At 36.9% G+C, this 115,343-nt stretch carries 93 protein-coding genes (1 of these 93 running past the window's edge); 56 read left to right on the top strand and 37 right to left on the bottom strand.

All coding sequences use genetic code 11. The features are described from left to right. Nucleotides 1–672, top strand: the 3' end of a protein-coding gene (locus AAA923_RS04900) for a DHA2 family efflux MFS transporter permease subunit (protein WP_338215078.1). 798 nt of this gene lie to the left of the window's left edge; 672 of the gene's 1,470 nt are visible here — the last part of the coding sequence; the start codon falls outside the window, past its left edge; it ends in the stop codon at nucleotides 670–672. A gap of 734 nt (nucleotides 673–1,406) precedes the next feature. Then, nucleotides 1,407–1,541, top strand: coding sequence for a hypothetical protein (locus AAA923_RS04895; RefSeq protein WP_010018183.1), 135 nt, complete (start codon nucleotides 1,407–1,409; stop codon nucleotides 1,539–1,541). 51 nt (nucleotides 1,542–1,592) lie between these two features. On the opposite strand, the gene AAA923_RS04890 is transcribed toward AAA923_RS04895, so the two are convergent. The 6 genes from AAA923_RS04890 to AAA923_RS04865 form a co-directional block, all read right to left on the bottom strand. Next, nucleotides 1,593–2,723, bottom strand: a complete 1,131-nt coding sequence (locus AAA923_RS04890) for a diguanylate cyclase (RefSeq protein ID WP_338215074.1) — start codon at nucleotides 2,721–2,723, stop codon at nucleotides 1,593–1,595. A 95-nt stretch (nucleotides 2,724–2,818) separates the two neighbouring features. After that, nucleotides 2,819–4,192 (bottom strand): MDR family MFS transporter, encoded by a 1,374-nt coding sequence (locus AAA923_RS04885; RefSeq protein WP_338215072.1) that lies wholly within the window; start codon nucleotides 4,190–4,192, stop codon nucleotides 2,819–2,821. A 390-nt stretch (nucleotides 4,193–4,582) separates the two neighbouring features. Continuing rightward, the gene (locus AAA923_RS04880; protein ID WP_338215070.1) at nucleotides 4,583–4,963 is read right to left on the bottom strand and encodes a DUF1093 domain-containing protein; all 381 of its coding nucleotides are present in this window, start codon (nucleotides 4,961–4,963) and stop codon (nucleotides 4,583–4,585) included. Nucleotides 4,964–5,008: 45 nt separating this feature from the next. Beyond that, nucleotides 5,009–5,392, bottom strand: coding sequence for a YxeA family protein (locus tag AAA923_RS04875; RefSeq protein WP_041499203.1), 384 nt, complete (start codon nucleotides 5,390–5,392; stop codon nucleotides 5,009–5,011). Between the two features lie 567 nt (nucleotides 5,393–5,959). Beyond that, nucleotides 5,960–7,300: an MFS transporter gene (locus tag AAA923_RS04870; RefSeq protein WP_338215068.1), complete on the bottom strand. Its 1,341-nt coding sequence runs from the start codon at nucleotides 7,298–7,300 to the stop codon at nucleotides 5,960–5,962. 527 nt (nucleotides 7,301–7,827) lie between these two features. Continuing rightward, a complete protein-coding gene (locus tag AAA923_RS04865) occupies nucleotides 7,828–8,688 on the bottom strand; it encodes a LysR family transcriptional regulator (protein ID WP_338215066.1) in 861 nt (286 codons plus the stop codon). Nucleotides 8,689–8,808: 120 nt separating this feature from the next. Between AAA923_RS04865 and AAA923_RS04860 the strand changes: the two genes are divergently transcribed. After that, a complete protein-coding gene (locus AAA923_RS04860) occupies nucleotides 8,809–9,666 on the top strand; it encodes an aldo/keto reductase (RefSeq protein WP_338215063.1) in 858 nt (285 codons plus the stop codon). A gap of 14 nt (nucleotides 9,667–9,680) precedes the next feature. Then, entirely contained in the window at nucleotides 9,681–10,328 is a 648-nt protein-coding gene (locus AAA923_RS04855; protein WP_338215062.1) for an NAD(P)H-binding protein, read from the top strand. Nucleotides 10,329–10,435: 107 nt separating this feature from the next. Here the strand turns inward: AAA923_RS04855 and AAA923_RS04850 are convergent, their stop codons facing one another. The 7 genes from AAA923_RS04850 to AAA923_RS04820 all read right to left on the bottom strand — a co-directional run bounded on the left by AAA923_RS04850 (nucleotide 10,436) and on the right by AAA923_RS04820 (nucleotide 19,354). After that, nucleotides 10,436–11,566, bottom strand: a complete 1,131-nt coding sequence (locus AAA923_RS04850) for a 5-methyltetrahydropteroyltriglutamate--homocysteine S-methyltransferase (protein ID WP_338215061.1) — start codon at nucleotides 11,564–11,566, stop codon at nucleotides 10,436–10,438. Nucleotides 11,567–12,167: 601 nt separating this feature from the next. After that, nucleotides 12,168–13,172 carry a D-2-hydroxyacid dehydrogenase gene (locus AAA923_RS04845; RefSeq protein ID WP_338215059.1) on the bottom strand — a complete coding sequence of 335 codons (1,005 nt, stop codon included), beginning with the start codon at nucleotides 13,170–13,172 and terminating at the stop codon, nucleotides 12,168–12,170. Between the two features lie 122 nt (nucleotides 13,173–13,294). Further along, a complete protein-coding gene (locus tag AAA923_RS04840) occupies nucleotides 13,295–14,302 on the bottom strand; it encodes a D-2-hydroxyacid dehydrogenase (RefSeq protein ID WP_338215057.1) in 1,008 nt (335 codons plus the stop codon). 243 nt (nucleotides 14,303–14,545) lie between these two features. Next, nucleotides 14,546–15,538, bottom strand: a complete 993-nt coding sequence (locus tag AAA923_RS04835) for a ketopantoate reductase family protein (protein WP_338215055.1) — start codon at nucleotides 15,536–15,538, stop codon at nucleotides 14,546–14,548. 702 nt (nucleotides 15,539–16,240) lie between these two features. After that, the gene (locus AAA923_RS04830) at nucleotides 16,241–17,158 is read right to left on the bottom strand and encodes a DMT family transporter (protein ID WP_338215054.1); all 918 of its coding nucleotides are present in this window, start codon (nucleotides 17,156–17,158) and stop codon (nucleotides 16,241–16,243) included. 183 nt (nucleotides 17,159–17,341) lie between these two features. Beyond that, nucleotides 17,342–17,809 carry a transcription elongation factor GreA gene (gene greA, locus AAA923_RS04825; RefSeq protein WP_338215053.1) on the bottom strand — a complete coding sequence of 156 codons (468 nt, stop codon included), beginning with the start codon at nucleotides 17,807–17,809 and terminating at the stop codon, nucleotides 17,342–17,344. A 108-nt stretch (nucleotides 17,810–17,917) separates the two neighbouring features. Then, on the bottom strand, nucleotides 17,918–19,354 hold the full coding sequence (locus tag AAA923_RS04820) for a C69 family dipeptidase (RefSeq protein WP_338215052.1): 1,437 nt from the start codon (nucleotides 19,352–19,354) through the stop codon (nucleotides 17,918–17,920). A gap of 840 nt (nucleotides 19,355–20,194) precedes the next feature. Here AAA923_RS04820 and AAA923_RS04815 point away from each other — a divergent pair. The 3 genes from AAA923_RS04815 to AAA923_RS04805 all read left to right on the top strand — a co-directional run bounded on the left by AAA923_RS04815 (nucleotide 20,195) and on the right by AAA923_RS04805 (nucleotide 23,290). Further along, the gene (locus AAA923_RS04815; RefSeq protein WP_338215050.1) at nucleotides 20,195–21,487 is read left to right on the top strand and encodes a nucleobase:cation symporter-2 family protein; all 1,293 of its coding nucleotides are present in this window, start codon (nucleotides 20,195–20,197) and stop codon (nucleotides 21,485–21,487) included. Nucleotides 21,488–21,610: 123 nt separating this feature from the next. Next, complete coding sequence (locus AAA923_RS04810) at nucleotides 21,611–22,390, top strand: FAD:protein FMN transferase (RefSeq protein ID WP_338215048.1); 780 nt, start codon at nucleotides 21,611–21,613, stop codon at nucleotides 22,388–22,390. A gap of 138 nt (nucleotides 22,391–22,528) precedes the next feature. Further along, nucleotides 22,529–23,290, top strand: a complete 762-nt coding sequence (locus AAA923_RS04805) for a hypothetical protein (protein WP_338215046.1) — start codon at nucleotides 22,529–22,531, stop codon at nucleotides 23,288–23,290. Between the two features lie 36 nt (nucleotides 23,291–23,326). Here the strand turns inward: AAA923_RS04805 and AAA923_RS04800 are convergent, their stop codons facing one another. Together AAA923_RS04800 and AAA923_RS04795 are read right to left on the bottom strand one after the other, a co-directional pair. Then, nucleotides 23,327–25,693: an SLAP domain-containing protein gene (locus tag AAA923_RS04800; protein WP_338215044.1), complete on the bottom strand. Its 2,367-nt coding sequence runs from the start codon at nucleotides 25,691–25,693 to the stop codon at nucleotides 23,327–23,329. A gap of 195 nt (nucleotides 25,694–25,888) precedes the next feature. Next, a complete protein-coding gene (locus AAA923_RS04795) occupies nucleotides 25,889–26,791 on the bottom strand; it encodes an aldo/keto reductase (protein ID WP_338215042.1) in 903 nt (300 codons plus the stop codon). A gap of 141 nt (nucleotides 26,792–26,932) precedes the next feature. Here AAA923_RS04795 and AAA923_RS04790 point away from each other — a divergent pair, with 141 nt between their 5' ends. Further along, nucleotides 26,933–28,810 (top strand): fructose-bisphosphatase class III, encoded by a 1,878-nt coding sequence (locus AAA923_RS04790; RefSeq protein WP_338215040.1) that lies wholly within the window; start codon nucleotides 26,933–26,935, stop codon nucleotides 28,808–28,810. A 425-nt stretch (nucleotides 28,811–29,235) separates the two neighbouring features. On the opposite strand, the gene AAA923_RS04785 is transcribed toward AAA923_RS04790, so the two are convergent. Continuing rightward, nucleotides 29,236–30,567, bottom strand: coding sequence for a uracil-xanthine permease family protein (locus AAA923_RS04785; RefSeq protein WP_041501025.1), 1,332 nt, complete (start codon nucleotides 30,565–30,567; stop codon nucleotides 29,236–29,238). A 218-nt stretch (nucleotides 30,568–30,785) separates the two neighbouring features. Between AAA923_RS04785 and AAA923_RS04780 the strand changes: the two genes are divergently transcribed. The 3 genes from AAA923_RS04780 (at nucleotide 30,786) to AAA923_RS04770 (ending at nucleotide 33,543) form a co-directional block, all read left to right on the top strand. Continuing rightward, nucleotides 30,786–31,394 carry a histidine phosphatase family protein gene (locus AAA923_RS04780; RefSeq protein ID WP_338215037.1) on the top strand — a complete coding sequence of 203 codons (609 nt, stop codon included), beginning with the start codon at nucleotides 30,786–30,788 and terminating at the stop codon, nucleotides 31,392–31,394. Nucleotides 31,395–31,403: 9 nt separating this feature from the next. Further along, a complete protein-coding gene (gene ubiE / locus AAA923_RS04775; RefSeq protein ID WP_338215035.1) occupies nucleotides 31,404–32,108 on the top strand; it encodes a bifunctional demethylmenaquinone methyltransferase/2-methoxy-6-polyprenyl-1,4-benzoquinol methylase UbiE in 705 nt (234 codons plus the stop codon). A gap of 484 nt (nucleotides 32,109–32,592) precedes the next feature. Next, on the top strand, nucleotides 32,593–33,543 hold the full coding sequence (locus tag AAA923_RS04770; protein ID WP_338215033.1) for a LacI family DNA-binding transcriptional regulator: 951 nt from the start codon (nucleotides 32,593–32,595) through the stop codon (nucleotides 33,541–33,543). A gap of 1,293 nt (nucleotides 33,544–34,836) precedes the next feature. Here the strand turns inward: AAA923_RS04770 and AAA923_RS04765 are convergent. Then, complete coding sequence (locus AAA923_RS04765; protein ID WP_041501021.1) at nucleotides 34,837–35,274, bottom strand: Hsp20/alpha crystallin family protein; 438 nt, start codon at nucleotides 35,272–35,274, stop codon at nucleotides 34,837–34,839. Nucleotides 35,275–35,443: 169 nt separating this feature from the next. On the opposite strand from AAA923_RS04765, the gene AAA923_RS04760 reads away from it, so the two are divergent. From AAA923_RS04760 to AAA923_RS04750, 3 genes are all read left to right on the top strand, one after another. After that, complete coding sequence (locus tag AAA923_RS04760) at nucleotides 35,444–35,803, top strand: DUF488 domain-containing protein (RefSeq protein WP_338215031.1); 360 nt, start codon at nucleotides 35,444–35,446, stop codon at nucleotides 35,801–35,803. A gap of 27 nt (nucleotides 35,804–35,830) precedes the next feature. Further along, nucleotides 35,831–36,673, top strand: coding sequence for an AraC family transcriptional regulator (locus AAA923_RS04755; protein ID WP_338215029.1), 843 nt, complete (start codon nucleotides 35,831–35,833; stop codon nucleotides 36,671–36,673). 574 nt (nucleotides 36,674–37,247) lie between these two features. Further along, complete coding sequence (locus tag AAA923_RS04750) at nucleotides 37,248–38,648, top strand: APC family permease (protein WP_338215027.1); 1,401 nt, start codon at nucleotides 37,248–37,250, stop codon at nucleotides 38,646–38,648. A gap of 268 nt (nucleotides 38,649–38,916) precedes the next feature. Here AAA923_RS04750 and AAA923_RS04745 read toward each other — a convergent pair whose 3' ends face one another. Together AAA923_RS04745 and AAA923_RS04740 are read right to left on the bottom strand one after the other, a co-directional pair. Next, nucleotides 38,917–39,687, bottom strand: coding sequence for a TerC family protein (locus AAA923_RS04745; protein WP_338215025.1), 771 nt, complete (start codon nucleotides 39,685–39,687; stop codon nucleotides 38,917–38,919). A gap of 613 nt (nucleotides 39,688–40,300) precedes the next feature. After that, nucleotides 40,301–41,665, bottom strand: a complete 1,365-nt coding sequence (locus AAA923_RS04740; protein WP_338215023.1) for an Nramp family divalent metal transporter — start codon at nucleotides 41,663–41,665, stop codon at nucleotides 40,301–40,303. Between the two features lie 400 nt (nucleotides 41,666–42,065). Here AAA923_RS04740 and AAA923_RS04735 point away from each other — a divergent pair, with 400 nt between their 5' ends. Further along, nucleotides 42,066–42,533, top strand: coding sequence for a hypothetical protein (locus AAA923_RS04735; RefSeq protein ID WP_041501015.1), 468 nt, complete (start codon nucleotides 42,066–42,068; stop codon nucleotides 42,531–42,533). A gap of 39 nt (nucleotides 42,534–42,572) precedes the next feature. Here the strand turns inward: AAA923_RS04735 and AAA923_RS04730 are convergent, their stop codons facing one another. Together AAA923_RS04730 and AAA923_RS04725 are read right to left on the bottom strand one after the other, a co-directional pair. Beyond that, complete coding sequence (locus AAA923_RS04730; RefSeq protein ID WP_338215022.1) at nucleotides 42,573–42,773, bottom strand: hypothetical protein; 201 nt, start codon at nucleotides 42,771–42,773, stop codon at nucleotides 42,573–42,575. A 268-nt stretch (nucleotides 42,774–43,041) separates the two neighbouring features. Continuing rightward, nucleotides 43,042–43,362 (bottom strand): bacteriocin immunity protein, encoded by a 321-nt coding sequence (locus tag AAA923_RS04725; protein ID WP_338215020.1) that lies wholly within the window; start codon nucleotides 43,360–43,362, stop codon nucleotides 43,042–43,044. 248 nt (nucleotides 43,363–43,610) lie between these two features. Here AAA923_RS04725 and AAA923_RS04720 point away from each other — a divergent pair, with 248 nt between their 5' ends. From AAA923_RS04720 to AAA923_RS04695, 6 genes are all read left to right on the top strand, one after another. Next, on the top strand, nucleotides 43,611–44,201 hold the full coding sequence (locus AAA923_RS04720; protein ID WP_338215018.1) for a CPBP family intramembrane glutamic endopeptidase: 591 nt from the start codon (nucleotides 43,611–43,613) through the stop codon (nucleotides 44,199–44,201). 777 nt (nucleotides 44,202–44,978) lie between these two features. Then, nucleotides 44,979–46,169, top strand: coding sequence for a sensor histidine kinase (locus AAA923_RS04715; protein WP_338215016.1), 1,191 nt, complete (start codon nucleotides 44,979–44,981; stop codon nucleotides 46,167–46,169). A gap of 3 nt (nucleotides 46,170–46,172) precedes the next feature. After that, nucleotides 46,173–46,391, top strand: coding sequence for a response regulator (locus tag AAA923_RS04710; protein WP_338215013.1), 219 nt, complete (start codon nucleotides 46,173–46,175; stop codon nucleotides 46,389–46,391). A 16-nt stretch (nucleotides 46,392–46,407) separates the two neighbouring features. Further along, nucleotides 46,408–46,917, top strand: coding sequence for a LytTR family transcriptional regulator DNA-binding domain-containing protein (locus tag AAA923_RS04705; protein ID WP_338215012.1), 510 nt, complete (start codon nucleotides 46,408–46,410; stop codon nucleotides 46,915–46,917). 75 nt (nucleotides 46,918–46,992) lie between these two features. Continuing rightward, nucleotides 46,993–47,295: a hypothetical protein gene (locus AAA923_RS04700; RefSeq protein WP_338215010.1), complete on the top strand. Its 303-nt coding sequence runs from the start codon at nucleotides 46,993–46,995 to the stop codon at nucleotides 47,293–47,295. A gap of 392 nt (nucleotides 47,296–47,687) precedes the next feature. Further along, a complete protein-coding gene (locus AAA923_RS04695; protein WP_338215009.1) occupies nucleotides 47,688–47,972 on the top strand; it encodes a RelB in 285 nt (94 codons plus the stop codon). 89 nt (nucleotides 47,973–48,061) lie between these two features. Here the strand turns inward: AAA923_RS04695 and AAA923_RS04690 are convergent, their stop codons facing one another. Next, entirely contained in the window at nucleotides 48,062–49,510 is a 1,449-nt protein-coding gene (locus AAA923_RS04690) for an APC family permease (RefSeq protein WP_435890161.1), read from the bottom strand. Between the two features lie 246 nt (nucleotides 49,511–49,756). Here AAA923_RS04690 and AAA923_RS04685 point away from each other — a divergent pair, with 246 nt between their 5' ends. Then, nucleotides 49,757–51,844 (top strand): putative ornithine decarboxylase, encoded by a 2,088-nt coding sequence (locus AAA923_RS04685; protein ID WP_338215008.1) that lies wholly within the window; start codon nucleotides 49,757–49,759, stop codon nucleotides 51,842–51,844. Between the two features lie 535 nt (nucleotides 51,845–52,379). Beyond that, entirely contained in the window at nucleotides 52,380–53,642 is a 1,263-nt protein-coding gene (locus AAA923_RS04680) for a methionine gamma-lyase family protein (RefSeq protein WP_338215006.1), read from the top strand. An 85-nt stretch (nucleotides 53,643–53,727) separates the two neighbouring features. Here the strand turns inward: AAA923_RS04680 and AAA923_RS04675 are convergent, their stop codons facing one another. After that, on the bottom strand, nucleotides 53,728–54,354 hold the full coding sequence (locus tag AAA923_RS04675; protein WP_338215004.1) for an endonuclease III domain-containing protein: 627 nt from the start codon (nucleotides 54,352–54,354) through the stop codon (nucleotides 53,728–53,730). A gap of 153 nt (nucleotides 54,355–54,507) precedes the next feature. Here AAA923_RS04675 and AAA923_RS04670 point away from each other — a divergent pair, with 153 nt between their 5' ends. Beyond that, nucleotides 54,508–54,774, top strand: a complete 267-nt coding sequence (locus AAA923_RS04670) for a hypothetical protein (protein WP_338215002.1) — start codon at nucleotides 54,508–54,510, stop codon at nucleotides 54,772–54,774. Nucleotides 54,775–55,070: 296 nt separating this feature from the next. Here the strand turns inward: AAA923_RS04670 and vat(E) are convergent, their stop codons facing one another. From vat(E) to AAA923_RS04650, 4 genes are all read right to left on the bottom strand, one after another. Then, nucleotides 55,071–55,715, bottom strand: a complete 645-nt coding sequence (gene vat(E), locus AAA923_RS04665) for a streptogramin A O-acetyltransferase Vat(E) (RefSeq protein WP_338215000.1) — start codon at nucleotides 55,713–55,715, stop codon at nucleotides 55,071–55,073. 366 nt (nucleotides 55,716–56,081) lie between these two features. Next, entirely contained in the window at nucleotides 56,082–56,729 is a 648-nt protein-coding gene (gene pcp, locus AAA923_RS04660) for a pyroglutamyl-peptidase I (RefSeq protein ID WP_338214998.1), read from the bottom strand. Between the two features lie 13 nt (nucleotides 56,730–56,742). Beyond that, nucleotides 56,743–57,660, bottom strand: a complete 918-nt coding sequence (locus tag AAA923_RS04655; RefSeq protein WP_338214996.1) for a DUF979 domain-containing protein — start codon at nucleotides 57,658–57,660, stop codon at nucleotides 56,743–56,745. A 12-nt stretch (nucleotides 57,661–57,672) separates the two neighbouring features. Further along, nucleotides 57,673–58,329, bottom strand: a complete 657-nt coding sequence (locus tag AAA923_RS04650; protein WP_338214994.1) for a DUF969 domain-containing protein — start codon at nucleotides 58,327–58,329, stop codon at nucleotides 57,673–57,675. A 463-nt stretch (nucleotides 58,330–58,792) separates the two neighbouring features. On the opposite strand from AAA923_RS04650, the gene AAA923_RS04645 reads away from it, so the two are divergent. Next, a complete protein-coding gene (locus AAA923_RS04645; RefSeq protein WP_338214992.1) occupies nucleotides 58,793–61,867 on the top strand; it encodes an L-type lectin family protein in 3,075 nt (1,024 codons plus the stop codon). A gap of 97 nt (nucleotides 61,868–61,964) precedes the next feature. On the opposite strand, the gene cls is transcribed toward AAA923_RS04645, so the two are convergent. From cls to AAA923_RS04620, 5 genes are all read right to left on the bottom strand, one after another. Next, a complete protein-coding gene (gene cls / locus AAA923_RS04640; RefSeq protein ID WP_338214990.1) occupies nucleotides 61,965–63,431 on the bottom strand; it encodes a cardiolipin synthase in 1,467 nt (488 codons plus the stop codon). 676 nt (nucleotides 63,432–64,107) lie between these two features. Then, nucleotides 64,108–64,806 (bottom strand): zinc metallopeptidase, encoded by a 699-nt coding sequence (locus AAA923_RS04635; protein ID WP_338214988.1) that lies wholly within the window; start codon nucleotides 64,804–64,806, stop codon nucleotides 64,108–64,110. A 5-nt stretch (nucleotides 64,807–64,811) separates the two neighbouring features. Beyond that, nucleotides 64,812–65,261, bottom strand: coding sequence for a hypothetical protein (locus AAA923_RS04630; protein WP_338214986.1), 450 nt, complete (start codon nucleotides 65,259–65,261; stop codon nucleotides 64,812–64,814). A gap of 30 nt (nucleotides 65,262–65,291) precedes the next feature. Further along, nucleotides 65,292–68,051: a YhgE/Pip family protein gene (locus AAA923_RS04625; protein WP_338214984.1), complete on the bottom strand. Its 2,760-nt coding sequence runs from the start codon at nucleotides 68,049–68,051 to the stop codon at nucleotides 65,292–65,294. A 41-nt stretch (nucleotides 68,052–68,092) separates the two neighbouring features. Further along, nucleotides 68,093–68,848 carry an alpha/beta hydrolase gene (locus AAA923_RS04620; RefSeq protein WP_041500995.1) on the bottom strand — a complete coding sequence of 252 codons (756 nt, stop codon included), beginning with the start codon at nucleotides 68,846–68,848 and terminating at the stop codon, nucleotides 68,093–68,095. A 69-nt stretch (nucleotides 68,849–68,917) separates the two neighbouring features. Between AAA923_RS04620 and AAA923_RS04615 the strand changes: the two genes are divergently transcribed. The 7 genes from AAA923_RS04615 to AAA923_RS04585 all read left to right on the top strand — a co-directional run bounded on the left by AAA923_RS04615 (nucleotide 68,918) and on the right by AAA923_RS04585 (nucleotide 77,005). Then, the gene (locus AAA923_RS04615; RefSeq protein ID WP_338214980.1) at nucleotides 68,918–69,628 is read left to right on the top strand and encodes a ribonuclease H family protein; all 711 of its coding nucleotides are present in this window, start codon (nucleotides 68,918–68,920) and stop codon (nucleotides 69,626–69,628) included. A 393-nt stretch (nucleotides 69,629–70,021) separates the two neighbouring features. Further along, the gene (locus tag AAA923_RS04610) at nucleotides 70,022–72,586 is read left to right on the top strand and encodes a sigma 54-interacting transcriptional regulator (protein WP_338214978.1); all 2,565 of its coding nucleotides are present in this window, start codon (nucleotides 70,022–70,024) and stop codon (nucleotides 72,584–72,586) included. A 121-nt stretch (nucleotides 72,587–72,707) separates the two neighbouring features. Next, a complete protein-coding gene (locus AAA923_RS04605; protein WP_338214975.1) occupies nucleotides 72,708–73,133 on the top strand; it encodes a PTS sugar transporter subunit IIA in 426 nt (141 codons plus the stop codon). Between the two features lie 12 nt (nucleotides 73,134–73,145). Beyond that, nucleotides 73,146–73,637 (top strand): PTS sugar transporter subunit IIB, encoded by a 492-nt coding sequence (locus AAA923_RS04600; RefSeq protein ID WP_338214973.1) that lies wholly within the window; start codon nucleotides 73,146–73,148, stop codon nucleotides 73,635–73,637. A 27-nt stretch (nucleotides 73,638–73,664) separates the two neighbouring features. Beyond that, nucleotides 73,665–74,489, top strand: a complete 825-nt coding sequence (locus tag AAA923_RS04595) for a PTS mannose/fructose/sorbose/N-acetylgalactosamine transporter subunit IIC (RefSeq protein WP_338214970.1) — start codon at nucleotides 73,665–73,667, stop codon at nucleotides 74,487–74,489. Nucleotides 74,490–74,507: 18 nt separating this feature from the next. Continuing rightward, entirely contained in the window at nucleotides 74,508–75,335 is an 828-nt protein-coding gene (locus AAA923_RS04590) for a PTS system mannose/fructose/sorbose family transporter subunit IID (protein WP_338214968.1), read from the top strand. Beyond that, nucleotides 75,335–77,005, top strand: a complete 1,671-nt coding sequence (locus tag AAA923_RS04585) for a glycoside hydrolase family 13 protein (RefSeq protein ID WP_338214967.1) — start codon at nucleotides 75,335–75,337, stop codon at nucleotides 77,003–77,005. Before AAA923_RS04590 ends, AAA923_RS04585 begins: the two co-directional genes overlap by 1 nt. A 112-nt stretch (nucleotides 77,006–77,117) precedes the next feature. On the opposite strand, the gene AAA923_RS04580 is transcribed toward AAA923_RS04585, so the two are convergent. Beyond that, nucleotides 77,118–79,769, bottom strand: a complete 2,652-nt coding sequence (locus AAA923_RS04580) for an HAD-IC family P-type ATPase (protein ID WP_338215403.1) — start codon at nucleotides 79,767–79,769, stop codon at nucleotides 77,118–77,120. 1,315 nt (nucleotides 79,770–81,084) lie between these two features. Next, the gene (locus tag AAA923_RS04575) at nucleotides 81,085–82,011 is read right to left on the bottom strand and encodes a DUF1002 domain-containing protein (RefSeq protein WP_338215402.1); all 927 of its coding nucleotides are present in this window, start codon (nucleotides 82,009–82,011) and stop codon (nucleotides 81,085–81,087) included. A gap of 192 nt (nucleotides 82,012–82,203) precedes the next feature. Between AAA923_RS04575 and AAA923_RS04570 the strand changes: the two genes are divergently transcribed. The 22 genes from AAA923_RS04570 to AAA923_RS04465 all read left to right on the top strand — a co-directional run bounded on the left by AAA923_RS04570 (nucleotide 82,204) and on the right by AAA923_RS04465 (nucleotide 106,951). Further along, entirely contained in the window at nucleotides 82,204–83,259 is a 1,056-nt protein-coding gene (locus AAA923_RS04570; RefSeq protein WP_338214966.1) for a D-alanine--D-alanine ligase, read from the top strand. 631 nt (nucleotides 83,260–83,890) lie between these two features. Continuing rightward, complete coding sequence (locus AAA923_RS04565; protein ID WP_338214965.1) at nucleotides 83,891–84,802, top strand: L-lactate dehydrogenase; 912 nt, start codon at nucleotides 83,891–83,893, stop codon at nucleotides 84,800–84,802. Nucleotides 84,803–84,971: 169 nt separating this feature from the next. Further along, complete coding sequence (locus AAA923_RS04560) at nucleotides 84,972–86,588, top strand: DUF262 domain-containing protein (RefSeq protein WP_338214963.1); 1,617 nt, start codon at nucleotides 84,972–84,974, stop codon at nucleotides 86,586–86,588. Nucleotides 86,589–86,719: 131 nt separating this feature from the next. After that, on the top strand, nucleotides 86,720–87,643 hold the full coding sequence (locus AAA923_RS04555) for an L-lactate dehydrogenase (RefSeq protein WP_338214961.1): 924 nt from the start codon (nucleotides 86,720–86,722) through the stop codon (nucleotides 87,641–87,643). Between the two features lie 141 nt (nucleotides 87,644–87,784). Then, nucleotides 87,785–89,707 carry a BglG family transcription antiterminator gene (locus AAA923_RS04550; RefSeq protein WP_338214959.1) on the top strand — a complete coding sequence of 641 codons (1,923 nt, stop codon included), beginning with the start codon at nucleotides 87,785–87,787 and terminating at the stop codon, nucleotides 89,705–89,707. A gap of 4 nt (nucleotides 89,708–89,711) precedes the next feature. Next, on the top strand, nucleotides 89,712–90,026 hold the full coding sequence (locus AAA923_RS04545) for a PTS lactose/cellobiose transporter subunit IIA (RefSeq protein ID WP_338214957.1): 315 nt from the start codon (nucleotides 89,712–89,714) through the stop codon (nucleotides 90,024–90,026). A gap of 22 nt (nucleotides 90,027–90,048) precedes the next feature. Continuing rightward, entirely contained in the window at nucleotides 90,049–91,095 is a 1,047-nt protein-coding gene (ypdE, locus tag AAA923_RS04540; RefSeq protein ID WP_338214955.1) for an aminopeptidase, read from the top strand. 24 nt (nucleotides 91,096–91,119) lie between these two features. Beyond that, nucleotides 91,120–91,455, top strand: a complete 336-nt coding sequence (locus tag AAA923_RS04535; protein WP_338214953.1) for a PTS sugar transporter subunit IIB — start codon at nucleotides 91,120–91,122, stop codon at nucleotides 91,453–91,455. Nucleotides 91,456–91,470: 15 nt separating this feature from the next. Beyond that, nucleotides 91,471–92,790 (top strand): PTS sugar transporter subunit IIC, encoded by a 1,320-nt coding sequence (locus AAA923_RS04530; RefSeq protein ID WP_338215400.1) that lies wholly within the window; start codon nucleotides 91,471–91,473, stop codon nucleotides 92,788–92,790. 8 nt (nucleotides 92,791–92,798) lie between these two features. Beyond that, entirely contained in the window at nucleotides 92,799–93,860 is a 1,062-nt protein-coding gene (locus AAA923_RS04525) for a M24 family metallopeptidase (RefSeq protein ID WP_338214951.1), read from the top strand. Nucleotides 93,861–93,941: 81 nt separating this feature from the next. After that, nucleotides 93,942–95,153 (top strand): MalY/PatB family protein, encoded by a 1,212-nt coding sequence (locus tag AAA923_RS04520; RefSeq protein ID WP_338214949.1) that lies wholly within the window; start codon nucleotides 93,942–93,944, stop codon nucleotides 95,151–95,153. A gap of 1 nt (nucleotide 95,154) precedes the next feature. Beyond that, nucleotides 95,155–95,532, top strand: coding sequence for a RidA family protein (locus AAA923_RS04515; protein WP_338214947.1), 378 nt, complete (start codon nucleotides 95,155–95,157; stop codon nucleotides 95,530–95,532). Between the two features lie 343 nt (nucleotides 95,533–95,875). Beyond that, nucleotides 95,876–96,592 (top strand): GntR family transcriptional regulator, encoded by a 717-nt coding sequence (locus AAA923_RS04510; RefSeq protein ID WP_041500986.1) that lies wholly within the window; start codon nucleotides 95,876–95,878, stop codon nucleotides 96,590–96,592. A gap of 30 nt (nucleotides 96,593–96,622) precedes the next feature. After that, the gene (locus tag AAA923_RS04505; RefSeq protein ID WP_338214944.1) at nucleotides 96,623–97,111 is read left to right on the top strand and encodes a PTS sugar transporter subunit IIB; all 489 of its coding nucleotides are present in this window, start codon (nucleotides 96,623–96,625) and stop codon (nucleotides 97,109–97,111) included. A 24-nt stretch (nucleotides 97,112–97,135) separates the two neighbouring features. Next, nucleotides 97,136–98,074: a PTS mannose/fructose/sorbose/N-acetylgalactosamine transporter subunit IIC gene (locus AAA923_RS04500; protein WP_338214942.1), complete on the top strand. Its 939-nt coding sequence runs from the start codon at nucleotides 97,136–97,138 to the stop codon at nucleotides 98,072–98,074. Continuing rightward, entirely contained in the window at nucleotides 98,061–98,876 is an 816-nt protein-coding gene (locus tag AAA923_RS04495) for a PTS system mannose/fructose/sorbose family transporter subunit IID (protein WP_338214940.1), read from the top strand. The genes AAA923_RS04500 and AAA923_RS04495 overlap by 14 nt, the downstream gene beginning before the upstream one ends. A 14-nt stretch (nucleotides 98,877–98,890) precedes the next feature. Then, nucleotides 98,891–99,316 (top strand): PTS sugar transporter subunit IIA, encoded by a 426-nt coding sequence (locus tag AAA923_RS04490; protein WP_137611284.1) that lies wholly within the window; start codon nucleotides 98,891–98,893, stop codon nucleotides 99,314–99,316. After that, entirely contained in the window at nucleotides 99,309–101,324 is a 2,016-nt protein-coding gene (locus AAA923_RS04485) for a hypothetical protein (protein ID WP_338214937.1), read from the top strand. The genes AAA923_RS04490 and AAA923_RS04485 overlap by 8 nt, the downstream gene beginning before the upstream one ends. A 28-nt stretch (nucleotides 101,325–101,352) precedes the next feature. After that, entirely contained in the window at nucleotides 101,353–102,525 is a 1,173-nt protein-coding gene (locus AAA923_RS04480) for an SIS domain-containing protein (protein WP_338214935.1), read from the top strand. 557 nt (nucleotides 102,526–103,082) lie between these two features. Continuing rightward, a complete protein-coding gene (gene nagA / locus AAA923_RS04475) occupies nucleotides 103,083–104,243 on the top strand; it encodes an N-acetylglucosamine-6-phosphate deacetylase (RefSeq protein ID WP_041500978.1) in 1,161 nt (386 codons plus the stop codon). A 537-nt stretch (nucleotides 104,244–104,780) separates the two neighbouring features. After that, nucleotides 104,781–105,941 carry an N-acetylglucosamine-6-phosphate deacetylase gene (nagA, locus tag AAA923_RS04470; protein ID WP_041500976.1) on the top strand — a complete coding sequence of 387 codons (1,161 nt, stop codon included), beginning with the start codon at nucleotides 104,781–104,783 and terminating at the stop codon, nucleotides 105,939–105,941. Nucleotides 105,942–106,207: 266 nt separating this feature from the next. Next, nucleotides 106,208–106,951, top strand: coding sequence for a glycerophosphodiester phosphodiesterase family protein (locus AAA923_RS04465; protein WP_338214931.1), 744 nt, complete (start codon nucleotides 106,208–106,210; stop codon nucleotides 106,949–106,951). Between the two features lie 442 nt (nucleotides 106,952–107,393). Here the strand turns inward: AAA923_RS04465 and AAA923_RS04460 are convergent, their stop codons facing one another. From AAA923_RS04460 to AAA923_RS04450, 3 genes are all read right to left on the bottom strand, one after another. Next, nucleotides 107,394–109,364 carry a hypothetical protein gene (locus tag AAA923_RS04460; RefSeq protein WP_338214929.1) on the bottom strand — a complete coding sequence of 657 codons (1,971 nt, stop codon included), beginning with the start codon at nucleotides 109,362–109,364 and terminating at the stop codon, nucleotides 107,394–107,396. 292 nt (nucleotides 109,365–109,656) lie between these two features. Further along, nucleotides 109,657–111,021, bottom strand: a complete 1,365-nt coding sequence (locus AAA923_RS04455) for a zinc ribbon domain-containing protein (RefSeq protein WP_338214928.1) — start codon at nucleotides 111,019–111,021, stop codon at nucleotides 109,657–109,659. A 952-nt stretch (nucleotides 111,022–111,973) separates the two neighbouring features. Next, nucleotides 111,974–112,738, bottom strand: a complete 765-nt coding sequence (locus AAA923_RS04450) for a tyrosine-protein phosphatase (protein WP_338214926.1) — start codon at nucleotides 112,736–112,738, stop codon at nucleotides 111,974–111,976. 66 nt (nucleotides 112,739–112,804) lie between these two features. Here AAA923_RS04450 and AAA923_RS04445 point away from each other — a divergent pair, with 66 nt between their 5' ends. Both AAA923_RS04445 and AAA923_RS04440 read left to right on the top strand, forming a co-directional pair. Then, nucleotides 112,805–113,566: a glycosyltransferase family 2 protein gene (locus AAA923_RS04445; protein WP_338214924.1), complete on the top strand. Its 762-nt coding sequence runs from the start codon at nucleotides 112,805–112,807 to the stop codon at nucleotides 113,564–113,566. A gap of 413 nt (nucleotides 113,567–113,979) precedes the next feature. Further along, nucleotides 113,980–114,930 (top strand): zinc-binding dehydrogenase, encoded by a 951-nt coding sequence (locus tag AAA923_RS04440; protein ID WP_338214922.1) that lies wholly within the window; start codon nucleotides 113,980–113,982, stop codon nucleotides 114,928–114,930. The last annotated feature ends 413 nt before the right edge of the window (nucleotides 114,931–115,343 follow it).

The following is a 115,343-nucleotide window of genomic DNA, read 5'->3' as shown; positions in this document are numbered from 1 at the left end:
TTTGTAACTGGCTCTGTGCTAGTTATGATCAACTTTGGTATCACATTGTCAGCAATGTACTTGTTGCCAATGTACTTACAAAATGGTTTAGGCGTAGCTGTTGCCCTAACAGGTATGGTTATGTTGCCGGGTGGTATTATCAATGCGGCCGTTTCATTCGGTGCCGGTCGTGCTTATGATAAAATCGGTGCTAAAGTACTATCACGTCTAGGTTTCTTAGTCTCAATCATTGGTGCAGCTATGTTCCTATTCAGTAACCAAAACAGTTCACTAGGTTACATTATCGCTGCCCATATCGTCTTGATGATTGGTGTTCCTTTAGCTATGTCACCAGCACAAACATATGGATTGAACTCACTAGATGCTTATCAATCAGCTGATGGTTCAGCTATTATCAATACTTTCCAACAAGTTATCGGTGCTGTCGCAACTGGTATTGCAACAATCTTGTTGAGTACTGGTCAAGCAAACTACTTCGCTGATGGTGGAAAATCAGCTAAATTAGCATTTACTAATGGCGCTCACTACGGATTTATGTTTACATTAGTATTAGCTGTCTTTGGATTTATCTTGGCATTCCGTGTCCACAATAAAAGCAAAGAGACAGTTAGTTCTAAAGAATCAAAGCCTGTAACAGATAAGGCTGAAAGCACTGCTACTGATTTAAACTAGTCGCTGAGTTGATCAGTTAGAACAATTGATACGAAAAGAGCCAATCAAGACGGTAATTGATTGGTTTTTTTGTTGGGCCGCCTCCGGTTGGCAGTGATTTTTTGCCAGCTATGAGGACCGGGCCGAGCCAAGGTCTCGTCCCTCGCTTTGAAGCCTTGCCACAGTTCGGCAAGTCTCCAAAGTCGCCCTGTGGTGTAACGGCTAAAGCCGTAACGCCACCTCCACAGCAGGCAAAAATCACTGCCAACCTCCGGCTTATTTGGGGCTGTTTTACAGAGGGTTTTTGGCAGTGGATTTGTAATTTGCTATTCGGGATACTTTCTGAAAATGGTTGTTGGTTTTGTCTCAGTTTTTAAAGGATTAAATTAGGTTCTAGTGGGAATAAATAAGGGATTCGTCAATCAGATTTAACCTTGATTTCAAGGGATAACTTAGTCGGAAGAGCTGAGAAGTATTCACCAGCTATGAAAGTGGCGTTACGGCTTTAGCTGTTACACCACCGGGCAAGTTGGAGACTTTTCGGGCTTTGAAAAGGCTTCAACCGAGGTTCGAAACCGCACTTTGGCTCGGGCCGTTCCGCATGGCAGGTGAAATACTTCTCAGCTCTGGAGACGGAAAATTTAAGTTATCTAACATGAATATCAATTTACGGTTGAAATGTAAGATGAATTCTCTTATAATAATAGGGTTAATAAAATAAGTTAAATGTAATAACGGGAAGGAGGGTTTTTTAGATGTCACAAAATACACATAAAGGTATGACTGGCCACCGCCGTCCTGTAAACCAAAAAAATGGTGCAGAAAAACGCGCTAACACACAAGCTGTCCTTGACTTCTTAAAGAGTCGCGACACTAAAGAATCTAAATAATTCTAAATAAAAAAGCTAACAGATTATGTCTGTTAGCTTTTTTTGTACGCTTTATTCAACGGTGATCTCTTGGCGTCCATTACGTTTGGAATGGTACAAGGCTTCGTCAACTCTGGAATAGAAATCATTGATTGAAATATCGGTCTTAGTCATTTCGGAAACACCCATTGAGACAGTTAAATTGATAGTTTTTCCGTCGAAGTTAGTTTCGGAATGATTCAAGGCTGAAAAGATTTCTTCAATGATATTTTTAGTGTCGTTTAATTCGTAATTTGGAAAGATGACGTTAAATTCTTCGCCACCGGTCCGATATAACTTTATCTTGGAATCATTTTGACTGATAACAGTTTGGACGGTACTGACAACGTTTTTCAAGACCGCATCACCAGCAAGATGTCCGTAAGTGTCATTGATACTCTTGAAGTGGTCGATATCAAACATCAACATTGTAAATTTAGTATCGGAATTTTTAACTTTGCGGAACAGTTCCCGTAATTCGATATCAAAGGCATCGTAATTGTAGGCAGAAGTTAATTTGTCGTGAGTCGCATCTCTAAATAGGGCGGTTCTGGACTCTACGTCCGCAAACAAGGTCGCAATATAGCCGAAAGTAAACATTTCTAGGATAGCTAGATAGAATATTTCTTTCCAAAAAGTTGGATAACTGATAGCAAACTTGATCTTGGCGAAGAACCAATACGCAGCACCGAAGAAAATGCTGGAACCTAAGTAATAGAAGTATGGAAATTTTTTATCGGTATGAGTTTTGATGTAGTTGAGTGTGTAGAAAAATGCAATCAGAATAAATCCTAAGCACCACGATTCCCAGCTAGTTATGGCCGCATTGAATACCATGAAGGCTAAGACAATTGGCGCAAATAAGTGAAATTTGAACGGAACATTGAGAATAACTGTGTAGAAAATCACCGCAACTAATTGGAAATTAATGAATGTCCAGGAATGTGAATGCCCACGAACGGAAATTTGCAGGGTGAACAAAATGGCTAGGATATAAATAATTCCTAAGATAGCCCGAAGTGTATATTCGTCAAAACTAATATCTTTGAATTTCAAAATCTTTTTAATTCCGGCGAAAGCCACTTGAAAGACGATGAAGATTCCCATGATGAAAAATAGGCTGGTCAGTAGTGATGCCTTGCCGATTACATAACTTGTTAACAAAGTTGCTCCCCCCAATCCGTGATACTTAAGTCTAACATGCGACTTCAATTCAAAAAAAGTGTTCTCCGGAGATTATTTCTCTAGAGAGCACTTTTTTAATCGACAACATCAGTCCTATGTAATCTAAAGGTCAATGATAATGCTACGAGCAAGAATGCTAAACATGCTAGAAATCCTGCTTGAATTCCAACTGATTGATTGACTGTGCTGCCGGTGATAAATTTGTCAGCCATCGTAATTACAGCAATGATAATGGCTGTACCAAAAGATGCGGCTATTTGTCTGAGGGTATTGAATGTTGCCACGCCATCGGATAAATACTTCTTTGGCAATGCACTTAAGGCGTGTGTCTGAATGGGAATTAAGATTAAAACTAATCCTAATTGGCGAACCATTTGACCAACTGTCAGCATCAAAACAGACGCGTTAACGTCGATAACCGCTTGCATAAATGTACCGAAACAGTCGATTAACACTCCGGTGACAACAATTCGTTTGATAGGATATTTATCGAATAAGCGACCACTGACGGGTGACATGAATCCGGTCAAAATTGCCCCAGGTAACAAAGCTAATCCTGAAATTAACGGACTTTTATGTAGAATCATCTGGATCATTAGTGGCAAAAGGATTGTATTGCCGTACATTGTTAATACAATCAACATATTTATGGCTGTCGCGAAGGTGAATTGGGAATGTTTAAAAATTTCGAAATTAATAATCGGCTTGGATGATTTGTTTTCCATAATTGCGAAAATAACGATCAGAATCAAACCAACAACTGTGAATCCTAAGACTTTAAATGATAGAAAGTTATTTTGACCGATATTTGAAAATCCACTTAATAGGAAGAGTAATCCCAAACTGACAGTGATTAAGCTGGGAACGTCAAACTTGGGATTATCATGCGTTTCAATTTGTGGCAATTGGAAAATCGACAACAGTACGACGGCAATAATGAATGGCAAGATTAGGATGAATAGGTATTGCCATGAAAAGTACTGCAAAATGACTCCAGACAGCGTTGGGCCAATGATAGGGGAGAAATTAAAGGCCAAGCCAATAATTCCCATTACAGCTCCTTGCTTGGCTCTAGTCGTGTATTGCATAGCGAGGACGTTGACCAGTGGCATCATCATACCTGTACCGATAGCTTGAATCATGCGACCGATGATAACCATGGTAAAAGTATTGGCGATGGCTCCAAGAAGTGTCCCAACTAGGAAAATTGAGCTAAAGATAATGAAGAGATGTCTAAAGGAGAATTTCTTAATAAAGTAGGCACTAGTAGGAATCATGATTGCGTTGACCAAGGTATATCCGTTTGTTAACCATTGGACGGTAGAAGAATTGACATGGAAAACCTGCATAAAAACTGGCAGGGCGGTGTTCATTAAAGTAGAGCACAAAACACCAAAGAAGGTACCAAAGACCATAATGTAAAGTGATTTTTTGATTTGTTTCGACATGTGTCTGTGCGCTCCCAAAATATAAAGTAGTAACCTATTTATTTTAGTTATTAAAATTGGGAAGGTCAACACGTATAGTGCCACCGGAGGTTGGCAGTGATTTTTTGCCTGCTATGAGGACCGGTTCGAGCCATAGTTCGGTCTCGAACCTCGCTTTTGAGCCGAAAACCGCGTCTCAAAAGTCGTCCGTGGTGTAAGTGCTAAAGCACTAACGCCACCTTCATTGCTGACAAAAATCACTGCCAACCTCCGGCTAGTTTATTGTTGAATTTAAAGTTGTCTTTGGGTTGATGTGCAAGATTTTGAATGGGTCCAAATATTATTCGTTGAAAGTATAATTTACCGTTCAACGCATAAGCTATCTTTATTTAAGTAATCATGAGTCATGATTTAATTGTTAAACATCCGATAAAGTTTGTAAGGTAGGTCATCTGGGCTGATTACTTGATAGTCTTTGACATAGCTGCATTTGGTGTCCAATTTTACCAATTGACCATCATCTAAGTCGTCATCAGAATGCAGATCAATTTCGTGATATTTGCCTTGGCGGTCGTATGCATCAGCGTAAAAGGCATAGCTACCATCGCTTTCTTTGTCGGCATCTTCATAGTCGACTTGCATAAATTTAGGACTGCGTTTGGCTAGTAAGTTGTAGTGGTTAAAATTTTGTGCAAACTCAGTATTTTTGTCTTTGAGATAGGAACCAGCCATGTAATAGCCTAGTCCTAGTACGATTATCCCCATAAATAGGGCGTTAATAAATTTTTTCATAATTTTCTCCAAACTGTATAAAAAAAGAGCCATTTCAGGCCCCAACTATAGATTTAATTTGGTATAAACATCGCTAGGCATATCTTTTTTGAAAACTTCCTTATATGAATAAACGTAACTGCCTTTAGTGTCGAGCTTTAGGAAGTGACCTTGTTTCAGCTTACCCATACCCATGAACTTTATAGGATGCTCATTACCAGCGTCATCATAACTTTTAAGATCATATGTGTAATTACCATAACCATCTTCGTCTTTGGCCTCTTTATTATCAATTTTTACATATTTAGGTTCACGCTTAACCAATACGTTATAGGCGTTGAAAGCCTGTGCTGATTGGCTAGTGCTGTCCTTGACTGAGAAACAAACCCCGAAATAACCGATTATCATAACTACAATACCCAACAAAAAAACTCTTAAAAAACTTCTCATTTGAATTACCTCCTGACAAGTATATTAAGAGTTTTGCTTTTTTTTATACATTTGATTCACTTACATTATTCTTACAGATTTGTAAGCCAGCTTTTTACCACCAATCGAAGTTAAGTGTGTAGTCTACAATTCTGTTGAATAAGTCTGCTACAAGTTTCATCATAGCTAACACCTCCAACTATATATATAAACTCTTTTTCTTAACTACATTATAGTTCTTATTGAAAGCGCTATCAATTGTTAATGATATTTATTTGCCTTGCCGTCTCCAGAGCTGAGAAGTATTTCGCCTGCTATGCGGTACGGTTCGAGCCACAGTACGGTCTCGAACCTCGGTTGAAGCCTTTTCAAAGTTCGAAAAGTCTCCAACTCGCCCGGTGGGGTGACGGCTAAAGCCGTAACGCCACTTTTCATAGCTGGTAAATACTTCTCAGCTCTTCCGACTAATTCCATCAAGGTAAGAATGAGTATATCGGTTACTTGGATCAGTGACTTTTACACCTCCAACCTTATAGTGCTTTATAGCGTAAATGAATTGAACTCGGATAATATTTAAATGTTAGATTATTATTGATTCTTGGTAATATTTAGTAAAAATAGAGCTGCAATCAAACTAAGCCCTGAAATAATTGTAATTATAAGTAACTGATCAATATAACTTGTTGAAAAACCATGAACACCACTAGTGAGTGCAACAACGGCTGCAATACCCACGGATTGACCAATCTGGTGAACTGTATTGACGACACCAGAGGCAGCACCAGCAATCTCGGGGTCAGTATTAGCCACACCCTCAGCTGTCAGTGGGCTGAGCACTAAACCTTGTCCAATTCCAAAGATTACCATTGGCAGCGCGATAGCTATCCAGTAGCCTTTATCTAGACCTAAAACGATGGGCATTGATACACCGATAGTGACAAGCAAAACTGCAATGACAATTAAACGTGCATTACCAATTTTTTCAGATAATCTTGAAACCTGCAGTGCACCAAAGAATTGGGGAATTGTTGCAGGTAAAAATGCTAGGCCGGTCAACAATGGTGTAAATCCATAAATGTGTTGTAACGCTTGGGTTGTTACAAAGAAGTAAGCAAATGCTGCCCCGATAAAGAAGAAACGGGCGATATAGGCGCTGTTACGTTGTCGATCAGAAAATAAACGTAACGGCATAATTGGACTTTTAACCAATCCTTCAGCATATACAAATAAAGTCAATGCAATAATAGCTACGATTATGGCGAGTAACTGATGAGAAGTTCCGTCAATACTGTAAACTAACGCTGACAGCCCCAAGACTGATAATAATGTCCCTATGATATCAAGACCGTTGGCACGTCTAATTTCATCATCTTTAATAAACCGAATGGTCATGAAAAACATCAGTAAACCAACTGGCACGTTTAAGAAAAAGCCATATCTCCAAGAAAACATGCTAGTAATTATTCCACCAAGCACCATTCCAAAACTGGCACCTATACCAGCTGTAGTACCATAAGCGGCGATTGCTCTAGAACGCATTGTTCCATGATAATTGTCTAACAAGAGAGCTAATGTAGTGGGAGCTAAGATGGCAGATCCAATACCTTGAAAAGCTCGCATTGAAATAATCATCGGTGCATTTGTAGACAGGCCAACCATTAATGATCCAAAAGAAAATAACAGTAGTCCAATTAAAAAGACTCGTTTACGACCATATACATCACCAATACGGCCGCCAAACAATTGGAATCCTCCGAAGGTCAACGTATATGCGCTGCTGACCCAGGCAAGTGTTTGAGAATTTAGGTGAAGATCAGTTGCGATTTTAACAGTACTCGTGAAAATAATAGAGTTATCCAAAAGTATCATGAAATAACTTAATAAAATAATAGGTAATACAATACCAAATTTTTCTTTGTTTTGATTCATTACAAACCCCTATCGTAATTCAAATTAGCTTTGCATAGAAATACTTGGTCGGTTTCTATACAAGAATGCACTAATAGTAATATGGATTGGGAGGTTTGAAAATTACTAGATTAGCATACAAGTATGCTTCAAACGTATACTAAAAGGCTGATTTTGTATTAAAGGTTGAAAGTTTGTTAGAGTATGCCGTTTCCAGAGCTGAGAGTATTCATCTGCTGCGCGGCACGGCTCGAGCCAAAGAGCGGTCTCGAACCTCGGTTGAAGTCTTTCCAAAGACCGGAAAGTCTCCAACACGTCCGGTGGTGTAATAGCTAAAGCCATAACGCCACTTTCGCTGCTGATGAATACTCTCAGCTCTTCCAACTAATTTATTTTTTATTGGGATAAACAACTAAATAAATTACAACTATGACTTGTACAACAATGGTCACATAGTATTTTTAACTTTCAACCTTCAGTTTTGTATTAAAAAAAGACGCCAGAACCCGTATATAAGGATTCCAGCGTCTTTTGATTTTCAACTTGTTTTATTTCCAAGACTTTGACATCAATTCAATCAAAGGATTAACTTGATGCTTTTGACCCTTTAAATAGGAAACATAAAAATCCATTTTACTAGCATCATCGCTGATTGGGATTTTTACACGGTCGCCATCATTAACGGGTAGGTGATCACCATTTCTGGAAATATTGGTGCTGAAATGGGGAAAATTAGAATATTGAGTTATTTCTTTAAAGGCATCATATTGTTCTTGATATAAAAACTTGGCATCGGGAATGTTATCTTGAATAATTTGTTTCCAAATACCGATATCGTTGACGACAATAAAGCTCATCCCTTTTAATTCTTCAAATTTTACGGAATTCTTGTTAGCGAGATAAGTGAATTTGTCTAAGTTGACTGACAACTGTTCGCTTCCAATAAAGCGAGATTCAATCGAATCAGTCATGATTTCATGATTGGTAACAATTACAGAAAAACTGTGATTCTCTAAGTCGTTGATAACTGCAGCTTGTTCTAACAAATCATCATTAACTACAACGTTGTCAGGGATGTTGTCCATTGAATGCAACATGATTATTGGTCCGGGAGCAATCGAACCGATTCTTATTGTCGTGTGACTGGCTTCATATGCTCGGACAGTCTCAATAAAACTTTGGTTTTGATCCAAAACCTTTTGCGCTTCTTTAGCTGCCAAAATTCCGGTTTTAGTCAAAGAAATATGATTAGGCTGGCGGTCGAAAATTTTAACATTGAGTTCTTCCTCAAGCTTTTGCATTCCTCGTGTTACTGTTGGTTGGGTCACCATCAATTCTTCAGCTGTGGCCGCTAATGTTCCAAATTTACTAAAAGTAACTAATTCCTCAAGCAAGTAATTATCGATCATAAAATCACCTCATTGTGTTGCTATACGTCAAACGTATAGTAGCATGCTTATCTGGTAATTTTCAAGTGTCTAGTATCCACATATAATGAACTCATCAATCAAACACAGAGGTAAACAAATATGGATACGGTTAAATTAAATAATGGAATCGAAATGCCACAATTAGGATTTGGAGTTTTCCAAGTAACCGACTTAGAACAATGTGAACAAGCAGTTGTTGATGCAATTGCTTCAGGTTACCGATTAATTGATACAGCAGCAGCTTATCAAAATGAATCAGCCGTTGGTCGTGCTATCAAACGTAGTGGAGTTGATCGTAAGGAATTGTTCATTACATCAAAGCTTTGGGTATCAGATGCCAATTATGAACGAGCAAAGAAGGGTATCGAAACTTCATTAAATAATCTTGGAGTTGACTACCTAGACCTATACTTATTGCACCAACCTTATGGGGATGTTGCCGGTGCATGGCGTGCTTTAGAAGAAGCTTACAAAGCTGGTAAAATTCGTGCTATCGGTGTTTCAAACTTTTATGCCGACCAATTGAAGAATTTGGAATTATCCAATGAAATCAAACCAGTAATTAACCAGATTGAAGTTAGTCCTTGGTATCAACAAGATTCAGAAGTTGAGTTTAACCAAAGCGAAGACGTTCTGGTTGAAGCTTGGGCACCTTTCGCTGAAGGTAAGCATGACATCTTCACTAATGAAACTATTAAAGAAATTGCGGATAAATATAACAAATCTAATGGTCAAATTATTTTAAGATGGTTGCTCCAACGTGGAATCGTGGTAATTCCTAAGTCAGTTCACAAGAATCGTATGGAAGAAAATATCAACGTCTTTGATTTCAAGTTAACTGATGATGATATGAATGTTATGAACAGTCTTGATAAAGGTGAGAGTCAATTCTTTGATCACCGTGATCCTGTAACAATCGAACAAATCTTTGGAACAAGTTTGGCTCAATTAAAATAGTTGGAGAGATAAAAATGAAAAAAGTATTAGTATTAGGCGCAAATGGACAAATTGCAAGAATAGTTGAAGACAGAATTTTGAAGGAACAAACAGATGTTGAATTGACATTATTCTTGCGTAATAGCAGTCGTTTATCAGAATTAAGTTTACATAAGAACGTCACTTTGGTTGATGGTGACATCAATGACTTTGAAGCTGTTAATAATGCGATGAAGGGTCAAGATATTGTTTATATTTCATTTGTTGACCACGACGACAACAATACTATGACTAAGAATGTTGTTAAAGCTATGAAAGAAAATAATGTTGACCGTGTCATTGAATCAAGTTTGTTAGGTCTATATAACGAAGTTCCTGGCGAATATGGTCGTTGGAACTACAGTATGGTCAAAGGTGGCTTGGACGCTGCAATCAATGCTGATAAGTTGCTTGAAGAATCAGGCTTAGCATATACAACATTGCGTTTCCCATGGTTGAATGACCGTGACGAAGTTAAATATGCAATCACACACAAGAATGAACAATACCTTGGAGTTTCTGGATCTCGTCAAAGTATGGCTGATGTAATCGTGAAAATCGTTGCTGATCCAGACTATTTGAAGAATGATTCAGTTGGTATCGCTGATGCTGACACACAAGGTGAAGACAGACCTGTATATTAGGGATGGCATGACAGTTAATAACTCCTAATTGGAAAAAATAACGCTTTGGATTAGATATAAATTCTAAATCCAAAGCGTTACTTTTTTGTTTGAAAGTCTGATTTCGATTAGCCCCAAACCTCATCAATAATAGATTTAACCAAAGCTAATTTTTCCCATTGCTGTTCAGGAGTAATTACATTGCCTTCTTCAGTGGAAGCAAAACCACATTGAGTTGATAACCAGAGACGGTCTAATGGAAGATATTGACTGGCTTCATGGATACGATCGATAATATCTTGGCGTTTCTCAAGTTTACCAGTTTTAGATGTAATCAAACCAAGCACAACTTTCTTATCGCCAGAAACTTTTGCCAATGGAGCGAAACTGCCGGCACGTTCAGAATCATATTCGAGGAAGTAAGTATCAACATTTTCTTGACCAAAGAGGTTGTCAGCAACGTTGTCATAACCACCAGAGAATAGGAATGAGGAATGGAAGTTACCACGACAGATGTGTGTGTTGATGGTTAGATCGTCAGGTAGGTCAGCGATTGCGCCATTGTTTAGTTCGAGATAGATATCTTGGACATTTTCAGCGACCCACTTTTTACCTTCGTCAGTTTCTAGAAACTTCTTATCCAACAAACGTCCCCATGAACAGTCATCTAATTGAATGACACGAGCTCCTTCGTTATAAAAAGCTAAGATGGCATCGTGATAAGCTTTTTCAACATCATTGTAGAATTCCTGTTTGTCTGGATAAATGCGATTCAAAGCATCGAGATTTTTGCCGCGAGTCAATTCACGATAGAGTTGAGCGGGAGCAGGGATGGTTTGTTTTGGAAGGATGCCACCGATTTTGTCAGTGATGGATTTAGTAAATTTGAAATCTTGGATGAATGGGTGAGTGTCAGCGTTGAAACTAATTTTATCAGTTAGAACGGCTGTATCATCACGGGAGCGACCGTTGGAAAAGTCATATCCTTCACCGATATGTGTGTGTTTAACACCTTCAAAGCCCCAGAAAAAATCGAGGTGCCAATATGAACGGCGGAATTCACCATCAGTTGCGTAATCTAGTCCGGCATCTTTTTGTTGGTTGATCAATGTTTCAATAGCGTCATTTTCAACGTTTCTTAGTTCGTCAGCGTTAATCTTACCAGATTCGAAATCTGCTCGAGCTTGTTTTAATGCATCTGGGCGTAGGAAACTTCCTACATGTTGGAATCCGATTTTTGTTGTTGTGTTTGTTGTCATAGTGTAAATCCTCCTCAGGGTTTTTAGCTTATTTTTATCTATTTTGTTGTTGTGTGGTAGGAGTTGAAGGTGTGGATGAGTTTTAAGTGCAAGGAAGGTAAAGCAATCGTAGTTGAGCGGTATATCGGAACGTCAATTAGACGTTCCACATAAGTTGCTCTAGGTGGACTAATATTTAAGGGTTGGTTTTAGGTTTTTCCTTTAAATATTAATTTTTTTAGTTGTCCTTGGTGGCTTGTCCACCAAGGGCAACTAAAAAAATCGCCCCTACAAATACAGAACTTCTCTGCAATGTAGGGACGATTACCGTGATACCACCCTAATTCGTATCTTGCTTACACAAAATACCTCAACGACACTAACATGTCCGGGATGATATCGCATCCTTGCGTACCTTTGGCTTTCACCTAGGTAAGACTCCAAGCTCATCTTCAGTTAACTTTTGTTCCGTCTTTTCACTATTCAACGGTCACTCTACAAACTACTCGTTAACTTACTCTTCTCTTCAACGTCTAATTAGATTAAATAAGTTTTAATTATTTGATTGGTGATAAATTTACACCATGATTTTTATTTTGTCAAATGTGTTTTAGAAATATTTTTATTTATTTGTATCAACAATGTTATCTGGCTTTTGACCTTCGATCAATGCTTTGTTGGAATCAAAGGCTGTTGTGATCATATTGTGGATGGCTGTTTCAGTGTAGAAAGCACTGTGTGGTGTAACGATAACGTTTAATCTCTTAGCTAAATTACGGATTTTTTCGTTAGGAATATTATCAATGCTGCTCCAAACTTTTCCAAAGACTGAGTTTTCATCGTCCAGAACGTCTAGTCCAGCACCGCCGACTTTACCACTGTCCAAGCCTTTGATTAAAGCATCGGTATCAATTAATTCACCACGAGCACAGTTGATGATATAGACGCCATCTCTCATTTGGGAGATAGCTTCATCGTTGATCATGTACTTGTTGCTATCGAATAATGGCACGTGAAGGGTGATGATGTCTGATTGTTTGTAAAGCTCTTCTAGTGTGTCAACGTATAGTCCTTGTTTTTCAATGTCAGGATTATGGAAAACATCGTAGGCAACTACTTTAGCACCAAAGCCTTGTAAAATTTTGATAACAACACGTCCGATGTGACCTGTACCAACGACACCAACGGTTTGTTCACGGTATTCTTTACCGATTGTTGGAGCCCAAGTGAAGTCACCGTTATCCATTTTTTGATCAAACTCTGGTACTCGACGGAGTAAACGTCCCATCAAAATTACGGTATGTTCAGCGATTGCATTTGGAGAGTAGACTGGAACATTTGTTAGAGTGAATCCTAAGTCATTGAGATCTTGGAATTTGAAATTGTCGAAACCGACGTTACGAATGGAAATATATTTAATACCTAATTGGTGGAGAACTTCCAGAGCTTCACGTGTGTATGGTGAAGTTTGGAGCGTTACGACACCGTTACTACCTTCAGCCAAACGCGCTGAATCAGCGGTTAAAGTGTATTCAGTAAAGCCCACTTCAATGTCTGGATGAGCAGCTTCCCATTTCTTTAGAGAAGGCTGTTCATCTTCACGGATTCCGTATGCAAATATTTTCATTTTTTTCTGTTCCTCCTATGTAGAACCTATATATGTTCATTAAAACAGAAAATTGGAACCGCTTCAAAATTTAACCATTAAAAAAGCCGTAAACATTTGAGTTTACGGCTTTGTCAGTTGAATTATTCTTCTGAAATATCGACTGGATATTTAGGAGTTTTATTTTCCAACATTTTTAAATTATCCGTTAATGAATCAAACACCATATTGTGAACCGCAGTTGTCGTGTAGAAAGCTGTATGTGGTGTGATGATGACATTATCACGATTAATTAAAGCTTTGAATTGGGGATCTTTGACGTCATCTAGACTGTTGAATTTCTTTTGGAAGACAGCATTCTCACTTTCGAGAACATCCAAACCAGCGGCGCCAACTTTGCCACTATCTAGTCCGGCAATTAAAGCATCAGTATCAATTAAAGCACCACGGGCAGCGTTGATAATAACAACACCGTCTTTCATCTTGGCAATGGCTTCGGCGTCAATCATATGAACATCCTTTTTAGCCAATGGCGTATGGAGCGTTAAAATATCAGCTTGCTTCAAAACTTCGTCCAAACTATCAACGTAAATACCGAGGTTTTCCAAGTATGGATTAGGTTTGATATCGTAAGCAACAACTTTGGCACCCATGGCTTGCATAATTCGGGCAACGACGGAACCAATGTGACCAGTACCAACAATACCTACAGTTTTTCTATTGATTTCTTCACCAATGGTTGGGAACCAGCTGTAGTCAGCGTTATTGAACTTCTTATCGAACTCGGGTACACGTCGTAGCAAGCGTAAAATCAAGCTGGTAGTGTGTTCAGCAATTGCATTGGGTGAGTAAACAGGGACATTGGTTAATGAAAATCCTAGGTCACGGAGATCTTGGAAGTCGAAACCGTCCAAACCAACATTACGAACTGAAATTTTAGTGATGCCATAATCGTGTAATTTTTGTAGTGCTTCGCGAGAATAAGATAACATTTGTAACGTTACAACGCCGTTATATCCTTTGGCTAACTCCGCAGTTTCAGTAGTTAAAAATTGATCCGTATAGGCAATATCCACCTCGGGGTGAACATCCGTCCATTCTTTTAAGTAACCTTTTTCGTCTTCACGAATTCCGTATAGAAAAATTTTCATGTAATCCCTCTTTCTTTATTATTAGATTTTTCTAAATTAATTAGCTTTTTCTAATAATTAGTTGTTATTAAGTTTAACGCTATTTTTCATAAAAGAAAGAGAATTTAAAAAATTCCATAAAAAAATCATCTCGCATTCCGATTGAGATGATTTTTTTTGAAGGATTTTTGTAATGACAGGTTTAAGGTATGGCAGTGACTATCTACCAACCGTAGGTAAATATTTTTTTGATTTTAATATGGATTAACTAGCTAGTTCTGCTGCTTGGACTGATTTTTCCAATGCTTCAACGTCAAAATCACGTGAGAATTCTGCTAAGTGAACTAAATTTCTCAAGAAGTCGTGAGTTTTGGCCTCGTAATGATGTTTCAAGCCCAATTTATAGATATAGCCGTTGATGTAATCAACTTCGGTGTTACGATCTTTGGACATATCTTGATACATTGAAGGGTAATGCAAAGGATTGCTGACAGCACTGACTTTCTGAACGGTCTGCCATTCTTCTTCGCGAGTATTCAACAAAGTAATTCCAGCACGTTCACAGACATCAAAAGCCTCATCAATCAACTGTTTGCTTAATTTTTTAGCGACGGGTGATTGAATAAATTCGCCCATTTGAATGCTAAACATGGTACAGAGCGTATTGACGACGGAGTTGAAGATAACTTTAGCCATCAATGTTCCCAACAAATTAGTGGTCAGAACAGGATTCAAGTTGGCCTTTTGAAAATCGTCGAAAATCTTATGAGTCATTTCATCAGGAACTTCAGTTTCGTTGGCCATATGCATACTACCAGCACCCTTAGCACCGATAAAGTCGACATCGCCAGGTCCATTCAAGACAGTACCAATCATGGCAGTAGCGCCAATAACTTTAGTCTCGTCAAAGTATTGATTGAGCTTTTCCAAATGACCCATACCGTTCATTGGCGAGACAACATATTGATGATCTTTAAAGCAACGAGCAGTGCGTTTCAAAGCATCAGCCAATTGCATTTGTTTAGTAAAGACAATCCAGACATCCGGGTCACCTTGATAGTTTTCGGGAGTATAAATGTCAACGGGCACCAAGTGCTTGTTTTCATGATCACGAGAAACAAAAACTCCATTTTGCTGCTGAATCTTATCAACCTGAGGCTGCCAGATTTCAACAAAATCAACATCAAAACCAGCTTCCTGTAAAAGAACCCCATATCGCAGGCCCATAGCACCTGCACCCAATACTGCGTATTTCATAAATACCACCTCCGAAATTTGTAATTGCAATATTAGAACTAAATTAGAGAATGTCAATACAAAATTAGATTATTTTAACTGAATGTGGTGGCAGTTTTAGACAGCCTAATATAGTAAATAAAAGTTCAAAAAAATAATTATATTTTTTGTAGAATTACTAAGTAACTATGAGGTTGCGGTTACTTTTTAGTGAGTAAAGTTAAATTTAATCGGAGGAGGGCAGGGATATAAGTACGCTGTGGAGGTGGCGTTATGGCTTTAGCCATTACATCACGGGGCGACTTTGGAGACTTGCCGAACTGTGGCAAGGCTTCAAAGCGAGGGTCGAGACCGCTCTTTGGCTCGAGCCGGTCCCCATAGCGGACTTATATCCCTGTCCTCCGGAGAAATCAAAATTAAATATTGACAAATCGTCTTGATGATTATATGATTAGCACAATTTAAATCTAATCAAATTCTAATTTTGAAGGGAGGTAGTCACAATGTTTATTATTTTGCCAATTATTGCTGTCATTATTATTTTGCAAAACAACTTGGACCTTGTGATTCGCCTACCAACTAATTAGAGATTTTGGCAATGAATGACGATAGGGACTCCAAGTTGAACGTAGACTTGGGGTCCCTATTTTTATCTCTAGGGGGTGGTTTTATCGGAAAAAAGGCAAATAAAAAGACGAAACCATTGAGATTTCGTCTAAAAAATTAATCTGCATCATAGCGATTTAAGACATAAATTGCTAGAACAACGATCACAGCACCAATAATTTCAGGAATATTAACTGAATATTGCAAGAAGATGATACTTAAAACTAATGTTGTGAATGGTTGAACGGCATCAGTAATACTAATAATAGCTGCCGTTGTATACTTTGTACTCATAACCATGAGTAGGAAAGCCATAACTGTTCCCAATAAGATAACTGTACCAACGCCTAGGACGCTAGCCATACTCATTTTAGGTGGATTGACCCAAATGGGATTGAAGAAGTTGGAAATAATACCAGCTATCAACATACCCCAACCGGTAATCAAAATACCGTGATATTTAGCAATCAAAGTTTGGGGAATGGTGATGTAAAGGGCAGCTGTGATACCACTGCCGATACCCCAGATAACAGAGATAAGCGGAATTGATAAGTGACCGATATCTCCACGAGTAATCATTAAAGCAACACCAATCATTGCGAGGACAAAGGAGATGACATCAACACGAGAGGTTTTCTTTTTAGTAAATATGATTGCACCAATCATTATGAAAAGTGGTGAGAGATACTGCAAGATGGTAGCAGTTGATGAATTACCTGTTTTAATAGCATGAAAGAAGGTGAACATATTAGCTAGCAGTCCAAAGACGGCAAAGCTAAGTAATGTTAAAAGATCTTTCCAGTTTTTAAATACAGCGAAAAATTCACTTTTTGGTAGAACAAATAGTCCTACAATTAATAAGATAATTCCTGCAACAGTTGTTCTGGTGGCGATGAACCACATCGCAGGGATATTAAGGTTCTTAGCTACAACTTGTAGAACAGTACCAGAAATTCCCCAGAGAGCAGAAGCACAAAATGCTAACCAAAACCCTCGATCAAGAGTTTTCTTGGCCAACTTTTTACTTTCTTCCATTAAAAAATATCCTCCTAAAAACTAATAGGACTATTATACCTGTCGTTATTCGATTTTGACTATTATTTTTTTAATATCAGGACTTTTGGCATAAAAGATAAACACGTAATACCATGACAATAGTGACTTTCCAGTGCTTTATGTATATCGTATTTATTTTTTTATAATATGAAAGGTTGGTAATTAAATATGAATTTTGATGATTTTTACCTGATAAGAACCAGCGGGGGATTCGACGGTAACGATGTCACCAATAGTATGTTTATTTAAAGCTCGGCCAATAGGTGAGGTGAATGAAATCTTATTTTCGTCCAAATTAGCCTCTTGCTTGCCAACTAATTGGTAGGTCAATTGATCATGATCGTCCATGAATTCGACTGTCACGAATTTACCAAGATCAAGAATACCATTATCAGCAGGCTCGACGACTTTGGCATATTGTAATTGTTTGGTTAAGAAATGTAAGCGACCGTTTAAACGACCTAATTCTTGCTTAGACGTAGTGTATTCAGCGTTTTCGGAACGGTCGCCTAGGGCAGCAGCTGCTGCAAGATTTTTAATTTTTTGTGGACGTTGTTGTTTTAAATCTTTAATTTCTTGCTCGATGGCTTGATAACCAGCCGGGGTCATTTTATTGAAAATTGGCTCCATAATAGTAAAACCTCGAATTTCTTGAATTTCTAAGACCAATTTATCGCAAAATTAAAGTTAAGGCAAAAAAAGAAGCATCCTTTGCAAGGATACTTCTTTTTTTTGATGCTATAGATTTTCATCCATGTTAAATGTAAGTTTTGAAATATTGATACCCTTTGTATAAAGGTCACCAAATAGTTTATGAGCCTTGTCTTGCATTTCTTTAACAACCTTTTGGTTACGGTCAGTTAAGAATTCAACTAATTCGTCGCCTGAGTAGTTAGCAGCAAGTTTATCAGTTTCAGCAACGGCCATACGAAGGTCTTGACGAACTTCTGTTAGATAGTCGATGTCGTCTTGAATGAATTCACTGTAGTTTGATTCAACAAGAACTGACAAAGCGTTGTACATCCAGTATGCATCCTTAAAGTTGAATGAAAGTGATGCATTATCATATGAAGCATCTGTCGCGTTCATGTTTGTGTAGAAAGGAATGTATGGTGTAAATGTTGGGAATCCGATACATAACCACATGATAGCGGCATATTCTTCAGGAACGTCATTTCTGATTTGAAGAACGTGTGAGTTTTGTGTTCTGTTCAAACCGATTGGACGGTAACGGTGCTTGTCTTCGTCTGAAGCATATGGGCTGTATGGATCGAATGGTGTTTCATTGTAGTGTGAACCAAGAACATATTCGATATCGTCAACAGAAATCTTGTGATCTGTCTTCATGATGAAAGGTAATTCACCATCTTCTGGATCTTGTTGGATTTCTGGATTGAAGAACTTTTGACCGTACCAAACACGTGGTGTGTTGTAGTGGCGATCCTTCAAGTTGTCAGTACCAAAGATATGTCTGAAGTTCCAACCAGTTTTATCTGTGTTCAAGTGGTTCTTTTCAACGAATTCTTGGATACCTTCTGACCACATAAATTCGTCAGAGTTAGTAAAGTCGACTTGTTGGATTGAAACACGATTAGCACAAACAGCATAACTGTCGTCAGGAATTCTTTGAGCTACCCAGTGGTGACCAGTAACGATTTCCATATACCAAACGTCATCTTTGTCACTGAATAGGACAGAGTTACCAGCAGGTGAACCAAATTTCTTGATCAATTCGCCAGTACGTTCAACAGCACCCTTAGCTGAATCAACGTAAGGAAGAACCATACGAACGATAACGTCTTCGTCCATACCGTCTTTAACTAGTGGGTCAAAAGCAAGTGCACGTTCGTTACCGTAAGTACTTTCAGTAGCAGACATAGCAACGTTCTTGCCGTTAATACCACTTTCATCGTAATAACCAAATTTCTTGTAGTCTACGTTTGGAACAGCGGGCCACTTGTAACCATTTTCGGGTACTTCAGATTCAAAGCCATTCAACCATGACTTAACCTTACGACCCTTTTCACCATTAACGGCGGGGTTTAATACGAAGCTGTGTGGTGCAACAGCAAAGAATGTATCGTCGTTTCTGGCGATCATTGTTGATCCATCTAAACTGGCGTTTTTACCAACTAAAATTGTCGTACAAGCGTCATCCAAATGATTTTTATTCATCTTTAAGAATTCCTCCTCTTTATACTGATTTCATTTTAGCATATCTGAAGTTAAGTGTTGGCTTCATAAGGATGGAAACTTGGAAATGTACTATTTATATATATGCCGTCTACAGAGCTGGGAAATATTCACTAGCTGTGCGGAACGGTCCGAGCCAAAGTGCGGTCTCGAACCTCGGTTTGAAGCCTTGACACAGTTCGTCCAGTCTCCAAACACGTCCGGTGGTATAAGTACGAGAGTGCCTCTCGTACTTATACCACTACCACGGCACACAAATATTTCCCAGCTCTTCCGACTAGTTAATCGTTATTAATTGAATGTAATATTATTCAAATGTATTTGTATTTCAGTAATTTCAGAAGATGAAATATTGTGATAGCTTATCAATTAGAACCGAACGTATTATTAATTGGTTTTAGTTGATTTAAGTTAAGGTATTAAATATGAAGATATAAGATATTGGTAATAAACTTATTCTACTTTCAATTTTCAATACATTTATTTACATTTAATTATTAGGTATTTTAGCTGACATCTTATCTTATTAAATATTATAAAAATGTAATGTAAAGTAAGAGTCGGAAGAGCTGAGAGAATATTCACCCGCTGTGGGTGTGGCGTTATGGCTTTAGCCATTACACCACTGGGCGAGTTTGGAGACTTACCGGTTTTTGGTAAGGCTTCAAACCGAGATTCGAGACCGTACTGTGGCTCGAATCGGTCCGCATAGCAGGTGAATATTCTCTCAGCTCTGGAGATGGAATAAACGTTTTGAAAACTTGTCCTTTAATAACCTCTGAAAATAATGCTATAATTTTCTAAATAATAGGAGGGGCAATAATGGATCTTGATACAAAAAATCAGAGCGATTCTTTTCTGAAAAATCTGCTCTTAGGGTTTCAGCATTTATTAGCCATGTATTCCGGGGATATCTTAATTCCAATTTTGATTGGGGCATCACTAGGATTTAGCGCTAAAGAAATGACTTACTTAATTTCAGTCGACATTTTTATGTGTGGGGTGGCAACACTCCTACAGATTAAGCGAACTCCGCTGACTGGGATTGGTTTGCCAGTTGTTTTAGGATCAGCCGTTGAATACGTAACGCCGTTACAAAACATTGGGCATCACTTTGGGATTGCCTATATGTATGGTGCTATCATCGCAGCCGGTGTTTTCATCATGTTGATTTCAAAGTTGTTTGCCAGTTTGAAGAGATTCTTCCCTCCAGTAGTTACTGGTTCATTGATCACATTGATTGGTTTTACTTTGATACCTGTTGCGTTTCAAAATATCGGTGGCGGTAACGTTGCTGATAAAAGTTTTGGTAACCCAACTAACTTAATTTTAGGATTTACGACAGCCTTAATTATTGTAATTATTAGTATTTGGGGTCGCGGTTTTATTAAACAAATTGCGGTCTTGATTGGTATCGTTGCTGGATATTTACTTGGTATCGGTATGGGCGAGATTGGCTTTAAAACGGTCGGTTCAGCTCACTGGTTCCAAATCCCACAGCCTTTCTACTTTGCGACACCTAAGTTTGAATGGTCATCAATTTTGGTCATGTTGTTGGCAGCTTTGACATGTATGATCGAATCAACTGGGGTTTACTATGCCTTAGCTGAATTGACAGGGGACGACTTGGATGAAAATGATTTACAACGTGGCTATGCTTCAGAAGGTTTAGCAGCTATCTTGGGCGGTATTTTTAACACATTCCCATACTCAACTTTCTCGCAAAACGTTGCAGTCGTTCAATTGTCAGGTATTAAGAAGAACAAGCCAGTTTACTTCTCAGCTTTCTTATTGATTATCTTGGGATTGATTCCTAAGGTTGGAGCTGTGGCTGAATTGATTCCTAACGCCGTTTTAGGTGGTGCCATGTTAATTATGTTTGGTACCGTTGGTATTGAAGGAATCAAGATGTTAACTAAAGTTGAAATGAACAATAACAATATCATGATCATGGCTGTTTCAATCAGTTTAGGTCTTGGTGTGACTGTTCAACCAACACTTTTACATTTCTTGCCATCAACTGTTCAAACGATTTTGAATAATGGATTAGTTGTCGGAAGTTTCTCAGCCATTCTATTAAATCTATTGTTGAATACACATAAAGAGACAAATTAGCAAGTTTAAACACTTTCAAAACAAATACAAAGTTTGGTCATATTTTCATCACATTTAATACGTATACTTATCGAAAAGTTAGATAAAGTACACGTATTTTTTTATACAAAAGGAGTGAAAAATATGACCGAATATAAATATATAAGCGTTGTGATTAACAAGTTTGACCAACCATTTGAAATTAAGTTGGCAACGCAAAATTCTGAAATAATCAATGCTGAATTAATTGATGAGACGGTAGCCAAGATTTCTGAAAATATTAAAGAATATGACGATACATTTTCATTGGAAAATAATGATTCACTATTATCCAGATTTCAAAATGGAGACGAAAGTGGCTTGATGTCATCCAAAATTTTTCAAGAAGTTTACGAGCAGACGATTACTGCTGAACAGATGACACGGCACTACTTCAGTTCCTACTTCAATGGCAAGTATGATCCAATTGGATTGTTGAATGGCTGGATGATTGACCAGATTTTTAACCATTATCTCTTGTCGTTGTTGAGCAGTGAAGGCATTGATGGCGTCTCACTCAAGTGTGGTGAAGATGTTCGTTTAGCCAGTCGTCCCAATATTGATTTTAGATGGCGGATTGCGATTAAGGACCCGATGAATTTGGATATTTTATTGGCAACGTATTACCTACAAAATGGTGCCATTTCAACATCTAATGAGAAACGCAGCTTGAGAAAAGAACCAAGTAACGTTGAACAAGTAACAATCGTCAGTAGTAATGCGCTGGATGCCAATATTTGGTCCTCAGCGGGGATTGCGGCAGGAACGAATAAGTTTCCCCAGTTTATTTCCAAATACCATTTAACAGGCATGCTAGTTGATAAATTTGCTGGAATGGAAAACTTTCGCGATGGATTTTCAGATAAAATAGCAATGTCAAAATGAGACACATAACGTCGTTATGTGTCTCATCTTTTTAGACTTCTTTTAAAATAAATCCAATTTTTTTTCGAATCTTCGTCATAAAACATTCAAAGTTCACCCGTATACTTTGTTTTGTACTAAGAAATGAGGTATTTCTAAATGAAAACTAACAATCAAACTTTACTTAAAAATGAAATTAATCAAATGAATATGAATGTTGTAATTAAACTAGTAGCACTAAGCTCAAGCACTGAAATTATGGAACAGATGAAAGTTTTAACTGAACGTGTCAGTGAACATCTTCAAGAAATTGACAAAATGTTTTCGCCATTTCGTTATGATTCACTGGTTTCAAAATTTCAACGTGGCGATCAAACACCGTTGACCTATTCTAATGAATTTAAAGAAATTTATAACTCAGCTATTTTGTCCCAACAAATGACGAACGGAATCTATCGACCATATTTTGCCGGTAGATTTGACCCTTCGGAAATCGTTAGAAATTGGGCAATTGAGCAAGTCTTTAATGATGAGTTGAAACCTTTGTTAAAGAGTCCTGAAATCGTGGCGGTATATTTAAGCGGCGATGATAATGCAAAATTTGCGACTAGACAAGGTGCAGATTTCCGTTGGCAGATTGATATCGCTGAACCTAAGAATGAGGCAGATGTGGTTACAACGTACTACTTACAAAATGGTGCCATTGCTACAGCTAAAAATAATGACAAGCAAACGACCGTTATCCGTAGCAGTTTAATTGAAGCTAGTATTTGGGCATTAGTTGGTACAGAAGCCAGTGTGGATGAATTTATGCCATTTGTGGCACACTATAATTTGACTGGAATCGCCGTTGGAGCTAATATTTTGAACTTTAATCTTGGTTCTATAATTGATAACAAAAAATTAACAGTTCGAAGATAGCAAAAAGGTACTTGGATTTTTTCCAAGTACCTTTTGTTATTTTACATCAGTAGCAGGAAGCCATTGGTTAGTAGCAACTCGATACATTTGAACACCATTAATTGTTGAAATTTTGTCAGTTTTCAAACTGTATGAAGGTGCATTTTTAACGAAAGTTCCACGGTCATCGTACAATTTTGCATTTGATGAAGGTTGAACAACTTGATTAGTTAATTTATATTCGAAGGAATCATTAGCACTAACCCATTCGTTAGTAGCGATACGGTAGTATTTCTGATCATTAATATAAGTATAACGGTCAGTATACCAATCGCTATCGTTGCCTAACATTCGATCTGTAATAGCTTTATTGGCAGAGGTTACTAATCCTTTAGCTGAATCAGAGAAAGTTTTAACACTTGTGGAGTTGTCATAATAAATATAAGCATCATCGGTATTGATCCATTGGTTGTCAGCGATACGATAGTAAGTTTTACCATTCAAAGTCATTTTTTGAGTAGTAGAAAAATCGCTGTTCGCTGGGATAGTTTTGTCAGTCGCATTACCATTGTTATCGTAAATCGTAATGTCTGTTGAACCGGGATGTGTACTGATTGATTCATTGATTGTTGTTACATTTCCAGGCTTATTGTTCGAACCGCCAGAGTTATTGCCACTACCGCCGGAATTTCCGGAATCAGATATTTTTTTAACCAACGAAACGAGTTCTACAGAATCGTCACTGATGGAATTGATAGAGTAGATATAGTCAGAGTCTACAAATTCATAACCTTTAGGCAGACTATTTTTAACTAAGTTTCCTGCATCAACAGTATCAGTTGAATCATTTGTTAATGATGTTCTTTCGACATCTTTATTATCAGTTGTTTGGTAAGTTACATTAATAGGCTTGTTGCTAAGAGTTTCGGGACGATAATTTATTTCAACTTTTGCAACTAAACCACTAGTATCTGAATCATCGTTAATAATCGTTCCAGGAATGAGTACACCGTTAAATACTTCGTATAAATCTGAAATTCCAAGCGAAAGTACATAATCGATATCTAGCTGTTCAGAGTTTGTTTCTCCTTCAAATTCTGAAATGAGAGTAAACGATTCTACATTAGATAAATTATTATCCAAAAATGTTACCCAATCATTATTTGTGGCACTGCCATATTCGAAAGTCGCTTTAGACGTAAGACTGATGTTGCTATCAGATGATTGGATTATAGATATTGTAAAAGGATCTTTCATCTGTACGTCAATATTTATACTTTCGTTGTTAGTTGTCAGTGTATAATCTCCGATTGAATCGGGATTAGATAGTCTGTAACTGTCAAATCCTTGAATGTTTGCGATATCTTGGATATTCACAGTATCGCCGGAATTACCACGTAGGTAGTCAGTGTAAATTATCTTTCCAGTAACTTCGTCCTTATAATTTACTGTTAAATAGTTAATATCACCTTTGGTATAAATCAGCTTGATTTGATTTTCGCCAGATACGACATAGGGACTGGTAGTTTTGAAAAATGTGTAACCGGGAATTTCTTTAACCTCAGCAAGAGAGTAAGGATTCTCTATGACATCCCCAGTTTTGTATCCAGAAAGAGTTTCATCAGTAGTGCCTGGAATCGCTGTTCCTTTGTCATCAACATGTTGCAGTGTAATTGTTTGGTCCAATGGGACGGAGTAAATTGCTTTCAAAACATAATAATTGATATTTTGATATGTTTTTTCAAATTCCGGAATCATATCATATGTGAGTGTTAACGTACCATCGGAATTGGAGTTAGGAATTTTATCTGAGCCAGTAAATGAAAGATGCGATAGAGCATAACCGTTAAAGACGTAATCTTTGATAGGAATTTTTTCATAGGTTACGTCTTTACTGAAGAGAAGTTCGTCACTTTTTTGACCGACAGTGGCAGAGTTACTATAGGATACGCCAGCATAATTTCCATTTGGATCTCGAAGACTGATCATAATATGGTCATAAGTTTTAGCAATGACTTTTAAAACATAATTGTTATTGCTATCTGCGACTGTAATTGAATCTTGATTATCATCGAGATTATAACCACCATTCAAATCTGAACTTATGGTTGTAGCCAAATCGGCAGGATCAATTTCAGTGCCGACTTCATAGTCTTTTGAAAATGTATAAGGTGTGCCTTGGCTGTCGACAACTTTATTATTGTTCTGATCGACAAAAGTGATATTCACCGTTTGAGTATCTGTATCATCCGTGGTGTCAGTATCGTCAACATCCACACTGTTGGCATCATTTGCGGGAGTAGTTGTTGTGTCAGGCTGTAGGCTAGTTGTAACAGCTTTAACTGGTTGAACCAGCACATTACCTAAGGCTAAAGATGAGCAAAGTAGAATGCTAAGGATTCTAGCGGCTTTGTTTACTTTCATAATGCAAGAACCTCCGTTTTGTTTGAAAAATATTTTTTTGATATCGCTTTCATAGTATAAAATGACAAAATGGATAGTTTGACTCATAACAACATAAAAAATATTTCATAAAATGAGTATTTGCTTAAACAAAAAGGATTGCGAGCTCTTTTTTCAAGAGTCCACAATCCTTTTTGTATACTTTATATAATTAAATTATTTATTAAATTGATCTTGGTCGTCCCAAACATCAACGCTATCCTTGAATCCATCAGGATTACCACTCCAATAGAAGTCACCATACCAAAGGCTGCGTTTGTCAGCGTCAAAACCATTGATTTCTTCCATATCGTCGTCGCTGATTTCAAAATCATAAACGTCCGCATTTTGAATAATTCTTGCTTCGTGAACTGACTTAGGAATTGTGATAATACCGTTTTGTAAGTCCCAACGAAGGATTACTTGGGCAACTGACTTGTTGTACTTGTCAGCGATTGTCTTGAGTCTTGTATCGCCTAGAACTGAACCACCGCCAAGTGGAGACCATGCTTCGAGGTAAATATTATTTTCTTCACAGAAATTCTTAATATCAACTTCTTGGCAAAGTGGGTGATATTCCATTTGGTTAACTGCCGGTTTGATTGAACAAAACTTGAGAATATTGTTTAGTCGTTCAATATTAAAGTTTGAAACACCGATAGCACGTGCCTTACCAGCTTTGTAAATAGTTTCTAGAGCACGCCAAGTGTCTACATAAGTACCACTTACAGGCCAGTGAATCAAAAGTAAATCCACATAATCGGTTTGCAATCTCTTTAATTGACCTTCAAAGTTATCAAGTACTGATTGATAGCCTTGGTCGCCGTTAAAGATCTTAGTTGTTAGAAAAATATCTTCGCGCTTGAGTCCATTTTCTGCTAAACCTTTTTGTAATCCATCGCCAACGCCGGCTTCATTACCATATTGTTTAGCAGTATCAATAGCTTTATAGCCGTGTTTTAATGCCCATTGGACTGATTGAGAAGCACCAGAGTTGTTAACTTTCCAAACACCCAATCCAAGTTGAGGCATTTCGACACCATTGTTCAAAGTTACTGTAGAATCTAAGTTTAAATTCATAATATATCCTCCTATAAGTATAATTTTAACTCAAATATAATTGTGATACTTGGAATTAGTGAATTCATTTGGTATAGTTCAATTGTATACGCTATCAGAACTGAGGATGACGGATTATCTGGGGAAGGCATAGCACATAATATGGACAACGAATTCACAAGCATCAATGAGATAAAAACTAAAATAGTCAATTTAACATCAAATTTGAATTTGCCAAAAGGAACTGAAGCTTTTATTAGCGATATTCATGGTAATGATGATAAATATTTAAATATTATTCGTAGTGGTGCGGGCAATGTCAGTCGTAAAGTCGAAGAGGTTTTTAACGGACGTTTGACCAAGCTCAATCAAAAGAAATTGGTCTGTCTAATTTATTATCCTGAAGAAGTATTGGAGGATATAAATAAAAAGCTGATTGATACAGATGATGCCAAGCAGTGGTATATGGACACAATTAACCGTTTAGTTGAAATTGTGCGTTATATTTCTGGCAAGTATCCCCGCAATATTGTCTATGATGCTCTTGATAGCAATCTCCGAGATATCTCAGAAAAGATAGTTTTCGGCAATTTGGACACGCAGGATAAACAACAGTATTATCGTGAAATGATTAAAACTCTGGTCAATTTGAAGATGGGCGAAGAATTTATCATTTCAATCTGTCATGCTATCCAAAAACTAGCAATCGAACGAATCCATATTATTGGGGATGTTTATGATCGAGGTCGTCACCCTGAAAGTGTTATTAAACAGTTAAGCGATACTTGGCAAAACTTTGATTTCGAGTGGGGCAATCACGACATATTATGGATGGGAAGTTTAGCAGGTTCCAAATTATGTATGCTAAATGTTATCCGTATCTGTGCTCGTTACCATAACCTCAAGTTATTGGAAGATGTTTATGGAATCGATTTAACTTCAATGATTAAGTTTGCTAACCACGCCTATGTGCCAATCCCAAATTTTGAATCGAAAGTTAACCTCACTGGGGAAACTAATGAAGAAAAAGATATCGACAACTGTGTTCAACAAGCAGCTGCCATCATGCAATTCAAGTTGGAAGGTCAGGCAATCAAACGTCGTCCTGAATTTGGCATGAATGACCGTCTATTGTTGGATAAATTAAGCTTAGATAAGAAATCGGTTACCATCGGCGATAAAACTTATCCTATCAAACACGGCTGCTTTCAAACGGTCAATCCGGCTAATCCTTATCAAATTACGCATAGTGAACAGACCGTTATCATCGATCTGATCAATCAATTCACGCATTCAACTCAATTGAACGAACACATGTGGTTCATGCTCGACAACGGATCAATGTACTTGAAGCATAACGGAAATATACTTTTCCACGGCTGTATTCCAGTTGATGAGAAAGGCAACTTTCTAAAGTGGCAACAAGATGGTCACGAGTATTCAGGTAAGAGTTTCTGTGACTATTCAGAATACGTGTTGAAAGATGGTATGAGACACCCCACAACTGGCGATTGCTATAATTCAGATTTCATCTGGTACTTATGGGAAGGAAAGAATTCACCATTATTCGGTCGAGATAAGATGGCAACATTTGAACGTTATTTCATCGATGACGCCAAACTTCAAAAAGAAACTTGGAATCCATTTTTCAAATTGTGTAAGGAAGAATGGTTTGCGGATAAATTAATGAAGGAATTCGAATTGAACAGTCGTGGGCACATAATCAATGGTCACACGCCGAATATCAACGAATCACCAATCATGGCTAACAAGAAGATTGTTGTGGTCAATGGATTATCAGAAGCGGACAACAAGGATAGTGAAATCGGTGGCTATGCATTGCTATTCGATTCATATGGCATGCGTTTGGAGACATTGAAGTCTTTCACATCAAGAAAAAAGTCGATTGAAGAAATGTCGGACGTAGTGATAGCAAAGCAAATAGTAGAGCGTTCGTCCGAAAGAATAACCGTTAAAGATACGGACTATGGTCAAAAGATAAAGAAGCAAATCGAAAAATTAACAGCGATGTTACAGTAACTTTTTGGCTCTAATATATATTACGAAGAAAAAGATGTATTAAGTAGTCAGAATGATTCAAGTTGTTCTGATTATTCGATACATCTTTTTGTGTTTTCTTGCTTTTAATATTGAAAGTTATTTGTCAATTGGAAGTAGAAATTAAACATTAGAATGAAGAGAAATTTAGTTTTAAAACAAGACCCAGCTGTAGGTTTCCGGTGAATGAAGTTACAGCAATGGAGGTGGCGTTATGGCTTTAGCCATTACACCACGGGACGAGTTTTGAAATTCGCGGGTTATGCGAAGTTCAAAATCGAGGTTCGAGACCGTACTTTGGCTCGGACCGGTCCCCATAGCGTAACTTCATTCACCGGAAACCGGAAGCAACATATTTCAATACAACCAAAAAAAGGTAGCCCCTCATCAGGACTACCTTTTAAATTCTACTTAGTTTTTTTATCTTTTTCCCATTTGTCTTTATCATCGTCCCAATTTTCTGAGAGGGCATATTTAGGCAAAATCAAGTTGAGAATAATACCAACAACAGTAGCCACACCAACACCAGTAAACTGGAAAGTACCGATTTGGAGGTAGGCATTACCGATACCGATAACTAAGATAACCGAGGCAATCATCAAGTTACGTTTCTCGTTAAAGTCGACTTTATTATCAACTAGGATTCTCAAACCACTAGATGAAATAACACCGAACAAGACGAAACTGATACCACCTATTACGGGACCGGGAACTGTTTGGATTAAGGCACTCAGTTTACCAACGAAACCGAACAAGGCTGCGAAGACTGCGGCACCCATAACAACGTACACACTGAAAATCTTATTAACGGCCATAACACCGATATTTTCACCGTATGATGTAATAGGAGGACCACCAAGGAAGGCAGCCACGATTGAAGCTGTACCATCACCGGCTAGAGTTTTGTGAAGACCAGGATCTTTGAAGAAATCACGGTGAGTCAATTCATCTAGCACCATGATGTGACCCAAGTGTTCAGCCATTGTAACGAAGGCAATCGGCGCAAAACTCAGGATAGCGCCCCAATAAATTTGTTTGGGCATGTAGTTAACGAACATTAAATCGAAAGCAGGTAACTTGAGCCAAGGTGTTGAGATGACTTTTGAAAAATCAACGATACCTAGGGCAACGGATAGAATGTATCCACCAACGATACCTAGTAAAATAGCGATATTACTCCAGAAACCACGAAGATACATGTTCAATAAGACGGTTAGGAAAAGTGTGAACATAGCAACTCCGAAGTATTTCAAATCGTAGTGAGAACCGTTCATCATGGCGTTGTTAGCAGCACTTCCGGCAACTGACATACCAATGACGATAACGATAGGACCAACAACGATAGGTGGTAAAGCTTTGTCAATCCAGTCAGAACCAACGAAGCCAACAATCAATGAAACAATTAAGTAAACACAGCCGACGGCAATGGTACCTTGTGCGACTCCGGCATAACCTACGGTCTTCATTAACGCGACCATCGGCACAATGAATGAGAAACTGGAACTCATGTAAGCTGGAATCTTTCGGTGAGTGATTAAAATATGAATAATTGTTCCGACACCAGAACTGAATAGCGCGATACTTGGATCAAGTCCAACAAGTAGTGGCACTAAAACTGTGGCGCCAAACATTGAGAATAAGTGCTGTAATGATAGGAAAGCCCATGTGCTTAAAGGTGGCTTTTCATAAACGTCTAAAACTGCATCCGGATTGCGATAGTCTTTACTATTTGGATCCAAAATGAACATCTCCCCCAAGTAAAATTTTGCAAAAAAAATAGTCCTCCATCCCGTGTATGCGAAATAAAAGACTGAACGTGTTTCCTTCTTAGCCTCACGGGACCAATGTTTAAAGGATTCTATTTGATTGCTTTCACTATAATTGAGTTGCAATGCAAAGTCAATAATGAAATACTAAAAGGTGTTAAATTAAAGCGCTAACACAGAGGAGTATTTTTATGGTCGAGTTATATATTGTAAGACATGGCGAAACGGATACAAACTATGAGGGACGTATCAATGGTATGTCTACTGACAAGCCACTTAACGCCAAAGGAATTGCCCAAGTTGAAGAATTAAAAAAATATATCGATATTAATAAATTTGATGAAATTTATTCAAGTCCAATGAAACGTGCGATGCAAACAGCCGAGATTTTGAATCAAAATGTTCACGAAATTAAGCAGGACAAACGTCTTTATGAAGCAGATTATGGTTCATGGGATGGGCTCAAAGAGACGGAATTACATGATAAATATCCTGATGTTTTCGATGAAAATAATTATTTATTGCCTGGTTATACTAAATACGCCAAAAATGGTGAGGAATATGCGGACGTCTACAAACGTGTCGAAGATTTTATGGATGACATGGCTAAAAAAGGTGACGAAAAAATTATGGTTGTCTGCCACGGTTTTGTCAGTCGTTCATTTATGAAAGTCGTTACCGGCGCTCAAAATATTTCACAAATCATCCAACCAGATAATGCAGGTGTTTCAAAGTATGTCATTTCTGACAGTGGCGTGAAATACATGCATTATTATGGTCGAGTAAACAATATCGATTAGAGGTAAATTATGGGACTGACTAATAAAGTACCAGAAGAAGACGTACAAAAGACGTTCAATAATATTGCTGAAAATTACGACAAGCTGAACTCAATTATGAGTTTGGGGACACATCAAAAGTGGCGTCAAAAGGCAACATCCAAAATTACGGTGGGACCTGATAATATTTTGGATCTCTGTTGTGGAACAGCCGATTGGACAATAACTTTAGCCAAACGTTATCCTCATGCTAAAGTTATCGGAATGGATTTCAGCCAAGAGATGTTGAAGATTGCCCAACAAAAAGTCAGTGACGCTGAAGTAACCAATGTAAATTTGGAAATTGGCAATGCTATGAAACTGACTTATCCAGATAATAGCTTCGAGGCAGTCACAATTGGCTTTGGCTTGCGTAATGTACCTGATGCCAATAAGGCTCTGCAAGAAATCTATCGAGTTTTGAAACCTGGTGGGCAGTTGATCTGTCTGGAAGCTTTCAAAGTGGAAACTCCAGTAATCAAAATTGGCTGGCAGATGTATTTCAATCACCTGATGCCCTTGATGGGTAGAGTTTTTGCCAAAAGTCAGTCTGAATATCAATATTTAGACGATTCAGTTAATAAATTTGTCAGTATCAAACGTCTAGCTGAGATGATGCAAGATGTTGGATTTAAGAACATCACTGTTGATAACTTAATGTTTAAGGCAGCAGCCATTCATGCAGCTGAAAAATGACTCCAGGTATGAGAATATTTACCTGCTATGCGGACCGGTCCGAGCCAAAGTGCGGTCTCGAATCTCGGTTTGAAGCCTCGCAAAAACCGTGAGTCTCCAAACACGCCCGGTAGTGTAATTGCTAAAGCAATAACGCCACTACCACAGCGGGTAAATATTCTCATACCTTCCGAATTAAAATTATTTACTAAATACTCCTATTAACAGTAATAAGAGTAACTCTGATATTTAACTTTGAAAAAAGTGCACGAAAAAAGAACACCCGGGGAAGGTGTTCTTTTAATTTTTTAGGGGATTAAATATATATGTTATAGGGGGGATGAGATGAGATTTCTTATCTCTCATCTACAACTAATACTATACTTGATAAGTGTGAACCAAATATTTTGAAATTGTGAAGAAATTATGAATTTTGATTTTTTCTATAAATAAGTCAATATTTTAATACGTAGCAAGCTAACAATCAGAAATGGAAGTGAAAGTCATGTCAAATATTCGCGATGTTGCCAAAAGATCAGGTCATTCAGTTTCAACTGTCTCACGGGTCATCAATAATTTAAGTTACGTTGCTGACGATACGAAACAAGATATTTTGCAAGCAATGGAGGAATTGGATTACCATCCAAACGATGTCGCTCGAGCCTTGAGTACCGGTAAAACTTACATGGTCGGGGTCGTTTTGCCATACATTGATATTCCATATTTCCAAAAACTGGTTTCCGCCATTACTGAAGCAGCGTTTAAAGAAAACTATCAAGTGACGCTTTTGCCATCTGATTATAACGCTAAAAATGAAATTAAATATTTGGAAATGTTGAAACATCAGTCATTCGATGGCTTAATCTTCACATCTCGGACAATTCCCTTTGAAAAAATCATGGAGTATCAACAGTATGGAACGATTACGTGTTGTGAGGATACTTTCGATTATCCGATTTCTTGTGCCTATACCAACCGCGAAGAGTCATATACCAAGGTATTTGATCTATTGCGCAGATTAAAATTCGAGCATATCGGCGTTACACTCACACGTAGCGAAGAATATAGTCAATCGACCAGACAAACCAAAGGTTCATATGAAAAAGTCTTTGGTAAAAAAATTACGCCAAAACATTTGTACATGGGAACTCAAGGATACAGTGAAGGAGTAAAGGCAGCTAAATATTTAGTAGAACGTGATTCTAAATTGCAAGTTGTCTTTGCCAACAGTGACCAGGTTGCAGCGGGAGTTTTGTCAGAACTGCACAAGATGAATATTGATATCCCTGTTATTGGGCAAGAAGATTTAGATTACAGCCGATTGATGAACTTTTCTACCATTGATCATAAATTAATTGAAATAGGCGAGTATGCTTTCTGGTCTATTTTCGAAAAAGACATTGTAAAGAAGTCAATTCCATCAGAATTTATTTTGCGTGGTCAATTGATTAAATAGGTTCTGATGAAGTATGACGCTTCCGGGTGCCGGTGAATGGCAGTCCGCTGTGAGGAAAACGGTCCGAGCCAAAGTGCGGTCTCGTACCTCGGTTTTGAGCCGAAGTTCACGTCTCAAAACACGTCTGTGGTGTAATTGCTAAAGCAATAACGCCACCTTCACTGCGTACTACCATTCACCGGCACCCTCCAGCTAGAGTGTTTTTAGTTTTAAATGTTACTGCATATTTAAATTACGGATGTTTTTAACTTACTTCCATAATATTTTTGGATAATCTTGGTTAATGCTTAGAATATTAGCATTAGATCACGGTTATTTTTTTCTTCTTATTTATGGTTGTATTCTTAGTTACCTGTAATTTGCTGCATATATGAAGAATAAATTAGTCGGAGGTTTCACGAGATATTCACCAGCAGTGAAGGTGGAGTAAGAGCTTCAGCTCTTACTCCACGGACGACTTTTGAGACTTGCCGATTTTGCAAGGCTTAAAAGCGAGATTCGAGACCGAACTTTGGCTCGAATCGGTCCTCACAGCAGGCGAAATATCTCGTGAAACCGGAGACGGCAAAACAAAAAAGACATCCTTGGGGAAGGATGCCTTTTTCTTAGGGGATTGAATATTGTTAATAGGGGGGATGAGAAAAGAGTCGTTGTCTCTAATCTACGGTTTATAATTGCAGGCTTATCATAAAGTTATTTGTTGTTTAAATTTCTAAAAATCATTTGAATCTGGATAGCCCATTGTTGATAAGTCTTTTTTTATTGTATAAATTCTTTTGTCCTTTTGTAGCAAAATTCGCTACATCCCACGAGAGTGGAAAAATTCCGCTCTGCACATATTAGTATAGCTTATTTTTTGCTCAACTACTACCGGCAGGCACCTAAAATACATAAAAAAACACCTCGGGGAAAGGTGTTTTTATTTAGGGGATTAAATATATATGTTATAGGGGGTGAGAAAAGGGATTACTTATATCTCTCATCTACAATTTATATAATACTGAATCTTTATGAATTAAATATTCTGAAAATGTGAAGATTTTGTGAATTCGGTGCCAAAAGTTACATTTTGTAGAGTTTATCAAGATTCAGAAATGTATGAATGAAATAAAAAAAGAGTCCAACAATCTAAATTACTAGGATTGTTAGACCCATTTGAAAAGTCGAAGTTAAATTGATACTAAGTTTTAAAGATTGAAAGTATTAAAAATGTTAAAAAATACTTTCAACCAAATTATTTAAGATTTAAACAACCAACTGACTAAATTCAAAACATTAGCCGGAGGTGGGAAACTAGTCAATATCAACATGATGTCCAGAATCAACTTTGTTTTCCAACTTTGGAAGATCAATCATCAAGACACCCTTGTCGTAATTAGCTTTGATATTTTTAGTATCAACTGCTGGCAAGTGATATTGTCTCATAAAGCGGCCGCTTGAACGTTCACTCATAATCATGTCACCGTTCTTATCATTGTGATCATTGAAACTATCACGATGGCCACTAACTGTTAAAACATTATTTTCATAATTAATGTCGATATCCTTCTTATCAAATGCCGGCATATCCACATGGACCTCATAATTCTTATCTGTTTCCTTAATATCAGTTTTTAGAGTTGAGTCCTCTGGGAAATTGTTGTCAAATATAGATGGAAAATTGTTCATCCACGAATCATTGTTGAACCAGTTTCTCATCAAATTATTACGATCCATAATTTCATTTGTCATACTATGTTACTTCCTTTCCCTTTATTACAAATACATTGTAAAATCGTCTGGGATAGAATTCAAGAATTTAGCACTCTTAATTGTCGAGTGCTAAATTAGTCAAAAAATTAACAAAAATCATCAGTAATTCCTGTGATACAATTAAAATGGATAGAAGAGGGTTATAAAAATGACTAAGTTGATTATGAAACGTATTTACGACAAGGAGTTGCCTGAGGGCTACCGTGTTCTTGTGGATCGACTTTGGCCTCGTGGCATCTCAAAAGTTCGAGCAGATTTAGACCTTTGGGCTAAAGAAATTGCTCCAAGCGCCGAATTGCGCAAGTGGTTCAGTCATGATCCCGAAAAATACTCGGACTTTAAAACAAAGTATTTAGCAGAAATAAATGCAAATCCTTACACAGAAGAGTTTTTGACAAATTTAAAAACGGCATTAGAAAAGCAAGATGTTCTTATATTATTTAGCGCTAAAGATGAGGAACATAATGATGCAGTAGTCCTAATGGAATATCTAAATTCGAAGATTTAAATATTGTAGATTGGTTGGCTAATAATTATGGAAGAATTTGACTTACAGTCTTTATTATCTAGCAATGAAAAAGTGATTATCCGCTTGTTGCAGTCTTACGCACAAACAAATGACATCGCTGTATTTGTCTTGGGCACAGACGACCATTTACAGGCGGGTATATTTGGTGACTTGGCAGAAGGCAGTGCTTTGACCAGGATGAATAAAATGACTGACTTATCCAAATTAAGTGTCAATAAATTTAAATATAATTTAGAATACGCTGACGCCCCGTTAAGAATTAATAGTATCAATCAACGAGTAGGTAAAGTCTGCGTTGCTAAGGATATCCAAAAGGGTACTAACGAGGAACACTTACGCACGATGCAGCAATTGCAGGACCATGTTATTTTTTTACGTAATATGACGGAAAGCGTTACCAAATTAATTATTAAAGATCGGGGAATCGATAACTTTGTCATCAAGTATTCCTTAGATGTTAATGATGCAATGGATGAATTGGCAGACAATGAAGGCCATGCTTTGCAACAAATTAAGGTCATGTCAACGTCGAACAGTTCCATCATCTCGGCAATCGAATATATTGATAGCAATTTGAATAAGCGACTAACACTGGATCAAGTGTCTAGTAAAGTCTATTTGTCTGATTATTATTTCAGCAAACTTTTTAAGCGTGAAACTGGTTTGAGCTTTTCCGTTTATTTGAATGCCCGTAAAATTCAAAAAGCTATGTTGTTATTGAAAGAATCAGACAAGAGTGTCAATGATATTTCTGATTCATTAGGATTCACACGTTTGAGCTATTTCAGTCAGACATTTAAGAAATATACTGGGATTGCACCAACGAAGTATCGTACTGAGGGAAAGTAGGGTATTCCGCCTTCGGGTGCGAGGTAGTCTGTATGCTGTGAGACCGGTGCGAGTCAAGGTCTCGCGCCTCGATTTTGAGCTTTGCAAGGGACGCAAATCTCAAAATACGTCAGTATTGTAAGAACAGAAAATCGCTGTTCTAACAATACTTTCACTGCTAACAGACTACCTCGCACCCAAAGGCTAGTTTAACTTTTTGATGTAGATTAACGAATATTCTATGCATTTGTTATTAAGAAATTAAAATATTATTTATAAATTGAGGGTTAGGTAATTCCAATATTGGAGTTGTCTGGCTTTTTTTCATGGTCTGAGTTTTTCCAACTATTTAATAATCAAGTTATGAAAGTCAAAAATATCTGTGTTTACTGAAAACAATATAAAAATTTCAATAAATCTAAAGTCAAAAATACAATGACTGGAGGCGGAAGATACAGCATATTTAACACACTGTGAAGTAAAATTGAACAATTGTTTACATTTTCTGTACAAAACATCTTTTTTCATGAAAAAAATTGTAGTAGACTTTAGACTTAGTGTAATTTTGGTTACGCAGTTTTAAGGAGAGAAATTCATGAAAAATGTCTTTAAAAAGGAATCGGTCGATACGTATCTCAAAGCTGATTCCAGATTGACAAAGAGTCTTGGCGCCAAAGATCTACTATCTTTAGGAATTGGTGCCGTAATTGGTACAGGTATTTTTATTCTTCCCGGACACGAGGCTGCATTGCACGCAGGACCAGCTGTTACGATAGCTTTCCTAATTGCTGCGATTGTTTCTGGTTTTGTGGGAATGGCTTATGCTGAATTTTCATCAGCGATGCCAGTTGCCGGATCAGCGTATTCATTCGGAGCGGTTATTTATGGAGAAATTGTTGGTTGGATTCTCGGCTGGGCGTTAATTTTGGAATATTTCTTAACTGTTTCCGCGGAAGCGGTCGGATTTGCTTCATATTTTAATAACAATATTTTGGGGGCTTTTGGTATTCAGATGCCTAAGTTCCTTGCTGCCGGACCTCTGGAAGGCGGGGGAATCAACTTATCTGCCACTTTGATTGTGGTGATAATTGCCGCAATTATTCTCCAAGGAGCCAGTCTCTCCAAAAAGGTTGAAAATGTTGCCGTCTTAATTAAGGTTGCCATTATTATTTTATTTATTATCGTTGGTGCCTTTTATATCAAAACAAGTAATTACGTGCCATTCTATCCTAAACAATTTCACACGAAACCGTTTGGAATGGGTGGAATCTCAACTGCCACAGCGACAGTTTTCTTCGCTTTCGTAGGGTTCGATGCTTTGGCCGCTAACTCAGCTGAAACAATTAATCCTAAAAAAGATGTTGTTCGTGGAGTGTTGGGAACCGTAGTTGTTGCCGTAATTCTATATGTCGGATTTTCCTTTGTTTTGACCGGAATCGTTAACTATAAAGATTTGAATGTTGATGATCCAGCAGCTTATGCATTGAAAGTTATCCATTTGGATACATGGAATAAGTTGATTACCGTCGGTGCATTGGTCGGAATTTTCACATCATTATTGACGATGTTCTTCGGTGGTTCACGATTGGTTTATGCGCTTGGACGTGACGGATTGTTGCCAGAAAAAATGGGTGAAGTGGACGAGAAGTTCTCTGTGCCTAGAAATGCTGTCTGGGTTGCCGCAATTGTACAAGCATTCTTCGCTGGAATGGTTCCATTAACGGAATTAACATCTCTAATTAATGCTGGAACACTGTTGGCGTTCGTCTTTATCTCATTCGGTATTATTCTCTTGAGAAAACGTAAGGATATTCCAAATGATGGTTTCAAAATGCCATTTTATCCAGTGTTACCAATTTTTGCTGGGTTAGCTAGTTTGTATTTCTTGTTAATGCTGCCTGCAATTTCTAAGATTAGTGTGGGAATCTGGATTGCAATCGGAATCGTGGTTTATCTAGTTTATGGATTGAAGCATTCTAAACTTCAAAATAAATAAACATGCCGCCTCCGAGAGCCAGTGATTTTCGCCTGCTGTGAGACCGGTTCGAGCCAAGGTCTCGAACCTCGCTTTTGAGCCGAAAAACGCGTCTCAAAAGTCGTCTGTTGAGTAAGAGCTAAAGCTCTAACTCAACCTTCACTGCTGGTGAAATCACTGGCTCTCGGAGGCTAGGGTTACTGGTTCTTTTAGAATAATCAATGAACTAGGTTTTCAAAAAAAGACAAAGGCTTAGTCCGTAAAATAAAAAATAGCCTCCTTCGGGAGACTATTTTTTTCTGCTTTTTGGAGCTTTATTGTTGTTGATTTGGTGAATTATTAAGGTAATTATAATTGATGCAATCAAGACACCTACGAAGACTAGGTTTGGAATTTCAATATCAATTGCTGGTATTGATAGGAACAATTTGACTGAAATGAAGAGAATCAAGAAGTACGCCATTCCGTTCAATTCAGGAATCTTACTCATTAGTCCCATAATCAATTCGGCAATTCCTCTCATTGCTAAGATACCAATCATACCACCGATTAAGACGATGACAGGGTTGCTTGAAACTGCCAGTGATGCTAGCACGGAATCGATTGAGAAAACGATATCCATTAATTCAATTGAGATAACGACTTGCCAGAAGCGGGAAATGTGAAGATGTTTTTCAAAAGCATTTTCTTTCCGTTCGGTTGGAGCCTCTGTTGGTTGTTCTTTCTTGCTGAAAAAGAAGTGATTTAAGAAAAGATAAAATAGGTAACCAGCACCCAAAACTTTTATCCACCAGAAATCAATTAAATACACACCAATCCCGATTACTAAAAATCTAAAAATATAAGCACCAAAAAGTCCGTAGAATAGTGACTTTTCTTGCTCAACTTTGTTAGGCAATGACTGTGTTTGAGCTGCCAAGACAACGGCGTTATCAACGGACAGCATACATTCCATGACTACCAAAGATAAAATAACTAACCAATCTTCCCCCGACTCGATAACCGTTGCCCAGTTATGGAGATCAAAGAATGGACCATACATATTTATAAGTGCATTCAATCAACATTCCTTACTTTCTATTTGTTTTATTAGTTTGATGATACCAGATTATATCATAGGTTGACAATTAGGCTACCTAAAAATGGATGAGTTGGCATAAAAAGTTTTTCCGTCTCCAGTGCTGAGAACATTTACCTGCTATGCGGACCGGTCCGAGCCGAAGGGCGGTCTTGAACCTCGGTTTGAAGCCTTTTCATAGACCGAAAAGTCTCCAAACACGCCCGGTGGAGTAAGAGCTAAAGCTCTAACTTCACTACCACAGCGGTAAATATTCTCAGCACTTCCGACTCATTGGATTCATGATTAATTTTTTCTTCTATTCTTCAAGTATTTAACAGTCAAAAAAGCCATGCAATTATTGGATTAAGTTTCCAAGAAAATTGCATGGCCTGTTTTAATTTGAGTATGAAATAAATATTGAATAGATAACTTAGCCGGAGGGTTACAGATAATTGGCCCGCTATGGAGGTGGCGTTATGGCTTTAGCCATTACACCACAGGGCGAGTTTGGAGACTTGCGGTTTGTGCAAGGCTTCAAATCGAGGGGCGAGACCTTGACTCGCACCGGTCCTCATAGCAGGCTAATTATCTGTAAACCGCAGGCGACATTTTTCTATACACCAGGAACAAATGTAGTATAAATCAACCAAACATTAAGGATTGTCAGCACAATAGCGATAAAATATCCTAAATACTCGACAAATTTATTATTGGCAAATTCACCCATTAATTCTTTATTGCTAGTGAATTTAATCAATGGGAAAATCGAGAATGGTAATGCGACACTCAAGAATACTTGTGAGAATGTCAAAAGTGATTCGATTTTGGCTTCGTTACCGTTATACATAATGGCGAAGGTGATAACTGGAAGAATTGACAACAAACGTGTGATAACTCTTCGTACCCAAAGTTTCATCTTCATGTGGACGAAACCTTCCATAACGATTTGTCCTGAAAGTGTTCCGGTGATAGTTGAGTTTTGACCAGAAGCCAAAAGTGCTACCGCAAAGAGAATACTTAGAACGGGACTGGCAACTGCACCAGCAACTTTAGGATCTTGAAGTGCATTGAACAAGTCAACGAAACGTCCTAAATCACTGTTTGTACCATAGAATAAAGCAGCTCCTAATAGTAATAGCAAAGTATTAACGATGAAGGCTAAAGTTAATTGAATGTTTGAATCCCAAGTTGAGAAACGAACGGCTTGATGAACACTCTTTGAATCGCTACGGTCATATTTTCTGGCCTGTGAAATTGAAGAGTGCAGGTAAAGATTATGTGGCATAACCGTTGCACCAACGATACCTAATGATAGGTAAAGCATGCTTTGGTTTTGTAAAATTTTTGGATCAGGCACAAAACCGACGACCATTTGGCCCATATCTGGTCTTGCTAGGATAACTTCATATAAGAATACAAAGAGAATAACCATGATTAATGTGGCTACGATAGCCTCAATTTTTCTAAAACCTAACTTCATTAATACCAGTAGTAACAATACGTCAAAGGCGGTGATGATGACACCCCAGAGTACCGGTATATTAAATAGTAATTTCAACGCAATTGCGGAACCAATAATTTCTGCAATATCAGTTGCCATTATGGCTAACTCAGTAATTACCCAAAGGATAAAGCCACCCACACGGGAACTTCTATCTCTAGTCAATTGAGCCAAATCTCTTCCGGTCACAATGCCTAGTTTAGCTGCCATGTATTGCAAAAGCATCGCAATCAAACTAGAAATCAAGATAACGGATAGTAATTTATACTTAAACTGTGCCCCACCGGCAATTGATGTAACCCAGTTACCTGGATCCATGTAACCCACGGCAACTAATGCGCCGGGACCACTATATGCTAATAGGGTTTTAAAGAAACCAGCATCAGTCGGAACTTCAACGGTGTCGTTAATTTCTTCCAAGGAAGGGCCGTTAGCATAATGAATAAGGCTTTCGTGCTTTTTATTTTTTTCACTCAAGCTTATATCCCCCTTTTTTTGTCTCCAGATATAATATCATGTTAGAGACTGACTTTAAACCCTATAAACAAAAAAATTAAGTCTACCTAATAAAAACTAGATTAAAGTTGATGTCAAGGCGTTTTTGAGCTTTTCTAAAATAGATTAATTTATGATATTTTATGAAATTGACTGAACACAAATATGCATTTGACCAATAAAAGAGTACTATCATGAATTTACTCCCTAAGTACGATACAATATAGGTAGTAAGTCTACGGAGCTCCAGCTCTACAGACTAATTCAAAGAGATGGAATGGGGCTATTACCTCAGTAGTCGATTTACTGTTAAACTTAGTCCATAAGTATTTTTGAAAATAAAATCAGATTAATTATAATGACTAGAAAAGGGATAAATTAAATGAGTACAATACTATTAATAGTTGATGTCATCTTTTTTCTCGGTGCTGTCTTTAATGTTTATTGGCAATCACAGATTGAAATCAGATCGATTTATAAAGTTTCATCATTAATCTTTGCGGCCTTCATCGGCGCATGGTTGTTAGTTTCACCAACCAATCAATTGTCGTATATCGTCATGGTAGCGTTGTTCATGTTGTTAAATATCATGAATGGTGTCGGAGGTGTCGGCGAAAAGAAAATCGTCTTGAACGGTTTCTATTCGGGTGTGTTAGATTATGCTTCGGTAGTTCACGTAACGTTGATTCCAATCGAAATTGATGGACGTAAGCCAAAGGTAGCAGTGATCTTTAACACTAAACGACCACAACAAGTGGAAATGAATTTTAATATTTCCTATAAAGAAATGGAAAAATATTTACAGAAGAAATTGTCTAATGACGCTTCCGTTGAAGTTGGGCAGATATAAAAAATAGACCTCGTGTGGGGTCTATTTTTTTATATCAAATTATTTTTTCAAGAAGGCAAGCACGTTCTTCTCATTTGGTTTCATGTTTCCTGCTAAGAACGAAATTATGACTGCAACAACTGAGAACAAAAATTCCCATACAGACCATTTAAAAACTAGTGTTAAACCTAACATAATAAAAACTGAAATCAACAAGACTCCATCTCTAGGGCCTAATTTCAAATATGGATACATCATCATCAGATATCACTTCTTTCATTTTAAATCCTAAGAATAATAGAATATTCTTTTATTTTTACGAAAGCCTTTTCACATGGTGCTTTGGCAAGTTCCATGTGAAAAAGAGCATAAAAAAACTAAATCTAAGAAGGTCTTCACAACATGATTTTAGATTGCTGGAGACACTTGTTTTAAGCTGAAAAAGTCATGTTTTGTTACACGTTTATGCTGCATATTTAAGACAAAAATAGTTATGTCACAACCCTTATTTTTTGTGACTTAGAAATTTTTAATTTAATGGACCAAAGGTAAAGTGTGTCGCAATCAAACCGTAGCCTAGTTTGGCATCACGCATTGTCTTTTGGCTAGGGTCGTTAAGTTTATTTTTAATATATTGATATAGTTCTCTATTTTTAGGCGGCAGTGTCATTGGAACAATGAAATTATTGTGATAACCCTGATAGATAGTTAAACATACGCTAATATTACTGTTGCCATTGTTCAGCTCCTCAGCACCTTGTAAAAGACACTTTTTGTAGTCGGCGGGTTGATTTGAAAGATCTTCATCATAGGAAGCATCGATTAAATTAAATAAGGTTGTATCTTCCATTTCTATAACCTCTTTTCCTATCTGTATAATACGTCGATGACCATAAGTGGGGGATGAAATGTCTTGAATAGGGCTAATATTCTTCCTGAATCGATGACAATTGTTAAAAATATAATCGATAATGTGTAAATATACGACGTTAATAAATGTTTCGTAGTTATTTTAAAATCATCTTTATAATTAAAAATGGAATAAAAGATAATTTTGATAGTCTAGGGAAAGGGCCTTAAATAATGAGTATAACCGTAATGAAATTTTTAGATAAGTATCGAGATAGTATTCTATTTGTATTTTTGTTTTTTATAGTTGGTCAAATTCTAGACAATTTTATATTGATACCAGTGATGCATAAAGTGTGGCCAGCTGGGACTTTTGTAATTGGGAACGATATTTATAAAGTTCTGGAATTTGCCATGTACTTTGCGTTGAATGCATATTTATTTAAACAAAAAGTATATTTGAAAGTGGATTTTACTAAGAAGACGATTATTGGAATGAGTTTAATCATTATTTTAAGTATTGCTTTAACTATTTATAAGCCAAGCCGGGGTGCTGACGGGGCCGTCCTAATGCTACTCACGGCGATTGGTGAAGAATATATCAATCGTGGTTTGATCACAGGTAAAATTGCTACTGTTCTATTTGAAGGTAAAAAATCTTATTTAAAAGTTTTTGGCATTCTAATAATTTCAGGTATTATCTTTGGACTATATCATTTTAGCAATGTTCGTGTGCAACCATTGGCAAATACTTTAGCTCAAATGATTCAGGCGACTGGATTGGGGGCAATTTTGACTGCTCTATATTTGAGAACAGGCAGTTTGATAGTTCCTATGTAATTTGCTTAGTATTTATCTTAATTGCAGTACTAATAACCAGACATATAAATAAATTAAGACTTATAGATAAAGTGATGAAGACGAATGATGAAAAATAGAAAGTTCAATTTCAAATTTTATAAAACAGGTTCGATTTGGATAGCAATCATCGTATGGATAAATGTAATCACAGAATTGTTTTATAGTCATAATTATTCGCTTTTAACTTGGATTACGCTTGCCGCTGCAATCGATTTTACGATTGATGGATTTTATATAAAACGTAAAGACTTTGATATCTAAAATGATTAATTAAATAAGGAACTTGAGAATAGTCAATTAACGTATATGATTATTAAAGAAGATTTATATATAATGTGATTTTTTGAAATTGCGATAAGGGGATAAATAATGAGAAGAACTGGTTTGGCCAATGTTAGTAATATTGTTGATGGCAAATCTAATCTCTATTTAGATACTGAAATTGTTAAGAATCATTTCCGAATAACCTTGATAATACTGAGCTGATATGTGAGCTATCAAGATTTCATAACGATATATATTTAATTACTAAGAACAAACTTTTTTGGGGGCCAAGCTAATGGAAAAAGAACTACTAGAGGTTTCAAGTGGAGAGGATAAATATTTGTTTCAATGATGTATATATCTTTTCCTTTAGAATGTATTTTAGATAGTCTCGTCATATTTTTTATCTTAATTTTGTATTCTAGTTTTGGCCTAAAATTTAAGAATATCAATTACTTTAAAATTATTATAAATTCTGTATTTTGGGGATTTATGGGAATAATCTTTGATGATTTCAGTTATGTTCTGTTTCTATCTTGCTTCATTATTTATGAATTCATTAAAAATAAGGATTGGTTACAATCTGCGGATTTTATCAATCCATTTATCTTTTCAGTTCTTTTGGAAGTAATTATATATATTTCCAGTGGATTTATAGGAAGAGCAGTCAGATATAGCTTTTTTAGAAATTATCACGGGACTGTAGGAAATAATTTAATTTCCGTTTTCAGTTTGATAATTAATGCCATAATTGTGGGTACCATCATTATTGTGCTTAAGGAAAATTCCCTAAAGATAACTGAAATACAAAATAAAATATCATCGTTGAAACTTGAGAATCAGATATTTTGGATGCTGTTATCGTTATTTATTTCATTTGAACTTATTTTATTTATTGGAGATTTTGAAGGGATAACTATTTTTATTCAAGGAACTTTATTGGTTATGTATACCTCTTTTTTGTTTTTAATGATATGGCAAATGATAAATTTAATTCGTGTGTTTTCAGCTCGTCAAAAAATGGGCGATGAAAGAAAGCAAAATGAACAATTAAGTGAATATTTGGAAAACATTCAAGAACAGTATGATGATTTACGAAAATTTAAACATGACTTTAAAAATATTGTTTTGTCGATGAATGTCAGATCTAATGAAGATGTTGATGATAGCTATGAAAAGCTATATAAGGAATTATCTCAGCAAAAGGAGTTTAATTCGGATTTAGAGGGAAAGATTATTTCAGAATATAAACTGATAAATAACGAACCTCTCAAGGGATTAATTATTCAGAAATTTTTTAAAGCAAAATCAAATCAAGTTAAGTTAAATGTAGAGATTTTTGAATCTGTTAATATAACTGACGATGTATTAGATATTATAAGAATAGTCGGGATCTTATTAGATAACGCAATTGAAGAGACAATCAAATGCCAAGATAAAAATATAAGTTTAGCATTCATAAAAAATGACAATAATTTAGAGATATCAATCGAAAATCCACTATCACACTCAATTGATATACGAAAGATTTTTGAAGAAGGTTATTCGACCAAGGGCACAGGCAGGGGAACTGGTTTGGCCAATGTTAGTAATATTGTTGATGGCAAATCTAATCTCTATTTAGATACTGAAATTGTTAAGAACCATTTCCGAATAACTTTGATAATACTGGAAGGGAGATAACTTTTGTTTCCAATTTATTTACTAGAAGATAATGATATTCAAAGAGAATATTATAAAGGCATTATTGAAAATACCATTATGATAAATGATTACTCTATGAACTTGACGGAAGCCAAAAATACCAAGTCATTTTTTGATGTGTTCACAAAGAGTCAATATGGCTTATTCTTTTTGGATATGGAAATGGATAATGATACACAAGGCTGGCTTGAAAATATCTGAATTTGTCAGAGAGAACATGCCTGATGCAAAAATTGTTTTTATAACAACGCATGAGGAATTGTCATTTTTGACTTTGGAAAGAAAAATTTCACCAATGGATTATATACTTAAAGATTTATCTTCTACTGCCTTGAAAGAAAAAATCATTGAAGATATTGAGCTGACTCAAAAGTATTATCAGGATGATATATATCAAAGGGAGTCGACCTTTGGATATAAGATTGAATCTAAGTATTTTTCTGTACCAATGAAGGAATTGATTCTGCTTCATACTGAGAAATCTTTGCCAGGACAAGTTAGTTTGGAATCTGTTAATAGGCATGCGGCATTTCCGGGAAGCTTGAATGCTTTAGAAAAAGATTATGACAATCTGCTCAGAGTTGATAAAAGCTCGCTGGTTAATATTGATAAAATAGTCTCGTATGATTCTCGTAAACGGATATTATATTTGGCTGACGATATAAGCTGCAATGTTTCGTTTAGAAAATCTCCAAAGGTTAGCCAAGTATTTGTTAAAAAAGACTGATCGTCTATTTGGTGCTTAATTACCGTGGAGATATTATTTAACTATTATAAATGCTGAAGAAGGTAATAATGTACTATGAAAAAGTCAGTTTATGAACAGGTTTTCGAAATCGTCGATGAAATGTACAATTCTTTATCTCAAAAACCCGACACCGATCCAGATATTCTTAAAGTTTTAATGACAGCTGGTACATATCTAAGTGAAAAGAAGAGTGCACCTCAAATAATTGCTTCTAAAACAGTCAGTGGAATTTTGCTAGCCAATTCATCCAATAATTCAAGACTCGACCAAACTAATTGGAATCGTTTGAAGCGATTGATAATGTTAGCCAAAGATGGGGGTCCGATGGGGCCAACTGATTTTAGAGCTCAATTTTAAATTAGTGTCTGAAAGATGATTAATACCATAATTATGAATTAATTGCTCGGCTAAAGGTTGAAGGTGCAGAAAACAAATGTCTTTAGAAAATATTTATCAATGCTTTTGTACAGCTTTTTCGTGCCATGTTATTTAAAGATAAAAATGATATTTATCTGATTCAAGCTGACCAAAATTAAAAAGAGGCCATTTTCACCGAATGACTTTGAGTGAATAATGGCCTCTTTGATCTGTGTTTCTAATTGAACATGTCTGCGATAATTAGCTTACGTTCTTTTTATTATTCTCAGATGAATTCAAAGAAATAAAAAATAGCAAATTAATTAGTTGCAAGAGTTTTAAAACAAAACACAATGATGTAGTGCAATGTTAAGCAAAAGGAGACGAATGCTATGAGTGCTAGTATTATTAAAGATAAAATAGTTTCAACATGTGTTACTGCAGATATTAGCGAAAGGGCTAAGAATAATTTGGCTAAGCGAGGATTGACTGTCTCTGAGTATATTCGCTTATCTTTGCTTAAAGCTGCTAACAATGAGGTACGTTTAGTAAGTTTTTTGGATTCATCAGAAGCACTGGAGGCAAAAGAAGAGGCTGAAGCCGGTCAAGTAAAGACTGTTGGTTCATTAGATGATTTTGATGCTTGGATTGATATAATAGAACAAAAAAGTGACTAGATAAATTTCATTCAAAATTTATCTAGTCACTTTTTTTATAGTCTGTCATAGAACTAAAACTAAGAAGGATTCTGATTTATAATCCCTCTTTAATCAATCAAACCTTCACGACGTTGTTCACGTTTACGTAACCATGGCATAACGAAGCCAAGTCCGAATAAAACGATAACGGTGATGAAGTTTAACATTAATTGATGGTTGAAAGCATCGGTACCAAATTTGGCTTCTTGAGGGATGAATCCTAAAGTAGCACAGATAAAGGTAAAAGCGAGACACCAGCCACCGACTAATAGAGCACCGGTTCTATTCTTGATAAATGTGTAATCAGAATGGAACTTATCTTGATTCCAACGCATTGCTACGAAGGCGAAGAAGACCCAACAAGTCTTATATGGTGAGATGATTCCGTTGATGTTTAGTAACCAGTTATAAATGGTATTGATATTTGGCAAAGTACCTGTCAATAACAATAGGAATAAACTCAAACCAGTTGTCATTGTATAACTGTGAATTGGACGACCTTTTTTGTTTTTCTTAGTTAACCACTTAGGCATGAATTTGTCAGCGACATCACCGGCAAAGACACGACTGGAAGCATCCAACAAGACAGCTAATTGTGCCATCATGAAGATTGCTTGGACAACGGCAAAGATGTACATCAATAATTTACCAACACCCAAACTGTTACCTAATAGTTGGAAAGCATAGTAGGGACCGTTCATCTTAAAGTCATGTGGAATGTGGTTGGCGTTGAAGAACATTGCCAAGGCTAATGTACCAAAGATAGTTAAGAAACCAGTCATGATAGCCAAAAGCCACATAGCTTTAGGAAATTCATGTTTCGGATCACGCATTTGAACCACGTAAGGAGCCGCTAATTCAGCACCTGACATAGCGAAAATTAATAATCCAGTCGTTGAGAAGTATTTCAAACTAAATGTTGGTTTGAAAGCACCCCAGTTGAATGGTTGTGTAGCGATATGTTGACCATGTAAAACTGCGTAACCAGCTAGCAAAACGAAGAGGGCTGACATGATGAACATTGCACCCCCACCAATCAATGAAAGGATTTCTAGTGAGTTCTTGATAACATTTTCTAGCATGATGAAAGCTAAAATAATAACGAATGTTAAAATACCAAACCAGAATGGTGACATTTTATCATCCAGTGTGTTGTTACCTAAGAACATCCAACTGAATGAAACGATAACTGAGTTGGAAACGTCCACGATATAAGGCACACTTTGAACCCAATACATCCATGAAGTCCAGTAACCCAAAGTATCGTTACTACTGTGACGGACCCAAGAAGCTAGCCCACCGGCTTGATTGTCAAAGGTTAAACTCATTTGACTGGAAATCAAAGCATAAGGAATAACATAAGAGAATAATAGGAAGATCCATGAGATAACCACGGAAAGACCTTGGTTTTGAAAAGGATAGAAAATATTTTCAAAACTAATAATAGTAACGAAGTCAATCAATGCGATGACTTGCCATCTTAAATAATGTGTTTTATTTGGTTCTAATGTTTCCAATTTTATTTCCCCCGAATTGTTTAAAAGTCTTGTTAGAAAGGCTTTTCGAAGTTAGGGGGCTTCAAAGTAAGCAAAGAACTGTTCATTTTCACTTGTGTACTACCTCAATATATATATATAATCAATTCCGTAATATTTTTCATAAATAATATTCCAATATTAAAAAAACATACCCAGAAAAGTATAGGTATTTATATTATATTTGCAATACTTTTTATGAAAATAAATTGAAATAGGGGGAAATTTATGAATTTTTTGAAAATTGCCACAGGTAATGATGTGAAAATCAACGACGCAATCGAATGGTCGACCGTTCCATTTACGATGGATATCGACGTTGCCGAATTGGCCGCAATCGTACTCAATGAACATGATACGACTGCTATCGGTATTGCGAAAGATCTACAAAGAACATCAGGACTTGGTATCCCTATTATTCAAATTAAGACGCCTGAAATTTCTGAAAAAGATATCAGCGCCGAAGTAACAGCTTATCAAGAGAAGATGGTGCCAGGATTTTTGACAGATTTAATCAATTTTGCCAAAGAACGTCCCATTAGTTTTACGACACCCGGACATCACAATGGCCAGTATTACGAAAAACACCCAGCTGGAGTCGTTTTTAATCGATTCTTTGGCAAGAACCTGATGTTTGCTGATACGAGCGACACGGTCGATGAATTGGGCGATACGATGACCCATGGTGGAACACCACTAACTGCTGAACAAAAAGCTGCCAAAACTTATAACGCTGACAAAGTTTACTTCTGTACTAATGGAACAACTAGTGCTAATTCCATCTGCGCCAGTGCTTTGTTAGCGCAAGATGATTTGGTATTGTTTGACCGTAATAATCATAAATCGCTTTATAACAGTGCTTTGGTTATGAGCGGAGCAAAACCTGTTTATGTTCCAACTGACCGTAACGCCCTTGGTCTGATTGGTGAAATGAACCCAGAAGCTTTAGACGAAGCTAATATTAGAAAAGAAATTGCTAAAGTTGATCCTGAAAAAGCCCAAGCTAAGCGGCCATTTCGTTTGGCAATTGTTCAACTGGAAACTTATGACGGTGTCTTTTACGATGCTAAATGGATGATTGATAAAATAGGTAAACTCTGCGATTACATTTTATTCGATTGTGCTTGGGGTGGCTTCGAGCAATTCGTCCCAATTATGAAACGTTTATCGCCATTATCATTGGAATATGGTCCCGAAGATCCTGGAATTTTGGTTACTCAATCGTTACACAAACAACAGGCTGGATTAGCTCAAACATCGCAGATTCTCAAGAAAGACGCACATTTGAAAGGTCAGGAGCGTTATGTTGACCATAAACATTTTAACAATGCTTATTTGAAATTTGTGACATCAAGTTATTCATATCCAGTTTATGCCTCATTGACTGTCAACGCTTATCTAACTGCAGGTCAAGGCAACCTCAACTGGTGGGATGAAACATTGCGCTTAGGTATTGAATGGCGTAAAGAATTGTTGAAGAAATCAAAATTGTTCCGCCCATTTGTGCCAGATAACTTTGCAAATATCAGCACGGACGAGTTAATGTCTGATAGCAAGTATTGGGAAATGAACCATGGCGATAAATGGCATGGTTTCAAGGAAATGGCTGACGGACAAGCGATGATTGATCCATCAAAGATCACCGTTATAACGACCGGTATTGATGTAGAAAACGCCAAATATCAAGAAACTGGAATTCCCGGTCCAGTAGTAGCTGAATTTTTAATGGAAAAACGTATCATTCGTGCCAAAGATGATTTAAATTCCTTATTATTCTTGCTAACACCTGGCGATACCAAAGAAGAATTGGATACATTATTAAATGCGTTCTTGGAATTCGAACAATTGTATATGGAAGATGCGCCGTTGACTGAAGTATTGCCCAGGTTAGCAGCACAGTATCCTGACCGTTATAACGGCTATACATTACAAAAGTTGTGTCAAGAAATGCATCAATATTATCGTGATAACAAGACTTTCACTTTACAAAAAGAACTATTTGCTAAAACTGACATGCAAGATTACACAATGACTCCAGCAAAGGCTGATCAACTGTTTATGAAGAATCAGAGTGAATTGGTTGATTTGAAGGATATCAAAGGTCGAGTTGCTGTCGAGGGAGCATTGCCATACCCTCCAGGGGTATTTATCGTGGCACCTGGCGAGAAGTGGGCCGATGTTGATTTGAAGTATTTTGAAGACCTAGTCGGTGCAATTGAGCGATTCCCTGGTTTTGTACCTGAAATTCAAGGTGTCTATTGGAATAAGAATGCGGATGGCAGTATTTCAGTTCAAGCTGAAGTATTGAAAAAGTAGTGTTTTGAAGAATGCCGCCTCCGGGTGACAGAGATTTTCGCCTGCTGTGAGACCGATTCGAGCCAAGGTCTCGAATCTCGATTTTGAGCCTTGCACAAACCGCAAGTCTCAAAATACGTCAGTTGTGTAAGAGCAGAAAATCGCTGCTCTAACGCAACTTTCACTGCACGTGAAATCTCTGCGACCCGAAGGCTAGGTTAACTGGGATTAATATAGATAAATTTAATGATTGGATTCATTCATCTCGTATTAAAAATCAAAACATACAAGAATATGCTCTATGTTAGTTGATATAAAGGTATTTGAATATTCTGATATCAAATTTATAACGATTAATTAGTCGGAAGAGCTGGGAAATATTTGTGTGCCGTACTTATACCACCGGACGTGTTTGGAGACTTACCGGGCTTTGGTAAGGCTTCAAACCGAGGTCCGAGACCGCTCTTTGGCTCGGACCGTTCCGCACAGCTTGAGAATATTTCCCAGCTCTGGAGACGGCATATTTAAAAACCAATGAAAAAAAGAGGAAATAATAATGGCATTATCATGGAAAGACGATTTACCTAAGGATTTAAGTGAAAAAATCGATAAAGTTGAAAAAATGATTCGTCCTCGTTTGGATGAAATTGATCAACAAGTTCTTTACAATCAACAACGTGTTTTGAACTTGTTTAGAGAACATCATGTCGGCGAAGAGGACTTGGTTCCTTCAACTGGTTATGGTTACGATGATATTGGTCGAGACAAGATTGAACAAATTTATGCTGACTATTTCAAAGTTGACGATGCGCTAGTTCGTCCACAATTTGCTTCTGGAACACACGCCATTTCAACAGCTTTGTTCAGTATGTTGCGTCCTGGCAATACACTTTATTATTTGACTGGTACGCCTTATGACACAATTCAAGAAGTTATTGGTCTAGCTGGTAATAAGCCCGGAAATATGTCAGAATATGGCATTAATTTCAAGACAACTGAGTTGCTGGATGATGGTTCAGTTGATTATGATAATGCTGAAAAAGATTTGAAGGATGACTCAATTAAAGTTGTTGCTATCCAACGTTCACGCGGTTATGCAGTTCGTGATAGTTTTACAGTTGAAAAAATTGCTAAGATGATCAAGTTTGTTAAGTCAATTCGTCCAGATGTTAATATTTTCATCGATAACTGTTACGGTGAATTTTCCGAAATGGAAGAACCCACTTTCTACGGTGCTGATATTATGGCTGGTTCATTGTACAAAAATGCAGGTGCCGGAATTGTTAAGAGTGGTGCTTACATCGTTGGTCGTCAAGATTTAGTTGAAGGTGCTGGTTCACGTTTGACTGTTCCCGGTGCTGGTAAAGGTGAGGGTGCTACTTGGGGTTACTTGCGTGACTTCTATCAAGGATTCTTCATGGCAGCTCACACAACTGGTGAAGCTTTGAAGGGTATGGTTTTTACGTCCGCACTCTGTGAAAAAATGGGTATGAACGTTTCACCAAAATGGGACGCTCCTAGAACTGATATCGTTCAAACAGTTTCATTTGGAAAGCCAGAACCAATGATTGCTTTCTGTGCTGCTATTCAACATTATTCACCAATGAATTCATTCGTTGATCCAATCCCTAGTCACCAAGATGGTTATGAAGACGACGTCGTTATGGCCTCAGGTAGTTTCGTTGAAGGCTCAACAATTGAATTGTCATCTGATGGTCCATTAAGACCTCCATATTCACTATATATTCAAGGTGGATTGTCATACGCTCACGTGCAGATTGCTATTGCACAAGCTGTTAGAGAGACATTCTATAAATAAGATTTAGGCTAGTTCTAATAAATTTGTGAGTATAAAAAAATGTAGTGAATCCAGTTAGTGGGTTCGCTACATTTTTTTTGAATATTTACAAATAAGGCAATTTAAGTTGATAATCGTCGAAATAGTCGCTCTTCAATTTACCAAACTCGTCAATTAAAGCATGTAACTCCTCAGCTTGCTTTGATTCCAATTTGAAGTCGCGTTCGACGGCTGTCTTTAATTGTATGTAAGTTGGTTTTGTCGTAAAGGTGTGTAATTTAGTAAACAATTTCATTGAATAGTTGTCGGCCACAAATGTTGGACGGTGGAAGTAGTAGAGCAATAATACATCGGCGGTTTCGTTGCCAACACCTTTCATCGCAATCAACTTCTTTCGCAATAGTGGTGTTGATAACTTGGACCAGTCGTCAAAATTGTCGCGATATGCGGTCAACATTGAACGTAAATAGATGGCTTTGTTATGAAAGAAACCACTTGGTTGAATCAGCTGTTCCATCTCATCAGTTGATAAAGCCAGAATACGGTCAGTCTCAAAGTTAGTCGCTTTTTTGAGATTAGCCAATGATCGATCGGCATTCTTCCAATTTGTGTTTTGAATTAAAATCATTCCCGAAAGCATATCTTCATTATTTTCAGCTGGCCACCAATTTTGTGGTCCCAATTTCTTTGATAAAATTTCTAATAAGTCATAAATAGTAATTTGCTTGTACAAGATAAAAATCCCCCAGTACTGTTAATTATCCAATAAGATGGCAAAAAAGTGTTGAATTGTTTCTTGGAGACGCTTTCAAAGACATTTCCCTTTATTTCAGAAAATTATTAGTGTTAACATAATATACGCTGAATTAATTATGGGGGTGTAATTATGTTAGGGATTATTTTTATTGTAGTTTCAATTGCCTCTCTGATTCTTGAGAAATATGTGCTAGGTAACAATTCACATGTTTGGTTAGGCGCAATTATTCCATTTTTAGCAATTGCTTTTATCGTTGGAATGATGCTCACTAATAACATGAAATTCGATGTTTTCAATATAGTATTGGCTGTCGTTTATGTTTCACTAAGCTTTATTTTCTGGGGACAGGGAAGTGACCTTTATCACCAGAAGGTCGTAAATAAAATATACGAATAATTTTTTGGATTCCGCCGGAGATGGCCATTAATGTTAACCGATGTTGGACCGGTGCGAGCCAAGGTCTCACACCTCGATTTTGAGCCTTGCAAAACCAGCAAGTCTCAAAATCGTCCGTAATATGAGGACGTAAGTCCTCATATTACCTGCACTACGGTTACATTAATGGCCACCTCCGGCTAGTGTATTTTTTTACCAATGTGTTTGTTATATATATTATTAATAAATTAGGTTCACTAAATAGTAAAGGCCGTGTAAACAATCTTTTTTTGATTGCTTGCATGGCCTTTTTACTTTTAGTTTTCCATTAGACTGTTTATTAATTCAACTGTAGGTGTTTTCAAAGTTAGTTTAGGAACATTAACCGTTATCCAGTCGATATCTCTATTCCACCATGCCAGTTTTTCTAAAGCTTGAATAACTTCTGGTTCAAATCTTGATCTGATGAATTGAATTGGATTGCCACCAACAGTTGTATATGGAGCGACGTCTTTTGTTACGACACTATTGGCTCCAATAATGGCACCGTCACCTATTTTTACACCAGGCAGGACGGTCACATTTTGTCCAAACCACACGTCATTTCCGACTACAGTATCACCTTTCAATGGCAAATCAGTTAGCTCTGGAGTGTATTTTTGCCAATCGCCACCTAAAATATTAAATGGATAAGTTGAAATACCTTTCATTACGTGATTAGCACCGTTCATGATGAATTCAATGCCATTGGCAATAGAACAAAATTTACCGATGATTAATTTGTCGCCTAGAAATTCATAATGATGAGTGACATGTTTTTCAAATTCAGTAGGATTTACTGGATCATCATAATACGAGTAATCACCAACTTCGATGTTGGGATTCTTGATAACATTTTTGATAAAGACAACTTCTTTGATGGCTGGATTGGGATAAATCGCATTTGCGTCAGGTATGGTCATTTGAATTCCTCCTAGTTGAGTTATTTAGTTCTAATTATAGGTTGTATGATATAAAGATTAAAATGGTTTTTTGATCGTATATATAATCGATTAATTTGTGGAAACAAAAAATAAGTATTCCTTTAAATGAGAATACTTATTTTTACATTCAGTTAATAACTATGAATTAGTCGGAAGAGCTGGGAAATATTTGTGTGCCGTGGTAGGTGGTATAAGTACGATTTCTCCCGTACTTATACCACCGGGCGTGTTTGGAGACTTGACGAACTGTGTCAAGGCTTCAAACCGAGGTTCGAGACCGCTCTTTGGCTCGGACCGTTCCGCACAGCTAGAGAATATTTCCCAGCTCTGTAGACGGAATTTTTATTAATTCAAAGAACCACCGATTGCTTCAATATCACCTTTGCCATCTTGTTTAACAATAGCTGTGATTGCGGCAGTTATTCCGGCTACATCATCTGCCAATGACAAGCATGGTGTATCAGGACGTGCTACGACTTGATTTGGCAAGAATGGAATGTGCATGAATCCAGCTTTCAAATCGGGAAATTCTTTGTCAATCATATATTGAACTTGGTACATGATGTGATTGCAGACGTATGTTCCAGCCGTTGTTGAAACATAACTTGGTAGACCAGCATCTAAAACCGCTTGAGCCATGGCTTTGACTGGTAATTGTGTGAAGTAGGCGTTTTGCCCGTCCTCGTGAATTGGTTGATTACGTGGTTGAAAGCCAGCGTTATCAGCAATTCGTCCGTCATCAAAGTTAATTGCAACTCGCTCGGGAGTTAATGCAAATCTGCCACCAGCTTGACCAATATCTAATACATAGTCGGGTTTGTTGTCGAGGATTGCTTGGTGAACGACTTCAGCACACTTGTTAAAAATTGTAGGGATTTCAACTTTGACTATTTCAGCACCAGCAATTTCGTCAGGAATCTTCTTGACAGCCTCGATGGCAGGGTTAATTTTATCTGTTCCAAATGGATCAAAACCAGTTACAAGAATTTTCATAAATTTCTCCTCCTTAAAATGCTAAGAAATACATTAAAGCAATTTGAATTACTAACATAATTAATGCGATAGGGACTTGTTGTTTGATGACTCCCAAGTTATCCTTCATCTCCATCAGCGCCACTGGTAGCGAGTTGAAGTTGGCAGCCATTGGTGTCATCAATGTACCACAATATCCAGTAGTCATTCCAAGTGCGGCGACCACAGCGGGATTTCCACCTTGAGCTACGATGAAAGGTACTCCAATACCAGCAGTGATAACCGCAAAGGCAGCGAAGGCATTTCCCATGATCATGGTGAAGATAACCATAGCAACACAGTAGAGAACAACTCCAAGTAAATGATTTCCGACTGGGAAAATTCCCGAAATTGTTTTGGCAGTAACGTCACCAACACCTGAAGCGGTGAAGATAACGCCTAAAGTAGCTAACAACTGTGGCAAAATACCAGCAGTACCAACAGAACGAACCATTCTTTCACTATCATGATAAGTCGTTTTGCCATCGGTTTTTGAAATAATCATCGCAATAATTAAAGCAACAACTGAGGCGATACCGATACCAACTTGACCACCGAGGTTAGTGAATTCACTGATCAAAATAGATAAGATAGCTAAAACAACACTAGGAAAGAAGAGCCAACCGCCAAGCTTTTTAGCAGACTTTTCGGCAATTTCTTTGTTGACTTCCTTAATTTTACCAACCTTGATTTGTTTCAAGAGTGACAAGATACCGATAAAGACAATCAATAAGCCGATGACAACGTTTGGCAGATATTTACCAACGGCGAAGATGATACCCAGAATCAACCAGAATAGGCCGGTCCCAATACGAGCTGAGTTTTCTTTATCACGGAACGATTCGATACTGGCGAAAACCATGATGATTCCCATTAATACGTAAAAAATTTCTAGAATATTATTAACGCTCATATTTTTGACCTCCTACTTATTGAATTGCTTGTCGAATCTCATATTGTAGTAGCCAACGATGATGAATGTGATGATGGCAACTGGAATTGAGTAAAGTACGATACTAGTGGTGGAAACGGGATGTCCCAATGACTTCATCGTACTAGCCATTAACAAGACACCACTAGATGCGATGAATAGGTTTTGGGCGAAAAAGTTACCAAAGTTATCATTGGCAGCGGCTCGAGCTTTGATTAAATCGACTTGTTTGTCAGTTAAAGTATGTTTAACACTGGCCGCGGCCTGAGCCATAGGATTAATTAGTGGTCGGATGAATTGAACCTGACCAGAAAGTGCGATACCGAAAGCATCGGTAACTTCACGAATTGCTAAATAAATGTTAAAAATTTTACCCGCCGAGAGATTCTTAATTTTGCTGATACCATTGACAGCAGCTTGTTTCATACCATGGCTTTCAACAACACCAATCATGGGAAGGGTAAGGAAGAATAGCGAAACCATTCGATTATCCATGAAACCTTTGCCAAGGATATTCAGAATGTGGTCGATTGACATGCCAGATGCCAAACCGGTTGCTAAAGCAGCGGCGACAACAACGGCAATCGTGTCTAATTTAAATGCAAATCCTAATATAATTATAATAATTCCAATTAATCTTAGATATTCCATAAGTTAGGACCCCCGTTTTTTAATTTATGGGGCTCATTATACACCGGTTTTTGATTTAAATTAGAAAAAAATTAATCTAAATTAGAAAAATGGCTTTATATGAGCAACAATATAGGGCTAGTAACTTTTTTTAGACGTTTTGTAATTTAATGTTAAGTAAAAAAGTCAAACTCATTTCTGAGTTTGACTTTTTAATTACTAAATTTGTTTATTATAAACAAATTATTTATCATTGAATGTGTGTAGACAAATAATCCTACTATAATAGAAGTGAAAAAGCTGAAATTAATAGTACAGTCGGTCTAACGTATTATTGCTGTTTAAATATATTTTTTTATATTTGAACAATAACTTTTATAATAATTGGAAAAATTTAAAGTTATAACCATGGCATAATATCTGTACTAGATAATACACATATTTCTTAGATCTGTGGCATAAGTCGAGAAGAGGGGGGCTAATTATGTTAAGAAAAGAGAAAAATGCATTTTTATTTGTGTTTTCATTTTTATTGATTGTGGGATTATTTTGGGGACAGACTTCAACAGTTAAAGCATATTATGATAGCGATGCTATGAAGTATACTCCAAGTGGACTGGAACTTGATAATTTGATCAACCCAACTTCATCATTGTTTGTTAATGGAAAGAATAATGGAAAATATGTTCCAACAATAATTAGTGATAATAATGGTAATTATTCCATTCTTAAATTAAATGGCTCAAAAGCTGATTCAGTAACTAGTGTTTGGAGTAATCTTGATGCAGATAACTATATTGATGTTACTAAAAAGCAAGATTTGTCATTTTGGATTTATTTAGGTGATTCTAGTACAAACGTTGATGGTATGGCATTTGTTTTACAAAATGATTCTCGTGGAACTAATGCTATTTCATCTGATGGCTCTGGTATCGTTGGCGGGCAAACTCTAGGTGTCTGGGGTGTTAACTCTAACGCAAATAAGACTGCTAGTTCAATTGCTAATTCAGCCATTAAAAATAGTTGGGCACTTGAATTTGATGACCATCGTGATGGTAATGATAGCAGTGGAAAAACCGAAACGATGGGCAGTTCATATGATACATATGATTTAGAGGCTAACAGATCGATGAGTGATCAACACACTGGGTGGAACTACCCTGGATTAGCTAGTTCATATAAGCAAATTCCTTCCACCAATGGTATTTTTCAGCTAGTTCATAATAATCCAGAAACTTTATACTTAAATGGGTTAGGTCACCCACAATGGGGCTGGCATCATGTAATGATTAACTATACTCCACCAGCAACAAAGGGTGGAATTGCTAAATTAGATTATTCATTTAATACTAAAAGTGTAGATAAACATGAAAATAATCTTTCTAATTATGAGACAACAGGACAAAATTTGATTTATCACTCAGTTGATCTGGATACTAGCCAATTCCACCTTGATGACAGCAATAAGCTACGTTTCGGATTTACTTCTTCTGAGGGAAATATGAAAACCGGTAGTATGTGGGTGGTATTTGAATCTATTCCTTCTATTGTACAAGCTCAATCGACAGCCTATGTTGTTGACGATACATCTAAATCTAGAGTCGATACTGATACGGGTGATGCAAATCCAAGTTATGTTGAAGACGAAGATAAGGCATTACCAATTACTACAGAGGCTCATCCTGGTGATGATCTTAAGTTTAAGTATGGTATCAAGTATGAAGGTGGTAAACAAGCTGCCACAGACATTAAATCGACTTTGAACATTCCTAGTAATGTGACATTTAATAGCGATGTGATTGGTAAAGTTATATATGTTAGTGCTGATGGTACAGAAACTGCCCCCGTTAACTTAACTAAGACTGATAATGTCAGTGCCGATGGTTCAACTTTGACATATAATGTAAAAAAACTTGATAATGCTAATGGGACTGATTTGACTGCGGTAAAGATTGAGCTTGATGGTACGGCCAATGATATTCCGAGTGGTTCTACATCACTTAAGGTACCTTTCTCTCACATTAACTTCACTGGTACTAACTATAAATCTGATGCTCAAACTGATGCGTTCAAGATTGTTGAACCAGAAGCTACATTGGATATTACTAAAGATGCTCCAGACCCACAGGATATTTTCCAAACCGGTACGGCTAATTTAAATGGTCATTTGACATTCAAAAAGGGCGGTACCGTCACTCCCATTACTAATTCTGAAGATTATGACCTTCACTATTCTATAAATGGGGGAGCTGATCATCTTGGTCGTGGGACTGTCACTGACGGTAATTTTTCAATTCCAATTGATGGTTCAGATTTGAAGGTTGGTAAAAATGGTGAAGCAGCTGAAAATGATATAACGGTTCAGGCTGTGTATACTAATTACAAGAGTTCATCTGGCGCAATTGAAACGGTTGGCTCTAAGAAGGTGCATTACACAGTTAACGTGAATGAAACTGGTTTAGTTGCAACTGCCGCAAATACTAATAAGATAACCACGTTAAATGATAAATTGGTCACGTTACCTACAATCACACTTAAACATAACGATGGCTCGGGTCTAGAAGATGGGAATGATCAGGTCGACTATACTATCTCTAATCCAAACAAAAATAATGGCCAACCGATTTCATTTAGTGACAACCCATATCCAATTTTGAGCGATGGAACTGGTGGTGGAAATCGTCAATATAATTTGAGCATATCAAGTTCTGATGGTCTAAGTATTGGAGAGAATACCGTTACGTTGAAGTTCACTGACCCAGGTAAGCATGTATCTAATGTATTGACCTTTGTTATTGATGTTGAAGATACGAAGCCAGTTCTTACATATGGTGATAAAAATAATGGTGAGATGACAGTTGTTGCATCTGAAGATGGTGATATTACCTTTCCAATGAATATTGCGTATGAGAATGGTGAGAAATTTAAACCTTCAGACATGAAATTTACTGCAAAAGTTGATACTAATAGTCCGATTAATGTTGATAGTATAAAAAGTAATACACCACAGGCTACATACTATTTTGAAAGAGCCTTAACACGAAAAGACTTAGGTATTGATGCAAATGATACTTCAGATAAACACACGGTTACATTCACAGCAACCGATCCATATGGCCGTACTTCAGAACTAACGTTTACGCTGAAGATGCTTTATAGCACTGCAAGTTTAACGTACAAAGATAGTTACTCATTTGGATCATTAAATCAAAGCCAAGGGTCACGACTAGTTAAGAGAACTAGTGACTGGGATGTTGTCGTTAATACTGTTGATTCGAAGTATAAATTAACTGCTAGCGCTGATCCGTTGACGACTGGAGGGGCAACTGATACTCATACATTATCTGGTGGGTTGGTTTACGTTGATCCTAAGACAGGGATTTCTCAATCAATGACTTCTCCAGTGACATTAAGTGAAAATGATTCCGAAACCACGTATAAGTATCCTATTTCCGATAGTTGGTCGGCTGATTCCGGTATTTTGTTGAAAGTAGATTCCAATCCATTTGCCGGTTCATATAGCGGAGGGCTAAATTGGAATTTAACCGATAGTATATAGTTCTAAATAGCAAAATAGGCATAGGCAATTCCAGAATTTATTGGAGTTACCTATGCCTATTCTTTTTGAAATCGCTGATTTAATTCTAATAATACCTCTACAAAATAGGGGATAGTAATCTTGAGAAACGTTGCTTGAAGTGTAGCCAAGCACCTTGTTCCTTGATTATCTCTGGTGTTAACAACAATGAATCACTCATATCTTTTTCAAAAGCTCGAGCAATTTGATGAGAAACTTTAGCATCATAAATAAATGCGTTAGCCTCGAAGTTTAATGAATAACTTCTAAAGTCATGATTCATTGAACCAACTGAACAGATTTTGCCATCAAAAACAGATGTCTTAGAGTGCAAAAAACCTTTTTGATAACTGTAAATTTTAATACCATAAGTGGTCAACAGGTTAGCGTAATATTGCGTAGCACGGTAGATGAAGGGATGATCAGGCATACAAGGAATCATAATTCTGACATCGACTCCGGAACGAGCCGCAATAGTTAGAGCGGTGAACATGGCATCGTCTGGAACTAGGTAAGGCGATTGAATCCAGACACTCTTCTTGGCACTGACAATCATATCGATAAAGCCATCTTTGAGGACTTCTTCACGATTATCAGGTCCATCAGAGATAATTTGAATTGGCAAATTAGCCGTTTCATCGAATTTATCTGATGGAAAATATTTTTCCAAGAAAGCCAAAGGTTCAGCGTTTCGATCCAATGAAGCATTCCAGTCACGGAAGAACCTTTCCTGTAATAGCAATGTAGCAGCGCCAAAGATTCTTGAGTGTGTATCGCGCCAGTAACCAAATTTTTCGGTTGTGTTGACGTATTGGTCACCAACGTTGAAACCACCAATCCAGCCAGTTGTACCATCAATAACAACAACTTTACGGTGCAAGTGATAGTTCAAACGAGTTTTGGCAATGACATTTTTAGAAGTGATGAAAGGTAAAACTTCACCACCGGCAGCTTTAAATTTCTTAAAATAACGTGGTTTAGTTCCGCCAGATCCCCATGGATCATAAAGCAAACGGACTTCTAGACCTTCTTTGGCTTTTTGAGTCAATAGTTCTAGAAATTCGTCTCCAATATTACTTTTGATAAAAGCATAGTATTCAACATGGACAGTTTCTTTAGCATTTCGAATGTCTTCGAACATGCTCTTGAATTTTTCTTTACCATCGAAGAAAAGCTCAATCTCGTTATGACGTGTTAAAGGCGCTTCCTCGGTTTCATTGAAAAATCGAATGATATGGTCAGCGTAACGTGTTTCGTCGTATCTAGAAGCATTCTGTGGCCGTTTCTGAGCAGCAATTGCCATCTGCTTCAACTGACTTAAACTGTAGTGCTCTTGTTTACTGATATTGAAGATTTTTTCCTGAGCAATCCCACGACCGAGAAATGCATAAATAAGGAACCCTACAATTGGCAATAAAACAAGGACCAAGATCCAAGCCCAAGTAGTAACAATATTACGCGGTCTATGGAAAACGGTGATCAGTGCTGAAACTGTATTGACTACTAAGATTATGAGAATTAGCCAGATGATCCAAATATCAATCATAAAATAAATTCCCCTCTATTATTCTTACTAGAAAGTTTACTTCAAAATACTAATAAAATCTAATTTAAACGGTATTATATTTATATTTGTTCTCTGCCGTCGAAAGAGCTGAGAGTATTTCGCCTGCTATGCGGACCGGTCCGAGCCGAAAGGCGGTCTCGAACCTCGGTTTGAAGCCTTGTAAAGTTCAACAAGTCTCCAAACTCGCCCGGTGGTGTAATGGCTAAAGCCATAACGCCACTTCCACAGCTGGTGAATATTCTCAGCTCTTTCGACTAGTTTGTTTTTGGTCTCAAGTTTGATTGTATCTATTTTGTTTATTTAGTTGGACGTAAGTTATCCGTTTTGTGTATTTATTTTGATATGTAATTGTGACGAATTGCCAAACAATAATGTCAAGATGTTGAGGTAAGACAGTCTTGAACAATACTTTACCTGCGTTACACATGGTGCTATTTGATAATCTATTACATCGTTTAAATAGCTTGAATTTTAATACATTTGTATAATTTTTACATTCAATTGTTGCTGAGTGATTAGTCGGAAGAACTGGGAAATATTTGTGTGCCGAGGTTCGAGACCGTTCTTTGGCTCGGACCGTTCCGCACAGCTAGTGAATATTTCCCAGTTCTGTAGACGGCATATTTAGACAACAAAAAAAGCCTTTAAAAGGCTTTTAATTGCGGTTATCACCAAATATCAAGATTAAACGTAATAGTTGTAAAGCTGTTGAAATTGCTGCAGCGACGTATGTTAAAGCAGCTGCAAATAATACTTGCTTAACCATTGGAACTTCATCGTTATCAAGAATGTCACCTGATCCTAAGATCTTGATGGCACGTCCTGAAGCGTTGAATTCAACTGGCAAGGTGACAACTTGGAACAAGACAACTAGGGCAAACAACCAAATTCCAATGGTAATCAGTGTCTGGTTCATTCCCAAAAGGGCACCGATGATAATTAATGGAATTGAAGCGTTTGAACCAAGGTTAACGGCTGGAACCAAAGCAGCTCTGACACGCATTGGTGCGTAGCTTGTTTGGTCTTGAATTGCGTGTCCACATTCATGGGCAGCAACACCGATGGCCGCAACTGAGGTTGAATCATAAGTCGATTCCGAAAGATTCAATGTCTTGTCGCCAGGATTGTAATTATCAGTTAAGTTACCACTGACTTTATTAATTTGAATATCTTGTAGTCCGGCACTATCCAAAATATATCTAGCAGCATCAGCCCCGCTTTTACCACGGTGACTAGTGAACTGGTCATACTTTTTAAAATTATGATTTACATACCACGATGCCCACATACTGATAGCCAAACCAATGATTATCAATAGATAGCTGGGACCAAAACCATAACCATATCCGTACATAAATGTTAACTCCTCTTTAGTAGATTATTGTTAGAAACATTATATCCATTATTTGTGAAGTTTTCTTGAATAATACGATCAAGTTGATTAATTTCGATTGATTTGAGATCAATCTGATCCTTTAAAAAGACTAGTAAACGTTGGGAAATTTCATGTTTTTCCGTATCGTTCAAATTTTTGAAAGTAACCATCAATGCAGCTTGCTTTTTAGTTAGGTCGACGTCGCTTAAAGAAATCAAAGCAACGATATCTTCGTGATGTTTCTTTTGAATAAACCAGTAAATACCATCGTTTCGCATGATAGTTTTAGCAGTATTGGAAATATATTCAGTAGTTGGATTGATTTCCATGCCTAGAAATTCACTGACTTCTTTTAAATTGAAGTGTGTGGGAAAATCCCAGAAGAAATTCTCAGTCATGAAAGGTCGATACGATTTCAGTTTTATATCAGACATTAAAATAATTTCCCCCTCTTACAAACCAAATTATTCGATAATCATACTCTTCTTGGCACTCTTGTGTAGTTTGTGCATGAATGGTTTGAGCTTTTCGGTTGTTAGTAAGCCTAGTAGGTAGAAGACTACGCCAAAGGCCACTAATATAATAATATCTTTGGTAGCATTAGGCCAATATATTCCACCGACCGACTCACGAATCAGGTTGACCGCGTAAGTAAATGGCAAGTATGGATTGATAAATCTGAAGAATCCATCGGATAGGACAACTGGGAAGTTACCACCGGCACCAGAAATTGAAAGCACCAGAATGATAATACCTAATCCTTTACCAACTGTACCAAACATTTGGACTAACGAGTACAGGATAGAAATAAAGACGAAACTGACCAGCATACAGAAGAGGATTAACCAAACTTTTTCCTTTGTGTAGGCGTGTAGGATGAACAAGTTACCTAAAGCAGCCGCAATAGCTTGGAGCTGATTCAAGAAACCGAATGTTAAGTAACGTCCATTGAATCTTTGTTTAAATGAGTAACGATACTTTTGACGATCATTCAACTGGAAGTGGACTGTGAAGACACTGGATAGGAGCAATGCACCAACCCAGATACACAATGCCAAGTAGAATGGAGCACTGGCAGAACCATAGTTTGGAACGTCATAAAGGTTTTCTTGCTTCAACTTAACTGGGTTAGAGAAGAAGTCAGATTCCTTGTTAGCATCGGATTTCATCAATTTAATCAAAGCACCGAGATCAACATCCTTCTCACCCTTCTTCAAGAGTTTAGCGGAGTGATGAACATCTTTCTTCAATTGTGGCCAGTCATTAACTGCAAAGTTATTAGCTGTTGAAAGAGCTTTTTCAAGTTCTGGTGTCTTGGAGTTAACTAAGTTCAAGGTAGTCGTCAACTCATTTTCAATTTGTGGCAATTGATATTGAACGAAGAATGAGGCTGTTGCCATTTTCTTCTTCAATGTAGGGTAATCGTTGTTGTAGAAATCATTAACCAAATTAATACCAGTAACGATATTACCCATGTTGCCGTTCAACAATTGATTGGCATCGTGAATTTCACTACCAACGGCAGGCAATTGTTTTTGATATTTTTGAAGGTAAGTTAAGGCTGTTTCAAGCACACCCTTAGTATTGTTCAAAAGTCCAGGGATAGCAGGGATGATATTGTTGTTAACTTGGCTCAAAGTAGAACTGGCAGTCTTGAGCAATGTTGAAATATCATTGATGGTACTTGAAACACTGTCCATGATGTTGAGATCTTTGATAGCAGAAACGCCGTCAGCAATCTTATCTGCTTGAGTTTGTAAGTCAGTCAACTTAGCTTGTAACGCTGTTGTATCGAGGTCACTGTAGTTTTCAATGATGTCGTTAGCTTTGGAAGCCAAAGTATCATTCAAGGCAGCAAAGTCATTTAGGTGTTTGATAGGCGAGTCAAAAATCGTCGTCTGATCATGACCTAATTGGTCAGCTAAATTGTTGTAGAAAGTTTGTAAGTCAGTTAATGATGATGCCAATTGGGTACTTACTTTTGAAACTTGAGTGGCATCGTCAGCGACGTTTTGGATAACTGATTTAAGTTGATCCTTTAATTCCTGGTTTTTAGGGTCAGCCTTGATTTTGTCGATCAAAGTATTGATGTTTTCCATTGAAGCACTAATTTGCTTAACAATATTGAAAATCATCGATAGTCCAGTATCGACAGTTGTCTTAATGACGGGCAAAGCTTGTTGAATCTTAGGAATCAATTCATTATTAGCTTTATTTGTAGCATTCTCGGCATCTTGACCAAGTTGTTGAATGTCAGGCATAACGTTTTGAACTTTGTTGATGACTTGAATTCCGTTTTCAACTTGAGTGATACTGTTGTCCATTAAATTAGAGATTTTGCCAAAGTCGTTATCGATTTCGTTAACTTGTGAACCGGCACTCTTAATTTGCGGAATCTTTGTTTGCAAATCTTTAGCAGCCGTACCACCAGCATCAGCTAATGGTAGGAAGTTATTCAAATTGACGATTTTTTGAGCATCTTGATTTAATAGTGGCATGTAACCGTACATGTCATTAGCTTGTTGCAACTTTTGGTTCAAATTAGGCACGATAGTATTGGCCTGTTGAACTTTGTCCATGATATTTTGTAATTCTGGCAAATTGTCATCTGTCGTTACAAGTAATGTTGAAAGTCTTCTTAACATTGGCAAATTATGCTCAATATCAACGCCTGACTTGTTCAATACCGTTGTAACGGTCTTACTTATCGTTCCAATAAATTCATCTGAGATTGTATTTTGTAACGTCGTCGCACCTGTCTCAGTCAGCTTCGGGGCGATGGCGTTTATCTTCTGATTAACTTTGAAGACCAGCGATGGTTTCTTAATGTTACCTGATAGGAAACTAACAATATCCCTTGAGAAGTTTTTAGGGATGTAAATACCGGCGTAGTATGAGCCATCCTTAACTCCTTGATCTAGTTGTTTCTTTGAATCGACGAATGTCCAACCTAATTTGTGATTCTTCTTTAGGTTGTCGATCAATTGATCACCAATTTCAATTTTTTGTCCTTCAAGTTTAACCGATTGATCATCTGAATAAACGGCAACCTTTAGGTCACTTGTATTTGAATATGGATCCCATAAGGCCCAAACATTAAACCAGCAATATAGACATGGCAAAATAATCAAAGCTAACATTAATAATGTTGCGGGCTTTGACTGTAGGGTTCTTTTTATATCTAATCTGAATAGCTCCCAAGCTTTGATAGAAATCCCCTCCAAATCTCTCTAAAAACTAAATGACGTAATGTCATTATATAACGTTACGATAACGGATTGTAGTATATGAAACCATTAACCGTATCTAAAATCTCTGAATCATCATGAAGCATCGAGTGTTCGGCGGTAGAGCCCTTGATTAAATATTCGGTGTATTCTTTTGCTCGGGGTTCGAGAATGTAAGAAATTGACTTTGCTGATGTAACGGAGATGTACTTATCACTGTTTGAGTGATCACCAACGTTACCGTAAATATTTAAAACACGCAGATCATCTGATACGTTATTTCGATTCATAAATATTCTAAAATATGTTGGACTCATAAAAGCTGGCTTGCCATTTGGCTTGATTCGGTTAATATTAGGAAGATCTCCCAAACCTAAAATGCCGTTGAATGGTCCAGCGATGAGTACTAATTTTTTGAGTCGAGGCATATAAGGACGCATTTTTTCCCTCAGATTGACTAGGACTAAAGCGACGGCACCCAATGAGTGCCCAATAGCGTCATATGTAGTAAATTCATGTTTCAAACGTAAATCAAATAAGAGTTTAACTAACCAATATTCCATTTGGTTACTGCCAACCCATTTATTTTGGAAAACTACTTGAACGATGGGATGTTCATCATCAGTCCAAGCCCCCTCATATGTAACTTTACCGCGCCAATTAATATTTGCTTTGAGAAATTGGTCCTTTTTCTTACCGTTACATTCCAAAGCTGATTCGATCATTTTTTGAGTCGTATAGTCTCCACCACGAAATCCATGGATGTAGAGAATCGGCCATTGCCCATTTTTCATAAATTCACCCCAACAAGATATTATTATATAATTATTATTGAGAAATTTTAACCTAATGAGGTATGACAATTGCAAAAATTTTATGCTGTAAGACGAGGCAAGAAACCCGGAATCTATTTAACATGGCCAGAATGCAAGGCTCAAGTCGATGGATTTGCTGGTGCAAGATACAAAAGTTTTCCTGATCGAGCCCAAGCTGAAGCGTTTCTTGGCGGTAAGGATTCTTACGTTAAGAGTACATCGAATCAAAAATCGAAGCCACAGGCAAAAGCATCTAAAAAAACTGTGTCTGATATAAAAGATTTTGATACAGTCGTTTACACTGATGGTGGTTCGAGAAATCATGGTAATTTTAAAGGCGGGCATGTTAAGACGACTGATAAAGGCGCTTGGGCCTATCATATCAGCAATCATGACGAAGTATTTGAGGGAACCGCTGGTGAATTTGGCGTAACTAATAACCGCATGGAGATAATGGCCCTGATTCAAAGTATTAAACGATTAAATGAGTTAAAAATCAATCAACAAAATACGATATTTGTCTTAGATTCTCAATATGTTTTGAACGCAATCACGAAAAATTGGTTGACGGGATGGAAAAAACGTGGCTATAAAAAAGCTGATGGAAGCGTTCCGGTCAATGTGGAATTGTGGAAGGAATTGGATGGATTATTGCCAACCGTTCCTACAAGAACTTTTGAGTGGACTAAAGGTCATGCTACTAATATAGGAAATAATCGGGTTGATGAACTGTTGAATGAGACGATGGATAAGATGTAGTGGTTGTCGTCTCCGGATGTCAGTGATTTTTTGCCTGCTATGGGGACCGGTGTGAGCCAAGGTCTCACACCTCGACTTGAAGCCTTGCCGCAGTTCGGCAAGTCTCCAAGCTCGCCCCGTGGTGTAATGGCTAAGGCCATAACACCACCTCCATTGCTGGCAAAAATCACTAACACCCTCCGACTAGGGTTTTGTTTGTTAATTTGGAATAATAGATTGAAGATTATATGAATAAAGAACGTAAGTAATCAAAATATGATTGCTTACGTTTTTTTGTATAAAATGAATTCATTTCTTGTGTTTAATCGACTGAAGAAGTTAAACTAATACTAACTACAATCAATATTTAAAATAGTGTTTAAAAACATTTCTAGTGTTTAAAGAGGTATCCAAATGACTAAAGCTGTTGATAAGATTTATGAGATTATTCAAAAGGAAAGCCCTGATGATTGGATAGATACTAAGCACATTGCCGATTTAGCTGGATTGAGCAGAAGTGTTGTAAGTATTTATTTGTCACAGCTTTTTAAGGATGGGAAGCTTACAAAAAAGAATGGTCGTCCTGTGTTGTGGAGGATTGTCAAAAATGATTTACCGTTTAAAGATTTAATTGGATATGCCGGTAGTTTGAAAGAAATTGTTAAGAAGTGTCAGGAATCAATTGTTTACCCACCGAATGGTTTTCCAATCGTTATTACTGGTCCGAGTGGTGTTGGTAAAAGTTTTTTGGCTCGTAATATTTATAATGAGGCAAAAAAACTACAGGTAATAAGTGACGATGCTAAGTTAGTTACTTTGAATGCAGCTGACTATGCTAATAATCCTGAATTGTTATCTTCAGTACTTTTTGGATATAAGAAGGGTGCTTTTACAGGTGCAAATTATGATACTCCAGGTTTGATTGATCAGGCAGATAATGGATATTTCTTTCTAGATGAAGTTCATCGTTTACCTAAAGAAAGCCAAGAAAAGCTATTCTCATTACTAGATTTGGGTAAATTTTATCCGTTAGGTGAAAATAATAATGCTCATGAAGTAAATGTTCGCTTCATTTTTGCTACAACTGAGAATTTAGATAATACACTCCTAAAGACTTTCATAAGAAGAGTGCCATTACATGTATCACTCCCTGCGTTTAAAGATCGTCCATTAACTGAAAGGTTATCGTTAATTCTTAATGCTTTTAAGCAGGAAGCTAAACGGACTGATCGGCAATTTATCATTTCAAACGATAATATTGAGAGACTAACTAGGAACACTGATGCTGGAAATATTGGTGCTATGGAAAATGAAGTTAAATTACTTTGTGCTTCAGCATATACGGAAAATAGTAATGATAAAACTATTAAGATAGGCGAAATAAAGCATGAAGACAATGCCATTATAATTGATGGTTCAGCTGATATTAATAATTATGAAATGCTTAAAGATAAAGAAAATCAACTTTTAAAGAATCTCTTTGATCAACTTTTGAAGTCAATTGATGAAAAAAGAGATCCTACTGATTGCACATTATTATTGATGAAGTTTCTACGTAAAATTCAATATTTAGCAGATGACAATTTAATTAATTCAATAATTTATAAATTTAATGATGGTGTTAAGACAGTTTTAAATGATAAATATGGAATAAAGCTAACGATTTCTGACGAGGATATTAGACAGATTGCCTTGGGCCTATCGCTGTATTATTTGATACCTAATCATGAGATTGATATGAGTCAGTTGATTGTGAAACTAGAAGAGCTGTACCCTAGAACAATGTATGTTTATCATCAATTGTTAAAACAAATTAGTAGTGATGTTGGGTTTCAACAGTTTGGTGCTACGTGGATGTTATTAGTATTTCAGAACTGTATTAAAAAAATAGAAAGTATTCAATATACTGGAATTATTTTGGCTCACGGCAATAGCACGGCTACAAGTATTCAGAGCGTAGTCAATAATTTATGCGGTAATTATATTTTTGAAGCATTTGATATGCCAATTGACGTTTCAATTCATGAAATCAATCGTTATGTGCAAAAATACATCAAGAATCAAAAGGATCATCAACATAAAGGGATTTTTGTGTTATTCGATATGGGATCTTTAACACAAATGTTTTCCGAAATTAAAAAGTATTCTAATAGCGAGTTGTTAGTTATTAATAACGTAACGACTGCTACTGCTCTAGATACTGGGATTAGAATTCAACGAAATGATTCCTTTAAAGATATAACTGAAGCTGCAAATAGATTTGGCAAAGCTTCAGGAACTCAATATTATGAGGGACTAGCCGATACATCTAATATTGTTGTTTCTTGCATGTCAGGTGTTGGCTTGTCTGAAGAAATTAAGCGTATGATGTTAGAAAGTCTATCCAACGAATTTAAGATTATCACGATGGATTATAAAGATTTGAAACAGACCTTAGAAAATCATGAACAGAAATTCTTTGATAAGACTAAATTTGTTGTTACAACTACTGATATTGATACGAAACTGGACATAGATATTATTAATATCTATGACATTATGGAAAAAGACGGGTATCAACGATTTGAAAAGTTACTTATAAGTTCTGGTGAACAGCGTCCCAATATCGAAACATTAATGAATAGAATGTTGAAATTCTTTACAATTGAAGGGATTAAAGATCGTCTTCAATTTTTAAATCCAGATGTCGTGATTGATGAAGTTCAGTTAGTTACGAAGAAGTATCAAGATTATTATGATATGGCTTTAGATGGTAAAACTAAGCTGAATCTTTATATGCATCTGTCGTTAATGATTGAACGAATGTTAGTTAATTCTAGAAAAAATGAAAATCCGAGTGTTTCATTTGATAGTGAGAAGGAAAAGGAGTTCTATTCAGTTTCCAAAACTATTTTTAAGGGGATTGAATTAAAGTACAATTTCCAAGTGAATGATTATGAAATATCCTTGATGTATCAACTACTACATTTTTATATTTAATTATGTAAGTGCTTAATAATTATTAAGCACTTATTTTTTTGGACTAATTTAACCTCGTAGTTAAGGCTTTTTTAAAAGTTGGCACGGTAATTGCTTATATAAAAGTGAGGAGGAAATAATAATGAGAAGAATAGTTGTTGCATCACACGGTAGTATGGCCGAAGGTATGAAAAACACTATCGAGTTGTTCGCGGGACAAAACGAAAACGTTAGTTATATTTCTGCATACGTTAAGAAGAATGATGATCTTAATGAAACAATAGATAAATTATTTAGTTCATTTAGTGATGATGATAAGGTAATAATTTTTACGGATTTGATGGGTGGTAGCGTAAATCAACGTTTAACTGTAAAAGCCAAAAATAATCCCAACATTTATATAATTTATGGATTCAATTTACCAATTGTAATTGAAGCAATTCTTTCTAAAGAAGAGGTTACGAAAGATTACATTCAGAAATTAGTTCAAGTTGGTAAAGATAGCTTGGGAGTTGTGGATTTAGAAGATTCAAAAACAGATAACGATAATGAAGATTTTTTCAATTAGGAGGATTTTAAAATGATTAAAATTATGAGAGTTGACGAAAGATTGATTCACGGACAAATTGCAATGGTTTGGTCTAAGGAAATGAGTGTTGATGGAATTGTGGTTGCTAATGATGCAACAGCTGAGAATCCTACACAACAGATGGCTTTGAAGATGGCGGTTCCATCAGGAATTAAAGTGATTGTTAAATCAATTGATGGTGCAACTGCACTTTTAACTGATCCACGTGCTAAGAATATGAAATTATTTGTTTTAGTAAGAACTGTGGGAGACGCTGAAAAGTTAGCTGAAAAGGTATCAGATATTGATTATGTCAATTTAGGAAATGTCGGTAAGGCCTCAACTGATCCTAAGACCACGTTGACTCAATTCGTTATGTTGACAAAACCTGAAATTGAATCATTGAAGAAGTTGGTTGAGATTTATCCAGATACAGCTCTACAAAATTTACCAAGCGATAAAAAAGAAAAAGCTACTGATTATATTAAAAAGATGAATCTATAGAAATATCACAGATGAGGAGAAATTAACATGTATGAAGCATTCGCTGTTGCTATAGTTGTTTTCCTAACCGTTGGTGGTCAGGAATTATTAGGTTTTACCATGCTAGGAAGACCAATCGTAATTGGTCCATTGATTGGTTTGTTATTAGGGGATGTAAAAACCGGTTTGATGATTGGTGCATCTCTAGAAACTATTTTTATGGGTATTGTTAATATCGGTGGTGCTAGTGCTGCTGAACCAGGTTTAGCCAGTGCTTTGGCTGTTGCCTTTGCCATCATGATGCATGGTGGTTTAGGAGTTGCTTTACCATTAGCAATTCCACTAGGAATTATTGGTTTACAAATTAAGACTTTGATTTACGTTGCTGTTGTTGGACCTTTCGCAAGTAAGTTCGACAGTATGGCTGAAAAAGGCAATCAAAAAGGTATTGTCCGGTTGCACTTTGGATTATGGGCTTTACAATGGTTCCTTTATTCATTGATTCCATTCTTTGCTATGTTATTTGGATCTGAAGCAACACAACAAGTTCTAAAGATGATCCCAACAATTATTGTTCATGGATTGACCGTAGCCGGAAATGTTCTTCCTGCTGTTGGTATGGCTATGCTAATGAAGATTCTTTGGGATAAGAATATTTCATCTTTCTACTTCCTAGGATTTTTGATTGTAGCTTACTTGAAGATGCCATTGATTGCTGTTGCCGTAATGGGAGCAATTATTGCTATCTTGGTAGCTCAAAGAGATTACCAATTACATACTTTTGAACAAAAAATTGCTGCTAAGCCAGCTGCCGCTTCAACTGAAACTACTGAGACTAAAGATGAGCAAGAAAACGATGATTTCTTTGGTTAAAGATTAGGAGAAAAAATTATGGGTAAATTTTCAAAGGACATGTCGAAAGACGAGAAAAAATTAATCAGACAAATGTATTGGCGCTCTTTTACTTTGTATTCAGCTGTAACGCCTGCTAAGCAAGGTGCATCAGGGTTTGAATATTCAATGTTGCCATTCATTAATAAGTTTTATAAGAAAGAAGAAGAAAAAAAGGATGCTATGGTTCGTCAGATGTCATACTTCAATACGAACTTAGCAATGGCACCGTTTGTTATGGGTGTTACAGCATCTATGGAAAAGCAGAATAGTGAAAATGATGATTTCAATGCTGAATCAATTAATGCCATTAAGACTAGTTTGATGGGCCCATTGGCCGGAATTGGTGATTCTATTTTCTGGGGTGTTTTAAGAGTTATTGCTGCCGGAATTGCTATTAGTTTAGCTAAAAGTGGAAATATTGCTGCGCCAATTATTTTCCTACTATTGTTTAATATTCCTGTTCAATTAGTTCGTTGGTATGGTGGTCAATTGGGTTATACTTTGGGATCCAATTACATTAGTGATTTGTATGAAAAAGGTTTAATTAATATTTTGACTAAAGCTGCAAGTATCGTTGGTTTGATGATGGTCGGAGCAATGACAAGTAACATGGTTAAATTTGATTTAAAGTGGAACATGGTTATCGGTGGTAAGACGATTCTAAAATCACAAGCGATGTTGAATCAAATATTTATCGGATTACTTCCTTTGGCAATTACACTACTTTGTTTCTGGCTTTTGAAGAAAAAGAACGTTTCAATTAATTGGTTGATTCTTGGAACAATCGTTATTTCAATCGTTCTTGCACTTGTAGGTGTTGTTTAATGAAAAACGAATGGTGGAAGAATGCCGTAATTTATCAAGTGTATCCAAAGAGCTTTTATGATACTAATGCTGATGGTATCGGAGACCTTCAAGGAATTGATGAAAAATTAGATTATTTGAAAAAATTGGGTGTTGATGCTATTTGGATTAGTCCGTGTTACTTATCTCCACAAATTGATAACGGTTATGATATTGCTGATTATCGTAAGATTGATCCAATGTTTGGTAACAATGAAGATATGAAAAAGTTGATTCATGATGCTCATAGCCGAAATATTAAAATCATAATGGATATGGTTGCTAATCATACTTCTGACAAGTCCGTTTGGTTTGAAGAGAGTCGTAAATCACGTAACAATTATTTTAGTGATTTTTATATTTGGAAAGACCCTAAGTCTGATGGCAGTGAACCTAATAACTGGGGTTCAAACTTTGGCGGATCGGCTTGGACATATGATGATAGTCGAAAACAATATTATCTTCATTATTATGGAAAACAACAGCCAGATTTAAATTGGGAAAATCTTAAAGTGCGTCAAGCAATATATGATGTGATGCGTTACTGGAAAGCCCAAGGGGTTGATGGTTGGAGAATGGATGTTATTACGTCTATTTCTAAAAATCAAAGTTTCCCTGATAATGACAATCCTCATAATTTAAAATATGTTGTGGGTAATCAAGATAATGGTCCTAGAATGCATGAGTTTATTCATGAAATGAATCAAGAGGTACTTAAACCTTTTGAAATGATGAGTGTAGGTGAAGCACCAGCAAGTAAAAGTAAGGATGCACGTTTACTGGTAGATCCTAGACGAGAAGAACTGAATATGGTTTTCACTTTTGAACATATGCATGTTGACCGCAAGCCTGGAAATGTTAATGGTCGTTGGGCAATTCAACCAGTAGATATTGTGCAATTGAAGAAAACATTGGCTAATTGGCAAAATACGCTCGATGGTCACGGATGGAACGCACTCTATTTTGAAAATCACGATAGAGCTAGAACACCATCACGCTGGGGTAATGATAAAGAGTATCGGTATGAATCTGCCACAGCTTTTGCAACTGTTCTACACGGTCTAAAAGGAACTCCTTTTGTATATCAGGGAGAAGAAATAGGGATGACCAATCCTAAATTTAATTTGGATGACTATGAAGATATTGAACTAAAGACCAACTATCACAAGTTAGTTGAACAAGAAAAAACCATCAGTGCTGATGATTTTCTCAAGGCTGCTCGTAAGATTAGTCGAGATAATGCAAGGACACCGATGCAATGGGATAGTTCTGATAACGGTGGCTTTACACAAGGTAGTCCATGGTTCAAGGTTAATTCTAATTATCATGAACTAAATGTTTCAGAAGATATCAGTTCGAATAAATCGGTTTTTAAATACTATCAGAATCTAATTAAATTACGTCACGATGATTTGATTTTTAAAGATGGTAGTTTTGAATTATTATTACCAGAAGATAAAAATGTTTTTGCCTATATCCGTAAGTTAGGCAATGAAAAGTTATTAGTAATTGCTAATTTATCTGATTCAGATCATGAAGTAGATTTGTTGAAGGAATATTCTGAATATAAAGAAATTCTCGGTAACTATTCTACAAAAAATAATGGTCTTGAATTGAGACCATTTGAAGCCAAAATACTTAAATTTGAATAATAAAATATGTGAAAATAGTTTTAGATTTGTTACAAAATCTAAAAATCCCCCTTAAATTTTTAGATATTAAAAAAGGTCCTGAAATCACTTGATTTCAGGACCTTTTAACGTACTACTTAATAGTTTTAGTTCGTTGCAACATATGGAAACGAATGAACTTTCCTAATTCGGTCACAGCTAGGACAATCACTCCGGCTGCGATTGGAATTAACCAACCGTATGTGAAGTTGATGTTTGTTGTGTGGAAAATTGATTGCATGAATGGGAGGTAAATTATTCCCAATTGTAAGGCAATTAAAATTCCGATGATGTAGAAAGCCATTTTGTTTTGGAAGAAATATTTGGAAATAACGGGATGGTCATTTCGCAAATTGAATAGGTAGAAAATCTTACCAAAGATGATAATATTTAATGCCATCGTACTACCGACAACTTCAGGCATACCCTTATCTGTTAAGAAGTCGAATGCCCAGATTCCTAGTCCAGAAATCAATAAGGAAACGTAGACGATTTCGAATGTATCAAGTTTCGTCAACAGTCCTTTTTTAACATTACGAGGTCCACGAGCCATAATTCCAGCTTCTGGCGGTTCGAATATAAAGGCAAATTGGATTGTTAAAGCTGAAACCATGTTGATCCAAAGCAATTGTGCCGGATATAGTGGTAAATCTTGTCCCAATAGGATACTGATTACCACGATTAATCCTTCCGCAAAACTGGTTGGAAGTAGGAAACGAATCGTCTTACGAATATTGTCAAAGACGTGGCGACCTTCACGAACCGCAACAACGATATCGGCAAAGTCATCGTCGGCTAAAACCATATTGGCTGATTCTTTCGCGACTTCGGTACCTTTAATACCCATGGCAACACCAATGTCAGCTTGTTTCAAAGCGGGAGCATCGTTGACACCATCACCTGTCATGGAAACAACGTGATTGTTGGCTTGTTGAGCGCGAACAATTCGTAATTTGTTAGCAGGAGTCGTTCGGGCAAAGACGTTGTAATCGTCAATTTTTTCGTTTAATTCTTCGTCGGACATAGCGTCAATTTCAGGACCAGTGATGGCCTTGATAACTGAATCTAAGTCGAGTTTTTCCGCGATTGCTGAGGCCGTATCAGGGTGGTCACCGGTAATCATTTTGACTTTGATACCAGCCATTCGTAATTCATGGATTGAGGCTCTTGCCTCTTCACGAGGTGGATCAATGATACCAACCATGCCAGCCAAAGTTAGGCCGGTAATTTGGTCAGGTTGAATTTCTTCAAAGCTATCATCGACAACTTTATATGCTAAAGCAACTACACGCAGTCCTTCAGATGAAAGTTCTTTAATCTTGTTGTTCCAGTAATCTTCGTCAGTTGTTTTAACCGAGGCATTAATGATAGTAGTAGGTGAGCCCTTGACCATCAATACTCTTTGGTTATTTAAGTTGGCTAAACGGGCTGAAAAACGGAAGGCTGAATCAAATGGTAATGAATCAATTTCATCAACTTCAGGGTCGTTACCAGTCATCTTGCGATAAAGGGTAGTTAGGGCACCGTCAGTTGGTTCACCGGTTAGTTCCCAGTGATTATTTTCAAAGTGAAGTTGAGCGTCAGTTGTTTGACCAGCAATATCGACTAGCCATTTCATACTAGAATCTTGTTGCCAATCGTAATTTTTATCCCCAAGTTTTAAGCTACCGGAAAAGTCAATAGCTCCATCACTATCATATCCAACACCTGTGACGTCAAAATCATGTAACGGCGTTACAACTTTTTTAACAGTCATTTCGTTCTTAGTTAAAGTACCAGTTTTATCAGTATTAACAATATCAACAGCGCCTAAAGTTTCGACAGCGGGTAATGATTTAACAATCACGTTACGCTTAGTCATTTTACGAGTTCCCATGGCTAGTACAACTGAAGTACTGGCTGGCAAACCTTCGGGCATTGAACCAACGACCATCGTTATAACGGCAATCAATAATGTTGGCAAACTGTAAGTATCGATAAAGTAACCAATAATGAACAAGATTACAGCAGCAACTAGGATGGCAATTGACAAACCAAATCCAAGTGAATTCAAGTTTTGCATCAAAGGGGTGGGCTTTTCTTTGACGGACTCAACTGAGTTTTGAATTTGACCGATTTCAGTATCACCAGCTGTGGCAGTTACAACTCCCAAAGCAGATCCGTGTGTTACGGCAGTGGAAGCGAAAACCATATTTTGACGATCAGCCAAAGGTAATTTATCATCTGTGATTGGTTCTTCAATCTTTTCGACGGCATTAGTTTCACCGGTCAAAACAGATTCTTGAACACTCAAGTTATCAGCAGAAATTAATCGTAAATCGGCTGGAACAGCATCTCCAGCTTCCAAATTGACTAAATCTCCGACAACCAAATCTCGAGCGTCAATTTCCAACTTTTCACCATTACGGAAGACAAAGTTTTTCGAAACCAACATTTCACGGATTTTTTCCAGAGCATTACCGGCTTGTTGTTCTTGAACATAACCGATGATGGCGTTGGCGATAATAACTAATCCGATAACGATCGAATCGGAATAACGATGCATCAAGAAGGTCATGATCGCAGCTGCGGCTAAAATATAGATGATACTGTTGTTAAATTGTTTGATGAATTGAATGAATTTAGAGGTCTTCTTAACTTCTAGTTCATTGCGTCCATCACGATCCAAACGACGTTTAACTTCAGCACTGGTAAGGCCATCTTCAGCGTTAGTTTGGAATAATTTGTTAATATCTTTGGCATCCATTTGCCATAATTTTTGAGAGCTCCTCGGGGGCTCCTTAGAGTTATCTTTGGAACTAGTACTTTCTTCTAACATTTAATTTTCTACTCCTAATTGTATTTATCTATTAAATTACGATGAATCTTTTTAACGAAGACCAAGGTGCCCACTCCCTTTCAATTATTTGCCTAAAGGTATCTCCAGAGATGAGAACATTTACCTGCTATGCGGACCGGCTCGAGCCAAAGAGCGGTCTCGAACCTCGGTTGAAGCCTTGTAAAATCGGCAAGTCTCCAACACGCCCGGTGGTGTAATTGCTAAAGCAATAACGCCACTTTCGCTGCTGATGAATACTCTCAGCTCTTCCAACTGGTTTGTTTTCTATTATGAATAATAAAGTGAAGACTTCTGCTATTTCAAATAAATCATAACCAGGGGTCATATCTTATTTTCATATTCCAAATTTCAATTAATCTATAGTTGGTTTCATTCAACCTTTGGCATTCATATAATTATATTTGTGTATATTATGATATGGGGCTCAATGCCTATTGTCAAAGGATTTTTATTCTACTTAGTTCAATAATTGGATTGAAGATAGTAATATACGTCATACTGAGTGTCATTTAAATGATTTTATTTATTAACTTCCAACGAAATATTTGATATTGTCTTAAACAGTTGATTTCAATTTCTTAATCTCATATAATAACAAATGAAAAGAGACCACAGGAATGCGCTCCTGTAGTCTCAATCATCAGACGGAAAATGATTTACTAATGGGTAAGACTAATCTAAATGATTAGTCTTTTTTAGTGCCTTGGCTTTTATAAATATGAAATACGCTTTTGCCAAGTAATAAACACTAATTGCAAACTCTAAGAGCTGCAAAGCCACACCTTCAATCTGATCCCTGTTATCAAGTCATACACCTCCATCAAAACGGAATAGGCGAGGGGTGTTGCACCATTTAACTGGCTGACTAAAGTCAACAAAGATAGCAAGTCTTCGACAGCATGACTCTAGCCATAGTATATAAGAAATTAATTTTCCTTGTATCAAAAATTGACCGATAATTGTAAAAAATCCCTGTAACAATCTTTTATCGATTGCTGCAGGGATTTTGTGGTTATTAGTATGAAATCGGAACATTTACTTTACATATAAAATCAATTAGTCGGAGGGACTGAGAATATTTACCAGCTGTGGGTGTGGCGTTAGAGCTTTAGCTCTTACACCACCGGGCGTGTTTGGAGACTTGCTGTTTGTGCAAGCATTCAAACCGAGGTTCGAGACTGGTCCGCATAGCAGGTAAATGTTCTCAGTCCTGGAGACGGCTTTAGTTAAATAGTCCGCTGAAGAATGAAACGATACTGTCCCAAATTCTTTGTAGGAAGTTACGATTTTCCTGAGTATTTAAGTTGTTGAAAATATTCTTAGCTTTACTCATGATATCGCTACTTAACTTAGAAGCTTGTTCCTTGAAGTTTGAATTGCTCAAAGCTCCGGAATTTTTAATCTGGATCATCAAGTTAATAATCTGTGTTTTTTGATTATCAGTGATGATGTTTTGCAAATTATTCTTTTGTAAGTTGTTATTTACAATTGTTGTAATTTGATTATTAGTGATGGTATCGCCTTTTTGAGCCATATCTGATTTGATTCCGGCAACAGCATTATTCAATTGTTTATCAGAGTAACCATCAGTGCCTTTGTTAGCATCAGTAATGCCACTCAAGACGCTCATTTCCTTTTGTGCGGCGTTAACCTGGCTTTGATTCAAGCTATCACCACTATTAGCGTAAGCAGCGTAGATACCGGCTAGGGCACCAGATCCATCGATTGGGGTAGCCGAGGTTACATAGATATTAGCATCGCTGATACCAGCAGTAACGGCGGCATTACGATATTGGTCAGCCGTAATAGTTGTGATGTTATTTTTACCATTATAGTCAACGATTTTAACGTTAATACCTGAACCAGATGAAGTCTTTTGAATCAAAGCAGATGACCAAACACCAGAATTACTTGTGAATGAGTTACCACTTGGATTCAAATACTTAACCAATGTGTCACCAGTAACGGTGATGGTCTTGTAACTACCATTATTAATTTGTGAAGATAGGGCGTTGATTGTTCCTTGACGTTGGTCGCTAGTTAAAGATGTTCCCAAAGTCATGACTGGTTGATCACTTAGATCATCAGCTTTAACGCTTTGTGCTGAGAAGATTCCCAGCGTGATTACAGATAATAAACCTAACAAAATAATATTTAACTTTTTCAAGGTTATATCCTCCTTAAACCCAATTAAACCAAAAATGTGTGAAAATTTCGAGAAGTTAGCTAAAATTTTTCGGAAACTTAATCTCTGAAATGGTTTTTTTGTTGCCATTGTGCTATTCTGTAGGTTCTAGGATTACGCTTAAGTAATAAAATTAAAAGGATTAGGTGAAACACAATGAAAATTGTCGTTCTTTCAGGTGGAAGAAGTACAGAAAGAAATGTTTCTTTATCTTCCGGAGTTAAAATCACCAACGCACTACGTAGCAAGGGTTATGAAGTCGCATACGTTGATTCATTTTTAGGTAAGGATGTTGATGAAGATAAGATTGACGATCTTTTTACAACTGAACCAGAGAGTGAAAGTAAACTTATCATTGATGATGAAGTTTTAACGGATGAAAAAATCAATGCACTTCGTACCGATGGAACTCGTGGTCTTTTGGGCCGTAACGTTTTGAAAATTTGTCAACACGCCGATATCGTCTACATGGGACTTCACGGTGAAGATGGCGAAAATGGTAAGATGCAAGCAGTATTCGATGTCTTTGATATTAGATATACAGGTAGTGGCTCACTTGCTTCAGGTCTTGCTATGGATAAGAAGTATTCTAAAGAAATTTTTGTTCAAGATAAGATTCCAACAGCTCAGTATACAACTACTAAGACAGCTAAGATTTTGTCTGAAGATATTCCATTCAACTATCCAATGGTAGTTAAACCATCAAACGGTGGTTCAAGTGTTGGTACACACATCGTTAGAAATGCGACTGAATTGAGAGAATCAGTAGCTGACGCTTTGAGATTTGATAGCGAAGTTTTGATTGAAGAATATATCAAGGGTCGCGAATTCTCAGTTGCTATCGTTGACGGCTTAGTACTTCCCGCAGTGGAAGTTACCGTTGATACAGGTTGGTATGATTTCCAACATAAGTTCCAAGAAAACAATGTGACACATTTCATCACACCACCAGATAACTTGGATGATGAAATTCATGCTAAGATGCAAGCTTTGACAAAGAAGACTTTCGAATCATTAGGCATGAGCAATTATGGTCGTGTGGACTTCTTGTTACGCGATGGTCAATTATACGTTATGGAAGCAAACACTTTGCCAGGTATGACACCATTGTCATTGATGCCAAGAGAAGCAGAAGCTGCTGGTATTTCATACCCTGACTTATGTGAAAGAATCATTATGAGTAAAGTTAAGTATTACGAAAATCGTCAATAATTATTTTTAGGCATGTCCTGTAATGGGATATGTCTTTTTGTTTGGGCCGCTTCCGGTTTACAGTGATTGGAGTTCTGCTATGGGGACCGGTCCGAGCCGAAGGGCGGTCTCGAGCCTAGATTTGAAGCCTCGCAAAAACCGCGAGTCTCCAAAGTCGCCCCGTGGAGTAAGAACGAGAAAATCACTTGCCCTAACTCCACCTCCACAGCAGACTCCAATCACTGTAAACCTCCAGCTAATGTATTGCTGTAGTAATATATGAATCTTTATTGAATGAAAAACTTATAATTCAGTCATAACGTAAGATGAACGTTCAAGTATCTTAATAGAGAATTAAGGTAGTCGGAGGAGCTGATAGTATTTACCCGCTGTGGGTGTGGCGTTATTGCTTTAGCAATTACACCACCGGGCGTGTTTGGAAACTTACCGAACTTTGGTAAGGCTTCAAACCGAGATTCGAGACCGTATTCTGGCTCGGATCGGTCCGCATAGCAGGTGAATACTATCAGCTCTGGAGATGGCATTATACCTAATTTACCAACGATGGTAGCGCTTTGGATATTGGTTATCTTTAGTGTATGATGTTATATGGAAGTTATTTAAAAATCTTTGATTGCGAGGAATTTTATTTATGACTAGAAAAATAGGAATTATCGGTATGGGTAATGTTGGTGCTGCTTGTGCTCACTACATTGTTGCTAGTGGTTTTGTCGATGATTTGGTCTTGATTGACAAGAACGAAAAGAAAGTTAAGGCTGATGCATTGGATTTTGAAGATGCCATGGCCAATTTGCCATATCATACTAATATTTTTGTAAATGATTATTCTCAATTGGATGATGCTGATATTATTATTTCCGCTGTTGGGCACATTAAGTTAATTGGTGGAGATCATCCAAATCGTTTCGGTGAATTGAAGCCAACTGGTGATTCAGTGACTGAAGTTGCCGAGAAAATCAAACAGACTGAGTTTAGCGGTATTATGGTCGTTATCAGTAATCCTAATGACGTCATGACTTCAATGTATCAACAAGTGCTTGGTTTCCCTAAAGAACGTGTTATCGGAACTGGTACTTTGCTAGACTCAGCTCGAATGAAACGCGCTGTTGGTAAGGCATTCTCAGTCGACCCTCGTTCAGTTTCTGGTTACAACTTGGGTGAGCATGGTAATTCACAATTCACTGCTTGGTCAACTGTCAAAGTTATGGATCAACCAGTTGAGAAATTGGCTAAGGATTCAGGACTTGATTTGGACCAAATTAACGAAGATGTACGTATGGGTGGCTTTACTGTCTTTGATGGTAAAGGTTATACCAACTACGGTATTTCAACTGCTGCTGTAAGATTGTCATTAGCTATTTTGAATGATGCTCATATCGAATTACCAGTTTCTAATTACCGTGAAGAATATGGCGTTTACCTTTCATATCCAGCAATCGTTGGTCGTGAAGGTATTTTGAAACAATTACAATTGGATTTGCCACAAGCTGAGTTGGATAAGTTGCAAGAATCAGCCGATTATATTAAGAAAAATATTAAATAGAATGAAATTAGACGACATTTCTTAATTGAGATGTCGTTTTTATTTTATTTGCAAAATAAGGTATTTAAATTATTTATTTCAGGATAAAATGGGGTAGTTACGATTAATGAGATAAACGCCTTAATAGTTAAGACGTTAACAGAATCAGAAATAGAAGGAGATTTAAATATTGACTGGGGAATTGAATACTCAAAGGTTCACGATGGATGCATTTTTTAAGGAGTTTGGGGACTTGCAAGTTCCACTCTATCAACGTGGCTATGATTGGCAAACTAATCAAGTTGATGAAATGATGGATGATTTGTCCGAAGTTATTGACGAAAAACAGGATGCTCACTTTTTTGGATTAATAGTTTTAAATAGTGATGCACAAGATAAAAAGAAATACGTGATTGATGGTCAACAACGTATAACAACTAGTTTTATATTTTTGGCAGTAGTAAGAAATGAATTTTCGAAATTGAATGAAAAATATGATGATGCTAGAGCACAGCTAAGGGCTGATGATCTTCAAGATAATTATTTTGGAGAAAGAGGAAGTTATCGTTTTGGGCAAAGCAAAGATTTAAACGATTATTTTGAACGTAATATTATGAATAAAAACACATTCAGTGAAGAGATTTCTGGCAAGCAATCTTCCAAAAAAAATGTGTTTGAAACCTATAAGACAATTGATACATGGGTTAATGATAAACTTAAAAAAGAGCAACAACCTAATGAAAAAGTTAAATTGTTGTACAGAATTCTAAATAGCTTTTTGGAAAACTTCTATGTGATTACATTATCGACAACAAGTCAATCAGATGCTTTCGTTATATTTGAAACATTGAATGATAGAGGAACTGAGTTAAGTGCGAGTGATTTATTAAAAAATCATCTCTTAAGAATATCTGGAGATGATATTAATGAAGTGAAAAAATACTGGGATTCAATGGTAGATTCATTAAATGGTGGAGCTAAAAATGTAACGAAATTTGTAAGATCATATTGGAATTCGAAAAATGAATTTGCGACAGAAAAACTTTTGTATAAGAAAATTTATACAAAAGTTCAGAACCGTGCAGATGCGAAAAGTCTTATTATCAGTTTGAATGGATTAGCTCCAGTGTATGGTGCAATTTCAGATCCAAAGTCGACAGAATATTTTTCTAACGATGAATTAAACAGGGAACTAATTGCCTTGTCAGACCTCAATGTTAAAACATATTATCCGGTTATTTTAGCGTTAAAGGAAAATGGGTATAGTGAGTCTGATATCTTAAAAGTTGTACACAAGATAAGTTCATTTGTCGTTAGGAACTTTACAATTGGAGGCCTGGTTGCTAATAAATATGAAAAGACCTTTTCTAAAATTGCTATTGGTATAAATGATGGAAAATATGCATCGATAGATGACATTAATAATGATATTTCTGAGGATACGGTTCCGGACGATAAATTTAGAATAGATTTTGGACAAGCACAAGTTAAAACTGAAAAAGCAAGTAAGCATATACTAGCAGATATTTTTTATTCAGACGAAATTGGAAAAATTGATATGAATAATGTAAAAGTGATTAATATCAATAAGAATATTAGTGATCCCGATTTGATTGGTAACAAAGTTTTAGTCACTAAAAACGAGTCTGGTAGGATTAAACAAGCACCTACACGTAAGTTTGATATTTTAAGAGAATCAAAATTTAGCTATACAAGAAAAATGGCCGAAAATCGCAATATTACTGAGGATGAAGTCAAAGAAATTCAAGCGGAGAATGCAGATTACGCGGTATCTTTCTGGAAGTAGGAATGAAATTAAACGACATTTCGTATATGAAATGCCGCTTTTTTATGAAAAAATAAGATTATTAATTAATTTTTAATGAAATTAGAGTATAATGGCAACTACAACTTATTTTGAATTGAGAGGTAGATTATATGACAAGAAAAGTAGCAATTATCGGAACAGGTAATGTTGGAGCAGCCTGTGCGCATTATATCGTTAGCAGTGGTTTTGTGGATGATTTAGTAATGATTGATATTAATGAGAAAAAGGTTAAAGCCGATGCTCTAGATTTTGAAGATGCGATGGCAAATTTGCCATTCCATACTAATGTTTTTGTTAATGATTACTCTCAATTGGATGATACAGACGTAATTATTTCTGCCGTTGGTAATATTAAATTGCAGGATCGAGTTAAACCTGACCGATTCGCTGAATTGGATTTCACAAGTAAGGCAGTTATCGATGTTGCTACTAAAATTAAAGCAACTAAATTTGATGGAAAAATCGTGGTGATTAGTAATCCTAACGATATTATGGTTTCTATTTATCAAAAAATCACTGGATTGCCAAAGGCTCACGTCATGGGAACCGGAACTTTGTTGGACTCAGCTAGAATGAAACGCGCTGTTGGGGCAGCTTTGAATGTTGATCCTCGTTCTGTGCAAGGTTACAACTTGGGTGAACATGGTAATTCACAATTTACTGCTTGGTCAACTGTCAAAGTTTTGGACCATTCAATCGCTGAACTAGCTGAAAAAGATGGTTTGGACTTGGATAAATTGAACGAAGATATCAGAATGGGTGGTTTCACTGTCTTTAGTGGTAAGAAATATACCAATTATGGTATTTCAACTGCTGCCGTTAAGTTAACTTTGGCAATCTTGAATGATGCTTATATTGAATTGCCAGTTTCCAATTTCCGTGAGGAATATGGCGTTTACCTATCATATCCAGCTATTGTTGGTCGTGATGGGATTGAACAACAAATTCAATTGGATCTTCCTCAAGAAGAATTGGATAAGTTACAATACTCAGCTGATTATATTAAGAGCAAATTGCCTGAAGAAGTTAAATAATTATATAGAGTCATGCCATTTAACATATGGTATGACTCTTTTTTTGAATGAGCTGGAAATTTCAAAGTTAAATTGCAAATTCTAATATTTTATTCATTGGTGAAAGCGGATACAATTTGAACTGTAAAGGAGGATAACAAAATGAGATATGGTAATATTCTTAAATTATTAAGAACAAATATACCAAATCCAATTTCTCGTAATGATCTGTGCCAAAAGTTGAATGTCAGTGATCGCACTATATCATCAGATATTAAAGAATTGAATATGGTAGGAAAATGCAATGGATTCGCAATAAAAACCATTCGTAAGAAAGGTTACTTACTTCAAGTTACCAATAAAGAACGGCTTGATAGCTATCTTAATCAGGAGACGAGTGGAAATATATTATTAACGGATGTCCGTCAAAGACTACTTAATTTAGAAATTATTTTATTATTAGCTGGGGATTTTATTACATTAAAGGATTTGGCACAAAGGTTCCATATAAGCGTTTCAACAGTAAAAGATGATTTGAAACGTACTAATCAATTTTTTAAAGAGAAACACTTAAAAGTAGTTGGAAAACCTCACTATGGAATTTATGTAAATGGAAAAGAAAGTAATAAAAGACAAGCAATAATTGACCTTTTTCGGATGCAATTATCCGCACCTGTAATGACACCGGAATACATTACCTTCACACAAATGATTAAAGAAGATGAATTACGAAGAGTTATTCAGGACAGTTTGATAAAAAATGATTTGGTCATAAATGATTTATTATTAAAAAATGTCATTGAACATGTTAGGTTACTTATTTTCAGACTATTGAAAAAGAATTATATTAGTATTTCTGATTACAACGTTCATTTAAAAGGAAATGCTAAAACTGAGGCACTTGTTAGTGACATCGTTAGTTATATTGAAGATACTTATAATTTGGAAATACCCGATTTTGAAATCACTTATTTAAAGACACAGATGATTGGCAAATTATCATACGTTGAGGTTGAAGAAGAAGCAGAGCTAAAGAATCTTATTGATCAATCATTAAAAAAAGTTGATCAAACGTATCGAACTGACTTTAGAGACGACAATGAATTACAGGATTTTCTTCTAATTCATGTGGCGACACTTTTTAAAAGATTATCAACTAACCACCAGTTAACAAATCCCTTAATTGATGATGTTTATGTTAAATATGCCAATGTTATTAATGCATCTTTAGATTTTATGAATTATCTAAACAAGGACTTAACTCATAAATTAAGTAAAGATGAATTGGGATACGTTGCTATTTATTTTGCAGCTAGTCTGGAAAGACAAAAATTAATGGAAATGGAGAATTACCAGAATATTGTAGTTTTGACTCAAGACGGGCGTGGTGCTGGATACCTTTTGGAAACAGGAATTGCTAGATTGTTTCCCAAGGCAAAAATAAAAACCATCTCCATGAATCAAATACATAAGATTGATAAAAAAGATGATTTGGTAATTTCTACAATTTATATACCAGATGACACGTTTTCTATTCCAATTATTCAGATAGATCCAATTCTATCGAATGATAATCTCGATAAAGTTGAAAAATCAGTTAGATTGTTAAATGAAAATCCATATAGATTTGTTGATGAAACACAGTCAGTTTTGAGGTTGTTTTCTGCCACTAACTTTAAGGTATCAAATGAAAATAATTACTTAGATATATTAAAAAAACGTGGATTTAAGTTGGAACAGTGTGGTCAAGCACAGGTTGGTTATAAAGATAGTGTTCTCGAACGTGAATTAAAGATTAGTACCGTTTATGATGCTGGCATTGCAGGGCCACACCCTATGACCAATGTTGCAAATAAGGAAATAATTGATGTCACTATTTTAAAAGAGCCAATTAAATATCAAAATAAAAAAGTTCAGATTATTTTTTTGATTAATATTGGTCAAGGTCATTTAACACTGCATCAAGAGATAAGTCGAATGATGATTGAGTTAATGAAGGATTCCGATTTAAGAAATTCAATTATCAGAGTTAAAAATTATAAGGAATTTATTTATAAGATTACTACTGCAATTAAGAGGAGTTGACATTATGGACGATACAGAAATGAAAGTTTTTCAAATTATTTCAATATCTGGAGATAGTAGAGCACAAGCTTTTGAAGCGTTGAGAATGGCCAGAAAGGGTCAGTTTGATGAAGCTGACGCGAAAATGGAAGAAGCAAGAAAAACTAGTGCTGAAGTTCACAATTTACAAACAGACATGCTGACTGAAGAAGCGAGGGGAAATAAGACACCAGTTGGATTGTTAATGGTGCATGCACAAGACCATTTAATGACTAGTTTATTAGCTAGAGATTTAATTGAAGAAATGATTGAAATGTTGAAAGATAAGCAAACTGAATAAATAAAAAGAAGGTAAAACCGTTATGGATGTTGATGTTAAAGTACTTGAAAGATTATCGAATGCCGATGGAATTGTTTCGTGTGAAGATGAAGTTAGAGATATTTTAAGAGATACGTTAGCTAAATATTGTGACGAAACTATGTATGATGGTTTAGGAAGTATGGTTTGTGTTCAAAAAGGAACTGGAAATGGACCTAAGGTTGTAATTGCTGCTCATATGGATGAAGTTGGATTCATGGTTAGAAGTATTACTGACGGTGGTTTGGTAATGCTAATAGTTGTTGGAGGAGTTAAAACAGACACTTTAGATTTCCATAGATTGCGTTTGACAACTGCAGATGGCAAAAAGTTGAATGGTATGGTTGCTGGTAAATACGAAAAAACTGCAGATTCACAGATGTACTTTGATATAGGCGCAAAAACAAAACAAGATGTTCTTGATCTAGGAATCAATGTTGGAGATATGTTGTCCTTTGGTACAGAATTTGAATCAACGAATTTACCTGATACATATATGGGAAAAGCTATGGACGATCGTTACGGATGTTTTGCTTTAGTTGAAATTGCTAAAGCAATGCAAAATATCAAACATGAAAATGATATTTATTACGTTGGCACTTACGGAGAAGAAGTTGGTTTAAGAGGTGCTAAAACATCAGCACAGATGATTGATCCTGACGTTTACTTTACTATTGATGTTGCAACGTATCCTGATCAATTTAGAAGAGATAATACAAATAATCGTCAAATTGGAAAAGGTCCAATGTTAACCTTCTTTGATCGCACTATGGCACCTAATAAGAAATTAGTGAGTCTAGTTAGAGATACGGCAACGGAAAATGATTTACCACTTCAGTATGACATGTTTAATAACGGTGGGACTGATAGTGGTGAGGCACATAAGGTTCATGAAGGAAAAGCAACAGTAACTACTTGTTTACCATGTCGTTATGGGCATTGCTCTGCATCAATCGTCGATATCAATGACGTTGCTAATATTGCTGAACTATATACAAAGATTCTTCCACAAGTTACAAAAGAAACTACAGATGAACTATACAAATTTTAATTACCTAATAAGGGGGTAACCAAAATGAGAATTGTATTATGTTGTGCTGGTGGTTTTTCGACAACCATGATGATGGAAAAAATGAAGGATGTTATTCGAGCAAGTAAAAAACTAAATATTGATGATTTTGAATTAGAAGCAATTTCTGCTGATCTTTTGGCAGATGAAGAAGGAGAAATTGATGCTGTTTTAATTGGGCCTCAAATTGCTCATAGAGAAGAATATATTAGTTCAATTTTGACACCTAAAGGTATTCCTTACAGAATTATGGATAAGGATACATACGGCAAGATGGATGGGGCTACAGCTTTAAAAATGGCACTTATCGCACATAAAAAAGCAGAACAAGCAAAGGAGTGATGAAATATGAACACCATGTTTGAGAAATTCCAAGCTTTTATGGATAAATATTTCATGCCTGTTGCTGAAAAGGTCGATAATAATCAACATTTAAAAGCAGTTAAGTCAGGTATGATGGGACTTACACCATTCACTATTTTAGGTAGTATCTTCGCTATTTTACCCGCTTTACCCAATATGATTGGTAAAAATAATTTTGTCAGTCAGTTTATTATTGATAATGCATCCCTATTGGATTTACCCGTAACATTATCACTAGGCTTCTTATCTCTATATGCGGTAATGACCATCTCATATGGATTGGGGCATTATTATGGATTGTATGCTCCTGGATGTATTGGGATGTCAACATTCGCCTTTGTAATGTTAACTATCCAATATGATAAAAAAGGTGTTCCTGATCTATCTAATTTTGGTGCAAAAGGTCTTTTCGTTGCCATCATTGTTGGTTTAGTAACAGTTGAATTATATCGTTGGTGTCAAAACCATCATCTGTCAATTAATATGCCAGAGGGTGTTCCAGATTTTGTATCAAGTTCTTTTGAAATTATCCCCACAGCTTTAATTGTTGGAACATTCATTATTATTCGTGGGCTATGTCTTGGACTAACTGGAACATTGCCACCAGATATGCTTTCGATAGTTATCGGACCGCTTGTTGGTAGTATGGATAGCCTAACAACAGTTTGGCTATTAGGAATCCTGCAATTAACACTATTTTTCTTTGGTATCCACCCATCAGTATTGAGTGGTATTACAGCACCAATTATGTATCAATTCTTCGCAGAAAACGTTGAAGCCCTACGTGCTGGACAAGCAATTCCTCACTTTTATGCTCCTGGCTCAGTAAGCGCTTACTTTGGATTTACCGGTGCCGGTATATCTATCGGTGTCGTCATACTTGCGATGTTTTCTAAGAGTGAGCAATATCGCAAGATTGGTAAACTTTCACTTGTGCCATGTCTATTTGGTATTAATGAACCAATTCTCTTCGGTCTACCAGTTATTCTTAACCCAATCATGATGATTCCATTCATTCTTGGTGGAAATATTGTTGGTCAATTACCATACATGTTTATGAAATTAGGATGGTTAAGTAAACCCGTCTTTACACCACCTTATGTTGGAGCGTTCTTTGAAGGTTTCCTAACGGCTGGTGATTGGCGTTCCATTCTTGTTAATGCATTACAAGTTGTGTTAGCAGTTCTCGTATACTTGCCATTCTTTAAGGTTCTTGAAAAGAATCAATTAAGAGAAGAACAGAACAGATCTGAAAAGAAGAAAGGCGAACTGGATGACGAAGAATTACTAGACGACATGGATCTTGATTTCTAGGAGAAATAATGAAAAAAATAGATAAAGTTCGTAAATTATTAGACAAACTTGATGTTGATGCAATCGTCATAAATCAAAAGGCTACAAAGATTTATCTTGATGCTTTGACTGGTAGTGGAGTTTGGATAATCTTAAGTAAAAATGCTAATTATCAAATTATGGACGGTAGATATGCAGTTGCTGCTGAACCTTATGCAGATCGTTACAATAACATTGTTACTAAGCAAGGTGGAGTTTTTAGTGGCGTGTTGCAATGGTTGAAAGATAATAATTCTAAACAGGTTGCTATAGAAACAGAAATGCCATACTCGCAATATCATGCAATTGAAGAATTATGTGAAGTAAAGCCATTAAATGATTCTATTCCATTAATAAGATCAGTAAAAGATGAAAACGAAATAAAATTAGTTCAAAATGCTTGTTCAATAACTGACAAGATATTCTTGGAATTAATTAGGCATATAAATGTGGGTATGACTGAGAAACAGGTTGTTGGAGAAGTTTTTAAATTAGTTTATGATTTTGGAGCAGAAGGGGTTTCATTTGATCCTGTAATATCATCGGGACCAAGAACAGCAATGCCACACGGCCGAGCAAGTGATCGAATTATTAGAAATGGAGATTTCTTGTTGTTGGACTTCGGGATTGTAAAAGATGGTTATCAATCTGATATGACGCGTACAGTTAGTGTTGGAGAAATGACCGATCAATTTAAAAATCTTTATGAAACCTTATTGCCAATTCAGCAAGATACAATTCAGCAATTTGTTCATGGCAAAGTTGGAAAAGAAATTCATCAATATGCATCAGAAAGAATTGCCAAGGCTGGTTATGGAAAATATTTTACACATGGATTAGGTCACGGATTGGGTATTGGTGGTGGTGAAAGACCATTGATGAATGCAACTTCAAATGACATTTTAGAACCCGGAATGATTGGTACATGTGAACCTGGAATTTACTTACCAGGAATTGGTGGAATTAGGATTGAAGATGACATTTTAGTTACTTCTGAAAAGCCTGTTAGTTTAACGAAAACAACTCACAATTTGTTGGTTGTTGGAAATTAATTCAAATCACTCTAAACAAAAGACTATGGTGTATGTGGTTATACAGAATAGTCTTTTTGTTTAGTAATGGAGGTATTGTTGATGGAAAAGTACGATTTTGATACTCTTGCTGATCGACAAATAGATAATGCGAGAAAATGGGATAAAAAGATTGTTGAAGTTAAATTTCCAAATGTTCGTGAAGATTTTATACCGTTATGGATCGCTGATATGGACTTTCAATCTGCACCAGAAATTAGAGCTGCTCTAACAAAAATGGCTAGTAACGGTGCGTATGGATATACATATCCTACTGATAGATGGTATCAAAGCGTTATTAACTGGTATAAGAAACGGCACAGTGTAACGATAAAAAAGGAATGGATTACTTTAGGATATGGGACTGTACCCAACATGCACGTCTTGGTACAAAGTTTTTTGGAGGAAAATGATAGTATCATTTTAAATACGCCTATATATGGTCCTTTCGCATATGCGGCTGAACATAATAATCGTCAAGTTATTACTGTTCCACTATTAAAGCAAAATAATAGATATGAAATTGATTGGAAGAGTATTGAAAAAAAAATGAAGGAAAGGCATCCTAAAGCAACCTTCTTTTGTTCGCCACATAATCCTTCAGGACGTATTTGGTCAAAAGAAGAAATTACGCGAATGGCAGATTTGTGTTTGAAATATAATGTTTTGTTTGTCAGTGATGAGGTTCATTCAGAACATATAATGGAAGGAATATATACATCAGCTTTAGAATTGGATGATAAATATCTAGATAATTTAGTTATGTTTACTTCTCCCAATAAAGCATTCAATTTAGGCGGGCTAAAATTATCATACTCAATTATTCCGAACGAAGAAATCCGTAAGAGATTTAGAAAACAATATGAAAAAAATTCAGTTACATCCCCAAATGTTCCAGGGCAAATAGCTATGACGACTGCCTACGAAGATTGTGATGTTTGGCTAGATCAGTGTGCAGCATATATTAAAGAAAATCTTGAGATTACGCAGAGATATATTGATAAATATTTTGATGGTTGGGAAATGATGAATATGGATTCTTCTTACTTACCATGGGTTGATGTATCAAATGCAAAATTGAATATGCATGAAATTGCTGAAGTGATGGCTGATGATGCTGGCGTTGTATTGGGTATTGGTGATGACTATGTTGCTGATGCGGATAATTTTTTGAGATTAAATTTAGGAACATCACACGCTGTGATTGAAGAGGCGATGTCAAGAATGGCACAGACTTGGCAAAAAGTATTATCTGATGATATGGAGGAAGTTTAATATGCAAAGAATAATTTCAAACCAAGCCCCAGATGCAATCGGCCCATACATCCATGCAACGGAATCAAATGGAATCATTTTTACATCAGGACAGATTGGATTAGATCCGAAAACAAATAAATTAGTCGATGGTTTTGAAAATCAAACGAAACAAGCATTAACCAATCTCCAAAATGTCTTGAAGACAGCTAACAGTGATTTTGACCATGTTCTAAAAACAACAATTTATCTAGCTGACATTAATGATTTCTCTAAAATTAATGATATTTATAAGAACTACTTCAATGACAGTTATCCAGCTAGAACAGCATTCGAAGTGGCAAATTTACCAATCAATGCATTAATTGAAATTGAAGCTATTGCTGAAACTACAGATTAAGAAAAATAATCAATAAATAGAAAATAATTAACAGTAAGAACGCAAGCCATAACGCTACGTTCTTTTTTTGTATCCCTGATACATATAACGCCATAAGCATTTAGCATGACATTAATGAAAAAAGAATATACATTTGAAAAATTGGTTAGACCAATTTCTAACTGGTATCTTTTCGTTAAGGTATCATAAAAAGTACCACTTAAATTTAGAACTGCCAAAAGTCATGCTATCATTGATTTAAATAGAAAAACCACCGCAAAAATGGTCTATCCCAGTTGTTGTCATATGGACTGGAACCGTATACAATGGTCTTGTGGTTGATACCAGAAAGGATTCGATTCGTATGAAAATTACTCTTCAAGAACAGTTAATCAACTTGCTGACTAATTACATTCAAACTTTACCAGCCAACGCTAAATTGCCTTCCGAAAGGGAATTGGCTGAAAAGTATGAGTTGTCTCGCACGACTGTCAGAGCCGCTTTGATGGAACTGGAAGTTACCGGAATGATTCGTCGGGTACATGGTAAGGGCACTTTTGTTAATAGGGTTGATCTAAATAGCGATTTGAATAGTAGTTATAGTTTCAATAAGCAGATGATTTCGCTGGGGAAGAAACCACAAACTAAAGTTCTTAGCTTTGAACGGAAGGAGGCCAATGCATATTTCGCTAAGAATTTGGAAACTGAAGTGGGTAGTCAAATAATCAAGATAAAGCGTCTTCGATTTGCCGATGGAATCCCAGTAATGTTGGAACGCACTTATCTACCGGCTGACCATTTCAATTTAATGACTGAATCGATGTTGAGCAATCGATCATTATATTCAGTTTTCTCAGAAGAGTTCAACGAGCAAGTTTACTATGCTGACGAATATTTCTTAGCTGGCATTACAAGTGCTAACGACAGTAAATATTTGGACATCAAAGAAGGCGCACCTTGTTTGAATCTCAGACGACAAACTTATGATCCACACAATCAAATTATTGAGTTTACTTTGAGCGTTGCCAGAAGTGATCAATTCGCGTATCACATTCGACACGATATCAGTAACAAATCCTAAGGAAGAGTAAACATTTGGAGGTAAAAAGATATGGGTATTATTGCAGTAAGAATTGATGAAAGATTAATTCACGGACAAGTAGCTAATTTATGGACAACTAAATTACAAGCATCAAGAATCATGGTAGTTGATAACGAAATTATAAAGAGTGATATTCAAAAAACTGCCCTTAAGTTAGCTAAACCAGCTGGGGTCAACCTAAGTATTTTAGGAACAAAGAAGTCTTCAGCCAATATCTTAGCCGGAAAATACGATTCACAAAAAGTATTCCTTGTTGTAAAGAGACCAGCAACACTTGTAAGCATGATTGAAGAAGGCGTTAAATTCGACACAATCAATGTTGGTAACATGTCACAAAAAGATACAACACAACATTTGACACAATCAATCAATGTTACAGATGATGACTACGATGCATTCCACAAGATTATGGATGCTGGCGTTAAAGTAACAGCACAAATGGTTCCAAGTGACCCAATCAAGGACTTTGCAGGTATCTTGAAAGAATACAAAAAATAAAAACTGAATTTGGGGGAAAGAACTATGAGTTTTACAATTGTTCAAATATTGCTTCTCACGGCATATTCTATGTATAACATCTATGATGAATTACAAATGAATTCATCATTGAGTCAACCCGTTTGGGCCGGAATGATTTCTGGCTTAATCATGGGTGACATGAAGACAGGACTTATTATCGGGGCTGCACTTCAATTGACAGTTCTAGGTGTTGGTACATTCGGTGGTGCTTCAAAGATCGATGCCAACTCAGGTACTGTTTTGGCTACTGCCTTTTCAATCGGTACTGGTATGAAAGCTGCTACAGCTATTGCCGCTATCGGTGTTCCAGTTGCCGCACTTCTAACATCATTTGATATTCTTGCTAGATTTACTAACACATATTTCCAACACAAAGTTGATAAGGATATTGAAAGCTTCAACTACAAAGGTATTGAAAGACACACAATCATGGGTGCACTTCCATGGTGTCTATCACGTGGTATCCCTGTATTCTTAGCTTTGGCTCTAGGTCAAGGTGTTGTTAAGACAATGGTTACATATCTAAATGGAGACCTACAATGGTTGAACACTGGTCTACAAACAGCTGGTGCTACACTTCCTGCCGTTGGTTTTGCTATCTTGCTTCACTACTTACCAGTTAAGAAACACATCGCTTACTTGATCCTTGGTTTCACAATTACAGCTCTACTATCAACAGTATTTACAAGCATCCAAACACTTGGTACTGGTCTTACAGCTGCAAACAAAGCATTTACAACAACATTTAACGCTCTTCCAATGTTAGCTATCGCTTTAATCGGTGCTGCATTTGCCATTCTTGAATACAAGAAGTCAATTGCTAAGATTAACAGCGCTCAAGCTGCTGGTCCTAAGAACACTGCTTCTGACGACGAAGATGAAGACGAAGACGATGAAATTGAAGACGCTAATGGGGAGGTAGACGGTGATGAAGAAGAATAAAGAGTATGAATTAACTAAAAAAGATTTCAACCAAATTAACAAACGTAGTATGTTTGGTTTCCAAATGGGTTGGAACTATGAAAGAATGCAAGCTTCAGGTTACTTATATACAATCTTGCCACAACTAAGAAAAATTTATGGTGATGGTACTCCGGAGCTAAAAGAAGCTATGAAGACTCACAACCAATTTTTCAACACAAGTAATTTCTTTAACACAATCGTTACAGGTATCGATCTTGCCATTGAAGGTAAGGAAGGTGCAGATTCACTAGATACTGTTTCTGGTATTAAGACAGGTCTTATGGGACCATTCGCTGCCATTGGTGATTCACTTTTCGCCGCTTTGGTACCAACAATCATGGGTGCTATCGCTGCTACAATGGCTACACAAGGTAATCCACTTGGATTATTCCTATGGTTAGCAGTTAACATTGCTATCATGGTATTCCGTTGGAAACAACTTCACTTTGCTTACAAGACAGGTACAAAACTTGTTTCTGAAATGCAAGGTCAATTGAACGCTTTAACAGACGCTGCTACATTGCTTGGTGTCTTCATCGTTGGTGCTTTGGTTGCTACTATGATCAACGTTCAAGTTCCATTAGTTGCTCACATGGGTAAAGTTTCACTATCAGTTCAAACTAATATTGATATGATTCTTCCAAAGCTAGTTCCAGCATGTATCGTCGGTCTTGTTTACTGGTTATTAGGTAAAAAAGGTATGACATCAACAAAGGTTATCTTCATTGTTATCATTTTTGCAATTCTATTATCAGCAATCGGCGTTCTTGGCAAAATCTAGGAGGTTTTTAAATTATGGCATTAATCTTGATGAGCCATGGAAATATGGCAATCGAAACATTAAAATCAGCAGAATTAATTATCGGTGAATTACCTGAAACAAGTGCTTTAGGACTAGAAAAATCAGATGGTCCTGAAGACTTGAAGGCAAAAGCTGAAACAGAAATTAAAAAATATTACGGCAAGGAACCAGTTTTCTTAATCGTTGATTTACTTGGTGGTACACCAGGTAACGTAGCCGTTAACTTAACACAAACTTACCCTGACATGCATGTTATTTCTGGCTTGAACCTACCAATGGTTATTAATTACGCTAATCAAAAATTTATCGGCTCAGATATCAAAGTTGCAGATCTTATGAAGGAAGCTAAGGATGGTATCGTTGACGTTAACGCCTTTATAAATGCTGACTCTGATGAGGATGATGAAGAGGATGAATAGTCCCTATCGTTATACTCTGCGCCTAGCAATAGATAAGAACGTTTATGATGCTGATAAAAAACAGCGATTGATTGATTTTGTCAAAAAAGCTCATGTTTCCGATGTTGCCTTTTTCATCAATCAAGAGGAATTATCAGATGCTCATATAACTCTAGAAAAAGCTAAAGAATTAATTGCCAACGTTGACGAAGTTAGTCAACCGTTAAAAGAACTTGGTATCACCGTAAGTTTGAACCCTTGGACAACCATGAATCACTCAGATCGTGGTATCCATATTAAGCCAGAACTTGATATTAAACCGATGGTTAACTATCAAGGTGTCAAAAGTATTTCTATGGCTTGTCCCGGATATAAAGGTTGGGCTGATTATATCAGTGATATCTATGCAATCTGGGCAAGTATTCAACCTAATGAACTATGGCTGGAAGATGATTTCAGGCATTATAAGAATGCTCCTTTCGCTTTGGGATGTTTCTGTGAAGATCACATGAAACAATACAACGAGATTTTGGGAACAGACTTATCTCGCGAAGATTTCGTGGCAAAAATGTTCACTGGTGGAGAAAATAAATATCGTAATGCATATTTACAAGTTGCACGTGCTGAGATTTTACATGTTGCGCATATGATTGAACAAAAAGTTCACGCTGTATCCCCAACGACTCGCTTAGGGTTGATGAGTTCTTGGCCAGAAGTTCACGCACTTGAAGGTCGTGATTGGCAAAAGCTCTTGGATGAATTGAGTGGAGAGAATACACCAGCTGTATCACGTCCTCATTTGCCAGCGTATAACGAGGTTAGTCCTCAACAATATGCTCGTGATTTTGAGAAATATACAGTTGCTACGAGAACTGAGATTGGTGATAAGCACAAGATCTATCCTGAAATGGAAAGTTTCTTGTACTCGCCATATGCAAAATCAAATAAATTTACGCAATTTCAATTAGATACAACCAGTTTGGTTCATGCGGATGGTGTCCTACTTAACATGTTCAGCATGATGGGCGATGGAATTAATACGACATATCGCTATGCCTCCCTGTTAAATAACGATAAAGCGTATTTAGACTTCTTATATGAAAATGGAATCGCCATTGAACATAGAAGTGGTGTTATCGTTCCAATGAATCAAGACGTTGCTAAGACGAAAATCGACAACGAGGGTACACTTGAAGGCTTGATGGCTTCACAAACACAATGGCTAGAGTTGCTGTCAACACTTGGTATTGCAACCAAGCCACTTAATTATATTGGTCAGGAAATCAAAAATAAGTGTGTTGCGATTACTGGAAACTTCTTGAATACCTTATCTGATGAACAAATCAGACAGATATTTACACGTAATTTCGTTCTTTTGGACGGGGATGCTGTAATTATCTTGGACAATCGTCATCTATTGAATTTGATCAATGCGACGGATATTGAAGTTATCAAGAATCGTTCTGGACATCAATCATTTGAACAATTTGATGGTGAGACGATTTCTGGTATCAACAATCCAAGATTGACCATGTTAACTCACACAGGCGACTATGTAAAAGTTGATTATAAACCTCAGGTGACAATACATTCATCAGCTTATGACCGTTTAGAGAACAAGTTAGGACCAGTAACTGTCAGCGACGATAAGTTCTATGTCCTACCAATGACAGATTCTCCAAAATATGGTTGGCAAGCTCAATATACTGACATTCGTGAGGGAGATTTGAAGCAATTCTTTGAAGAACAATTAAGCGTGCCACATTTGGTCAACATGTACAATTGCAAGATGATTATTGATGAAAACCAATCACAAATGATTATTAGCAACTGGTCGATTGATGATGTTGATGGGATTAATTTCTTCTTGAAAGATCGTAATGTTAAACAAGTTTCAGTTACATATCGTGACACGGATAATTCAGTTCAAAACCAAGTATTAGATGTCACCTTGGATTCTAAAGGAATCTATCACGTTGACTTTACCGTTAAAGAATTAGCAGTGCTTCACATAAAATTCTTAGGTTAAAAATTATTTAGAGAAGGGATCCAATATCATGTTTACAAAAACAGATCAAGAACTAGAAAAGATGGGTGCTAAGATCACTACTCGTGAAATTCAACAACAGCCAGACTTATGGAAAGAAGCTTTCCAAAACTACACAGCTAAAAAATCTGAGATAGATAGCTTTTTAGGTAAAGTAACTTCGACATATCCAGACCAAAAAATCAGAGTTATCTTCACAGGTGCTGGTACTTCGGCTTATGTAGGAGATACGCTTAGACCATATTTGAACCGTGCTGGCGATACTTCACACTTTGTTTTTGAAAGTATTCCTACAACTGATATTGTTTCTGCTCCACTAGATAACTTAAGAAGTGATGATCCAACAATTTTAGTATCATTCGCTAGAAGTGGTAACTCTCCAGAAAGTGTTGCTACTGTAGAACTAGCTGAAAAGCTTATCAAGAATTTGTATCAAATCACTATCACTTGTGCTCCAGAAGGACATTTAGCTAAGAAAGCTGAAAACGAAGACGGTAATCTTCTACTTCTTCAACCAGCACTTTCAAATGATAAGGGATTCGCCATGACCGGAAGCTTCTCTTGCATGACTTTAACAGCTGCATTGATTTTTGATACAAGTGCTGAAGATAAGAAAGCAGCTTGGGTTGATACAATGATTAAAATGGGTCAAGAAGTTATTAGTCGTGAGGACGAAATTCAAGCCTACGCTGATTTAGACTATGACCGTATTACATACTTAGGTAGCGGTTCACTTTCAGGACTTACTCGTGAAGCCCAATTGAAGGTACTAGAATTAACTGCCGGAGCATTGACAACAATCTTTGATTCATCAATGGGATTCCGTCACGGTCCAAAGTCATATGTTAATGGAAAGACAATTGTCTTTGATTTCATGAGCAATGATAAATATACTCGCCAATACGATGTAGATATCTTGGAAGAAATCAAGGGTGACGAAATTTGTGAGAAAGTTGTTGGAGTTGGTACATCAGATGACAACGACTTCTCAGGCGACAACTTCTTCATTAAAGCTGGAGCCAAAGATCTACCAGAACTATATCAAGCATTACCAGACGTAGTGTTCGCACAAACATTTGCATTGATGAACTCAATCAAAGTTAACAACACACCTGATACACCATCAGCAAGCGGTACAGTAAACCGTGTTGTTAAAGGTGTTACAATTCACGATTACGAATAGTAATTAATGAAACAAAAAGGTTGAAACATTAATTTGTTTCAACCTTTTATGTGTTGTGTTCACTGCCGCCGGATGGCGTGAGTGATTGGAATCCACTGTGAGGACCGGGTCGAGCCAAGGTCTCGTCCCTCGATTTGAAGCCTTGCCACAGGTCGGCAAGTCTCCAAAGTCGCCCTGTGGTGTATCCCATCACTCACACCATCCGGCTAGTATATTAAAGTATCGGATTTTATTGCTGATTTGGCATTTAAATAGTCTGCAAATTAAAGAATTAAATTCGATACGAAAACTGGCTGCATCAATATGATTCGTTTTTTATATCAGTAAAAAGTTATTAGTCGGAAGAGTGAGAGTATTTATCGGCTGTGAAAGTAACATGATGGCGTCAGCCATTATGTTACCGGGCGTGTTTGGAGACTTGCGGTTTTTGCAAGGCTTCAAACCGAGGTTCGAGACCGCACTTTGGCTCGGGCCGGTCCGCATAGCAGATAAATGCTCTCGACTCTGGAGACGGAATGTTTAAATACCAATCGAAGAAAATAGAAGGAGATTTGAGAATGTCATATTTTATTCATGCTAAGAAGTTCTTTTTGAAAAATACTACTGAAAATGGTGGTTATCTAGAAGTCACTGACGACGGTAAATTCGGTAAGTTTTATACTGCTGATGAAGAAAAGCCAGCTGGTAAGATTGTTGATTACTCTGACAAATTCATCGCTCCTGGTTTAGTTGATACTCACATTCATGGCCTTTGTGGTCACGATGTTATGGATGATGATTTTGACAAGCTCAACGAAATGTCAGAAGGCTTGTTGAAAGCTGGTGTAACTTCATGGCTACCAACAACTTTGACAGCTTCACATGATCAATTATTGAGTATTTGCCACACGATCGGTGATAACTATAAGAAAGTTACCGGCGCTAAGATTCAAGGTATTCACTTTGAAGGACCTTTCTATACTGAAAAACACAAGGGTGCTCAAAATCCTAAGTACTTCAGAGATCCTGATGCTGAAGAGTTCAAGGACTGGCAAGATGCTGCACATGGCATGATCAGAAAGATTTCTATTGCTCCTGAAAGAAAGGGTGCTCCAGAATTTGTTAAAGCTGTCGCATCTGATAAAGTTGCTGTTTACCTAGGCCACAGTGATGCCACATTTGAACAAGCTAAGGCCTGTGTTGAAGCTGGTGCTACTGGATTTACACACACATATAACGGTATGAGCGGATTGAATCACAGACTTCCAGGTATGGTTGGTGCTGCACTTTCAATGCACCTAGTTGACGACGAATTAATCTGTGATGGTCACCACGTTAACCCATATGCTGCTAGAATCGTAATCGAAAAGAAGACACCAGAACACGTTGCATTGATTACTGATTGTATGCGTGCCGGATTGATGCCAGATGGCGACTATGTACTTGGTGAATTACCAGTTGTAGTTGCTGACGGAACTGCTAAATTAAAAGAAGCTCCACACAGTTTAGCTGGATCAATTTTGCTATTGAAGGATGCTATTAAGAACGTTGTTGACTGGAACATTGCTACAGACGAGGAAGCCGTAGAAATGGCTAGTTACACAGCTGCTAAGAGTTCTAAAGTTCTTGATGAATGCGGTATTATCGCCGACGGTAGAGACGCTGACTTTATTGTGCTTGATGATGATATGACATTGTCAGAGACTTATCTTGATGGAGTTTCAAGATACCAAGCATAGTTAGAGAGAGTGGAGACAGGGCGGTCAGCTCCCGAGCATTTTCGTGTTTAAGTGAATTGCACGCTGGTTTTGCGTGTGATTTGCTTAAATATGAAAAGCGGAAGGAGTTGCCCTGTCGGAACTCGTTTTAGAGCCACTGCCTAGGTATAATTGAAATTAAATAAGGGATACTGAAGAATAAAATTTTCAGTATCCCTTTATTTTTAGCTAATTCGATAAAACTAAAGTTGGAAGTATACTTCCAATTTGTAAGAAAAAAGCAAAAGTTGGAAGTATGTTTCCAATTTGTAAGAAAAAAGCAAAAGTTGGAAGTATGTTTCCAATTTGTAAGAAAAAAGTGAAAATTGGAAACATATTTCCAGTTCTATTTTTCGTGATTCTCAGGCATCTAGTTCTATTACTATTTTAAATTTCAATGTATCGAATGAAATGTCTTTGATTAAATAACATTTTGTAATAAACTTCATGGATAGTCTTGGTATAGACCATTATACAATGTTATAATAAACTTGTTAAAATTAGTAAGGAGACTAGAAAATGTCATATTATATTCATGCTAAGAAGTTCTTTTTAAAAAACACAACTGAAAACGGTGGCTATCTAGAAGTTACCGATGACGGTAAGTTTGGTAAATTCTTTACTGCTGACGAAAAGAAGCCAGAAGGCAAGATTGTTGATTATTCAGACAAGTTTATTGCCCCAGGTCTTGTTGATACACATATTCATGGTCTTGTTGGCCACGATGTTATGGATGACGACTTTGAAAAGTTGAACGAAATGTCAGAAGGTTTGCTTAAAGCTGGTGTAACTTCATGGTTACCAACAACTTTGACAGCTTCACACGATCAACTAAAACACATCTGTCAAACAATCGGTGACAATTATCAAAAAGCCACTGGTGCTAAGATTCAAGGTATTCATTTTGAAGGACCTTTCTATACTGAAAAACACAAGGGTGCCCAAAACCCTAAGTACTTCAGAGATCCTGATGCCGAAGAATTCAAAGACTGGCAAGATGCTGCTCACGGTATGATTAAGAAAATTTCTATTGCTCCTGAAAGAAAAGGTGCTCCAGAATTCGTTAAGGCCGTTGCTTCAGATGACGTTGCTGTTTACTTAGGTCACAGTGATGCTACATTTGAACAAGCTAAAGCCTGTGTCGAAGCTGGTGCTACAGGATTTACACACACATATAACGGTATGAGTGGATTAAACCACCGTCTACCAGGTATGGTTGGTGCTGCACTTTCAATGCACCTAGTTGATGACGAATTAATCTGTGATGGTCACCACGTTAACCCATTCGCTGCAAGAATCGTAATCGAAAAGAAGGGTGCCGAACATGTTGCCCTAATTACTGATTGTATGCGTGCCGGATTGATGCCAGATGGTAACTACGTATTGGGTGAATTGCCAGTTGTAGTTGCTAATGGTACAGCAAGATTAACAGACGAAACACACAACCTTGCCGGTTCAATCTTATTGCTTAAAGATGCTATTAAGAATGTTGTTGACTGGAACATTGCTACAGACGAAGAAGCCGTAGAAATGGCTAGTTACACAGCTGCTAAGAGTTCAAAAGTAGCTGACAAGTGTGGTATTATCGCAGACGGTAGAGATGCTGATTTCATCGTTCTTGATGATGATATGACATTGTCAGAAACTTATCTTGATGGAGTATCAAGATACCAAGCATAATTAGAGAGAGTGGAGATAGGGCGGTTAGCTCCCGAGCATTTTCGTAAATAAGTGAATTGCACGCCGAACTTAGCGGGCGATTTACTTATTTTTGAAAAGCGGAAGGAGTTGCCCTAGCGGAACTCGTTTTAGAGCCACTGCCTATATAAATTAACTGAACCGATAAAATAATCACAAGAATCCCATAAAACCGAGGATACATATTGTACTCTCGGTTTTTTTGTACCTTGTATATTGTTGTATACTCTACTTATTGGAGGATTATCATGAATAAAAAAATTATTGCTCATAGAGGAATACCAATCTTGGCTCCAGAGAATACGATGGCTGCTTTTAACGTAGTCGTTAATCATGATGTTAAATGGATTGAAACAGATCTAAGCATTACTAAGGATGAAAAGGTCTTTGTAATTCACGATGACAAATTGAACCGTACGACTAACCAATCTGGTTCGATTGAGACAGTGGACAGTTCCACAGTTGAATCTGCTGATGCCGGATATTGGTTTGCCGAAAAGTATCGTGGGGAAAAGGTTCCAACACTAGATCAATTGATTGATTTTCTAAATATCCACAAAATAAATGCTAATATCGAGCTAAAAGGTGTTGTAGGGGACAATGCTAATTATTTGGCCGACCGATTAGTTGAAGAATTTTCGAAAGCTTTGGACAGATTGGATGATCACGTTGAATTGATTATCTCTAGTTTCAATCCAATTATGCTTGAGAAAATGTATAAATTAAGACCTGAATTGAAATACGCTGTTTTGTTCAGCCGAGCAACTTTAGGTGACGATTGGAATTTAGTAATGCAAGCTTGTCATGCTAAAATTGTTCATCCAGACAGTTCTGGTTTAACTGAAGATAAAGTAAAACAAATGAAAGATTATGGTTATGAAATCAACGTTTGGACAGTTGATGATATCAATCGTGCACAACAACTATTGAGCTGGGGTGTCGATGGAGTTATCACAAACATTGCTGACCGCATGAGCTTCTTAGAAAAATAAACACAAAAATGACCTCGGGATTCAGTGCACAGACTGAAATTTATCCCGGGGCCTTTTTGTCTAGACTAAGTTGTCTTTTCGGAGGATTCATTATGAAAATTAATAGCTTACTGGTTTTTAAAAGGGGCAGAAACTTACTCCAAATACAATATTTATGAATTAACATGGATCGATATTGCAAAACTCAAATATATTTTTGATTTTGCCTCATCTCGATTCAATTTAATTTGTAAAACTATTCCCATTCATTACAACCACCGCAACTACGACCTTTTTAAATCGCAAATGTTTTGGTAGATGTACGCTCACTTTCGTGAGACTCCGAAGAAGAGGAATTACTCTAGTTCGTTTCTTTTCTTCTTAATGCTAAGTATAAACATTTTGAGACGTTATCCAATCTAATGTGCGTGGATTGTACCGTTTGTACAATGTGTTTTAAAGTTTATAAACTGTTTTCGAAATGCCAAATAATTGAGGTACTGTATTTTCCAGCAAACATTGGACTATCGTCAACATGTAGTAACAATCCCTCAGTTTTATTCCAAGCAATTGATGCTAATTCATCACCAGTTTGGGAAGAAGAAACCGGTATTTTATCGTTAATAATATTTTGGAACGAGCCATTTTGGTAATATCGTAAACTAACTGGTAGCACGGTTCCAGATGTCTCGTGAGTGAATTCATCTTGTTGTGAAACATAAACGGTCATGGCATCCTTATTACGCCGATTATCGGAAATATCCACAATATTATTGGGATTATTAATTTCGTCGGGGCGGTATTTCAGCACATTCTTTTTATGAGAGATAATCGTTCCATAGTCGATATTTTGAATAGTGGGTTCAATTTGATTAGAAATATAATTTATTACTTCGTTGCGTGCTTCTCTTCGATAAAGATTGCCGTCATTATCGGTTCCATAGACGTAAGGGGTAGATTGAAAAGTATCTTGTTCGGTTATATTTTGAACGGTCGTTTTAACTTCAATTTCAACATTGCCATTAGTATTTATATTGCCGATATTCATGACCAAATTATCGGAATTGTCGTCATTTTCAGGGATGATTTCATACTGATCTTCAGCTAACTCAGTACCGCCGACCATAACTGAATCAACTTTGGTCCCTTGTCGCATTGGAATTACATAATAACCATTTTTCAACAATCCCTCAGAACTTTGATTGGTCAAGGTGTCATGATAAGTAATATTGTCGCTGTTAATAACTTTGTTGAGAATTAAATCCGTATCCTCAGAGTCGGTGTAGGTTTCGTTGTTCAAAGTATTGTTGATGTCGATGTCTGGTTCGCCAGAGGGAATAACGGTTAATTTAGCTTTGTTAGAGGTAATTGTCTTCGTGATTTTACCAGATTTTAAAGTGATAATAGCTTGGTAATAGGACTCGTCATCGTCCATACTAGCGACATCGGTAACATAAGTTATATTGTCGCCGGTTGCTACTTTAACCTTATTATTTGAGCCAGGGAGATACTTGTACCAATCAATCGTGATAGTACCCGTATCGTCATCATCTTCGTCAGCGTCACCACCAGTGTTACCTTTTAAAACATAAGTGGCACTATTACCAGATTTAACCGTTTGATCATCTAGTCCACCGCCAATTTCGACTGTTGTTGAACCATTTGCCGGAGGACTATTTTTGTTTGTCATAGTTGCTGTAACGGTAATCGTGCCAGATTTTCCCTGATTGTTAGCAATGATTTGTCCGTCTTCGTCAATCGTTGCTAAATCTGGATTATCAACGGTCCAGGTTAAATTTCCGGTAGCGTTGATTGGATTAGGCTTGGCATGTGCATAGGTTGTATTGGATAATTCGTCGCTGGTGTTGTAAAGATAATCGTCATCTACTGTTACATCAAGTGACAAAGCATCCACGGCTTCAGACAGAGCGTGAACTGCAGTGACTTGGGAATAAAGATGAGTTTTCAAATACCAAGTGATGTATTTATAGTATTGCGTATCCAATTGATACCAAGTCGTTCCGGGTTCATCCGGCGTAACTGTAAAATTCTTTTTCTGACCGTTGTCATTTTTATTGACTTCAGTCCAGATTAGTCCGTCAGTCGTTTGCCACCAACGGAAATGAACACTGTCAAAGAGTCCAGTCAGGGCAGCCCAGACGGAACGACCTGTATTGGTACGAATCGTTACAGGGTCTTCAACAGTGGTGTAGTAATTTTCTTGCGGTTGTAAATTGTAACCACTTGTCAGCCAAATACCGATAAATTTCTTCGGAGGTTTGGTCGGCTTAAAATGTGGTTGGACAACTAGTTCCTCGTCATCAGCCTTGATTTTATGATCGGTTGAACTGGTCACAAATATTAGCAAGGTAATTGGAAAAATTAGTAATAAAATCGATTTTATAATTGTTTGGGTATATTTGTGATGTTTCATAGGAGCACCTCCAATATACTGAGCAACATAAGTATATCGAATAATGTTTAAACAAATAGTGAAATATTGGTAAAATTATTTATTGGAATTTGAATAAAAATTATATTGCCGCCTCCGGTTAGTTGGTCGGATGGGCTCATGGGTTTAAGTAATTCGGTTACTTATGATAGTAAATGGCGATAAAAACATATTTAATAAATTAAATTATATTATTCTATATTTTATATTTTATGGTCTATTCCAAATATCAAGGCAAATAAAAAAGACACCATATTCGGTGTCTTTAAGTAAATTATCTAATTTTTGGACGTAAGCTGTAAGCCATAATTAAAGAAATAACTGATGTGGCTAACAATACGTAGAAACTCATTCCGAATGAACGGCTAGCATTGATTACAACTTGACCGGTAATTGCTGATGAGTTTACCAACCCGGCATTCAAAGCGGCATACAAAGCTGCATAAAGAATTGTTGGTAGGAAGGTAAAGATTCTAACTAGACGGATGCTACCACGTGATCTGAAGCAACCAGCTATCAAAGCGATGACTGGTGAAAGGAAACAGATTAAACGAATAGCCGAGAATCCATTGGTGATCCAAGTTGGCTGTGCGCCCAAATTATTGGCGGTGTAGTTAGCAGCATTGGAGATGGTTCCAGAAAGTGAAAGTCCATCTAAGAATGGTCCGGCAACTGAGGCGATAAATCCGATGATTGATGAGAAAATAATAATTTTCTGCGTTGTCGTCTTGTGATTTGGTTTGAGACGATCAGCCGGGTTATCAAACTTGTCACGGCGTTCCTTCTTTTGTTTAGCAGGACGTTCGTTGTAAGTTTCGGTCGTAGGATTTGCATTGCCATTATTAGAATCTTTTTTCAAAGATGTTTCTCGTTTAAGAGCTTTGTTGGCACCAACTTCATTACCGTGACGCAATTGTGAAAGCAAGAACCAGAGAATAATGACGATGGCTAAAGCGATATAACCGTAATTTCTTTTAACTACTAAAAGAATAGCTGTGATGATAACAGCAAATATGCTGACATAAGCATTGTTTTTCGCAAACTTCATCATATTGTGTATGAAACTATCATTAGGGTCGACTGCTTCGGCCTTTCTCTTAGCTTCAGCGGCACGTTTCTCACTCTCAGTTGGTTCAAAGGGATTGCCGATTGGCTCTTTGATAGGGTCGTCAAAAGTCTTTTTAAAGGTATCCTCATGTTCAGCAGCTTTATAAGGCTTTTGTGAGATAGGATTGAAGTCATTTTTACTATAAACTTGTGTCTTATCATCGACCGGTTCAGATGCGCTCGACTTGCTGAAAGATGAACGATTTGATCCTTCATAAGTTTTCATAGCGGGCTCTGGATCAGGACGGACAGCTTTTGGCTTTGGTTGTTGAACGGGTGCTTGTTTAGGGTGTTCAACTGAACCATATTCACGTTCTTGAGCAGGAGCTTGTTGTAAATGAGGCTTTGGAGCAGGTTTTTCAGTAGGTTCTTCTTGATTTAATTCATTTTCAATTTCAGATAATGAGCGAATTGAGTCATCATCTTTTTCGTTATTTGTATCTTCAGTGTTTTTCTTTTTAAGGGCCCAACCACAGTTATCACAGAATTTTTGATCTGGTTCTACTTTGTGGCCACAATTTGGACAAAACATATACGCATTCCTCCAGTATGTTGACAAAACAAGTATACAAGACAACTCTTTCTATAGGAAGACATTAGGTGAAAGTTCACAGAAAGGTCACATGTTGTATATCCGAAACTCAATTATACAAAATTTTCCTAAACTTTGCTTAAAATTCTTTTTTGGGTTTTTAAATATGCCGCTTCCGGTTTCGTGTGATTGAGTTTGCTGTGGGACCGGCTCGAGCCGAAGTGCGGTCTCGATCCTCGCTTTTGAGCTTCGCACAAACCGCGAATTTCAAAAGACGTCCTGTGCTGTAAGACCGGAAAATCACCGGCCCAACAGCACTACCACTGCTGACTCAATCACACGAAACCGGAAGCTAGAGCTTTTTTACTCGAATTTTACAGCAGTATGTAGATTTAAGTATTATTTCCTAATTTGAAACGTTTAATATACTTAATTTAAGAGAATGAGTCGAAATATTTTCATCTCCGGAGACAGCCAAACATAGGATACTATTTTTGCAGGCACAAAAAAACCTCATACATTTGGGAAGATGTATGAGGAAAACGATTGTTGGTTTTGTATTAGTCAAAACTTTAAGGTATGGAAATGTTACACACTGGAAATGACAGGGAAGAACAGGCTGGATTTGTAAGAGGTGAGGTTCGTCTCCCCTGCAAGCTAATTATAACTAATCTGGATTTAACATTGCCAACCTAGTTTGATATAACAGGATATTAAGCCGCTGATTATTCAGTATAAATAGCCCGTCTCCAGAGCTGAGAGTATTACTCTGTTGCGCGGCACGGTCCGAGCCAAAGAGCGGTCTCGAACCTCGGTTGAAGCCTTGCAAGATCAGCAAGTCTCCAACACGTCTGGTGGTGTAATTGCTAAAGCAATAACACCACTTTCGCTGCGGCTGAATACTCTCAGCTCTTCCGACTATCTTAAGTAATAAAATATTTTTAACATATTATCAATTAGCATCACGCGTGGTATAAATAGCCTTTAATTTAGCTAATTTGTCGGCGTCAATGTCCAAAGCTTTGTCCAAATAATTTTCGAAACTTCCATAATAATGTTCGATTGCTTTAAAAACTGAGGTAATACTTTCCAGATCACCTTTGGTCATGTTCATTTGGTTGACGTCTTGATTGCCATCTTTATCGTTCAAAATGTCTTCAATCGTCTCGTCATTTTCGTACATTAAATTGGTCAATAGGTAATCTTTGGTAATAATTTCGTCATCGACTCCAAGAGCTTTGAGAATCAAGAGGGCACCGATACCGGTCCGATCTTTTCCGGCAGCACAGTGGAAAAGCAATGATTGGTCTGGCTTATCATTGTGCAACATTAAATCGAAAAATAATTTATATGCTTGTTGACCATGAGCATCAAGAACTACGCTTTGATAAATCATGCCCAAATAGTTGTAACTGCCTTGATTAATAATGCCAGCTAGCTTGTCGCCGTTACCTTTGAGCGGATAGACTGGATCTGAATAAATTTTGTAAAAATCAGAAGTTGTGTCTGCCCAATTGCGTTGTTCATCGTTGGAACGGAAATCAACAACATACTTTAAACCGTATTTTTTAAGGTAGGCTAAAGATTTTCCTGTTAAGTTACTTATATCCCCTGAACGTAAGAGTTTATTATATTTAATTGTCGTACCATCTTTAGTGGGATATCCACCAAGTTCACGTAAATTTATGGCACCTTCAAGATTTAATATGCGTTTCATTTTTTCTCCTCCCCGAGTCGTTGCGTATTTTAGGTCATTAGAAGTAAAATAATACTAAGGTGATTTATGGTGAAGAATAAACTTTCAATTATTATGACAGCTTATAATGTAGCTAATTACATTTCTAGTTCGATTGATTCAGTTGTTGCTCAAACTAATCAGAATTTCAATCTAATTATTGTGGACGATTGCTCTACAGATCAAACTCAGAAGATAATCCGTCTTTATGAAAAAAAGTATGATTGGATATCTGTTGTTTGCCATACCAAGAATTCCGGAGTCTCTGCAGCGAGAAATACCGGGCTTTCTAAGGCAAACGGTGAGCTAGTAACATTTATTGATGGCGATGATTGGGTCGATCCCGATTATGTTGACCATTTTTTGAGAATCTTCAACGATGAAGATGTCGATATGGTCACTTGCGGATTTTTCAATCAGAATGAAAATGGCAAGGTCAAAAATAAGATTGCTAAGCGTCAGACAAATATCGTCGGTCGTGATGAAGTTATCAAACAGATAATCAAGATGACCGGTACAGTAATGGGTTACACATGGAACAAGGCGTATGTTCGTTCAATTATTGCGGATAATAACCTTGGATTTCAAACAGATCTAGATTTGATGGAAGATCAGGTCTTCAATGTGGAATATGCGACGGTTGCTAGAAAATTTTATCTCGATAATGTTCCGTTGTACCATTACATTTCCCGTAAGGGCAGCATTACACAGAAGTTTGCGGTAGAAAATGTCCGTGATGTCGGAGTAGCTAGAATGAAAGTTTACAAAGCTATTCGGGATAGCACTCGAAAAGAGAAAGACCAAATTTAGGGCTGTCGCCTCTGGGTGTCAGTAATGGAGCCGCTATGAGGACCGGGTCGAGCCAAGGTCTCGCCCCTCGATTTTGAACTTCGCAAAGTACGCGAATTTCAAAACTCGCCCTGTGGTGTAAGAGCTAAAGCTCTAACGACTGGCACCCGGAGGCTAGGTTTACTGTTCCAACAGAATAGTTGAACTTAAATTATTTCGAGTTTTAAAAATGTATATAAATAGCGGGTAAGCTGAGCTGATAGCTTGGCTTTTTTTGTGTCCTGATTCCCCTTAAGAATAACATTTTAGGGGGTGTTATTGCTTTCAAAAACTTTTTGAAAGAGTTAGGTGTTGACTGTAACGTAACGGGACGGTTTATGATAAGTACATAGAGAATTGAAGTTATTTATTTAATGAAGAGGAGATATTTAAATATGAGAGCAGTTGTTATTAGTAAAGCCGGCGGACCAGAAGTATTGAAGATTGAGGAACGCCCAATGCCTAAGGCAACAGATGACCAATCTGTTATCAATATCAAGGCTTTTGCGGTGCACCGTTATGAAGTTTTGACACGTGAAGGTGGTTCACCATCAGTTAAATTTCCTAGAGTTATCGGTGTTGAAGCTGTTGGGGAAGTTTCAGAGCCTTCTAAGAATAGTAAGTTAGCCAAGGGTCAAAAAATCATGGTTGTTAATGGTGGCTTTGGCCGTGCTTTTGATGGTAGTGAGGAAGAATATGCTTTGGTTCCTGACGATATTATTCATCCAGTTGATTTCGATGGTTCATGGGCTGAATTCGCCAACTATCCAGAAACATTCTACACAGCTTTTGGTGCTTTGAAGACTACTAAATTGCAGGCTGGTCAAACATTGTTAGTTCGTGGCGGTACAACTGGTGTCGGCATGGCAGCTTTAGTTTTGGCAAAGGCTATGGGCATCAAAGTTACTTCAACTACTAGACGTGAAGAACGTCGCCAAATGTTGTTAGATATGGGTGCAGACGATGCCGTTATTGATCAAGATGGCAAGCTGCAAACTGATAAATCATACGATGGCTTTTTGGATATGGTTGGTGCTTCAGTTGTTGGCGATTCATTGTCACATGTTAAACGTGGCGGTTACTACACAACTGTTGGGTTATTAGCTGGCGAGTGGGTCTGGAAAGACTTTGATCCATTCGAAAATCTTGGTGGAAAATACGCAACAACATTTGATGGTGTTGATATTGATGATGACGAAATTGCGGAAATGTTTAAGTTGATTAATGATAATCATTTAACAATTCCAGTTGCTAAGGTATTCAAACTTGATGAAATTCAAGCAGCACAAGAGTACATCATGAAACATGATCGTCCAATGGGCCAAGTTATTGTTACAACAGACTAAATAAAAGTTCCGTTTCCAGAGCCGAGAGTATTCATCTGCTGCGCGGTACGGTTCGAGCCAAAGGGCGGTCTCGAACCTCGGTTGAAGCCTTTTCAAAGACCGAAGAGTCTCCAACACGCCCGGTGGTGTAATTGCTAAAGTAATAACGCCACTTTCGCTGCGGATGAATACTCTCGGCTCTTCCAACTAATTTATTCCTTATTAGTCAAAATTAAAAAAATTGGCAAAAAAATTGAGAATTAATACAAAAAAAACTGCAATCAGATTATCGATTGCAGTTTTTTTTGGTTCTATACTTTCTGGTATTGATGAATAATCAATACCAGTTTTTTTATGTCTTTTTCTAAGCAAAACAAAAGAACATTACTGTTCTCATGTTAGGATTTAAGCGACCAAACCCAATCCAAGGAGAG

Origin of the sequence: Companilactobacillus muriivasis, assembly GCF_036246245.1 — a bacterium.
Classification (GTDB): Bacteria; Bacillota; Bacilli; order Lactobacillales; family Lactobacillaceae; genus Companilactobacillus; species Companilactobacillus muriivasis.
The sequence above is the reverse complement of the archived record's forward strand: the minus strand, read 5'-3'. Positions and strand labels throughout refer to the sequence as shown.

Excerpts from the sequence above, each read along its gene's own strand:
- AAA923_RS04630 (WP_338214986.1), bottom strand. The coding sequence starts at position 65,261 with ATGTCTGATATAAAACTGAAATCGTATCGACCTTTCATGACTGAGAAT.
- AAA923_RS04875 (WP_041499203.1), bottom strand. The coding sequence starts at position 5,392 with ATGAGAAGTTTTTTAAGAGTTTTTTTGTTGGGTATTGTAGTTATGATA.
- AAA923_RS04635 (WP_338214988.1), bottom strand. The coding sequence starts at position 64,806 with ATGTACGGATATGGTTATGGTTTTGGTCCCAGCTATCTATTGATAATC.
- AAA923_RS04790 (WP_338215040.1), top strand. The coding sequence starts at position 26,933 with ATGGACAACGAATTCACAAGCATCAATGAGATAAAAACTAAAATAGTC.
- AAA923_RS04695 (WP_338215009.1), top strand. The coding sequence starts at position 47,688 with ATGAGTGCTAGTATTATTAAAGATAAAATAGTTTCAACATGTGTTACT.
- AAA923_RS04565 (WP_338214965.1), top strand. The coding sequence starts at position 83,891 with ATGACTAGAAAAATAGGAATTATCGGTATGGGTAATGTTGGTGCTGCT.
- AAA923_RS04440 (WP_338214922.1), top strand. The coding sequence starts at position 113,980 with ATGAGAGCAGTTGTTATTAGTAAAGCCGGCGGACCAGAAGTATTGAAG.
- ypdE (WP_338214955.1), top strand. The coding sequence starts at position 90,049 with ATGGATGTTGATGTTAAAGTACTTGAAAGATTATCGAATGCCGATGGA.
- AAA923_RS04865 (WP_338215066.1), bottom strand. The coding sequence starts at position 8,688 with ATGATCGATAATTACTTGCTTGAGGAATTAGTTACTTTTAGTAAATTT.
- AAA923_RS04650 (WP_338214994.1), bottom strand. The coding sequence starts at position 58,329 with ATGGAATATCTAAGATTAATTGGAATTATTATAATTATATTAGGATTT.
- AAA923_RS04700 (WP_338215010.1), top strand. The coding sequence starts at position 46,993 with ATGAAAAAGTCAGTTTATGAACAGGTTTTCGAAATCGTCGATGAAATG.
- AAA923_RS04720 (WP_338215018.1), top strand. The coding sequence starts at position 43,611 with ATGAAATTTTTAGATAAGTATCGAGATAGTATTCTATTTGTATTTTTG.
- AAA923_RS04850 (WP_338215061.1), bottom strand. The coding sequence starts at position 11,566 with ATGACAACAAACACAACAACAAAAATCGGATTCCAACATGTAGGAAGT.
- AAA923_RS04490 (WP_137611284.1), top strand. The coding sequence starts at position 98,891 with ATGGCATTAATCTTGATGAGCCATGGAAATATGGCAATCGAAACATTA.
- AAA923_RS04515 (WP_338214947.1), top strand. The coding sequence starts at position 95,155 with ATGCAAAGAATAATTTCAAACCAAGCCCCAGATGCAATCGGCCCATAC.
- AAA923_RS04460 (WP_338214929.1), bottom strand. The coding sequence starts at position 109,364 with ATGAAACATCACAAATATACCCAAACAATTATAAAATCGATTTTATTA.
- AAA923_RS04835 (WP_338215055.1), bottom strand. The coding sequence starts at position 15,538 with ATGAAATACGCAGTATTGGGTGCAGGTGCTATGGGCCTGCGATATGGG.
- AAA923_RS04880 (WP_338215070.1), bottom strand. The coding sequence starts at position 4,963 with ATGAAAAAATTTATTAACGCCCTATTTATGGGGATAATCGTACTAGGA.
- AAA923_RS04750 (WP_338215027.1), top strand. The coding sequence starts at position 37,248 with ATGAAAAATGTCTTTAAAAAGGAATCGGTCGATACGTATCTCAAAGCT.
- AAA923_RS04685 (WP_338215008.1), top strand. The coding sequence starts at position 49,757 with ATGAATTTTTTGAAAATTGCCACAGGTAATGATGTGAAAATCAACGAC.
- AAA923_RS04670 (WP_338215002.1), top strand. The coding sequence starts at position 54,508 with ATGTTAGGGATTATTTTTATTGTAGTTTCAATTGCCTCTCTGATTCTT.
- AAA923_RS04725 (WP_338215020.1), bottom strand. The coding sequence starts at position 43,362 with ATGGAAGATACAACCTTATTTAATTTAATCGATGCTTCCTATGATGAA.
- AAA923_RS04485 (WP_338214937.1), top strand. The coding sequence starts at position 99,309 with ATGAATAGTCCCTATCGTTATACTCTGCGCCTAGCAATAGATAAGAAC.
- AAA923_RS04780 (WP_338215037.1), top strand. The coding sequence starts at position 30,786 with ATGGTCGAGTTATATATTGTAAGACATGGCGAAACGGATACAAACTAT.
- AAA923_RS04550 (WP_338214959.1), top strand. The coding sequence starts at position 87,785 with ATGAGATATGGTAATATTCTTAAATTATTAAGAACAAATATACCAAAT.
- AAA923_RS04805 (WP_338215046.1), top strand. The coding sequence starts at position 22,529 with ATGAAAACTAACAATCAAACTTTACTTAAAAATGAAATTAATCAAATG.
- AAA923_RS04855 (WP_338215062.1), top strand. The coding sequence starts at position 9,681 with ATGAAAAAAGTATTAGTATTAGGCGCAAATGGACAAATTGCAAGAATA.
- AAA923_RS04840 (WP_338215057.1), bottom strand. The coding sequence starts at position 14,302 with ATGAAAATTTTTCTATACGGAATTCGTGAAGACGAAAAAGGTTACTTA.
- ubiE (WP_338215035.1), top strand. The coding sequence starts at position 31,404 with ATGGGACTGACTAATAAAGTACCAGAAGAAGACGTACAAAAGACGTTC.
- AAA923_RS04735 (WP_041501015.1), top strand. The coding sequence starts at position 42,066 with ATGAGTACAATACTATTAATAGTTGATGTCATCTTTTTTCTCGGTGCT.
- AAA923_RS04820 (WP_338215052.1), bottom strand. The coding sequence starts at position 19,354 with ATGAATAAAAATCATTTGGATGACGCTTGTACGACAATTTTAGTTGGT.
- AAA923_RS04755 (WP_338215029.1), top strand. The coding sequence starts at position 35,831 with ATGGAAGAATTTGACTTACAGTCTTTATTATCTAGCAATGAAAAAGTG.
- AAA923_RS04590 (WP_338214968.1), top strand. The coding sequence starts at position 74,508 with ATGGGTAAATTTTCAAAGGACATGTCGAAAGACGAGAAAAAATTAATC.
- AAA923_RS04520 (WP_338214949.1), top strand. The coding sequence starts at position 93,942 with ATGGAAAAGTACGATTTTGATACTCTTGCTGATCGACAAATAGATAAT.
- AAA923_RS04535 (WP_338214953.1), top strand. The coding sequence starts at position 91,120 with ATGAGAATTGTATTATGTTGTGCTGGTGGTTTTTCGACAACCATGATG.
- AAA923_RS04845 (WP_338215059.1), bottom strand. The coding sequence starts at position 13,172 with ATGAAAATATTTGCATACGGAATCCGTGAAGATGAACAGCCTTCTCTA.
- cls (WP_338214990.1), bottom strand. The coding sequence starts at position 63,431 with ATGATTGATATTTGGATCATCTGGCTAATTCTCATAATCTTAGTAGTC.
- AAA923_RS04810 (WP_338215048.1), top strand. The coding sequence starts at position 21,611 with ATGACCGAATATAAATATATAAGCGTTGTGATTAACAAGTTTGACCAA.
- AAA923_RS04815 (WP_338215050.1), top strand. The coding sequence starts at position 20,195 with ATGGATCTTGATACAAAAAATCAGAGCGATTCTTTTCTGAAAAATCTG.
- AAA923_RS04860 (WP_338215063.1), top strand. The coding sequence starts at position 8,809 with ATGGATACGGTTAAATTAAATAATGGAATCGAAATGCCACAATTAGGA.
- AAA923_RS04600 (WP_338214973.1), top strand. The coding sequence starts at position 73,146 with ATGATTAAAATTATGAGAGTTGACGAAAGATTGATTCACGGACAAATT.
- AAA923_RS04495 (WP_338214940.1), top strand. The coding sequence starts at position 98,061 with ATGAAGAAGAATAAAGAGTATGAATTAACTAAAAAAGATTTCAACCAA.
- AAA923_RS04895 (WP_010018183.1), top strand. The coding sequence starts at position 1,407 with ATGTCACAAAATACACATAAAGGTATGACTGGCCACCGCCGTCCTGTA.
- AAA923_RS04800 (WP_338215044.1), bottom strand. The coding sequence starts at position 25,693 with ATGAAAGTAAACAAAGCCGCTAGAATCCTTAGCATTCTACTTTGCTCA.
- pcp (WP_338214998.1), bottom strand. The coding sequence starts at position 56,729 with ATGAAAATTCTTGTAACTGGTTTTGATCCATTTGGAACAGATAAAATT.
- AAA923_RS04770 (WP_338215033.1), top strand. The coding sequence starts at position 32,593 with ATGTCAAATATTCGCGATGTTGCCAAAAGATCAGGTCATTCAGTTTCA.
- AAA923_RS04450 (WP_338214926.1), bottom strand. The coding sequence starts at position 112,738 with ATGAAACGCATATTAAATCTTGAAGGTGCCATAAATTTACGTGAACTT.
- AAA923_RS04505 (WP_338214944.1), top strand. The coding sequence starts at position 96,623 with ATGGGTATTATTGCAGTAAGAATTGATGAAAGATTAATTCACGGACAA.
- AAA923_RS04655 (WP_338214996.1), bottom strand. The coding sequence starts at position 57,660 with ATGAGCGTTAATAATATTCTAGAAATTTTTTACGTATTAATGGGAATC.
- AAA923_RS04830 (WP_338215054.1), bottom strand. The coding sequence starts at position 17,158 with ATGGAAGAAAGTAAAAAGTTGGCCAAGAAAACTCTTGATCGAGGGTTT.
- AAA923_RS04530 (WP_338215400.1), top strand. The coding sequence starts at position 91,471 with ATGTTTGAGAAATTCCAAGCTTTTATGGATAAATATTTCATGCCTGTT.
- AAA923_RS04500 (WP_338214942.1), top strand. The coding sequence starts at position 97,136 with ATGAGTTTTACAATTGTTCAAATATTGCTTCTCACGGCATATTCTATG.
- AAA923_RS04620 (WP_041500995.1), bottom strand. The coding sequence starts at position 68,848 with ATGAAAAATGGGCAATGGCCGATTCTCTACATCCATGGATTTCGTGGT.
- AAA923_RS04545 (WP_338214957.1), top strand. The coding sequence starts at position 89,712 with ATGGACGATACAGAAATGAAAGTTTTTCAAATTATTTCAATATCTGGA.
- AAA923_RS04705 (WP_338215012.1), top strand. The coding sequence starts at position 46,408 with ATGCCTGATGCAAAAATTGTTTTTATAACAACGCATGAGGAATTGTCA.
- AAA923_RS04680 (WP_338215006.1), top strand. The coding sequence starts at position 52,380 with ATGGCATTATCATGGAAAGACGATTTACCTAAGGATTTAAGTGAAAAA.
- AAA923_RS04760 (WP_338215031.1), top strand. The coding sequence starts at position 35,444 with ATGACTAAGTTGATTATGAAACGTATTTACGACAAGGAGTTGCCTGAG.
- AAA923_RS04555 (WP_338214961.1), top strand. The coding sequence starts at position 86,720 with ATGACAAGAAAAGTAGCAATTATCGGAACAGGTAATGTTGGAGCAGCC.
- AAA923_RS04480 (WP_338214935.1), top strand. The coding sequence starts at position 101,353 with ATGTTTACAAAAACAGATCAAGAACTAGAAAAGATGGGTGCTAAGATC.
- nagA (WP_041500978.1), top strand. The coding sequence starts at position 103,083 with ATGTCATATTTTATTCATGCTAAGAAGTTCTTTTTGAAAAATACTACT.
- AAA923_RS04605 (WP_338214975.1), top strand. The coding sequence starts at position 72,708 with ATGAGAAGAATAGTTGTTGCATCACACGGTAGTATGGCCGAAGGTATG.
- AAA923_RS04765 (WP_041501021.1), bottom strand. The coding sequence starts at position 35,274 with ATGACAAATGAAATTATGGATCGTAATAATTTGATGAGAAACTGGTTC.
- AAA923_RS04715 (WP_338215016.1), top strand. The coding sequence starts at position 44,979 with ATGGGAATAATCTTTGATGATTTCAGTTATGTTCTGTTTCTATCTTGC.
- AAA923_RS04570 (WP_338214966.1), top strand. The coding sequence starts at position 82,204 with ATGAAAATTGTCGTTCTTTCAGGTGGAAGAAGTACAGAAAGAAATGTT.
- AAA923_RS04455 (WP_338214928.1), bottom strand. The coding sequence starts at position 111,021 with ATGTTTTGTCCAAATTGTGGCCACAAAGTAGAACCAGATCAAAAATTC.
- AAA923_RS04525 (WP_338214951.1), top strand. The coding sequence starts at position 92,799 with ATGAAAAAAATAGATAAAGTTCGTAAATTATTAGACAAACTTGATGTT.
- AAA923_RS04870 (WP_338215068.1), bottom strand. The coding sequence starts at position 7,300 with ATGAATCAAAACAAAGAAAAATTTGGTATTGTATTACCTATTATTTTA.
- AAA923_RS04465 (WP_338214931.1), top strand. The coding sequence starts at position 106,208 with ATGAATAAAAAAATTATTGCTCATAGAGGAATACCAATCTTGGCTCCA.
- greA (WP_338215053.1), bottom strand. The coding sequence starts at position 17,809 with ATGGAGCCAATTTTCAATAAAATGACCCCGGCTGGTTATCAAGCCATC.
- AAA923_RS04795 (WP_338215042.1), bottom strand. The coding sequence starts at position 26,791 with ATGAATTTAAACTTAGATTCTACAGTAACTTTGAACAATGGTGTCGAA.
- AAA923_RS04595 (WP_338214970.1), top strand. The coding sequence starts at position 73,665 with ATGTATGAAGCATTCGCTGTTGCTATAGTTGTTTTCCTAACCGTTGGT.
- AAA923_RS04445 (WP_338214924.1), top strand. The coding sequence starts at position 112,805 with ATGGTGAAGAATAAACTTTCAATTATTATGACAGCTTATAATGTAGCT.
- AAA923_RS04610 (WP_338214978.1), top strand. The coding sequence starts at position 70,022 with ATGACTAAAGCTGTTGATAAGATTTATGAGATTATTCAAAAGGAAAGC.
- AAA923_RS04885 (WP_338215072.1), bottom strand. The coding sequence starts at position 4,192 with ATGTCGAAACAAATCAAAAAATCACTTTACATTATGGTCTTTGGTACC.
- AAA923_RS04645 (WP_338214992.1), top strand. The coding sequence starts at position 58,793 with ATGTTAAGAAAAGAGAAAAATGCATTTTTATTTGTGTTTTCATTTTTA.
- AAA923_RS04580 (WP_338215403.1), bottom strand. The coding sequence starts at position 79,769 with ATGGATGCCAAAGATATTAACAAATTATTCCAAACTAACGCTGAAGAT.
- nagA (WP_041500976.1), top strand. The coding sequence starts at position 104,781 with ATGTCATATTATATTCATGCTAAGAAGTTCTTTTTAAAAAACACAACT.
- AAA923_RS04585 (WP_338214967.1), top strand. The coding sequence starts at position 75,335 with ATGAAAAACGAATGGTGGAAGAATGCCGTAATTTATCAAGTGTATCCA.
- AAA923_RS04510 (WP_041500986.1), top strand. The coding sequence starts at position 95,876 with ATGAAAATTACTCTTCAAGAACAGTTAATCAACTTGCTGACTAATTAC.
- AAA923_RS04730 (WP_338215022.1), bottom strand. The coding sequence starts at position 42,773 with ATGATGATGTATCCATATTTGAAATTAGGCCCTAGAGATGGAGTCTTG.